Here is a 109,057-nt window from a genome sequence, read left to right on the forward strand (position 1 = left end):
CCCCTGGGACCGCCCCTGGCCCCAGGACCCCTCCCGCAAGGAGGGGGAGGTCTGGCTGGCCTCGGCGAAAGACAGGCTTTGGGGCCGGGAGAACCTCCGGTTCCTCCTGAACCCCATGCTGAACGGGAAGGTCCTGGGGCTTTCCTTTGAGGGGCGAAGCGGCATCTACGCCCCGAAAGAGGCCCTCCTCCTGGCCCAAAGGCCCACGGGGGACGAGGCCCTCCTCCTCACCCTATAGCCGCTCGGGGAAGAGCCGGATGGGGACCTTGCGGATCAGGGCCTTGGCGAGCCTCTCCCAGGCCAGGTCCTGAACCCGGGCCCTCAGGTCCTCCGCCACCTCCTCCAGGGAGTAGCGGCCCGGGGGGACCACCCTCTCCAAGAGGATAAGGTGGAAGCCGTACTCGGTCCTCACGGGCGGGGAGACCTCCCCGGGCTTCAAGGCGAGAAGGGCGCTGGCAAAGGCCGGGAGGTAGGTGTCCACGGGCTCACACCCCAGGTCCCCCCCGGCCTCCTTGGAGCCCGGGTCCTGGGAAAGGGCCCGGGCCACCTCGGGGAAGGCCTCTCCCCCCTCCAGGCGGGCCAAGGCCTCCTTGGCCTCCTCCAGGGTGGGGAGCAGGATGTGCCGGGCGCAGTAGAGGGCCCCGTGGCGGTACTCGGGGGAGAGGAGCCAGAGGGCCTTGAGGGCGGCGGGCGCGACCCTCAGCCGCTCCCGGTAGTGGCCCTCCAGGGCCTCGAGGGCCAGGGCCTCGGCGAGGAGGGTGCGGTAGGTGGGGAGGTCCGGCACCCCGGCCTCCTTCAGAGCCCCCTCCAAGGCCCCCTCCTCGGGAAAGGCCCGCTTAAGCGCCTCCAGCCGGGCCTCCACGCTGTCCGGCAGGGGAAAGAAGCCCTGAGCCCGAGCCACCTGCAAAAGCGCCCTCTCCTCCGCCAGGGCCTGCAGGTAGGGGAGGCGGTACTGGGCCAGAAGGGCCTGGGTTTCCGGGGTGTCGGGCAGGCCCAGCTGCCTCAGGGCGCTTTGGGCGAAAAGCCCGAAGCGAAGGGCAAACTGGCTCTGGGTGAGGGCCTCCTCCCCCACCTGGGCCACCACGGGGTCTTCCTGGGCGAGGGCGAGACCCAAGGCCAGGGCCAAAAAGAAAGCGCGCATGCCCCATGCTAGCATAGGGGGCGTGAACGACCTTATCCTCCGGGCGGCCAGGGGCGAACCCACCCAAAGACCCCCCGTCTGGTTCATGCGCCAGGCGGGCCGCTACCAGCGCTCCTACCGGAAGGTCCGGGAGCGCCACACCCTGCCCGAGATCGTCAGGAACCCCGAGCTCGCCGCCCAGGTGACCCTAAGCCCGGTGGAGGAGCTCGGGGTGGACGCCGCCATCCTCTTCGCCGACATCACCACCCCCCTCTACGGCATGGGGGTGGACCTGGACCTGGTGGAGGGCAAGGGGCCCGTGATCCACCGCCCCATCCGGGACAAAGAAGGCGTGGAAGCCCTGAGGGCCATCGAGCCCGAGGAGGCGGTGCCCTTCGTGCTGGAGACCCTTCGCATCCTCAAGCGGGAGCTCAGGGTCCCCCTCATCGGCTTCGCCGGAGCCCCCTTCACCCTGGCGAGCTACCTGGTGGAGGGGGGGCCAAGCCGCCACTTCCTCGAGGTGAAGGCCTTGATGTACCGGGAAGAGGCCCTGTGGCACCGCCTCATGGGGAAGCTCGCCGAGGCCATGGCCCGCTACCTCCGGGCCCAGGCCGAGGCGGGGGCCGACCTCCTCCAGGTCTTCGATTCCTGGGTGGGGGTCCTCTCCCCCGCCGACTACCGCCGCTACGTGAAGCCCCACATGGAGAGGCTCTTCCAGGCCCTAGGGCCCCTCGGGGTGCCCGTCATCCACTTCGGGGTGGGAACCATGGGGCTTCTCCAGGAGATGGGGGAGGCCGGGGGGGAGGTCCTGGGCCTGGACCACCACACCCCCCTCCCCTGGGCCCGGGAGGTCCTGGGGAGGACGCCCGTGCAGGGGAACCTGGACCCGGCGGTCCTCTTCGCCCCCAAGGAGGTCATAAGGCGGGAGGTGCGGAGGATTTTGGAGGAAAACGGCGGGCGGCCCGGGCACATCTTCAACCTGGGGCACGGGATCCTGCCCAAGACCCCAGAGGAAAACGTGCGCTACGTGGTAGAACTCGTGAAGGAGGTTTCCCCATGAACGTCCTTCTCATGGCCTACGGCACCCCCTACGCCCCCGAGGAGATCGGGCCCTACTACACGGACATCCGCCGGGGCAAACGCCCCCCGGAGGAGCTTCTGCGGGAGCTTTCCGAGCGCTACGCCGCCATCGGCAAAAGCCCCCTGAACGAGATCACCCTGGCCCAGGCCATGCGCCTCCAGGCCCTCCTGAACCTCGAGGCCCCCCCCTACCCCAAGCGCCTCCCGGGGCCCTTCCCCCCCCGTGTCCCCCAGGGCCCGGCCCGGGTCTACGTGGGCACCAAGCACTGGCACCCCACCCTCGGGGAAGCGGTGGCCGCCATGCACGAGGACGGGGTCAAGCGGGCGGTGGCCATCGTGGCCGCCCCCCACTACTCCTTAAGGAGCGTGGCCGAGTACCGCGAGAAGGTGGAGGCCGCCCTCAAGGCCCTCCCCGAGCCCATAGACTTCCTCTGGGTGGAAAGCTACGAGGCCCACCCCGGCCTCATCGCCGCCTACGCCAGGAGGCTGGAGGAGGCCATCTGGCGGCTCAAGGACCCCAAGCGGGCGGCCTACGTCTTCACCGCCCACTCCATCCCCCTCTCCGCCGTGGAGAAGGGGGACCCCTACCCCAGGCAGGTGGAGAGGACGGCGGAGCTCATCGCCCAAAAGCTCTCCCTCCCCCGCTTTCACGTGGCCTACCAGTCCGCGGGCCGCACCCCCGAGCCCTGGCTCGGCCCCGACGTCAACGAGCTCCTTAGGGCCCTCGGGGAGGAGGGCGTTGAGGAGGCGGTGGTCCAGGCGGTGGGCTTCCCCGCCGACCACCTGGAGGTCTTCTACGACCTGGACCTCGAGGCCCAGGCCACGGCGAAGGAGGTGGGCCTGAGGCTTCTTAGGGCCCGGAGCCTGAACGCGGACCTGGACTATATCCAGGTTCTCAAGGAACTGGTGGAGGCCGCGTGGCTGAGGTAGCCGTGGTGGGGGGCGGGTGGGCGGGGCTTTCCGCCGCCTTTGCCCTCAAGGAGGCGGGGGCGGACTTCCTCCTCCTGGAGGCCACCTTCCGCCTGGGGGGCAAGGTGCGCACGGCGCGGCAGGGGGGCTTCCTGGTGGAAGGGGGCCCCGACGCCAGCGTGCGCTACAAGAAGGAGGTGCTGGAGCTGGCCCAGGCTTTCGGCCTGGAACCCATCGGCACCCTGCCCCAAAGGCCCTCCGCCTACGTCCTGCGGAAGGGCAAGGCGCACCCTTTGCCCGAGGGGCTTTTCCAGGTGGTTCCCGGGGACCTCCGCGCCCTGGCCAAGACCCCCCTCCTCTCCTTCCCGGGAAAGCTCCGGGCCCTCCTGGACCTCCTCCTTCCCCGGGGGGCCAAGGACGACGAGGCCCTGAAGGAGTTCGTGGAGAGGCGGCTCGGCCTCGAGGTCTACCAGGCCCTGGTGGCCCCCCTGGCGGGGGGGATCTACGGGGGGGAGCCCGACGAGCTCTCCATGAAGGCCGCCTTCCCCCAGCTTCGGGAACTGGAAAGAAGGCACCGGAGCCTCCTCCTGGGAGCCCTGCGCGCCCGCAAGGGGCGGGGAAGCCGGGAAGGGGGAAGCCTCTTCTTCTCCTTCCCGGAGGGCCTGGGAAGCCTCACCCAAAGGATGGCCGAGGCCCTGGGGGAGAGGGTCCTCCTGGCCACCCCGGTCCTGGGGCTGGAGCCCCTGGGAGGCCGTTTCCGCCTCCACACCCCCAAGGGGGCCTTGGAGGCCGAGGCCGTGGTCCTGGCCACCCCCGCCCCCCAGACGGCGGGCCTCCTGAGGCCCTTTCTCCCCGAGGCCACGGCCCTCCTCAAGGGCATCCCCCACGTCCCGGCGGCCACGGTGACCCTGGCCTTTAAGGAGGCGTTGCCGGTGGCGGGGCACGGCCTCCTCATCGCCCAGGGGGAGGGGTACCGGGTGCGGGGCTTCACCTGGACCCACCAGAAGTGGCCGGGAAGGGCCCCCGAGGGCATGGGCCTGGTGCGGGCCTACCTCTCGGGGGAGGTGGCGCGGCTTTCCGAGGCCGAACTGGCCCGCCTGGCCCTGGAGGACCTGAGGCACTTCCTGGGCCAGGAGGTGCGGCCGGACCAGACCTTTGTCTTCCGCTTCCCCGAGGGGATGCCCAGCTACCGGGTGGGCCACCTGGAGCGGGTGGAACGCCTGGAGATGGCCCTCCTCAAAGCCCCGGGGGTTTTCCTGGCGGGGAACTACCTGATGGGGGTGGGCCTCCCCGAGGTGGTGCGCTCCGGGAGGCAGGCCGCGGAAAGGGCCCTGGCCTACCTGGCCCTGGCCAAGACCCCCTAGCGCCCCGCCCCTTTATGGGGTAAAGTGGCGCAAATATGGGTCTGCCCTACCTCGCCGTGGCCGCAGGCGCCTTCCTCCTGGGGCTTTGGGTGGGGCTTCAGGGCTATCCGGACCCCTACGCCCTCCCCTGGTTCATGATCGCCGTGGCCATCGTGGCCAGCGCCTACGGCCTGGGCTACGGGCTTCTCCTCTCCGCCCTCTCCCTCCTTATCCTCGCCCTCTTCCCCGGGTTTGACCCCATGACCTTGGCCCTCCTCCTCCTCTCGGCCCTCCTCGCCCACCAGCTGGGGGAAAGCCTTCGCCGGGCCCACCGCCGGGCCAAAACCCTGGCCCGGGCCCAGCGCCTTTTGGCCGAGGCCCTGGAGGCCCTCCCCCAGGCCGAGGACCGGGGAGCCCTCCTGCGAAGCCTCCCCGAGCGCCTCGCCCTCCTGGGCCAAGGGGGCCAGGTGGGGGTCTGGGTTCCCACGGGCCGAGGCTTCCGCCTCCTGGCCAGCGTCCCTCCCCTGCCCTTGGAGGAGGTGGCCGACACGGGGGTCATCGGGCGGGCCTTCCGGGAGGGCCGTCCCGTGCACGTGCCCGACGTGCGCAAGGAGCCCGCCTACATCGGCATCCCCGGCCTCACCACCCGAAGCGAGCTCTCCCTTCCCCTCCTGGAGCGGGGGGAGGTGGTGGCCGTCTTGGACCTAGAAAAGGACCGCCCCTTCCTCCCCGAGGAGGTGGAGGGCCTGGAGCGCTTTGCCCAGGCGGTGAGCCTGCAGCTGGACCGGCTGGCGGACCTCCAGGAAAGGCGGCTCCAGGCGGAGCTTTCCGCAAGGCTCCAAAGCGCCCCCACCCTGGCCCAGGCGGCGGAAAAGGCCCTGGCCCTCCTGGTGGAGGTGCTGGGCCTCGAGGCCGGCGCCTTATGGGAGGCCCGGGGCGCCCGCATGGTGAGCCTCGCCGCCCACGGCGTGGAAGACCCCTCCCTCCGCAAGGTCCTGGAGGAGGGGCTCCCTTACGGCGTAGGCCTCGCCTGGCAGGTCTACGAGACGGGAAGCCCCTTCTTCACCGCCCGCTACGCCGAGGAAACCCGGGTGGTGCCCGCCCTTAAGGCCCTAGGCTGGCGGACCTTCGCAGCGGCTCCCGTGCCCTCTTTGGGCGCTAAAAGGATCCGCCGGGTCTTGGTCCTCGGGCAGAGGGAGGAAAGGCTTTGGCGCAAAAGCGAGGTGGAGCTTCTCCTCTTGGCCTCCCGCACCCTGGGCTTGGGCCTGGAGCGCCTCCAGGAGACGGAACGGCACCAAGGGGTCAACCGCCTCTTCCTGGAGCTTCTGGAAAAGCCCCCTGGGGAGCTGTACCAGGAGGTCTTAGAGGAGGCCATCCGCCAAGTCCCCGGGGCCGAGGCGGGAAGCCTCCTGGTGCTGGAGGAGGGGGCCTACCGCTTCCGGGCGGCGGTGGGGTACGACCTGGAAGGGCTTCAGGCCGTCGTCTTCACCCCCGAGGGCATGCTCCTCTGGTACGGCCACCCCGAGGAGCGGGCAAAGAGGGGCGAGCCCCGGCTCATGAGCGTGGAGGAGCGCCCCATCGCCGAGATCAGCCACCAGACCGCACCCCCGGAGGTCATAGACCAAGCGGGAAGGGCCACGGAGATCCGGGCCAACCTCTGCCTGCCCGTCCCCTACAAGGGGGAGGTCCTGGCCTACCTCAACCTGGACAACCTCCACGACCCCCAGGCCTTCGGGGAGGACTCCTTGAGGGCCGCCCGCTTCTTCGCCGCCCCCCTCGCCACCCTCCTCCACGAAACCCGCACGCGGAAGCTCTTAGAGGAGGCCGCCCTCACCGACCCCCTCACGGGCCTCCCCAACCGCCGGGCCTTTGAGCGGGCCTTCCTGGAGGAGCTCAAGCGGGCGGAACGCTACGGCTACCCCCTCTCCGTGGCGGTGATGGACCTCAAAGGCTTCAAGCAGGTGAACGACCGGCTGGGCCACGCCGTGGGGGACCTGGCCCTCATCAAGGTGGCCGAGGCCCTTTCCCGGGAAAGGCGGAACGGGGACCGGGTCTTCCGCTGGGGCGGGGACGAGTTTGCCGCCCTCTTCCCTCACACGGGGAAGGAAGGGGCCACCAAGGCGGCCTTCCGCTACGCCGAGGCCATCGGCAAGCTCTGCTTTGACGGCCTCTGCCTGGGGGTGAACATCGGCCTGGCCTCCTTCCCCGAGGACGGAACCACCACCGACGCCCTCCTCTCCGCCGCCGACACCCGCATGTACCAGGCCAAGGCCCAGGGGCTTAGCGTACAGGCATGAAGCTAAGCGCCCGCACGTTGGCTTCGCAATGCGAGGTACCCGAACTAGGGCGGGAGGAGGCCCTTTTGGGGCCCCCACCGCGGCTTTCGCCGCGGTGGGGTACTTAGCCAAGGAACCCGTTTCCAGGCCGAAAGGGCATGACCCGGGCCGTTTTCAGAGCCCTTGGGTGTATGCTTTACAGGGTCCTCGCTATGGACGGGTGGCCAAGCTCAGCCTTCGCCCAGGCCCTCCTGCCCCTCCTGCGGCGGGGCCTCCAGGGCCTCCCCGAGGCCCTCCGCTTCCTGGGAGAGGCCCTAAAGGCCCACCGCGCCTACCTTTTCCGCCTGGAGGAGCGGGAGGGAACCTGGTACACTTCCCAGCTTTCCGAGTGGGCGGGCCCGGACACCACCCCCCAGCTCCAGAACCCCGCCCTCCAGAAGCTGCCCGTGGTGGAGGCGGGCTACGGCCGCTGGCTCCGGGCCTTCCAGGAAGGCCGGACGGTGGGCGGCCCCGTGCGCACCTTCCCCGAAGCCGAGCGCCCCCTCCTGGAAGCCCAGGGGATCCAAAGCCTCCTGGTGGTGCCCGTGTTCGTGGACGAGGCTCTCTGGGGCTTCCTGGGGGTGGACGACTGCCTGAGGGAGCGGAGCTTCGTTGCGGAGGAGGAGGCCCTGCTCCGGGTGGCGGCCGAGGCCTTGGCCCGCGCCCTGGGCCTCTTTGAGCGCCACCGCCGGCTGGAGCGCCTCCTCGCCCTCTCCCCCTTCTACCTGGCCCGGCTGGACCCTCGGGGCCAACTCCTATGGGCCAACCCCGCCTGGCATAGGGCCTTCCCCAAGCCCCCTTCCCTGCCCCTTGCGGAAGCCCTGGACCGCCCGGGCCGCCCCCTCACCGCCAGCACCCCGGGCACGGGCTGGACCCTCTTGGCCGTGCCCGGTCCCGGGGGCGAGGTCCTGGAGGTTTTGGCCCTGGGCGTGGACGAGCGGGAGCGCCAGGAGGCCCGGGTGCGTCAGGCCCGCCACGAGGCCTTCCGGCAGAACCTCCTCAGGGTCTACCAGACCCTCATGGCCGAGGGGCTTTCCGAGTCCGTCTTCGGCCTGGTCCTCGAGGCCGCCTTAGACACCATCCCCAGCGCCCAGGCGGGAAGCGTCACCGTGCTCAAGGAGGACGGCTACTACCACTTCGTGGCCGCCCGGGGCTACGACCTCGAGGCCCTCCGCCAGGTCCGCCTCCACCCCCTGGAACCCCTCTCCCTCACCGGGCACCAGGAGGCCCAGGTCTTCACCTGGAGGGACCTGGAGCGCTTTAACCAAAGGCTGGACCCCGAAAGGCGCCGGGTCATGGAGGGGGCGGGCCGCACGCGGGAGATCCGGGCCATCCTCTCGGTGCCGGTCTACCTGGCCGGGGAGCGGAAGGCCTTCTTGTACCTGGACAACTTTGAGCGGGAGGACGCCTTCACCCCCCTGGACCTGGAGCTGGCCCAGGCCTTCGCCAGCCAGCTCGGGCTCCTCTTGAGGAGGATGGAGCTGGAGGGTCGGCTGGCCCACCTGGCCTACCACGACCTCCTCACCGGCCTGCCCAACCGCCTCTTCTTTCTGGAGAAGCTGGCCCAGGCCCTGCAGGAGGACCCTTTCCGGCTGGCCGTGCTCTACCTGGACCTGGACGGGCTCAAGCTGGTCAACGACCTGGACGGCCATGCCGCCGGGGACGAAGTGATCCGCACCGTGGCCGCAAGGCTTCGCGCCGCCCTCCGCCCCCGGGACCTGGTGGCCCGCCAGGGAGGGGACGAGTTCCTGGTCCTCCTCACCGGCCTCAAGGAGCCCGAGGAGGCGGTGCAGGTGGCGGAAAGGCTTTTAGAGGTGGTGCGCCTCCCCATGCCCCTGGGCCCCAGGGTTTACCACCTCACCACGTCTTTGGGCATCGCCCTGGGGGAAGCGGGGCTTTCCCCGGGAGAGCTCCTGAAGCGGGCGGACCTGGCCCTCTACCGGGCCAAGGGCGAGGGCAAGAACCGCCTGGCCTTCTACGAGGAAGCCCTGCAGGAGGCCCTAAAGCGGGAGATGGCCCTCCTGGAGGCCCTGCGGGAGGACCTGGAGGGGGGCAGGGGCCTGTACCTGGCCTACCAGCCCATCGTGGACCTGCAAAGCGGCCGGAGGGTGGCCCTGGAGGCCCTCCTGCGCTGGCGCCTCGCCCCGCCCGCGGAGTTCATCCCCCTGGCGGAGCGGCACCGCTTGATGCCCGAGCTCGGGGCCTTTGTGTTGCGCCGGGCCCTGGCCGAGGCCCACCGCCACGACCTTCCCGTCCACGTGAACGTGAGCCCCCAGGAGCTCCTCCACCCCGGCTACCCCGCCCAGGTGGCCTCCCTGCTGGAGGAGGCGGACCTTCCCCCGGAGAGGCTGGTGCTGGAGGTCACGGAAACCAGCCTGGCCCCCGATGAGCGGGGGCGGGACGCCAGCGAAAGCCTTCGCATCCTGAGGGGGATCGGCGTGCGGGTCTTCCTGGACGACTTCGGGAGCGGCTATTCCAGCCTGGAGCGCCTGGCCCGCCTTCCCGTGGACGGGCTGAAGCTGGGCCAGGCCTTCACCCAGGCCCTGGGAAGCCCCCCGGACCCCCAAGGCCCCGCCGCCCGGCTGGTGGCCGCCGTCTTGGCCCTGGCCCGGGCCCTGGGCCTGCAGGCGGTGGCCGAGGGCATAGAGAACGAGGCTGTCCTGGCCTACCTGAAGGAGCTGGGCTTCCCCCTGGGGCAGGGCTATCTCCTGGGCCGGCCCGCCGCCCTATAATGGGGAAGTGCGCCCAGGCGCCTGGAAGATCACCCTGGCCTACGCTCTCTTCGCTTTGGCCTGGGTGCTGGTGAGCGACCGGCTTCTCCTTCTCCTCGTTCCCGATCCCGAGACCCTCACCCGGTGGCAGACGGGGAAGGGGCTTTCCTTCGTCCTTCTCTCCAGCCTCCTGGTCTATTTCCTTAACCGCAGGGAAGAGCTGGCCGAGGGCGCGCGGCGAAAGACGCTGGAGTCCTTGCAAAGGCGCTTCCGCGCCCTGGTGGAGAACAGCCGGGAGCTCATCTACCTCCTGGACGCCCAGGGCCGGATGCTCTACGCCTCCCCCAACGTGGACCAGGTCCTGGGCTACGACCCCCTGGGCTACACCCGCGAGCCCCTTTTCGCCCTGGACTACGTCCACCCCGAGGACCGCCCCTACGCCGAGGCCGCCCTGGAGGACCTCCTCCGCCACCCCGGGGCCACCCGGGAGTACCGCCTGCGCCTCCTGGACGCATGGGGGCAGGTGCGGGCGGTGCGGGTCTGGGGGCGGAACCTCCTCCAGGACGAGGCGGTGGAGGCCATCGTCTTAAACGTGCGGGACGAAACGGAGTTGGAGAGGGAGCGGGCCCGGCTGAAAAGCGTTTTGGAAGCCCTTCCGGGCACGGTCTTCCAGGCACAGGCGGAGGAGGGCCAGGACCCCGCCTACGCCCCCCTCCTCTACGCCGCCCCTCGCCAGGCGGAAGCCCTCCTGGGCTACCCCGCCGAGGCCCTCTTAGAGGACCCCGCCTTCTACTTCACCCAGGTCCACCCCGAGGACCGCTCCAGGGTGGAGGAGGCGGTGCGCCAGGCCGTGGCCGAGCCCGGGAAGGTCCAAACCTGCACCTACCGCTTCCTCCACGGGAAAAAGGGGGCCTACGTCTGGCTCCGGGACACCCTGGTCTACGACCCCAAAACCCGGCTCCTCACGGGCTACACCTACGACGTGAGCCAGGAAGTAACCCGGGAGCGGACCCTAAGGGAGTCCGAGGCCCGCTTCCGCACCCTGGCGGAGACCGCCCCCGCCCTCATCCTCCTCTGGCAGATGGAGGACCCCAAGGACCCCCAAAGCGCCCGGCTCACCTTCGTCAACCAAGCGGCCACGGCGCTTCTCGGCTACACCCCGGAAGAGCTTGCGGCCAGGCCCATCTGGGAGTTCGTCCACCCCCAAGACCGGGAAAAGGTGCGGGCCCGGGGCCTGGCCCGCCTCCAAGGGGAAAACCCCCCGGCCCGCTACACCTTCCGCGTCCTCACCAAGGAGGGGGAGGTGCGCTGGCTGGACTACTCCGCCGCCCGCACGGAGCTTGGGGGAAAGCCCGCCATCCTGGGGGTGGGGGTGGACGTCACCGAGGCCCGGGAAAAGGAGCTCTCCCTGGAGGCCTTTGCCCGGGTCTCCGTGGCCCTAAGGCAAAGCGAGGACCTGAGGGCGATGATGGAGCACGCCCTCCAGGCTGCCCTGGCGGCCATGGAGGCCCCGGTGGGGAGCATCCTCCTCTACGACCCGGACACGGGCCGCCTGGAGGAGGCGGCGAGCCAGGGCTGGCTCAAGGAGATCCCCACCCCCAAGACCCTGGAAGGGGAGGGGCTCGTGGCCCGGGCCTTCCGCGGCGAGGTGGTGGTGAGCCCGGACCTGAGGCATGACCCCCGGGTCCGGCCGGGGGCCCGCCCCCTGGTCCCCGAGGGCTGGAGCGGGGCGGTGATCCCCCTCCTGGCCGGCACCGACCCCGTGGGGGCCCTCACCCTGGCCTGGCCCCACCCCCACACCCCCACCCCCAAGGAGGTGGAGCGGGCCCAGCTCATCGCCGAGACCATTGGGAACGCCGTGCGCCGGGCGAGTCTGAGGCAGAAGCTGGCCCAAAGGCTCGAGCACCTGGAGGCCCTCCGGGCCATAGACCAAGCCATCGCCGCCTCCTTGAACCTGGGGCTCACCCTGGAGGTCTTCCTGAGCCACGTGCTGCGCCTTCCCCTGGACGCCGCCGCCTTCTTCCTCTACGAGCCCCGTGGCCAAACCCTGCGCCTCACTGCCAGCCGGGGCTTTCTCCGGCCCAAGGGGGAACTTCCCCAAGAGCTCCTCCTGGGCCAGGGGCACGTGGGCCGGGCCGCCCTCCTGGGTGAGGCGGTGCACGTCCCCGACCTGACCCAAGACCCCGGGACCCACCCCGAGTTCACCCGGCAGGAGGGCCTGGTCTCGGAACGGGCCTACCCCCTCTTCGCCAAGGGGCGGCTTCTGGGGGTGCTCGCCCTCTTCACCCGCAGGCCCTGGGACCTCTCCCCGGAGGAGGAGGCCTTCCTCGAGGCCCTGGCCGGGCAGAGCGCCATCGCCTTGGACAACGCCCTCACCTTCCAGGCCCTGCAGAAGAGCCAGCGGGAGCTGGAGGCCGCCTACGACCTCACCCTCTGGGGCTGGGCCAAGGCGGTGGAGCTAAGGGACCAGGAGACAGCGGGGCACACCGAGCGGGTCACGGACCTCACCCTGCGCCTGGCGAAGGCCCTGGGGGTGCCGGAGGAGGACCTGGAACACCTAAGGCGCGGGGCCATCCTCCACGACGTGGGCAAGATCGCCATCCCCGACGCCATCCTCCTCAAGCCCGGCCCCCTCACGGAGGAGGAGTGGGCGGCGATGAGGCTACACCCCGTCTACGCCTACGAGTGGCTTTCCGGGATCCCTTACCTGAAAAAGGCCCTGGAGATCCCCTACTGCCACCACGAGCGCTGGGACGGCTCGGGCTACCCGAGGAGGCTAAGGGGCCTGGAGATCCCCCTCTCCGCCCGCATCTTTGCCGTGGTGGACGTGTACGACGCCCTCACCTCGGACCGGCCCTACCGCAAGGCCTGGTCCAGGGAGAAGGCCCTGGCCTACATTCAGGAACAGGCGGGCAAGCAGTTCGATCCCGAGGTGGTGGCGGCCTTCCTCAGGCTTATGGAGGAACCCCTCTAAGCCCAGCCCAGAAGCCTCCGGGCCTTCTCGGAAAGCCGCGCCGAGGTCCAAGGGGGCTCAAAGGTGACCTCCACCTCCACCTCCTCCACCCCGGGAAGCCGGGAAAGGGCCTGCCTGACCGCATCCCCCATGCTGTCGTGCAAGGGGCAGCCCGGGGTGGTGAGGGTCATGCGCACGTAGGCCCGGGGGGGCTCCACCCAAAGGTCGTAGATCAGGCCCAGGTTGACCACGTCCAGGCCCAGCTCCGGGTCGTAGACCGCCTCCAAAAGCGCCCAAGCCTGCTCCTCCAGCGGGTTTCTCGCCGTCATCGCCGCATCACCTCCCAAAGGGCGTAAAGGTGGGGGAGGGCGCCCAGGGCGTAGGCCCAGGCCGCCCAGGGAAACCAGGGGGAAAGTAGCGCCCCGAAGGCCAAAAGCCCCCCCGCCAAATAGCCCGCCCCCTCGGGGAGCATCTCCTTGAGGAGGGGCACCTTCTCCTTGCCCGCCCGCTTGGCGTAGCAGTGGGTCCAGACCAGGAAGGGCAGGACCTTGTAGAGCATCCCCGTCACCACGAGGCCCACGAAGCCCAGGGCGAACCAAAGGGCGGCGGCCACGGGATGGAAGGGCAAAGCCAGAAGGGCGAGGCCGAGGAAGAAAAGCCCCGCCAGGTAGTGCCGCACCCCGATGTCCAAAGCCCGCTTCATCCGGTTCCTCAAGATGCGGCGGGCGTCGTAGAGGGCGAGGCCGTAGGCGAGGAGGAGCAGGAGGTAGCCGAGCCCCTCCCCGAAGGCGAGCCCCAAAAACCCCAGGTTGGCGGCCCAGAGGAAAAGCCCCAGGGCGCTCTCGTCCACCCCGTGGGTGAGGGTGAACATGGAGACCAGCTTGTACCCCACCCCCACGATGGAAAGGAGGAAGATGCCGCCGAGGCCGGCGAGGAGGTGCCAGGTAAGCCTTTCCGGGTCGTAGAAGCCGTAGCGCTGGGAAAGGGCCTGGAAGAGGCCGAGGAGGGGGGTGAGGACCAGGTAGAAGACCACCCAGGCCAAGCTGGTGGCTACCCGGTTCCAGCGGGGGGCCTTTAGGAAGGTGAGGAGCATGTGGAGGGCAAAGAGGGAAAGGGCTAAAAGGGCCAAGGCCCCACCCCAGGGGACGAGGGCCGGGGCCTGGGCGAAGCCCAGGGCGAGGAGGGCCACCCCCGAAGCCCAAAGGAGCATCACGGGATAGCCCCACTCCTGGCGGTAAAGGGGAGTTTCCAGGACCACGGGCACCAGCTGGTGCATGGCCCCCAAAAGCACCCCCACGCCGAAGCCCAGGAGGAAGAGGTGGGCCATGGCCAGGCCCAGGGGATGCCGGGGAAACGCAAGGGCCTCCGGGTGGAGGGCGAAGAGGAGGGCGAAGGCCAAGAAGAAGGCCTCCCCCAGGAAGAAAAAGCCCGCGGGGAGGCTTAAGGGGATCGTGCGGTTCTGGGCCGTGACGATCACGGCCTAATCCTGAGGAAAACGCTCGGGAATCGCCATGACCTGGGTCATGGCTAGCGCCCCGGGGGGAGGAGGGTGAGGCGGTCTCCTGGCCTTAGGGGGGTGGCGAGGCCCTGAAGGTAGCGGACGTCCCGGCCCTCGAGGAGCACGGCCCAGCGGGGCTTCAGGCGGTAAAGGGTCTTGGGCTCCAGCCATAGCCCCACCTCTTCCTCGGAAGGAACGGCCTCCAGGGCCAGGTCCCTAAGGGCCAGGTTCACGGCGAAGACCTTCCCCAAGGCCTCCCCCACGCTTTCCGCCCGCAAGGGGAGGGGCTCGGGCTGGGCCGGGTAGGCCAGGCCCAAGGCCTGGAAGCGCACCTCGGCCCTCCCCTCCTGCAGGGCGAGGGCGGCGTCAAAGCCCTTGCGCATCACCTCCTCCTGGGCGGAGAGGTAGACGAGCCAGGGGCGGGCATCCCGCACCCGTTCCGCCACGTACCGCCCCACCATGGCGAAGGAAAGGCCCACGTACTCCGGGGGGATGTGGGCCCGCTTGGGCCCGAGCCCCCCGTGCCAGAGCCCCGCCCGGTAGACCTCCCGGGCGAACTCCGCCGAGGTGTCCACGCCGAGGGTGCGGGCGAGCCAGGCGGAGAAAAAGGCCCGCCTCAGGTAAAGCTCCTCCTCGGGCACCCGCCCCTCCCAGCCCAGGGCCTTGGCCGTCCCAGGGTGGCGGCTCAGGTGGTCGTAGACCTGGGCCACGAAGGAAGCCGCCCCCGCAAGGAGCCGCTCCGCGTCCAGGCGCATGGCCCGCTTGTCCTCTTCCCGGAGGCCCCCGAAGGCGAGGAGGTCCCGGAAGACCTCCTCGGGCAAGGGAGGGAGGTCCAGCACCAGGGTTTCCTCGGCCAACACCGCTTCCACCGCTAACCCCTCCTTTCCCGCTCCTCGCGCATTTTCCTCAGCATATCCGCCGTGACCACCCGCCGCGTCATGGCGTGGGCGAAGACCAGGGCGGCGGCGAGCTGAAGCCCCCCGGAAAGCCCAAGCCAGGGGCGAAGCCCCTCCCGCCCCATCAGGTAAAGGGGCTCCAGAAGGAGCCGCAAAAGAAGCCCCGCGTTCAGCAGGAAGAAGGTGAGGGCCTCGAGGCGGTCCTGCCTTAATCCCCCGGGCCTCGGCATCATCCAGTAGGCCACCCCCATGACCATCTGCAGGAAGAAGCCCACAAGCCCGGCGTGGACGTGGCTTGGGCGGAAAGGCCCCGCCAGGGAGGGGAAGAGGTAGAAGAGGGTGCCGAGGAGGGCGGTGTAGACCAGGTAAAGGAGGGCCGCCCGCACGAAGAGGTAGTGCCAAAACCCCATCAGCCCCCCTTGCGGATGAGGATCTCCACCCGCCCGGGGCCCAGGTCCTTGAGGGCGTAGGCGAGCCCCTCCTCCTCCAGGCGGGCGAGGAGGTGGACGGGCCGGCGCACGTGGTGGACGAGGAGCTTCTCCCCCGGCTTGAGGGCGGCCAGGGCCTCGAGGACCCGCATCATGGGGAGGGGGGGCTCCAGGTTTTCCTCAATAAAGACCTCGGCCTGGAAGTCCTCCCAGTCGGCCTCGGTGAGGGAGGCCCGCCGTGTGGGTCCTTCCCTTTCCCCTGCCCCTTGGCGGTAGAAGTGGGCCCGGTAGTGCCTCTCCCCCACCTTCTCGCACCAGGCGAGAAAGCCCTGCTTGGCCAGGACCCGGTAGAGGGGGACGGGCTCAAAGAGCACCTCCAGCACGAGCCTCTCCCCCGGCTTCACCTCCTTGGCGGCGGCCATGATGTTCTGGAAGGGCTCCCCGCCTCCTTCCAGGATGGGCCGCACGTCCAGGTGGAAGTCCACGGGGGCGGAAAGCCAGGGAGGGGGCGGGGTGCCGAGGAGGCTCTCCTCCGCCCCCGCCAGGGGGGGCCTGGCCTCCACCCCTAAGGCCCGGTTGAGGCGCGCCACGAGCTCTTCCGGGGTGAGCCCCCCGATCCTCGCCGCCTGGGCCACGGTGACGAGGTTGGGCATGGTGCGGCGGAGGAGGGGGTTCTTGAGCTTCTGGAAGGCGGGGCTCGCCGCCACCAAGACCTCGAGGAGGTGGGGCCAGCGCCTTAGGACCTCCGCCACCTTCATCTCGGGGCGGACTACCTCTTCCCGATCCGCACCCGCCATACCTCCGGGCCCTCCTCAAGGTAGGTCCAGTCCACCTGCCCCGGGCGCTCGGCCAAAAGCTGGTAGTAGAGGGGCTTGGGGTCGTGGTCGTTGACGAGGACGAAGCTCTCGCCGGGGGCCAGGGCGTCAAAGACGCCGAAGATCTTGGGGTGTCTTTCCCTCGGGGGGATCGCGCGCACGTCCAGCTCCATAGCGCCCCCAGTTTCCCAGGGCCTCGAGCGGGAAGGCCATGACCTGGGTCAAGGATAGCCCCCGGGCGGACCTTCCCACCCGGGGGCTTTCTCAGCTCAGCAGGGCTTCTCTGCCCCCTTGCGGGCGTAGTAGTACCAGTTCAGGAAGAGATTAAGGGCGTAGAAAACCATGAGGCCGTAGAAGAAGGCGGTAAACCCCCCCGTGGCCCGCTGGGTGTAGGCGGCCAGGGTGGAGAAGAGGAAGGGCCCGTAGGCGGCCACGGCCGCCGTCCAACCGATGACCCCCCCCGCCTGCCGGGGCGGGAAGATCATGGGCATCTGCTTGAAGGTGCTGGCGTTTCCCACGCCGCTGAAGAAGAAGACCAGGAGCATGGCCACCAGGAACATCGGAAATTGCTCCAGGGAAGTAGGCCGGGTGAAGAGGGTGACGAGGAGGGCGGAGAAAAAGATGCCGAGGGCCGAAACCTGGGTGACCACCGCCCCGCCCAAGCGGTCGGCGAAGGGGCCGGCTACCACCCGGGCCAAGGAACCCACCAAGGGCCCCAGGAAGGCGTACCGCAAGGGGTCAGGAGCCCCCTCAAACTCCCCGTAGACCTCGCGGATCAAGAGGGGGAAGATGGCGGAGAAGCCCGAGAACGATCCGAAGGTCATGATGTACAGGCTGGTCATGATCCAGGTGTGCTTGTCCCGGAAGATGTCCAGCTGCTCGCGAAAGTTGGCCCGGATGGGCACGCTTCGGAGGTAGACCCAGGCGAGGAGGGCGCCCAACAAGACGAGGGGCACCCAGACCAAGGTGGCGTTCTGCAGCCAGATGGGCTGGGACACCCCGGGCTTGGGGGTGAAGGTCTGCGGCCCGCCCAGGAGGGAGCCGAAGAGGGCGAAGCCGACGATCCATGGGGTCACAAACTGCACGATGGAAACGCCAAAGTTACCGATGCCCGCCTGCAAGCCCAAAGCCGTCCCCTGGAGGCGCTTGGGGAAGAAGTAGCTGGTGGAGGGCATGAAGCCGGAGAAGTTACCCCCGCCGATGCCGGCCAAAAAGGCCAGGAGGAGGAGCACCCCATAGGGGGTCCCGGGGTTCTGCACGGCAAAGCCCCAGCCCAGGAGGGGAACAAGGAGGAGCAGGGTGGAGAAGGTTACCAGCCGGCGGGTGCCCAGGATGGGGGGCAGAAAGGTCCAGACGATGCGTAAGGTACCCCCGGCCAGGCCGGGCATGGCCGTCAGCCAAAAGAGTTGCGTGGTGTTCAAATCAAACCCCGCCTTGGGCAGGCGCACCACCAGGGCGCTCACCACGTACCAGGTGATGAAGGCCAGGGTGAGGTTAAAGGTGGTGATCCAGAGGGTGCGCCAGGCCAGGGCCGGGTCCCAGCGCTTGGGGTCTTCAGGGTTCCACTCGGGAAGCCACTCGGTGGCTTTAATGCGGGTCATTTGGGGTCTCCTTTCAGCTCAAACTCGTTCCTCAGGTGCTGGGCCTCCGCTTGGAGAAGCTTTAGCACCGTGAGGTGCATCCAGAGGAAGGCGAGAAGTGTCAGAACAAAGAGGACGAAGAAGGTCATCTGGGGAAGACCGGTCCAGGCCTGGGCGTAGGCGAAGAGGGGCGGGAGGAAGAAGCCGCCCAGGGCCCCCAGCATCCCCACAAGCCCACCCACCGCCCCCACGTCCTTGGGGAAGTAGGTGGGGATGTGCTTGTAGACGGCCGCCTTGCCGATACCCATCCCCACGCCGATAAGGAACACCAAGGCGGTGAAGAGCCAGACGTTCATGGTGAAACGCATGATCTCCTTGGTCCCCGCCTTGGTGTAGAGGACGATGTGCCCCTCGGGCATCATCAGGACGCCCGAGGCCAGAAGGATGATGCCGAAGGTCCAGTACATCACCCGCCGGGCCCCCAAGCGGTCGGAGAGGTACCCGCCCACCGGGCGCAAAAGGCTCGCCGGGAAGATGAAGAGCGCCGTGAGGAGGGCCGCCTCGTGCAGGGGAAGGCCAAAGACGTCCACGTAGTACTTGGGAAGCCAGGCGGAGAGGGCCACGTACGCCCCAAAGACCACCACGTAGTAGAGGCTGAAGCGCCAGACCCGCACGTAGCGGAGGGGCCCTAGCATCTCCAGGAAGGGCCTCCCCTGGCCCGGGCGCTTGTCCTGCCGAGGGGTGCCGAACCAGAGGACGAAGCCCATAAGGACAAGAAGAACGGCGTAGAGGAAGGGGATGAAGCGCCACCCCCCCGGGATGAGCCCGCCTAGGTACCCAGCAGCAGGGACGCTGGTGATGAGGGCCGGTCCGATGAACTTGGTGACGCTGGCCCCCACGTTGCCCGCCCCGAAGACCCCTAGGGCGAAGCCCTGCTGCTCCTTGGGAAACCAGGCGGAGTTCCAGGCGATGCCCACGCTGAAGCTGTTGCCGGCGAAGCCCACCAGGAAGGCGTAAAGGAGGAGCTCCTCGTAGCTTCCTGCCCGGGAGACCAAGTAGGCGGGGATGGCGGTGAAGAAGAGCATGAGGGTGAAGACCAAGCGCCCCCCGTAGCGGTCCGCGAGGATCCCGGCGAGAAGCCGCCACAGGGACCCGTTCAGGATGGCCACGGCCGATATCCAGGAAAGCTGCACGTCCGTGAGGCCGAACTCCTTGCGGATGGGTACGCCCAACACCCCGAACATCAGCCACACGGCGAACATCAGGGTAAAGGCGAGGGTGGAAAGCCAGAGCACCCGGATGCGGTCAGGGCGCTCCTTTTGCAGCTGAAGGGGATCGTGGGTCATGGTTCACCTCGCAAGCTTGCGCACCCAGACGACGATCTGCCAGGGCCGCGCCACGTACCCAAGCGGCACGGTGATGATGTGGACGAGCCTGGAGAAGGGGAAAAGGGCCAGGAAGAGCCAGAAGTTGAAGACGTGGAGCTTCGTCCAGAAGGGAAGGTCCTGGAGGAGCTCAGGCCTCGGGTTCAGGGTGAGGACAGACCAGAGGTAGGGGGTCATCACCGCCGGGAACCAGAAGGACCCGTAGCGGTAGAGGACCGCGGTGAGGACCCCGGTGAGCGCCGAGACGAAGACCACCACCAGGACCAGGTAGTCCATGGGGGTGGAGGCCGCCCGCACCCGGGCCACGGAGACGCGCCGGGCGAGGAGGATGTAGGTGCCGAAGAGGGCCCAAAGCCCAAGGCCGAGCCCGGTGATCTCCAGGAGGTAAAGCCTTAAGGGCACGGCGTTCCAAAGGAGGAGCCCCTTGGGCACCAGGAGAGCCAAGAGGTGGCCCAGAAGCACGATCACCAGGCCCCAGTGCATGGCGGTGGAGCCGAAGAAGAGGCGCTTCTGCTCCAAAAGCTGGCTGGACTGGGCCGAGACCGAGAAGGGCCTGTAGACCATGCGGTAGGCGGTCACCGCCACCGCCAGGGTCAAGGCGATGTAGGGGAAGACGCCGAAGAAGAGGGTGTTCCAGTTCATGCGTCACCTCCTTTCCGCTATCCCCTGCAAAGCCTCCTGGACCGCCTCGAGGACCAGGAGGTAGGGGTTCTTGGCGTCCAGGGTCTTGAGGGTCTTGTGCATCTCGGCAAGGGCCCGGGGAAGGATCTCCGCAAGCTCCGGCAGAGGCTCCTCCGCCCGGGCCAGGTAGCGGAGGACATTGCTCAGGTGGTCGGGAAGCTCGCTCCCCGGGTCCAGCCCGAGCTCGCGGAAGGCCCGCACCAAGGCGGCGAGAAGCTCCCCCCGCTGGTAGCTCTCCCCGTACACCGCGAAGCCCACGTAGGGCGCGGTGGTGGGGGTGAGGTCCAGGGTGCGGGTGTAGAGCTCCTCCCACTCCCCCAAGGAGAGGTCCTCCACCTGGCGCAGGAAGCGCTCCAGCCTCTGCTTGGCCGGACCCCTGGGGCAGGCGATCCAGCGCCGCCAGAGTTCCTCCAGGTGGCCCGGCATGGGGTAGGCGAGGGCCAGGGCCAGGGTTTCCAAAAGCTCAGGGTTTCCCATGGTCCCCTCCTACTCCCCGCGCAGGGGCGGCTGGATGTAGCCCAGCCCCGTCTCCCCCTTGTGGGCCAAGGGGTCCTTCCAGACCTCGGCGGCCATCTCCCGGTGGTAGGGAGGCAGGACGAAGCGCTCCTCCAGGGTGGGCAGGGTGGTGAGGCGGTAGATGGCCTCGGCTTCCTCCAGGGTGAGGCCGGCGTCCTTCAGGACCCGGAGGGCCTTCTCCGTGGGGCGGCCCTCGAGGCTCTCCTGCCTTTTGAGGATCCGCACCGCCAGCATCTTCTTGAGAATGGGAACGATGAGCGCCTCGTTGCCCGCGGCGAAGAGGTTGGCGAGGTACCTCACCGGCATGCGGGCCTTCTCCAGGGCCGCGTAGACCTCAAAGTCCAGGTCCGTCTCCGGGAGGTCCAGGCGCACCAGGCCCCCGTTCCCTTGGCTACTGCGTAGGGCCTTCTCCACCGTGGCCACCACCGGGGAAAGGGGTGGGACGTAGAACATCATGGCCAGGGTGCGGTACTCGGGGTGGAGGGGAAGGGCCAGCCCCCAGGTCTTGACGAACTTGTAAATGGGGCTCTTCTGGGCGGCCTGGATCCACCCTTCGTCAATCCCCTCGGCCTTGGCGGCGGCGATGACCTCGGGGTCAAAGGGGTCCAGGATGAGGGAGAGCTGGGACGCCACCAGCTCCTCGTCCGGCACCATGGCCGCCTCGGGGATGCGGTCGGCGTCGTAGAGGAGGACCCCCATGTAGCGGATGCGCCCCACGCAGGAGTGGGCGCAGGCCGGGGCCTGGCCCGTCTCCAGCCGGGGGAAGCAGAGGATGCACTTCTCGCTCTTCCCCGTGGCCCAGTTGTAGTAGACCTTCTTGTAAGGGCAGGCGGCCACGCACATCCGCCAGGCCTTGCACTTGTTCTCGTTGACCAGGACCACCCCGTCCTCCGCCCGCTTGTAGATGGCCCCCGAGGGACAGGCGGCCACGCAGGCGGGGTTTAAGCAGTGGTTGCAGATCCGGGGCAGGTACTGGAAGACCACGCCCTCAATCTCCGCAAGCTGGGCCCGCACCTCGGGGTCCAGGGCCTTCAGGTTGGGGTCGTTCTGGGCGTAGAGGGGGCTTCCCCCGAGGTCGTCGTCCCAGTTGGGGCCGGCCTCTGGGGTCATGGGCTCCCCGGTGATCATGGACACGGGGATGGCCGTGGGCTGGTCCTCGCCCTCGGGGGCGGTAAAGAGGTCCGAATAGCGGAAGGTGAAGGGCTCGTAGTAGTCGTCCAGGGAGGGCAAGGCGGGGTTGAAGAAGAGGCGCAGGAGCCCCTGGGTGCGGGAGTGGAGGCGGAGGTCCAGGTGGCCGTCCTTGTACTCCCAGCCCCCCCTAAAGCGCTCCTGGTCCTCCCAGCCCGTAGGGTAGCCGGCCCCAGGGCGGGTTTCCACGTTGTTCCACCACATGTACTCCGCGCCCTTTCTATCCGTCCAGAGGTTCTTGCAGGCGATGGAGCACGTGTGGCAGCCGATGCACTTGTCCAGGTGGAAGAGCATGGACATGTGGGCTCTAACCTTCATGGGTTCCCTCCTTACCACTCCGGCGGTGTCTCCAGCCTGCGCACGTAAACCCAGGTGTCCCGGTTCACCCCCACGGGGCCCCAATAGTTGAAGGCGTAGGTGAACTGGGCGTAGCCGCCCGACATGAGCACGGGCTTGAGCCGAGCCCGGGTGATGGAGTTGTTCATCCCCGCCCGCTTGCCCCTCAAGGGGCTCTTGGGGATGCCCACGGTGCGCTCGGTGGCGTGGTAAACGAAGACCGTGCCCCTGGGGATCCGGGCGGAGACGATGGCCCTTTGCACGAAGACCCCGTTGTCGTTGAAGAGCTCCACCCAGTCGTTGTCCCGGATGCCGAGCTCGGCGGCGTCCTTGTCGTTGAGCCAGACGGGGTAGCCGCCCCGAGAGAGGGTCATCATGCGGTGGTTCTCCGAGTAGGTGGAGTGGATGGACCACTTCCCGTGGGGGGTGATGTAGTTCAGAAGCTTGCCCTGGGCCTCCTTGGCCGCCTTCTCCGTCTCCTGGAGCATGAAGACCTCGGGGCGGGGCTTGTAGGTGGGAAGGTGCTCGCCCCAGGCCAGGTAGTTGGGGTGGTCCAGGTAGAAGTGCTGCCTCCCCGTGAGGGTGCGCCAGGGAACGAGGCGCTCCACGTTCAAGGTGTAGGGGCTGTAGGCGCGGCCCTGGTTGATGATGGCGCTCCAGGTGGGGGTGGTGAGCTGGCGGCGAGGCTGGGCCACGATGTCCTTGAAGGCGATGCGCACGTGGCGGTTCCCCTCGGCGAGGTCGGTAAGCCTCACCCCGGTCTTCTTCTCCTCGTCCAGGAAGGCCCGGTAGGCAAGCTCCCCGTTGGACACGGGGTCCAGGAGGAGGATGGCCTCGGCCACCTGGCGGGCCTCCTCGAGGGAAGGCCGCTTCTCCCCCTCGTAGCGCCTGGGCTGGCGCTCGGCCAGCTCCTTGTAGAAGTCCTCCACGGGGATGGTGAGCCCGTGCATCCCCACGCCCACCTTCTCCACCGTGGGGCCCAGGGTGACGAACTTCTCGTAGAGCTTGGTGTAGTCCCGCTCCACCACCCGGAACTTGGGCATGGTCTTGCCGGGGATGGGCTCCACCTCGCCCCGCTTCCAGTCCCGGTCCTCGAGCTGGGCGAGCTCGTCGGGGGTGTCGTGCTGGAGAGGAATCATGACGATGTCCTTGACGGGCTTGGGAAGGTGGACCCGGGCGAGCTCGGAAACCTTCTTGGCGAGGGCCTTGAAGATCTCCCAGTCAGGCTTGGACTCCCAGGCGGGGGGCACGGCGGCCTGGAGGGGGTTGATGAAGGTGTGGAGGTCGGTGGTGTTCAGGTCGTCCTTCTCGTACCAGGTGGCGGCGGGCAGGACGATGTCCGAGTAGAGGGCGCTGGTGTCCATGCGGAAGTTCAGGTCCACCACCAGGTCCAGCTTCCCCTCAGGGGCGGGCTTCCTGTAGACCACCTCCGTGACGTGCCCCTCGGCCACCTCCTCGGCGATGGCGTTGGTGTGGGTTCCCAGATAGTGCTTGAGGAAGTACTCGTGTCCCTTAGCGCTGGTGCCGATGGCGTTCCCCCTCCAGATAAACCAGACCCGGGGCCAGTTCTCGGGGGCGTCGGGGTCCTCCACGGCGAAGCGGAGCTCTCCCCGCTTCAGGGCCTCCACCACGTGCTGGACGATTTCGGCCTCGGTCTTCGCCCCCTTGGCCTCGGCCTCTCGCACCACCTCCAGGGGGCTCTTGTGGAACTGGGGGAAGAAGGGGAGCCACCCTTTCCGCACCGCCCGCACCTGGTGGTCCAGGGTGTGGTCGGAAAGCCCCTTAGCCGTCTTGTCGTAGGCGGCAAAGCCCTTCTCGTACCGCCACTGGTCGGAGTGGACGTAGTGGAAGCTCGGGGTGTTCTGCTGCCTCGGCGGGTAGCCCCAGTCGGTGGCGAAGGCGATGGGCCCCCAGGAGGCCTGGTTCGCCAGCTTCTCCTGGCCCACGTAGTGGGCGAGGCCGCCCCCGTTCACCCCCACGCTCCCCGTGAGCATGAGGGCCACGATCCCCGCCCGGTACATGAGGTTGTTGTGGTACCAGTGGTTGATCCCGGCCCCGATGATGATGAGGTTCCTCCCCTTGGTCTTGAGGCCGTTCTCCCCCCAGGCCCGGGCGTACTTGAGGAGGGTGTCCCGGTGGATCCCGGTCCACTTCTCCTGCCAGGCGGGGGTGTAGGGGAGGTCGTCCTCGTAGGAAGTGGGGTAGTCCCCGGGAAGGCCCCGGCCCACCCCGAACTGGGCCATGAGGAGGTCAAAGACCGTGGCCACGGCGACCCTCTCCCCGTCCTTGGTGGCCACGTACTTGACCGGCACCCCCCGCCTGAGCTTCCGGTCCGAGGCGAAGTCGTCAAACTCCACCAGGGCCACCTCGTCCTCCACCCCGAGAAGGCTTAAGCGGGGGTTTAGGGGCTCCCCGGTCCTGGGGTCTTCCAGCTTCAGGTTCCACTTCCCCTTCTCCTTCTGCCAGCGGAAGCCCAGGGTTCCCATGGGCATCCTCGGACCCTTGGCCTCGTCAAAGATGAGGAGCTTGAAGTCGCCGTTTTCCTCCTCGGCGTACCCGGCGAGGCGGCTCGCCCTCAGGTAGCGCCCCGGGCGGCCGTCCTTGATCTCCACCAGGAAGGGGGCGTCGGTGTAGCGCTTCAGGTAGTCCTGGAAGTAGGGCACCTCCCGCTCGGCGTAGAACTCCTTGAGGAGGACGTGGTTCACCGCCATCCAGAAGGCCCCGTCCTGGCCGGGGTGGATGGGGATCCACCAGTCGGCGTACTTGGACACCTGGGAGAAGTCGGGGCTGAAGACGGTGAGCTTGGCCCCGGCGTGCCGCACCTCGGCGATGAAGTGGGTGTCGGGGGTGCGGGTCATGTTGAGGTTGGAGCCCATGACGGCGATGAAGCGGGCGTTGTACCAGTCGGCGGACTCGTGGACGTCGGTCTGCTCGCCCCAGATCTCCGGGGAGGCGTTGGGCAGGTCGCAGTACCAGTCGTAGAAGCTCATGGGCACCCCGCCCAAAAGGGAGAGGAAGCGGCTGCCGGCGGCGTAGGAGATCTGGCTCATGGCGGGGATGGGCGAGAAACCGATGACGCGGTCCGGGCCGTAGCGCTTCACCGTGGACACCACGGCGGCGGCGATGAGCTCCAGGACCTCGTCCCAGCTCGCCCGGCGGAAGCCCCCCTTACCCCTTGCCTTCTGGTAGCGCTTGCGCTTGTGGGGGTCGTTCTGGATGGCCTCCCAGGCGGCCACGGGGTCTGGGTGCTTGGCCTTGGCCTCCCGCCAGAGGTCCAGGAGGGCCCCCTTGGCGTAGGGGTACTTCACCCGGATGGGGCTATAGAGGTACCAGCTGAAGCTGATGCCCCGCTGGCACCCCCGGGGCTCGTAGGGGGGGAGGCCCGCCTCGAGGCTCGGGTAGTCCGTGGCCTGGAGCTCCCAGGTGACGATCCCGTCCTTGACGAAGACCTCCCAGGAGCAGGAGCCGGTGCAGTTCACCCCGTGGGTGGTGCGCACCCGCTTGTCGTGCTGGAAGCGGTTGCGGTAGAACTCCTCCCACTTCCGCTCTGCCGGGCTTTCTATCTCCTTGATCCAGTCCCGCATGTTCACCTCCTAAGCTGGGCGCGGATCCTCTCCGCAAGGCTTCTGGGACGCAACTGCCAAAGGGCCGCCTGGTAGAGCAGGAAAAGGGCCATGAGCGCTAGGCCCGCCACCAAGAAGCGCCATAGGTACAAGGAAGGGGGTCTGGGGGCCTTCTGGGAGACCTCCACCAGGAAGGCGGCGATAGCGCTCGCTTCCTCCTTGGTCAGGGGCTTCCCCTTGTAGGCCTCCCGCATCACCGGGAAGGCGGGGTTTTCCAGGAGGGCGGCGAGGCCCGCCTCCCCGCCCAGGCGCTTGGCGGCGTCGGTTAGGTCCTTGCCCAAAGAACCGCCCCCGAAAAAGCCCACCCCGGCCACGGTGTGGCAGGCCTGGCAGGGCGCCCCGCCGTTCTTGAGGGCCTTCTGGCCCAGGTAGAGGGCCCTTCCCAAGGCGGGGTCCCCCTGGACCTTGGGGGCCGGGGCGGCCGCCTCGGCGGCTGTCCCGCCCAACCCCTTCAGGTACTGGGCGACGGCCCGGGCCTCGGCCTCGGAGACCTGGGGCAGGGGGGGCATGACGCCCTGGTAGGTGGCCCCTCTCACCTCCAAAGGCCCAGAAAGCCCCTCCCGCACCACCTTGAGCACATAGGCCTCGTCCTGGACCCTGGGGTTTCCCGCCAAGGGGGGGATGGCCCCCGGGATGCCCTGGGCCTCGGCTCCGTGGCAGGCGGCGCAGTGCGTTTGGTAGAGGGCCTTTCCCTCCTGGGCGAAGGTCCATCCCAGAAGAAGGGCCAAGGCTAGGGGAAGGATCCTTTTTCCCTGCATCCTCACCTCCGGTCCCCAGTCTGGAGAGAGGCCCTGGCAAGGGCTTTCCGGGCCCGGGACATCTGTCCTAAAAGAAACCTCTTAGGCTTAGGGCAGATGAAGCCCTTGGCCCGGATGCGCCTGGACAAAAGGGGCCTGGTTCGGGAGGTTGAGGCCGACCCCTCCTTGGGCCTGGAAGGGACAAACCTCCCCTGCGCCGATCTGGTTCAAGGCCAGGACCCCTTTGGCAGGCCGCTTTGCGTCCGCTGCCCGGTGCTCCGGGAACTGAAGCGGGGGGCCTACCGGGCCTCCACCCCCCTCCTCCTCAAGGGGCGGCGCCTTCGTTGCCAGGGCTATCCGGAAAACGGGGGGTTCCTGGTGGAACTCCACCCGGAGAGGGGCGAACCGCCGGACCTGTTGCTGGAGCTTTCCCGCCTCTCCCAGCACCTCCTTCGCCACCCCGAGGGCTTCCCCCAGGGCCTCCAGGGCTTCCTCAAGACCCTGAGGGAGGCCTTGGCCATGGAGGCGGCGGAGCTCTTCCTCGCCGACCCCGAGGGGCACCACCTGATCCTCACCGCCTACGACGGGCTTCACCGGGAGGCTTTCCTGGAAAGGCCCTGGTTCCAGCTGGGGGAAGGTTACCCGGGGATCGTGGCCCTGAGGCGCGAGCCCCTCTTCACCCACGCCCTGGGGGAGGATCCTCGCTACCTAAGGCAAAAAGTGAAGCAATTGGGCTACCAGACCTATGTCTGCTACCCCCTGGAGCTCCCCCACGGCCTCATCGGCGTTCTGAACCTCGCTTCCCGCAACCCCCAGGTGGACCACGAGGCGCTTTTGGATACCCTCGGCCGCGTGGGCCCTCTCTTCGCCAGCGCCCTTTACACCCTCCTGACCCGCCTAGGGGAGGTGGGGTTGCAGGCCCTCGCCCAGCACCTCCTCCGGGGCGAGGCCTCCGAGGCCCTCCTCAACCTCCTGCGGGAGGTGCGCCTCCTGGCCGGGGCCACGGGGGTGCGGGTGGTGGCGCGGGAGGGGCCCTGGGTGGAGCTGGGCTGGGCCCCGCCCTGCACCATGAGGGACTGCCCCGCCTGGCGCGGGGAGGTGGTGGGCCTAAAAAACGGTCTCCCCGACTGCCCCGAGGCCGAGGGCCGTCCCCGGATCTGCCTCCCCCTCTGGGCTCGAGGCGAGGTGGTGGCGGTCCAGACCCTTTTCCACGCCCGCCCCCCACGCCCCCCCACGGGCCCTGCGGCCCCGGTCCTCTGGCTGGAGCGGCTGGCCCTCCCCCTGCTCTTCCCCAAGGAGGGGAGGGCCTTGGCCTTCCCCGAGCTGGAGGTATACGCCCTCGGGGAGTTCCGGGTGCGCTACCAGGGGCAGGAACTTACCCCAAGGCGCTTCGGCAGGCAGGGTGCCTGGCGCCTTCTCAAACTCCTTCTGGCCAACAAGGACCGGGCCTTGTACGCCGAAGACCTCGCCGAAGCCCTCTTCCCCGAACTCCCTCCGGAAAAGGCCCGGCAGGAGGTGTACACCCTGGTCTACCACCTGCGCAAGGCCCTGCCGGGGATCGTGGAGCGGGAGGGGGAGTATTACCGGCTAAGGCTCCCCGAGAACCGCTTCCTGGACTTTGAGCGCTTTGAGGCCCTGATGCGCAAGGCGGACCTCGAGGAGGGCCTCGCCGCCTTCAAGACCCTGCGCCAGGCCCTGGAGCTCTACAAGGGCCCCCTCTTCGGCGACGATCCCTACGGGGAGTGGGCGGAGGCCGAACGGGCCTACCTGCAGGAAAGGGCCCTCTCCGGGCTTCTGCGCCTGGGAGAGTTAGCGGAAGCCCTGGGGTACAAGGAGGTGGCCAAGGAAGCCTACGCCCGCGCCCTGAGGCTCGAGCCCCTCCTGGAGGAGGCCCGAAAGCGCCTCCTCGCCCTGAAGGAGTGAAGATGGACCTCGCCCAGATACCCCTTTTCCGCGAGCTCGCCCCCGAGGACCTAAAGGCCCTGGCGGCGGAGGCCCGGTCCCGGCGCCTGCGCAAAGGCGAACTCCTCTTCCTGGAAGGGGAGCCCGTGCGGGGCCTCTTCGTGGTGCAGAAGGGGCTTGTCAAGGTCTACAAGCTGGACCCCGAGGGAAGGAAGCAGGTGGTCCTGCACGTGGAGGGGCCGGGGCGGGTCCTGGCCGAGGTGGCCCTCTTTCTGGAACGCCCCACCTACCCGGCCAGCGCCGAGGCCCTGGAGGAGAGCGAGGTTCTGGCCATTCCCAAGGACCGCTTTTTCCAACTCCTGGAGGAAAGACCCCCCCTGGCCCGGGCCCTGATCCGCTATCTGGCCCGCCGCCAAGGCCAGCTCCTCCACCTCCTGGACCGTCTGGTCTTCCACGAGGTGCGGGAAAGGCTCTGCGAGTTCCTCCTGGAAAGGCTCGCCGAAGAGGGGCAGGGCTTCCGCCTGCCCACCAACCCCGAGCTCGCCGCCCTTTTGGGCACGGTGCCCGAGGCGGTTTCCCGCAACCTGGGGGAGCTTTACCGACAGGGGCTTATCCGCCTCGCGGGGCGGCGGGTAGAGGTGCCGGACCCCGGGGCCCTGGAAGGCCTGATCAAACGCTAACGCTTACCATTTGCAAATCATAAAATCCGACCGGAATACTTGACTTTAACCCCCCTTCGGGATAACCTCCCCCTTAGGTGATGCCCATGCCCTCCCTGGCCCATCTTCCCCCCGGCGCCCGTGCCCGCGTCCTGCGGGTGCCCCCTGAGCGCAGGCGGCTTCTGGCCCTGGGCTTGAGGCCCGGGGTCCTGGTGGAGGTCCTCCTGCGAGCCCCCCTGGGGGATCCCCTGGAGGTGCGGGCCGGGGACGCCTTTCTCCTCCTGAGGGAGAGCGAGGCCCGCCAGGTCCTGGTGGAGCCCCTGGAGGAAGCATGAGTTGCCCCCGTTGCGACGCCGCCACCCCGGTCCTCAAAGGCGAGGAACGCTGGGCCCTGGTGGGCAACCCCAACACGGGGAAGAGCTCCCTCATCAACGCCTTGGCGGGGGCGAGCCTCGAGGTGGGCAACTGGCCCGGGACCACCCTGGAAAGGCTCTCGGCCTACCTCCGCCTGGGAGAAGCCCGGGTGGAGCTGGTGGACCTCCCCGGCACCTACAGCCTCCTCCCCACCTCTCCCGAGGAGGCCCTGGTCCTAAAGGAGCTCCTCCTGGACCCGCCGGACCGCCTGCTGCTGGTCCTGGACGGGGGCAACCTGGAGCGGAGCCTGATCCTGGCCCTGGAGGCCATGGAGCTGGCCCTCCCCACCGCTTTGGTGGTGAACCTCCTGGACGAGGCCGAGGCCAAGGGCTTGGAGGTGGACCTCGCCGCTTTGGAGGAGGCCCTGGGCCTGCCCGTGGTCGGCGCCATAGCCAGCCGGGGCCGGGTGGAGGGCGTCTTGGAGAAGGCCCTCGAGGCCCGGGTCCCTGACCCTCCCGTGCGCTACCCCCCTCCCCTGGAAGAAGCCCTGGCCCGCCTGGAGCCCCTCATCCCCCAGCCCGCCCGCCGGGCCCTCGGCCTCCTCGCCCTCCTGGGGGAGGGGGTGCCCCTGCCCCAAGAGGCCCAGAGGCGCGCCGAAGAGGAGCGGGAAAGGCTTCTAGCAAAGGGGCTTGACCCCTACCTCCTGGCCCTCGAGGCCCGCTACCAAAGGGCCCAAGAGGTTTACCGCCACGCCGTCCGCCGCAAGGAGGCTCCACCCTCCCTCACCGAGAGGCTGGACCGCCTGGTCCTGCACCCCCTTCTGGGCCTGCCCCTCTTCCTTTTGGCCATGTTCCTGGCCTTCCGCTTCACCTTCGCCCTCTCCGCCCCCTGGGTGGACCTGGTGGGCCGGGTCCAGGAGGTGCTTGCAGGGTGGCTTGCCGCCCTTCCCCTCCCTTCCCTTCTCCGCTCCTTCCTAGCGGAAGGGGTGGTGGCGGGTGCAGGCACGGTGCTCTCCTTCACCCCCGTCCTCTTCCTCCTCTACCTGGCCCTGGCCTTCCTGGAAACCTCCGGCTTCCTGGCCCGCATGGCCTTCGTGGCCGACCGGATCATGAGCTGGGCAGGCCTTCCCGGCAAGGCCTTCATCCCCTTGGTTCTGGGTTTCGGGTGCAACGTGCCCGCCGTTTACGCCACCCGGGCCCTCGCCCACCCCCTGGACCGGCTTAGGGTGGCCCTGGCCATTCCCTTTCTGGCCTGCGGCGCCAGGCTTCCGGTCTTCACCCTCTTCGCCTTCGCCTTCTTCCCCGAGCGCGCCCCCCTGGTGGTCTTCGGCCTCTACCTCCTCGGGCTGGCCACGGGCCTCCTCACCGCCTTCCTCCTAGGGAGGGCCCTGGAGGCGGGGGCGGGCGAGAGCGCCATGGAGCTTCCCCCTTACCGCTTCCCTCCCCTTAGGCTTCTTCTCCGCCTCTCCCTGGTCCGCACCGGGAGTTTCGTGCGGGGGGCCGGGGGGCCCATCCTGCTGGCGGTCCTCCTCATCTGGGCCCTGCTCCACGTCCCCTTGGCCGGGTCCACCCCCTACGCCCTCCTGGCCCAGGCCCTCACCCCCCTCTTCGCCCCTCTGGGCCTCGGCGACTGGCGGCTGGTGGGCGCCTTGGTGCCGGGCTTCGTGGCCAAGGAGGTGGTGGTGGGGGCCTTGGGGGTGAGCTTTCTGGGGGCCGAGGCCGCAAGCCCCCTGGGGTTCCTCCAGGGGCTCCAGGCCCTGGCCCAGGGGCTCGAGGGGGCCTTGACCGGAACCCTGCAGGGGCTCTTCGCCCTCCTCGCCCCCCCGAGCCTTCTGCCTGCCCTCGAGCCCACGCCCCTCCAGGCGGCCCTGAAAGGGGCCGCGAGCCCCCAGGGCGCCCTGGCCTACCTGGTCTTCGTCCTCCTCTACACCCCCTGCGTGGCCACCCTCACCGCCCTCAGGCAGGTGGTGGGAGGGGCCTGGACTCGGTTCGCCGTGGCCTACCAGCTTTTCGTGGCCTACCTTCTGGCCTTCGCCTCCAGTCGCCTTTGGCCATGATCCAGGAAGCCCTCGCCCTCCTCGCCACCCCCAAGACCGCCTCCCAACTGGCCCAGGCCCTGGGCCTGAGGCCAAAGACGGCAGAGCTCCTCCTCCAGCAGCTGGCGGCCCGGGGCTACGCCCGGCCCCTCGGTTGCGGGACGGCCTGCGGCCTTTGCGCCTTCCGGGGGGCGTGCCAAGGGAATAGAGAACCCTACTGGGTGCGCCTGGGCTAGCCCTCCGGCACGTGTACGTTGGGCAGGGTCTGGGCCCAGGTGCGGTTCTTCTCTATGTAAATCCTCCACTGCTCCGGAACGTCCTCCTCGGGGTAGATGGCGTTCACCGGGCAGGCGGGCACGCAGGCCCCGCAGTCAATGCACTCGTCGGGGTGGATGTAAAGCTGCTCCCCGGCGTCGTAAATGCACTCCACCGGGCAGACCTCCTGATCCTGTCCTTCACGCCGATGCAGGGCTCGCAGATCACGTGGGGCATCCTTCACCTGGTTAGCCAAAGCGCACATTACCGCGCGCCGACCCCCCACCAGGATGAGGGTCTCGGCCTACCTGCCACCTCTCCCACGGTCCCGCCAGGTGCAGGACGGGCTTGAGGGGCGAGAGGTCCCTCGGCACCTCGCGCCCGAGGAGAGGAAGGAAGAGGCCTGCCCTCAGGACCCGCCAGGGATTGGCGCCCAAGGAGTTCCTTCCAACGGTTGACCCAACGGTTGACCCCTTCTGGCTCCCTGGAGAGCCCCGAAAGCTCAAAAGGAGAGAAAGTACGGCTTTGGCCTTCCCCATCTCTCGGGAAAGCCTCCGCCTGAGGTAGGGGTTCCTTTCGGCCTCCCTGAGCTTCTTGAGCTCCTGGAGGCGGCTTTGGTGGAACCCCTCGGCGTGGGCGAGGAAGGATTCATCGGAGAGAAGAGCTCTGTAGCCCTTGGGAAGCTTCTCTTCGTACCCCAGAGCCCTTCTCCCGATCACGAAGGCGGCGGCCACGTCCTTGGAGAGGTGGAGCTGGGGGGCGTACTTGAGCGTCCCGATGGTGGAGGTGTCCCGGGGGTCCACCTCCACCACCTCCACCCCCCGCTTATGGGCCAGGGAGTGAACCTTCTCCAGGAGGGAGCGGTAGGCGAAGCGGTGCTGCTTGCGGCGAAAGTGCCGTCCGGTGCCGTCTCCCTTACGGGACTTCCTGAGGTGTTTGAGCCTCTCGGTGGCGAGGGCGGTGCCGTGTTCCTCCGCCAGGGCCACCACCTGGTGGGCCACCTTCCAGAGGACGATCTCCTTGGCCCCCTTGGTGGGGGCTCGGTCCACCTCCTCCAGGGAGAGGGTCAGGTAGCGCTGGAGATTCCCGTCGGGGGAGACCACCGCGAGGGCCAGGTGGTAGGGGTCGCCGTTCACGTCTATCCCCAGGACCCCGTTCGCCCTGGTGTGGACGGGAGGGGGAAGCGCCTCGCCCCAGGAGAGGTGGGCGTAGACCTTCCCGTCCTTGAGCGTGAGCTCGGCGTTGTAGGGGAGCGCCGTGTGAGCCCGTTCCAGGAGGGCTTTCAGATGGGGATGGGAGGTCTTCACCAAGGCGCGGGCGGACCGTCCCTCCTCTCCGAGGTGGACGAGGAGCCACAGCGCCCCGTCTTCCACCCGGAGCTTGAAGTGGGGGTTGCCCCCTTTGGCCTTGTCGCCTTGAGTGTAGAGAAGTCCTCGGCGCTTCTCCTTCCACCTGCGCTTGAGGTGTTCCAGGGGTTTTCCCGAGAGGTGCTTGCGCTTGAGCTGCTCAAAAAGTCCCCTCCCCCCGAAGACCACCTTGCGGGGGTCGTTCCCTAGCTCCTCCGCCGAGGCGAGGAGGGCCTTGGCCTTCTCTATGGCCCCGTCGGCGTAGCGGGTGTTGAGGTGGAAAAGGGTGCACAAGGGGCCGTCCGCCCGCTTGAGCTCTTCCCGGGACTTTCCCTCTAGAAGGCGCTGGTAGGCGAACCTCATCGCGGCGGAGAACCTGCGCATGAGGTCCAGGACCGCCTTCTCGTCCCCGGGGTCGGGGAAGACCAGGCGGGCGTGGACGCCGAGGTAGAGCTTGGCGGCTTTGGCCTCGGGCATCCTTGGTTTCATTTTACCTCCCCCCTGTCCCTTTCGCCGCCCTCCGTGAAGTTTTGTGCTTTTGGATGAGCTGGGGATGGGAAAGAGGAAGTGCGCGGATTTGTGGGCTATTTTTCAACTGTTTGCGCCTCCACCTCCCAGGGTGGGGGCGAGGCCGGGCGCGGTCCATGACCGGGGTCAAGGGGTAAGGCAAGGGACCGGCACACCTGGGGGACTCGCCGAAGTGATGTATAATCGCGCTGTATGCTGCGCAAGCAGGTCTACCTCACCCCCGAGGAAGAGGCCAAGCTGAAACGCCTGGCCCGCGCCACGGGGCGCACCGAGGCGGAGATCCTCCGCCTGGCCTTGGACCTCCTCCCGGAGGAGGAGGCCCCCTTGCTCCTGGCCCTGGCGGAGGAGGGGCTCTTGGAGGTCCCCGAGCGGGCCGTGACCCCGACCCGGATGGAGGAGGCCTACCGCCGCTACCTGGGGAAGGTGGCCGGGCGCGGGCTCGGGCTCTCCAAAGCGGTCCTGGAAGACCGGGAGGGGCGGTGATCCTCCCCTACCTGGACACCTCCGCCCTGGTGAAGCGCTACGACCCGGAGGAGCCGGGAGCGGAGGAGGTGAGGACCCTCTTCACGGAGGTTCGGGCGGTGCTCACCAGCTCCCTGGCCGTGGTGGAGGCGGTGTCCGCCTTCCGCATCAAGGAGCGGCAAGGCGTTCTTACCCCGGAGGAGGTGCGCTTGGCCGTAGAAGCCCTGGAGGCCCACGCCGCCCTGCAGTACCGCCTGGTGCCCCCGAAGCCCCCTGTTCTCCGAGAGGCCAAAAGGCTCCTCCTGCGCCACAAACTCCGGGCCTACGACGCCTTGCACCTGGCCACCGCCCTGGTGGTGGCCAGGGTGGCCGGGGTGGAGCCGCGGAAGCTCCCCTTCTGGACGGCAGACGAGGAACAGGCGAGGGCGGGGGAGGCCGAGGGTCTGGCGGTGAAGCGGGTGTGATGCCCTTTTTTCGGCTTCGTCCGTTTCTCTGCCACCGGGGATCCCTGCTGGGGCCCCCATGCTGGCTTGCGCCAGCATGGGGTGGTATGACTCCATGCCCCTTCCCAGGTGCGAAAAGGTGAGGCCGTTCGTTGACGCCCAGGCGGCAAGCCGCCTAGGGTAAGGCATGGTCCGCCTGCGCAAGCCCCTTCCCCCCTACGCCCTCAAGACCCCGGAGGGGGGCAAGGTCTACCTCCCGGACCTCAAGGGGAGGCCCCTCGTCCTCCTGCGGAGCGAGGCCCTGGCCCAGGACCTGGCGGCGCGGGAGGCGGAGCTCAAGGCCCTGGGGGCCCAGGCTTACCTCCTGGCCCAGGCCCCAAGGCCCAGCCCCCTCCCCCTCCTCCTGGACCCGCAAGGAACCCTCCTCTCCGCCCTCCCCGAAGGGGGCGCCCTGGTGGCGGACGCCTTCCTCGAGGTCTACCACCTGGGCCCTATACGGGACGCGGAGGAGATTCTGGACTGGATCCGGTTTATAGAGGCCCAGTGCCCGGAGTGCGTCCTGCCGGAGGCGGACTGGTTCTGAAGGGGTGGGGTATGCCCTTCCGTGCCAAGCGGGTCTACGATCCCCCTTCCCCCGAGGACGGCTTTCGGGTCCTTTTGGACCGGCTCTGGCCCCGGGGGCTTTCCAAGGAGAAGGCGCGGGTGGATTGGTGGGCCAAGGAGCTCGCCCCCTCCGACGTCCTAAGGCGCTGGTTCGCCCACGACCCCGGAAAGTACCCGGAGTTCGTCCGCCGCTACCGGGAAGAGCTCAAGGGAAACCCCGCCCTGGCGCGGCTTAAGGCCCTGGGGGAAGAGGGCACGGTGTCCCTTCTCTTCGGCGCCAAGGAGACGCGCTACAACAACGCCCAGGCCCTCTTGGCTATCCTGGAGGGCGAAGGAGGGGTTTGAACGCCTTCTTCGCCTTCTCCAGCTTGGGGGCGATGACGAAGCGGCAGTAGGGGGCCTCGGGGTGGCGGGCAAAGTAGTCCCGGTGGTAGTCCTCGGCGGGGTAGAAGGTGGTGAAGGGGAGGAGCTTGGTGGCGATGGGCTTAGGGTAGAGGGGGGCGAGTTCCTGCATCACCGCCTCCGCCACCCGCCTTTGCGCTTCCGAGTGGTAGAAGATGGCGGGGCTGTACTGAGGCCCCACGTCGGGCCCCTGCCGGTCCTCGCTGGTGGGGTCGTGCACGGCGAAGAAGTAGCGGAGGAGGTCGGCGTAGGGGAGCACCTCCGGGTCAAAGCGCACCTGCACCGCCTCGCGGTGGCCCGTGGTCCCGGTGCAGACTTCCTCGTAGGTGGGATGGGGCACGTGCCCCCCGGCGTAGCCCGGCACCACCTCCAAGACCCCCCGAAGGAGCTTGAAGGCCGCCTCCGTGCACCAGAAGCACCCGCCCGCCAGGGTGGCGATCTCTTCAGGCATAGCCTCAGGTTACCCGGAGGAGGGGGCCAAGGGGCTGACCCCCGCCACAAAGGGCGAGGGCAAGAGAAGGAGCCCGAGGAAGGTGCTTTAAGTACCCCACCGCGGCTTTCGCCGAGGTAGGGGCCCCAAAAAAGGGCATCCCATGTCGCGAAACCAAAGTGCGGGCACTTAGCCGGTGCGCGCCTGGGGGCTTGACAGGAACGGGGATCGGGGTCTAATATTTAGGAGTCCTAAGGAGGTAGGGATGAAGCGGATGGGACTGACCCTTATAGCTTTTGCGGTACTGGCCTTGGCCCAGTACGGCGGGAACGGCTTTCCCTATCCCGAGGGCTACCGGCTCTGGACCCACGTGAAGAGCATGGAGCTCAAGCCCGGCCACCCCCTCTACGAGAGCTTCGGGGGGCTCCACCACATCTACGTGAACCCCGTGGGCCTAAAGACCTATCTGGAGGGGAAGAAGACCCCCTTCCCCAAGGGCACGGTCATCGTCTTTGACCTCCTCGAGGCCAAGACCGAAGCCAACGCCCTCCTCGAGGGCCCAAGGAAGCTCATCGGCGTCATGGTGAAAGACCCTGGGCGCTACCGCGACACGGGGGGCTGGGGCTACTACGCCTTCGGCCCCGACAAGAAGCCCCTGGCCATAGACCCCAAGGCCTGCCACGCCTGCCACCAGGGGGCGGCGAACACCGACTACGTCTTCAGCGCCTTCCGGCCCTAAGCTAGAGGGGTGGAGGAGAAGCTCCTCGCCCTCCTGGAACGCCTGGCCCAGGCGGAAAGGGCCCTCCTCACCCGGGAAGCCCACCGCCTGGGCCTCACCGCCACCCAGGCAAGCCTCCTCCTCCACCTGGCGGAGCGCCCGGCCGGGGTGGTGGACCTCGCCGCCCTCCTCGCCCTCACCCCGGCCACGGTGAGCGGGGCCCTGGCCGCCCTGGAGCGGAAGGGGCTCCTTCACAAGGCTCGGGACCCCGAGGACCTAAGGCGTTGGACCTTAAAGCCCACGGAACGGGGCCAGGCGCTCGCCGAAGCCCTGAGGCACTACGCCAAGCCCCTGCAAAGGGCCCTGGACGCCGTGGAGGACCAGGAAGGCCTCCTCCCGGGCCTCATGGCCCTCCTCGCCTCCTTGGTGCGCCAGGGGGTGATGGCGGAGACCGGCCTCTGCCTCACCTGCCGCCACCTGAGGCGGGAAGAAGGCTTTTTCTGCGCCCTCCTCCAGATCCCCCTGGCGCCTTCGGACCTACGCCTCGCCTGCCCGGACCACACGCCTTACCAGAGGTAGAAGAGGGTGACGATGACCAGCCAAACGGCGTCCACCAGGTGCCAGTAGATGCTGGCGGCCTCGAGGGTGCCGTGGCTGTGCGGGGTGATCCTGCCCTTAAGGGCCTGGAAATAGGCCAGAGCGAGGCCGGTCCCACCGATGAGAATGTGCAGGCCGTGAAGGCCCACCACGGTGAAGAAGAGCCCCGTCCAAAGGTTCTCCTGCCAGCTTACCGCCCGGTAGAAGTGGGCGAACTCGTAAAGCTGGATCAGGAAGAAGAGGGCCCCTAGCAGGAGGGTGACGAGAAGGCCGAAGCGAAAGGGGCTGAGGCGGCCCCGCCTAAGGTCGTGGTGGGCGAAGTGCACGGTGAAGGAGGAGCTCACCAGGAAGAAGGTGTTGAGGAGGGCGAGCCACAGGGGAGGCCTTTCGGCGGGAGGCGCCGCGTGGCCGGAGAGGCGGAGGTAGAGGTACCCGGCGAATAGGATGGCGAAGAGGCTCACCTCGGAGACGATGAACCAGGCCATCCCCATCCAGGCGTTGGACTTGCCGGTAACGGTGTGGGGATGGTGCTCTACGGCGTACTCCGGGGTAAGGGCCCAGCGGACAAGGGCATAGAGGAAGAGAAGGAGAGACACGCCCATTCCGGCACCGGGCCAGGGCTCCATAGCGGCAAAGAAGAAGAAGCCGAAGAGGAAGAGCGCCGCCAGAAAAGGCCAGGGAGTGGCGCTAGGCAGGGGAATGGCCGCAGGGTCTAGGGGCCTCGGGGCCAGGCCCAGGCGGGCCCAGTCAAAAAGAGGCCGCTCCGAAGGGAAGGTCTCCGGAAAGGCCACGGCAAAGTTGTACGCCTTAGGGGGGGAGTCCGCCGCCCACTCTAGGGTCCAGGCCCCCCAAGGATTCGCCGGAGTCTTCGCCCCGCGGCTGAGGCTCTGCCACATCGCGTAGACCCAGACGAGCCCCCCGAGAAGAAGGAGGAAGGCCCCTACGGTAGAGGTGAGGTTCAGCTCCGCCCAGAGATGGTTGCCCATCGGGTAGGTGTAGTAGCGGCGGGGCATGCCGAAAATCCCCAGGAGGTACTGGGGTAAGAAGGTGGTCCAGAAGCCTATTTCAAAAAGCCAAAAGTGGAGCTTGCCCAGCCGCTCATCGTACATGCGGCCGGTGAGCTTAGGCCACCAGTAATAAAGCCCGGCGAAGAAGCCAAAGGCGCTACCGGCCATGAGGACGTTGTGGAAGTGGGCGATGAGGTAGTAGGAGTTGTGCACCGCGTAGTCAAAGGGAATGATGGAAAGCGTAACCCCGGTGATGCCCCCCACCACAAAGTTGACCACAAAGCCGATGACCCAGTAGAGGGGCGTGCGGAAGTGAAGCGCCCCCCGCCACAGGGTGCCCAGGATGTTGAAGATCTTCACCCCCGTGGGCACGGCGATGAGGGCGGTGAAGAAGGCAAAGGCGACTTGGAAGATCGCGCTCTCCCCCACGGTGAACATGTGGTGGGCCCAGACCATGCTGGAGAGGACCACGATGCCCACCTGGGCGTACACCATGAAGCGGTAGCCAAAGAGGGGCTTCCGGGCGAAGGTGGAGGCCACCTCGGCCAGGATCCCCAGATAGGGCAGGAGCATCACGTAGACCGTGGGGTGGGAGTAGAACCAGAAGAACTGCTGGAAGAGGACGGGGTCCCCCCCGATCCCCGGGTTGAACCAGGAGAGGCCGAGCTTCCGCTCCAGAAAGACCAGAAGCGTAGAGACCGTGAGGCCGGCCAGGGTGAAGAGATTGAGGATGCTGGCCGCGAATACGCTCCACACGTAGATGGGCATCCGCCAAAGGCCCATCCCCTTGGCCCGCAGGTTGTAGATGGTGGCCAGGAAGTTGGCCCCGGAAAGGAGGGAGGAGATCCCCAAAAGGAGGATGCTGGAAGCGTAGAAGTTGACCCCGCCGCCTTCCGGCCGGGCCGAGAGGGGGGTAGTAGTAGGTCCAGCCCGCGGCGGGCGCACCCCCGAAGAGGTAGGAGATATAGACCAGGATCACCGCTCCCAAAAAGGCCCAAAAGCTAAAGGCGTTGACCCGGGGCAAGGCCACGTCCCGCTCCCCCAGCATCAGGGGGACGAGGAAGTTGCCGAGACCTGCGAGACCGGCCTGGATGATAAAGAAGAAGAGCATGGTGGCCCCGTGCAGGGTGACGATCTCGTTGTAGGTCTCGGCGCTCAGGAAACGGTTCTCCGGCACCGCCAGCTGCACGCGGATCAGGACCGCTAAGACCCCCGCCACCGCAAAGGCCACCAGGGAGACGAAAAGGTACATGAGCCCAACCTTCTTGTGGTCCACGGTGGTCAGGAGGTCCCAGATCCAGGACCAGAGGGTCGCCTTGGGCTTTGCCGCTACCGCCATATCCTTGCACCTCCTAGCGCTCGGGGAGGGTGCTAAAATCCAGGCCCCCAGGCTTTAGGCCCTCCAGGTAGGCCGCCAGGGCCTCGAGGTCCTGAGGGGTCAGGTGGGGAAAGGGGGGCATACGCACCCCCAGCTTAAGGGCGGGGGCGTTTTGGATCCAGGCCTCCAGGTTCGCCCGGGTATTGGGCAGGAAGCCTGCGCCCAGGGTGGTCCGCAGGCCGAAGAGGGTCAAGTCAGGGCCTATCGTCCCTTGGCTCACCCCCTCCACCCGATGGCAAGCGGCGCAGTTCTGCCGGAAAAGGACCTCCCCCTGCCGGGCCAGGGGCGTGGCGGCGGATGGCTTGAAGGTCTGGGCCGCCTTCACGAAGCGGGCGTACTCGGCCCCCGGCAGGACGATCACCCGGAAGAGCATGCGGGCGTGGCCGGGGCCGCAGAGCTGGTTGCACTCCCCCAGGTAGCGCCCGGGGCGGCGGGCCTGGATGAAGGTCCGGTTAACCTGGCCGGGGATCAGGTCCACATCGGGACCCAGGTTGGGGGCCCAGAAGGCGTGGAGAACATCGGCCGCTGTGCCCGCCACCTCCACCCGCCGCTCCACCGGGATCACCAGCTCGTTGCTGGTGCGAAAGCCTTCGGGATAGGTGAAATTCCAGAAGTACTGGCGCGCCTCCACCTCCACCCGGTAGGCCCCGGCGGGCAGGACGCGGGTCACCAGGCTCTCCACCGTAACCCCGAAGAGGAAGAGAACCATGAGGAGGGGGATCACCGTCCAGATTATCTCCAGCCGCTCGTTGCCCCTCAGGGTAGAGGCCTGGTATTCCACCCGGAACGCCTCTCCTCGGGTGCGGTAGCGGTATACGCTCCAGACCAGCGCCCCGTAGACCACGAACACGATGAGAAAGGCAAGGGCCAAGACGATGAGGAAAAGCCGCCGCACCTCGAGGCCGAAAGCGCTCGAGGAATCCAGGATGGTGACGGTTCGGGCCAAGGCCGGGCCGAAGAGAAAGAGGAGGGAAAGGAGCGCTCCGGCCGCGGGACAAAAGACCCTGGCCTTAAGCATAGCCTGAAGCTAAAGGGTCCTCCTGACCCGCGCCATGACCTAGGTCATGCCTGCCCCGGCCCTAGGGCGGGGGTAAAGAATAGGGTCAGCGAGGAGGCCTTTCCTTTAGGACATCCTGGGGCTTCAGGGGGTTCGCCCGGGCCTTCTTGACCTCCTCGGGCGCGATCGGCCTCGGGTTCTTGTTGCCGAAGGAGGAGAGGACGTGGTTGAGAAGGGCCGCCACCTGCGCGTCGGAGAGCTGCTGGCCGAACGCCAGCATAAGGCCGTTGTACGTGGCGCTCCCCACCTTCAAGGGTCCCTGCAGGCCGAAGAGGACCGCGCGGATCAGGTAGACGCGCCCCCCGTCCGTCTCGGCCAGCTGGTCCAGGCCCTTAAGGCTGGGGAAAGCGCCGGGAACCCCGAGCCCCATAGGCTGATGGCAGCTTGAGCAGTGCTGGCTGTAGAGCTTCGCCCCGTCCTGGGCCAAGGCCAGGCCCAGAAAGCCCAAAGCCGCAAGCGCGCCGACCCAAAGCTTCTTCCGCGCCATGCCCTTCACCTCCCGATCGCCCGCTTCCCCGCCTTCTCCAGCCAGGCCGGGGACACGTAGGCGCACCGGGGTTCGCTTTGCAGGTAGTCCCCGGTCTCCGCCCAGGCCCGGGCCCGGCTTCCCCCGCAGACGTAGCGGTACTCGCACACCCCGCACTTCCCCTTGAGAAGGTCCTTGTTCCGGAGCTCCTGGAAGAGGAGGCTATTCCGGTAGATCTCCAGAAGGGGTTTTTCCCGGACGTTCCCGGCGTAGACCGGCAAAAACCCTGAAGGGGCCACGTCCCCGGTGGCGGAGACGAAGACGAAGCCGTTCCCGTCCGTGACCCCCAGGCGGGAGTGCTCCATGCCGTCTTGGAAGTACTCCCGGTAGAGGCTCTCCCCCGCCGCCAGGGCCCGGTCTTGCCCACCCTCCTCCTTGCGCCGTTGCAGCACCACCCGGCGGAAGTGGTGGGCCTCCGTGGTCTTCACGTGGAAGGGATACGCCTTGGAGACCTCGTAAAGCCAGTGGAGGACCTCCTCAAACCCCTTGGCGGAAAGCTGCCTAAGAAGCGCCCCCCGGCCCACCGGCACCAGGAAGAAGAGGCTCCACAGGACCACCCCCTTCTCCGCCAGGAGGTCGGGGAGGGCCTGGATCTCCGGCCAGTTCTCCCGGGTGACGGTGGTGTTCACCTGGGTGGGAAGCCCCGCCTCCCGGGCCCAGGAGAGGGCCTCGAGGGTCCTCTGGAAGGTCCCCGCCTCTCCCCGGAAGGCGTCGTGGCTTTCGGGGCTCGCCCCGTCCAGGGAGAGGGCGAGCCGGGTCACCCCCGCCTCCTTTAGGCGGAAGACCCTCTCCCGGGTGAGGAGGGGGGTGGCCGCAGGGGTGAGGCCCACCTTGAGGCCCAGGGTCCGGGCGCGTTCAATGAGGAGAAAAAGGTCCTCCCGGGCCAAAGGATCCCCCCCGGTGAGAAGGAGGAGGGGCTTCGGGCGGTAGGTGGCCACCTCCTCTATGAGCCTTAAGCCCTCCTCGGTGGAAAGCTCCCCGGGAAGGGGGTGAGGCATGGCCGAGGCCCGGCAGTGCCGGCAGGCGAGGAGGCAGGCGTTCGTCACCTCCCAGGCCACCAGGTAGGGGTAGCGGGCGAAGTCGGGACGCTCCATGGGGTTATCCTCCAAGCGGGCGAGGGCGCGCTTCCATGACCGGGGTCAAGGGGCCGGGGATTTGCCCCGGCCCCAAGGGCTTCACCAAGGGCTTCAGTAGATGTCGTGGGCGGTGTTGTAGACGTTGAACTTACCCGTGGGCGTGCGCACCCAGTCGCCGGTAATCCGGGCCCTTTCCTTGAGGGTCAGGGCGTCGTAGACGACGATGAAGGTAGGGGTGTCCTTGCTCCCCCAGGCGGAGACCCAGATCTCCGTGCCCCCCTTGTTGAACTCGGGGTGGACCATGCGGGCCTTGAGCTCCTGGGCCCCGGGCACCTCCCAGCACTTGGTGACCTCCAGCTTGCGCTTGTCGATGGCGCAGAGGCTGGCGGCGGCCTGGGGACTTGGGCTCATGGGGAAATCCACAATCACCCAGGGGCTGTTGGGGTGGGTCTTGATGAAAAGCGTGCCCGCGTAGGGGAGCTGGATCCTTTTCACCACCTTCCAGGCGTACTGGGGGTGTTTCTCGGGGTCCACGCCCACCACGGTCACCTCGGGGCTGCCGATGTTCCCCGTGGCCCACACCGGCCCATAGGTGGGGTGCTCCCAGTTAGACCCCCGGCCCGGGTGGGGCCGCACCCCGGCTTCCACCTCGGCCACGAACTCCCGGGTCTTGGTGTCTATCACGATGAGCTTATTCACCGCGTTGGCCGCCACGATGAAGTAGCGCTTGAGGGCCCAGCCGCCGTCGTGGAGGAAGCGCTCGGTGTCGATCATGGTGATGGGAAGGGGCCTGCCCGGCTTGGCGAGCTGGGAGTAGTCCACGAGCCAGGTCTGGCCCGACTCCTTCAGGTTCACGATCCACTCGGGGTTGAACTGGCTGGCCACGATGGCCGCCACCCGGGCCTCCTGGACGAACTCTCCCGCCCCCTTGGTGTAGGACATGGTGGAGACCATCTTCAGGGGCTCCAGGGTCTGCCCGTCCAGGATGACCATGGCGGGCGGCCAGTAGCAGCCCACCACCGCGTACTTGTCCTCGTAGCCCTTGAACTTGCTGGACTCAATGGAGCGGGCGTCCACGCAGGGCTTGGACTCCGCCACCACCTGGGGCGGGTTCATCCAGAGGTCAATGAGGCTCGCCTTCCCGTCCCGGCCGATGGCCATGAAGTAGCGCCCCGTGGCGCTGGAGCGCAGGATGTGGGTGGCGAAGCCCGTGGGCACGATGGTCACCAGCTCCTTCTTGTCCCCGTCAATGATGGCCACCTGGCCCGTGTCCCGGAGCACCTGGCCGAAGAAGTTCTGCCAGTTGCGGTTGTGCTGGGGTTTGGTGGGCCGCTTCTCCGGGGGCACGTAGACCCTCCAGGTCTTGCGGATCTCCTCGTAAGAGGGGATAGGAGGCGCAGGGGGCTCCTCCAGGAGGAAGCGGGCCATGAGCTCGGTGTCCTTCTCGCTCAGAATCCCCTGCCGCCCCCAGTCGGGCATGCCCCCAGGAAGCCCGCCGAAGATCACCGCCTTCAAGTACTCCAGCCCCCGTTCCGCCATCTTCTTGGGGTCTAAGGCCGGACCCGTAGCCCCCTTGCGCAAGACCCCGTGGCACCCGGCGCAGCGGTCAAAGTAGATCTGCGAGGCCCTTGCCCTCTCCTCCGGGGTCAGCGGCGAAGAGGCCTGCGCCAGGGCGAAGGCCCCCAAGAGGACCGCCACGAACCAAAGTCCTATCCGCTTCACGATCTCCCTCCTTTCGCTAACTAGGATAGCCTCATCCGAATAGGACAGATGTCCTAAGACAAAAGTCCCTACAAAAAGCTCCCCCGGGCCCCTCGAGGCCCAGGGGCCTGGACCGGGTTCAGTGGGCGTGCTCCCGCTCGTGGAAGGTGGTCACCACCCACCACATGCCCTGGGGGACGAAGAGGTACACCAGGGAGCTGAACCCGATGAGGTAGCGCCAAAAGGGATCCAGGTGGGGGGGAAGGATCATCCCCAAGGCGCCCAGGGCCTGGAGGAGGGCGAAAAGGTAGGAGAAGCGCACCACGCCGGGGCGATGGAGCATCCGCCCCAGGGCGTAGAACATGGCGTAGAAGCCGGCGGCGGAGACCATGAGCATCCCGTAAAGCATCAGGTCGCGCACCGCCTCGCTAGTCATGGGCTCCCACCTCCTTGGCCCGGGTAGCCTGTCCCCTGCCGATGGTAACCAGATCCCAGAGAAGGACCAGGTAGCTTAGGAGGAAGAAGACCCCGAAGACGAAGCGCCAGACCATGCCGTTTTGGAACCAGGGGTGGGTCTGGGCCTCAATGTAGGCCTGCCAGGTGCTTCCCCCGATGGCCCGCTCCACCGTGGTCTGGGTGAAGCCCGCCACGGTCATGGCCGCGGACATGCCGAAGATGCCCACCACCATGAGGAGGAAGGCCCACTTCCAGAGCTTAGAGTCAAACCGGGGAAGCTCGGGCCTGCGCACCTGGTGCAGGGCCATGTAGATGACGGTGAGGATGGCGGTCACGTAGGCCCCGAAGAAGGCCAGGTGCCCGTGGGCCGGGGCAAGCTGGGTACCGTGGGAGTAAAGGTTGATCTGGGGCAGGGTCTGCATGAAGCCCCACACCCCCGCCCCGATGAAGTTGCCGAAGGCCTGGGCGATGGCCCAGAAGAGGGCGGGCTGGCTTACCGTCTGCATGCGGTGCATCCCCGCGTCGTAGACGGCGTGGACCACCATGGCCACCAGGGGGATGGGCTCGAGGGCGCTGAAGAAGCCGCCGAGGCCGAGCCAGTACTCCGGGGTGCCGATCCAGAAGTAGTGGTGGCCGAGGCCCAGAATCCCGGTGCCGAAGACCAGGGCCACCTCGAGGTAGAGCCAGGTTTCCACGATGCGCCTCGGCGTCCCCAAAAGGTGCATGAGGGCCATGGCCATGATGGAACCCACCAGCACCTCCCAGGTGGCCTCCACCCAGAGGTGCACCACCCACCACCAGAAGTACTGGTCCATGGAGATGTTGGGGGTGTAGTGCATCCCCGCGGTGTAGAGCCCCGCCAGGGCCACGAGGTCAAACATGAGCACGGCCGCGACCCCGGTGATCCTTTGCGCCTTGAGGGCGGTGGCCACCACGTTGTAGAGGAAAACCGCCATCACCGCCACAATGCCGATGTCCGCCCAGCGGGGGGCCTCTATGTACTCACGGCCCTCGGTGATGAGCCAGAGGGTGAAGGCGTTGCCCGGCCCGTACTGCACCAAGAGGTAGACCAAGACCACCACCGCCACGGCGCCCACCAGGGTGAAGAAGGCGGCCTTGGCGAGCCGGATGCCCACCACCTCGCGCCCGAGCTCCAGGGGCAGGAACCAGTAGACCCCGCCCATGAAGCCCAAAAGGAGCCAGACGATCATGGCGTTCACGTGGAGCATCCGGTTGGTCATGAAGTTGAGCTTCCCGTAAAGGAAGCCCGGGTCCAGGTACTGCCAGGCGGCCAAGAGGCCAAAAAGGATCTGGGCCCCGAAAAGGGCGAGGGCCACCCAGAAGTACCAAAGGGCGAGCTTCTGGGACTCGTAAAGCCTTCCCTGCGGTAAAGCCTGGGTCATGCTTCACCTCCTACTCCACCGCCGCAAAGCGGTCGGGGAAGCCGTTGGTGTCTATGGCCGACATCCACTTCAAGAAGGCCACCAGGGCCCGGGCCTCCTCCTCCGTGAGGTGGAGGTTGGGCATGCGCCGGGCGAAGGTGGGGTAGCGGTCCGGGTGCTGGAGCCACTCGGCCATGGCTTCCTCCCGGGTGGCCTTGCCCGTCATGCCCTTCACCATGGTCTCCCACTTGGGGTCCAGCCAGGCCCGGGTGAGGTCGGGGGCGAAGTAGGCCCCGTTGCCGAGGAGGGTGTGGCAGTCCATGCAGTTGCGGCTCTGCAGGGTCATCTTGCCCTTGTTGACCAGGGCGTAGGCCTCCGCCTCGCTCCAGACCTTGCCGAAGAAGCCCACCTCTTCGCCGATCACCGGCACGTCCCGGCGCTTCTCGTAATCCCGCTTGAGGCCGATCTCCCGGTTGATGACCGCGTAGGCGGGCACCCGCGCCGAGCCCTCGCGGATCTGGTTCACCGAGTCCACGGTGAGGTAGACGAGGATGCCCGACATGATGAGGGAGCTCACCACCGCGGCGTTCCGCCAGAAGCGGGGCTCCAGCCACCCCGACCCCCGGGAGAGCCACAGGGTGAGGACCACCGTGGCGAAGAGGGCCCCGATGGTGGTTTCTATCCAACCGATCTCCATACGCGCCTCCTTTCACCTCCAGCTCATAAACTCCGACCTCCAGGGATGGGTTTCCATGACCCAAGTCAAGGGCAAATGTCCCAAGTTCCTTCGCTTCTCCGGATGCCCTCCTTCCTGGGAGCTACCCAAAGCGCCCCCTCCTGGGGGTTACCATGGGGCCATGGCCCTCCGAAGCCTTCTCAAACGGGAAGAGTCCTACGCCCTCCATGCCCTTCTCCTTCTGGCGGAAGAACCCGGCCTCTCCGCCTTGGAGATCGCCGAGAAGCTCAAAGCCCCCTCGGCTTTCATGGCCAAGGTCCTCCAGAAGCTGGCCAAGGCGGGCCTGGTGGAAAGCCGCGTGGGCCGGGCGGGTGGGGTGTGGCTGAAGCTCCCACCCGAAGAAATCAGCTTGCTTAGGGTCATGGAATCCCTGTCCGGCCCCGTGGTCCTGGACCTCTGCGCCGCGCTAAGGCGCTGTCCCACGGAGGAAAGGCGGGGGTTTTGCTACCTGAAGCCCAACCTGGTGCGCCTGAACCAAGAGATCCGCAAGGCCTTCGCCTCCCTCACCCTAAAAGACCTCCTTCCCGCGGTGCAGGAAGGAGCTTGACCCAGGTCATGGCGGCAAGCCCTCCCCGGGGATCAGGCTTAGGGGCATGGAAGGGATCACCCCAAAGACCACCGTGAACGAGGTCCTAAAGCGCTTTCCCGAGGCGGTGAAGCTCCTAAACGCCCTCGGCCTGGACACCTGCTGCGGCGGGGCCGAGCCCCTGGAGGAGGCGGCCAAGGCCGCCGGGCGGGACCCCCGGGAGGTCCTAGAGGCCCTCTGCGCCTTCCTCGCCGAGGAGGCCCGGCGGTGAACCTCCTGGAAAAGGCCCGCTACGGGGCGGTGCGGGGGGTGGAGCTCCTCGCCGACCACCCCGAGGTGCGCCTCGTCCTCTTCAGCCTCCAAGAAGGCCAAGAGGTGCGGGGGAAGGGGGAGCCCAGGGTGCACCTGCTTTGCCTCGAGGGCACGGGCACCCTGTGGGCGGGGAACAAGGAAGTGGCCGCCACCCCCGGCACCCTTCTCGCCTGCGAGCCCGGGGAGCCTCACGGGGCCAAGGCCGGGGAGGGGCGGTTTCTGGTCCTCGGGATCATCACCCCAAGACCATGATCCCGGCGAGCCGCCTGGCCCTCACCACGGCCCTCCTCTGGTTCGCGGGGGCGAACCTGGTGGGGCTTCTTTTGGGCGTGGGGGCCCTGCCCTACACCTGGCGCCCCGCCCACGCCCACATGCAGCTTTTGGGTTTCGTGGCCCTCATGATCTACGGCGTGGCCTACCACGCCCTGCCCCGCTTCCGGGGCGTGGTCTTCCGCAGGCCCGGGCTTGCCCTCCTCCAGGTGGGCCTGGCGAACCTCGGGCTTCTGGGCATGGCCCTGGCTTGGGGCCTGGGGAAGGGCGTCTGGGGATTCTTCGCCGGGGTTTCCCTCGCCGCCGGTTGGCTCTTCGTCCTTCTCATGTTGGAGGTGCTCTGGGCCTAAGGGACCTCCGTCCCGGGCCCCCTCCCCTACCCTGTGAGGTGCCCATGCGCGCGACCGCGAGCGTTCCCCTGAAGTCGGTGGCCCTGCCCACGGAGCACGGGGGCTGGGGCTTCACCCTCGAGCCCCTCCTCCTCGGCCTCCTCCTCGCCCCCGGCCTCCCCACCCTGGGGCTTCTCCTTTTCGGCCTCTTCGGCTTCCTGGCCCGGCACCCCCTGAAGCTCCTCTACCAGGACCTCAGGCGGGGCAAGCGCTTCCCCAGGACAAACCTCGCCCTGAAGGTGGCGGGGGTCTACCTGGCCCTGGCCCTCCTTGGGTTCCTCCTCGCCACCTTCACCGCCCGGGGGCCCTTCCTCCTGCCCCTTTTCCTCGCCCTGCCCCTGGGGGCCTACATGGCCTGGGCCGACGCCCAAAGCCGCGCCCGGGACCTCTTCCCCGAGGTGGCCGCCGCCCTCTTCATGGCCTCCCTCGCCCCCGCCGGGGTCCTCGCCGGGGGGCTTCCCCCGGAGGTGGCCCTGGGAAGCTTCCTCGCCCTGGCCCTCAGGGACGTGGCCGCCCTCTACTACGCCCGCACCCAGGTGCTGCGGGCCCGGGGCCAGACCCCCAGGCTTTACCCCGCCCTCCTCGCCCTCTGGGGGAGCGCCCTCTTGGCCTCGCTCCTCGCCCAAGGCCGCCTTCTCCCCCACCCCGCCTTCCTCGCCCTCCTCCTCCTCGCCCTATACGGGAGCCTCACCCTTTCCCGCCCCCCGGCGCCCGCCCGGGTGGTGGGCTGGGCGCAGATGGGCTTCGGCCTCCTCGTGGTCCTGTCCGCCGCCCTGGGCTACACCCTCCAGGGCCTCCCCACGGCGCTCCTAGGGGTGCCTTCCCTCCACCGCTTCCTGGGGTGGGGGCTTTGGGGCCTGGCCCTTTTCCTGGGGCTCTACCTGCTGGTAAGGAAGGAGGTGCCCCGCCCGGTGCGCTTCCTGGTGGGGCTTTACGACCTCAACGCCCTCCTCGGCCTCCTCTACCTGGCCTTCGCCCAGAAGCTCCTCCCCCACCCCCTCCTCGCCCTCCTCGGGGTCTTGGAGCTGCACCTCTTCCTGAAGCGCCCCCACCCCTGGCCGGGGATCGGGTTTTTGCTCCTCGGGGCTTTGCTCCTCTGGCACTGAAGGGTGGCCTTGACCACCCTTCCCGGCCAAAGGGAGGGGCAGAATAGGGCCATGCGGTTCCTCCGGCCCCTGGCCCTGCTGCTGGCTCTGGGGCTAGCCCTCCAGGGCCTTCTCACCAAGGGGCCTGCTCCCCTCTGGGCCGAGCCTGCACAAGGGGGCCCCGAGGCCCTGCAGGAGGCCTACGCCAAGGCCCACCCCGCCGTGTTGCACGTGGAAGGCTCCGAGGGCGGTCGGGGCACGGGCTTCTTTTACGCGGAGGGCCTCGTCCTCACCGCCTACCACGTGGTGGCCGAGGGGGGGCCTTTCCGGCTTTTCCTCTCCAACCGCACCCAAGCCGAGGCCCGGGTAGTGGGCTTCGCCGAGCCCTGGGACCTGGCGGTCCTGGCCACGGAGGCCGAGGCCCCGGCCCTCCTTCCCCTGGAGACAACCCGGCGCCCCCGGGTGGGAGAGGCGGTGCTCCACATCGGCAACGGGCGGAACCAGTTCATCGCCCCCCGGTACGGGAGGGTGACCCGCCTCGAGGCCAGCCCCTCCCCCTTCCTCCCCCAGGGCCTGGTGGAAACCTCCCTGCCCCTAGCCCCCGGGGACTCGGGGGGGCCGGTGCTGGACGCCGGGGGGCGGGTCCTCGGGGTGGCGGTGGCCATCGGGCAGACGGAGGAGGGCTTCCGGAGCTACTTCACCCCCCTTTTCGGTAGGCAGGAAGGCCTGGCGGGCCTGGAAAAGGGCGAGCGGAGCTACTGGCCCTACCTAGGCCTAAGGGGCCCCCGGGCCCTCACCCCCGAGCTCGCCCGGGAGCTCGGCCTCCCCCCGGGGGGCGTGCTGGTGGGGGAGGTGGTGCCGGGGGGGGCGGCCCACCGGGCGGGGCTTAGGGGCCTGGAGTCGGGTGGCGTCCCCGACGTGATCCTGGAGGTGAACGGCGTCCCCGTGAACGCCTTTGAGGACCTCCTTAGGGAGGTGCGCCGCTACCGGGTGGGGGATAAGGTCTGGCTCACGGTGCGGCGGGGCGGGGAGGTCTTCCGGGTAGAGGTCCTCCTAAGCCCCTTCCCCGGCCGCTAAACCCCTATAGGTGGGGAAGCCCAGACCCTCGGCCAAGAGCACCCCCCGGGCGATGGCCCGGGCGAGGGCGTCGGCGGCGTAGGCCCCGAGGCGGAGGAGGAGGTAGGGCTCCACCCCCTTCCCCTCCCCCAGGGCCAGGGCGAAGACCAGGTCCCCGTCCAAAGGGGTGTGGGCGGGGCGGAGGGCCCGGGCGAGGCCGTCTTGGGCCATGATGGCGAGGCGTTTGGCCTGGGCCTTGGTGAGGGGGGCGTCCGTGGCCACCACCGCCAGGGTGGTGTGCTGGCCGAGGAGGAAGGGGAAGCGGTAGTCCTCCTCCCGTCCCCGGTAGCGGGAGAGGTCGGGAAGAAGCGCCTTCTCCTCCGGGGCGAGGAGGCCTTCGGCGTAGAGCCTCCCCGTGAGGGGGTCAAAGGGGCGGCCGAGGCTGTTCACCGCGGCAAGGGCCATGACCCTAAAGCCCTCCTCCAGGAGGTAGCCCGCAAGGCCCACCCCACCCTTCACCCCGCCCGCCACGGCCCCCGTCCCCGCCCCCACGCTCCCCTCGGCCACCCCGCCTCCTGCGGCCAGGCAAGCCCCATACCCCGCCTCCCTTCCCGGGGGCCTGAAGGCCTCTCCCCGGCCCAGGTCGTAAAGCACCGCCGCGGGCACGATGGGCACCACGCCCCCGGGGGTAGGGAAGCCCTTTCCCCGCTCCCAGAGGTAGCGCACCACCCCGTCCGCGGCGGCAAGGCCCAGAGCGCTTCCCCCGGTGAGGAGGACCGCCTGGACCCTTTCCACGGTGTTCTCGGGGGCGAGGAGGTCCGTCTCCCGGGTGCCCGGGGCCGCCCCCCGCACGTCCGCCGCCGCCACCGCCCCCTCCTCCACCAGGACCACGGTGCACCCGGTGAGGGCCTCCCGGTCCGTGAAGTGGCCCACCCTAAGCCCGGGAAGGAGGGCTTTTTCCCCCCAAAGCGCTTCCGCCATGGCCCCAGTATGGGGTAGGCTAGGGGCCAGGACAAGGAGGGCACCATGTGGGAATACCTCATCCACGGCGAGCCCACGCCCAGGCTCAGGCCTTTTCTAGAGGGCGTCGGGAAGGCCCTCGAGGCCCAAGGCTTCCGCTTTAATCCGGAATCTGAAGCCCCCAACCTGGTCCTCAACGCCATCACCCCGGAAAACCCCAGGCCCTATCGCCGCAAGGCCCAGGCCACCTTCGTGGCCTCGGTCCTGGAGCTTCCCGCCTTTCCCCAAGACCCCTTGCGGGAGCTCTACCCCTACCTGGTCCGGGCGCTTTCCAACGTCCTCGTGGCCTACGTGCCGGGCCAGGGCGCGAGGTTCCTCACCCTGGAGCTCGGCCACTACGGGGAGCCCGAGGGGGAGGGGTTCTACGAGCGGGTGGCGGCGCGCCTAAGGCCCATCGCCTGCAGCCGCCTGGTCATCAACAACCTCTTTGAGCCGGACCTCGAGCCCGAGCTCTGGCAGGGGGACGAGCTCACGGAGAGCATGTACCGGGCGGGGAAGAAGCTCAAGGCGTGGGACCTCCTCCCCGCCCCCTTCCCCATCGAGGAGATCCTCTCCCCCGAGGACCTGCGGCACGTGAAACGGCTCTACGGCATCGGGGGGCTCTCCTACGGGAACCTCTCCGCGCGCAAGGACGAGCGGCGCTTCTGGATGTCGGCAAGCGGGGTGGACAAGGCGAACCTCAAGGAGATCGGCCGGGACATCCTCATGGTCAAGGACTACGACCCCGAAAGGAACACCATCCTCCTCTCCGTCCCCCCCCACGTGGAGCCGAGGCGGGTGAGCGTGGACGCCATTGAGCACTGGATGATCTACCGGGAGCACCCCGAGGTGGGGGCCATCCTCCACGTCCACGCCTGGATGGAGGGGGTGCCCGCCACCCCCTTCAACTACCCCTGCGGCACCTACGAGCTCGCCCAGGCGGTGGCGGAGAAGGTGCGGGAGGCCCCTGACCCCGCCCGGGCCGTGGTGGGGCTCAAGAACCACGGCCTCACCATCACCGGGCGTAGCCTGGACGAGATCCTGGAAAGGATCGAGGGCAAGCTCATCCGCACCGTGCCCATGGCATGAAGGCCCTCCTCTACACCCCATCCCTCCCCCGCTTCTTCGGGGCGAGGCTTCTCGGCAAGCGCTTTCCCAAAGGGCTTCTGCCCCTCGCCCTCAAAGAGGTGCCCCTTCCCGAAAGGGAGGGATTCGCGCGGGTGAGGGTGAGGCTGAGCGGGGTCTGCGGCTCGGACCTCGCCCTCCTCTACGGGAAAAGCCCCCCCTCCATCAGCCCCTTCTTCTCCTTCCCCGCGGTGCTGGGCCACGAGATCCTGGGGGAATACGAGGGGGCTCTCGTGGCGGTGAACCCGCTCCTCGCCTGCGCCGACCGGGGGCTTCCTTCCTGCCCCAGGTGCCAGGAGGGGGAGGAGGGGCTTTGCCAGAACGTGGCGGAAGGCCCCCTGGCCCCGGGGATGCTGGGCTACAACCGGGACCTCCCCGGGGGATGGGGGGAGTGGGTCCTGGCCCTCCCCGAAAGGCTCTACCCCATCCCCCAAGGGGTCCCCGAGGAGCGGGCCGTCTTCGCCGAGCCCCTGGCGGTGGTCCTGAGGGGCTTAAAAAAACTCAAGCCCTGGCCCGAGGAGGTCCTGGTCCTGGGGATGGGCACCCTCGGCCTCCTGGCGGTGAGGCTCCTAAGGGCCTTGGGCTACGCGGGAAGGCTTCTCGCCGTGGCCAAGTACCCCCACCAGGCGGAAAGGGCCAAGGCCTTCGGGGCGGACGGGGTTTACGCCAGCGCCAAGGAGGCCCTCTTGGCGCGGGCCCGGCGCTACCGCTACCTCCTCTTTGAGGGCTATAGGGGCGGGTACGAGGCGGTGGTGGAGGCCTCGGGAAGCGGCCGGGGCTTCCGGGAGGCCCTCACCCTCGCCCGGGAAGGGGGGAAGGTCCTCCTCCTGGGGGCGCCGGGGCTTGAGGTTGTGGACCTCTCCCCCTTCTGGTTCAAGGAGGTGGCCCTTTGGGGAAGCTACACCTACACCCGGGAGGAGTTCCGGGAAGCGGTGGGGCTTCTTCCCGAGCTGGAAGGCCTCGAGGCCCTGGCGGGAGGGGTCTATCCCCTGGAAGGGTGGCGGGAGGCCCTCAAGGCCCGGGGCAAAGCCCTCTTCCGGCCAAATGTGCCCTAAGGGGGACTGGCCCTTGGGGGAAGGGGGTATACTCTTGGGAAACCCCGGGAGGCGGCATGGCCTGGGAAGAGGCACCCTTTGAAGAGGCGGGGGAGCGGCTTAGGGCGCTCCTCAAGGAGGTCAAGCGGGTTATCGTGGGCCAGGACCGCCTCCTGGAGAGGATGCTGGTGGCCCTCCTGGCCCGGGGCCACCTCCTCATCGAGGGGGTGCCGGGCCTGGCCAAGACCCTGGCGGTGAAGACCCTGGCCGAGGCCCTGGGGGGAAGCTTCAAGCGCATCCAGTTCACCCCGGACCTGGTGCCCGCCGACCTCCTGGGGACCCGCATCTACAACCCCAAGGAGGGGGAGTTCAAGACCGAGCTCGGCCCCATCTTCGCCCACCTCCTCCTGGCCGACGAGATCAACCGGGCCCCGGCCAAGGTGCAGTCGGCTCTCCTCGAGGCCATGCAGGAGCGGCAGGTCACCTTGGGGAGGGAAACCTACCCCCTCCCCAAGCCCTTCCTGGTCCTGGCCACCCAGAACCCCATTGAGAGCGAGGGCACCTACCCTCTCCCCGAGGCCCAGTTGGACCGCTTCCTCCTCAAGGTGGTGGTGGGCTACCCCGCCTTCCACGAGGAGCTGGAGATCGTGCGCCGCATGACCACGGGGGAGGAGATCCGGGTGGAGAAGGTCCTCTCCTTGGAAGACCTCCTGGCCCTCTCCCGCCTGGCGGACCGGGTCTACGTCCACCCCAAGGTGGCGGAACACGCCGTGGCCCTGGTCCAGGCCACCCGGGACCTGGGAAGGGCAGGGCTAGAGGACCTCAGGCCCTACGTGGCCTTCGGGGCGAGCCCCCGGGCCTCCCTGGCCCTGGTCCAGGGGGCCAAGGCCCTGGCCCTCCTCCGGGGCCGGGCCCACGCCCTCCCCGAGGACGTGCGGGACCTCTATTTGGACGCCCTCCGCCACCGCCTGGTCCTCTCCTACCAGGCCCTGGCGGAAGGGGTGGACCAGGAGGCGGTGCTAAAGGCCATCCTGGACCGCTTCCCCCCGCCTTTCGTTCCCCTTCACGACCCCTATGGAGACGCCCGAAGCCCTCTTGGCCCGCCTGGAGCTTAAGGTGGTGCGTCCCCTGGACGGGCTCCTCTTCGGGGACTACCGGGGGGTGTTGTACGGCAAAAGCCTGGAGCTGGCCGAGATCAGCCCTTACGCCCCCGGGGACGAGGCCGAGCGCATAGACTGGCCCGCCACCGCCCGCACCGGGGAGCTTTACGTGCGCCGCTTCCGGGAAGAAAGGGAGCTCACCCTCTGGCTCCTTCTGGACGGAAGCCCCTCCATGCGCTTTGGCAGCAGGCGGCGGGAGAAGTACGCCCTGGCCCTGGAGCTCGCCCTGGCCTTGGCCTCCATCGCCCTAAGGCACGGCAACCGGGTGGGGGCCCTCCTCCCTTCGGGCCTCCTCCCCCCAAAGGGCGGGAGGACCCAGGCCCTCCTCCTGGCCCGGGAGGGGCTTAGGCCGGGAAAGACCCCCCCTTTAGGGGAGGCCCTGGACCTCCTGGGGCGGGTGGCCCGAAGGCGGAGCCTGGTCTTCCTTCTCTCGGATTTTCTGGATCCCTTTTACACGCCACTGGCCCGCCTCGCCGCCCGGCATGACGTGGTGGCCGTTTTGGTGGAAGATCCCTGGGAGCGGGCCCTGCCGGAGGCCGGGGTCCTAAGCTTTCGCGACCCCGAAACGGGAGAAAGGGCCGAGGTGAACACCCTGGACCCCAGGGTCCGGGAGGCCTACCGGGCAAGGGCCGAGGCCCTCCGCAAGGCCCGCATCCGGGAAATCCATAGGGCGGGGGCGGACCTCCTCCTGGCCTCCACGGAGATGGACCTGGTGCCCCTTCTCCTGGGATTTGTGGAAAGGGGGCGGAAATGGCCTTTAAGAGCCCGGAAGGCCTTCTCCTAGGGGCGGTCCTCCTGGGACTCGGCCTCCTCGCCCTCCTCCTGGCGCAGAGGAAGGGACGGGAGCGGCTTTACCGGACCCTGGACCCCGCCTTCGCCCCCAGGGGGCGCACCCTTCCCCTTCCCTACCTCCTCGCCCCCCTTTGCCTCCTCCTGGGGATGGGGGCCCCGGAGGCCACCCTGCCCGCCCGGGAGAACCTCACCCAGGTGGCGCTGGTGGTGGACACCAGCCACTCCATGGCCGCCGACGACGAGGCCCCGAGCCGCATGGAGAAGGCCAAGGCCTTGGCCCGGGCCTTTCTCCGGGGCCTGGACCCCTCGGTGAAGGTGGGCCTGGTGAGCTTCGGGCCCCAGGCGGTGCTGGTCCTCTCCCCCACCCGGGACCGGAGGAGCCTTCTGGAGGCCCTGGAGGGCTTGAGGCCCGGGGGGACCACCCCCTTGGGCAACGGCCTCCTCCAGGCCAAGCGCCTCCTAAGGCCCGAGGGCCCGGAGCGGGACCTTCCCCGGGAAAAACCCCCTGCCGCCCTCCTCCTCCTCACGGACGGGGCGGCCAACGCCGGGCAAGACCCCCTGGAGGTGGCGGCGGAGCTTTCCCGGGCGGGGCTTCCCGTTTACGTCCGCCCCCTGGGGGACCCCCGGGGAGCGGTGAGCCGGATCGGGGAGGGGCTCTACTTCGTGCCCGCAGACCCCCTCCGCCTCCTGCGCCTGGCCCAGGCCACGGGGGGAAGGGTGCTGGAGGAGGACTTCCACCCCCTCTACCAGGCCCTAAGGCCCCACTACGCCTGGCAGGCCCGCCCCCAGGACCTCTCCCAGGCCCTGGTGGTTTTGGGGTTCCTCCTCCTGGCCTTTGGGGCCTATAGCGAGCTCGCCCGGGAAGGGAGGTGGCCGTGAGCCTCCTGGCCCCGGAGGCCTTAAGCCTCCTCCTCCTCCTGGCCTTCCTCCTCCTGGGGCTTTATCGCAGAAGGCCCAAGGCCTCCCTTCCCCACCCCCTCCTTCCCCTCCTTAAGGAGGCGGCCCAGGCGGCCCGAGGGCCCCTTCCCTGGCTCCCCACGGCCCTCTTCGCCCTGGGCCTTGGGGTCCTGGCCCTGGCGGCGGCACGACCCCTCCTCACCCTCCCCGGCCAGACCAGCGGCAACGTGGTGGTGCTGGCGGTGGACGTGAGCCGGAGCATGATGGCCACGGACCTGAAGCCCAACCGCCTCGAGGCCGCCAAGGAGGCTGCCCGCACCTTCCTCCAGGAAGCCCCCAAGGGGCTCCGCGTGGGCCTCGTGGCCTTCAGCGGCTACGCCCAGACCGTCCACCCTCCCACCGCCGACCGCAGGCGCCTCCTGGAGAGCCTCCAAAGCCTGGAGTTCGGCCGCTCCACGGCCATCGGGGAGGGGATCCTGGAGGCGTTGCGCCAGATCCGGGAGGCCGGGGGCAAGGGGGAGGTCCTCCTCCTCACCGACGGCCGCAACCGCACCGGGATAGACCCCCTGGAGGCCGCGGGGGAGGCCCAGAGGATGGGGGTGCGGGTGCACACCGTGGGGGTGGGGGTGCCGGGCTGGACCCCGGGGCCCGAGGACCCCGCCTTCGGCTTCGGTTTTTGGGGGGCCTACGAGGTGGACGAGGAGCTCCTCTGGGCCATCGCCGAACTCACGGGGGGAAAGAGCTTCCTGGTGCGCTCCAGGGAGGAACTTGCCCAAATCTACTTGGAGCTGGCCAAGGAGGTGCGCCTCGAGGCCCGCCCCACGGAGGCCACGGGCCTCCTGGGAGCGCTGGGGGGAACGCTGGCCCTTTTGGGCCTGGCCCTAAGGCGCTACCTGAGCCCCCTCTAGGAGCCCCCGAAGGGGTTGGGCACGGGCTCCACCGGGAAGAGCTCCTGGGGCTCCCCCCCGGGCACGGGAAGCATGCGAAAGAACTGCCCGTTGAGAAAGAGGTAGACCTGGGGCTCGCAGGCCCCTTCGCCCGGGGCGGGAAGCTGGACGGCCAAGGCCCCCGCCTCCGGCCCCCGGACCATAAAGGCCACCCCCGCCCCCAGAAGCCCCCCCAGGGCGAGGCCCACAAGAAAGGACCGCATGGGTCCACCCTAGCACCGCCCCGCCGGGAGGGAAAAGGGCCCCTGACACCCTTTGTTCCCCAGGCCATCTTCCAGGGGCGGGTCTTCCCCTAGGCTGACCTCGCGCGCGCCACGGCCTTCCTCCTCTGCCTGGGCTTCCTCCGGGCCGCCGCCCTCTCCCCCGGGGACAAGGCTCCCCTCCTCGAGGCCGAGGACAGCTACGGCCGCCCCGTGGTCCTCTAAGCCCCGGGTGCACCGCCCAGGCCAAGCGGTACTCGGAGCTTTACCCCGAGTTTCAGAGGCTCGGGGCCAGGGTCTACGGGGTGAGCCACGACCCCGCCGCCGAACAGTGCGACTTCGTGGAGAAGCTTGCCCTAAAGGGCGGCATGATTCCCGATCCCCAGGGCCGCCTCGCCCGGGCCTACGGGGTGCGGAGCCTCCTCGGCTTCTACCGCCGGGACACCGTCCTCCTCAACCCCGAAGGGCGGGTTGAGCGCATCTGGCGGAGCGTGAACCCCTTCAAGGACGCGGACACCGTGCTCGCCTACCTTAAGGAACGGACCCGCTAAAGGCCCTTCTCACGGAGGAGGCTTAAGATGTAGGGCGTGTACGCCCTCCGCGAGGCCCTTCGCCAGATCCTGAGGCACCCCACGGCCAGCCTCGCCACCTTCTTCACCGCCTTGGTCTCCTTCGCCCTCCTCTACTTCCTGGGCCTTCTCCTCTGGAACCTGGAAAAGGTGGTGCAGAGCCTGGAAAAGGAGCTGGAGGTGGCCGCCTTCCTCAAGGGGGACACCCACGTGGAGGCTTTGCTCACCGAGATCCAGGCCTGGCCCGAGGTGGGGGAGGTGCGCCTGGTGCCCAAGGAGGAGGCCCTGGCCCAGCTGGTCCTGGACTACCCCTACCTGGCCGAGGCCAAGGACCTGGTGGGGAATCCCCTCCCCGACACCCTGCGGCTGCGGCTGAGGAACCCGGAAGCGGTGCGCGCCGTAGCCGAGCGCCTCCGGAGGCTTCCCGGGGTGGAAGGGGTGGAATACGGAGGGGAGCTCACCGAGCGCCTGGTGCAGGTGCTCGCGGGAAGCCGCCTGGCCATGGGGGTGCTGGTGGGGCTTCTCCTCCTCAACACCTTCTTCAGCGTGATGGGCTCCATCCGCCTTTCGGTGGAAAGCCGCAAGGAGGCGCTGGCCATCATGCTCCTGGTGGGGGCCACACGGCGCTTCGTCCAGGGGCCCTTTGTGGTGGAAGGCCTCCTCCTGACCCTGGTGGCCGGGCTTCTGGCGGTGCTTTCGGGAGGAGGCCTCTATCTGGGGCTTTCCCGGGCCCTCCAGGGCCTCCTCCCCTTCCTCCCGGTCCTGGGCCCGGGGGATCTCCTGCGAACCGCCCTGGGGGTCCTCTCCCTGGCCCTGGTGCTGGGGGCAGGGGGAGCCTACATGGCCAGCCGGGCCTACCTCAAGGAGGTCTAGGGTGGTGCGGCTTGGGCTTTGGCTTTGCCTTCTCCTCTCCTTCCTGGCCCTGGGGCAGGACGTGGCCACCCAGGAAAAAAAGGTGCGGGCCCTGGAGGCCGAGGCCGCCCGGGCCCGGGCCCTGGACCAGAAGGTCCAGGAGCAAATCCAGCGCCTCAACCGCGAGCTCGCCCGCCTCTCCCAGAGGGTGCAGAACCTCCTTTCGGAAAAGACCCGCCTGGAGGGGGAGATTCGCCGCCTCGAGGGGGAAAGGCAAGCCCTGCGCCGGGAAATCGCCCGGCTCAAGGAGAGTATCCGGGAGACCGAGGCCCGGATCGCCAAGCTGGAAGCGAACCTCGAGGCCCTGAAGGGGAGGCTTGCGGCCCTCATGGGAAGCCTCTACCGGGAGCGGTCCGGCCGGTACCTGCCCCTCCTTCGGGCCCAGTCCTTCACCGACCTGGCGGTGCGGGCCCGCTGGGTGGGCTACATCTCCCGGCAGGACACCGAGCTGGTGCGCCTTTTCCAGGCCACCCTCAAGGCCCTCAAGGAGGAGCGGGAGCGCCTGGCCCTCCTTCTCCAAGACCTCACCGCCAAGGAAAGGGCCCTGGCGGAGAACCAAAAGGAGCTGGAATCCCAGCGCCAGAGCCTCGAGGCCACCCTGAAAAGCCTCCGCCGGGAAGAGGAGGGCAAAAAGGCCCTCCTCCGGGACGCCCTCAGCGAACGCCAGCGCCTGCAAAGCGCCCTGTCCCAGCTCCAGGCCCGGGTGCTCTCCGAAAGGCAGAGGCTCCTGGAGCTCCAAAGGCAGGAGGAGGAAAGGCGGCGCCAGGAGGCCGCCCAGAGGCAGCAGGCCGCCTCCAGGTCTTCTCCTCAGGTGGTGGTGCCTCCTCCGCCCCTTCCGGCCGCCGTGGGCCGCCTGGCCTTCCCCCTGCCCGGGGGAAGGGTGCTGGTGCCCTACGGCCAAGAGGGGCCCTTCCAGGTGATCCAGGGGCCCGCCCCGGGAAGCCCCGTCCAGGCGGCGGCGGAGGGGTACGTGGCGGGGATCCTCTACCTGCCCAACCTGGGCTACACGGTGATGCTGGTGCACACGGAAACCCTCTCCACCGTGTACACCAACCTGCAAGAACCCCTGGTGCAGGAGGGGGAGCGGGTGCGCCAGGGCCAGGTGCTGGGCTACACCGGCGGAGGGCTACTCATCCCCCCAGACGAGCTGGAGTTCCGGGTGGCGGTGCGGGTGGGAGGGGAGACCCGCTTCGTGGACCCCTCGGCCTACTACTAAATACCCCACCGCGGCTTTCGCCGCGGCGGGGGCCCCCAAAAAGCTTTTTCCCAGCCTCAGTTCGTTGCGAAACCAAAGCGCGGGCGCTTAGGCGGGCTCTATGAGCCCGTAGTTGCCGTCCTTGCGGCGGTAGATGACGTTGATCTCGTCGGTCTTGGCGTTGCGGAAGACAAAGAAGTCGTGCCCCAGGGCCTCCATCTGGAAGGCGGCCTCCTCGGGGTCCATGGGCTTCATCTCAAAGCGCTTCACCCGCACGATCCTGGGGCCTTCCTCCTCCTCGGGCTTGCGCAGGGCCTCGAGGTCCCGCACCTCGGGGGGAGGGGGACCCTGGTAGGAGTGGCGTTTGCCCAAGTAGCGGCGCTCCTTGAAGCGCTTGAGCTGGGTCTCCAGGCGGTCCACCATGCGGTCAATGGCCACGTAAAGGTCGGGGTCCTCCTCCTCCACCCTTACCAGCCCCCCGGGGAGGTCCACCTGCACCTCGGCCTTGGCCTTGCGCTCCACGTGCTGGCTTCCCGCCAGGGAAAGGACCACCTTGGCCATGAGCTCCCCGTTTTGGTAGCGGTCCAGGCGGGAAAGCTTTTTCTCCACGTAGTCCCGGATGGCGTCGGTGATCTCCAGGTTGCGGCCGATGAGCTTGTAGATGTTCATGCGCCCTCCTTTCCGCCCCGGTCAGGGCTTTCCCTTACCCTTATGCTACCACCTTCCCCGGGACGCTCGTCCCGCACCACCTGCCCCGCCTTCAGCACCACGACCCGGGTAGGGTAGGCCTCCAAAAGCTCCCGGCTATGGGTGGCCACCACCACCGTGGCCCCCCGCTGGTGGGCGGCCTTGAGGATGTCCAGCACCTGGAGGGCGTTCTCCGGATCCAGGTTGCCCGTGGGCTCGTCGGCGAGGATGACCGGGGGGTCCAGAAGAAGCGCCCGGGCCAGGGCCACCCGCTGGGCCTCCCCCACGGAAAGCTCCTCGGGGAAGGCCCGCTTCTTGTGGGCAAGCCCCACCCGGCGAAGGGCGGTGGTGATCCTTTCCGGCCACTCCCTACGGGGAACGCCCTGGACCTGGAGGACGAAGGCCAAGTTCTCCTCCACGGTCATGTCGGCGAGGAGCCGGTGGTCCTGGAAGACCATGCCGATCCGGCGGCGGTGGAGGGCGATGCCGTCTCCCTTTAAGGCCTTCAGGTTCTGCCCGGCGAAGTAGACCGCTCCCTGGGTGGGGATAAGCCGCCTGAGGATGAGGGCCAGAAGGGTGGACTTTCCCGCCCCCGAGTGCCCCACCACGAAGACGAACTCTCCCTTCTTGACCTCGAGGTTCACGTTGTAGAGGGCCTTGGTCTTGGTGCGGGGGTACTCCAGGCTCACCCGGTGGAAGGCGATCATGCCCCCACTATAGGGGAGGTGGGGCACGCTTTGTTCTCATGGAAAGGCGCTATAGTGAAGGCGAGTGAGGGAGAAGATGAAGCGAAGCGCATGGGTCATCGCAGGGCTTGGGGTGCTCTTGGCCTTGGTCTACGCCCAGCTCCCCCGCCCCCAGGCGGAAAACCTGTTGCAGAACCCCAACGGCCAGGCCCTTCTGGAGGTCTACCAGAGGATCCAGCAGGACTACCTGGAGTCCCTTCCCCGGGAAAAGCTGAACAAGCTCCTGGAGGGGGCCATCGGGGGGATGGTCCAGGCCCTCGAGGACCCCTTCACCAGCTACTCGCCGCCCCAGCGGGCGAGCCTGCGGCAGGAAGACCTAAGGGGGGAGTTCTACGGCATCGGGGCCACCCTCACCCCCGCCAACCCCGACGGCACCGGGGCCAGGATTGAGGGGGTGATGAAGGGGCTTCCCGCCCAGCGGGCGGGCCTCAGGGCCGGGGACGTGATCCTCGAGGTGGACGGGGAGGACGTGACCAAGCTTCCCCTCCAGGAGGTGGTGGCCCGCATCCGCGGCCGGGAGGGGACCAAGGTCACCCTCAAGGTGCGCCGGGAAGGGGTTCCCGCCCCCTTGGTCTTTGAGCTCGTCCGGGAGAAAGTGGAGATCATCTCGGTCTCCACGGGCAGGATTGGGGACGTGGGCTACGTGGCCCTGGAAACCTTCGCCAACTTCAAGGTGGAGGACCAGCTGAAGAAGGCCATAGAGGACCTAAAGGCCCAAGGGGTAAAGAAGCTCATCTTTGACCTCCGGGACAACGGCGGCGGCCTCCTGGACCAGGGGTGCGCCGTGGCCAGCGCCTTCCTGAAGGAAGGACCCATCGTCTACACCCGCACCAAGAACCTCACCCGGGTCTGGTGCGAGGCCACGGGAAGGCCCCTCTGGGACGGGCCCATGGTGGTCCTGGTGAACGGGAACTCCGCCTCGGCCAGCGAGATCGTGGCCGGGGCCCTCCAGGACTACGGCCGGGCCAAGCTTATCGGGGAGAAGACCTTCGGCAAGGGCGTGGGCCAGACCCCCTACACCCTGGCCAACGGGGGCGAGCTCACCCTGGTGACCTTTGAGTGGCTCACCCCCAAGCGCCGGGCCATCAACAAGGAGGGCCTAAAGCCCGACATCGAGGTCAAGGACACCCGCTTCCCCACCCCCTTCTCCCTCCAGGGAGCGGGGGCCCCGCCCGGGGCGGAGGTGACGGTGACCCTAAACGGCAAGACGGTGAGGGTGAAGGCCGACGGGGAAGGCAAGTTCACCTACGCCGAGCCCCAGCGGCAAAGGCCCCTCCCCGAGGAGCGGGGCCAGGCCGCGCTGGACCCCGAGAACGACGCCATCCTGAAGCGGGCCCTGGAGGAGCTGAACCGCTAAGTACCCCGTTGCGGCGAAAGCCGCAACGGGGGCCCCAAAAGGGGCTTCGCGTGCCTTAGGGTAAGGCTGTAGACCGAGAGCCCCGGGCTTATTTCACCACCGCCCCGGGCGGCACCTCCCCCTCCACGGTCACCAGGGCCAGGGCCTCCCCCTCCTGGGCGGCCAGGATCATCCCCTGGCTCTCAATGCCCCGGAGCTTGGCGGGCTTGAGGTTCGCCACCAGGACCACCTTCTTGCCCACCAGCTCCTCGGGGCGGTACCACTTGGCGATCCCCGAGACCACGGTGCGCTCCTCGTTCCCCAGGGAAAGCCGGAGGACGAGGAGGCGGTCGGCGTTCGGGTGCCTCTCCGCGGCCACCACCTCCGCCACCCGGAGCTCCACCTTGGCGAAGTCCTCTATGCCGATGCTCTCCCTGGCCTCCTCCTTGGAAGCGGCCCTTCGCTCCTCCTTCGGGAAGAGGACGGGAGCCTCCTCGGGGATGGGATGGGGCTCGGCCAAGCCCCAGCGCTCGGCCTCCTCGAGGCGCACCTCCTCCTTAAGCCCCAAGGCCCGCCTAAGCTCCGCCATCTTGTCCGGCATGGCGGGGGTGAGGAGGATGGAGGCGATCCTGAGGCCCTCCACCACCCGGTAGAGCGCGGCCCGGGCCTCCTTCGGCTCCTTCTTGGCGAGCTCCCAGGGCTTCTTCTCGTTGATGTAGCGGTTCAAGGCCTTGACGTAGGCCATGGCCTCCTCGAGGGCCACGTGGAACTTGAGCTCCCGCACCAAAGGCCTTAGCCTCCCGGCAAGCCCCGTCCCCTCGGCCAGTTCCTCCCCCGCCACGGGCTCGGGGACGCGGCCCTCGGCAAAGCGGAAGAGCATGGCCCGGGTCCGCTGCACCAGGTTCCCCAGATCGTCGGCCAGGTCGGCCTCGTACCGGGTCTTGAGGGCTTCCTCGCTCACCGAGGTGTCCTGGCCGTAGGGGATCTCCCGGAGGAGGTAGTAGCGCAGGGCATCCCGGCCGTACTTTTCCAGAAGGGCGAAGGGGTCCACCACGTTCCCCAGGGTCTTGGACATCTTGCGCCCGTCCGGGCCCAGCAAAAACCCCCCCACGTTCAGGTGGCGGTACATGGGGATCCCTGCGGCCTTCAGCATGGTGGGCCAGAAGACGGCGTGGGGCTTCAGGATGTCCTTGCCGATGAGGTGCCAGGCGTGGGGCCAGAAGGTCCGGTAGGCCTCCCCCTCGGGGTAGCCCAGGGCGGAAACGTAGTTCAGGAGGGCGTCAAACCAGACGTAGGTGACGTGGTTCTCGTCCCAGGGGAGGGGGATGCCCCAGGGGACGCGGGATTTGGGCCTGGAGATGGAGAGGTCCCCGATGGGCTCGGCGAGCATGGCCAGGACCTCGTTCCGGTACCCCTCGGGGCGGATGAGGTCGGGGTTTTCCTGGATGTACTCCTGGAGCCAGGGGCGGTACTTCTCCATGCGGAAGAAGTAGTTCCCCTCCTTCCGCCGCTCCACGGGCCGCCCGTGGATGGGGCAGAGGCCCTCCACGAGTTCCTTCTCCGTGTAGAAGCGCTCGCAGGAGACGCAGTAGAGGCCCTCGTACTCCCCGTAGTAGATGTCCCCGGCCTCGTAGACCTTCTTTAGGACGAGCTCTACCACCTTCTTGTGCCTTTCCTCCGTGGTGCGGATGAAGTCGTCGTAGGCGATGCCGAGGAGGTCCCAGGCCCGCTTGAAGCGCCTGGAGACCCGGTCCACGAAGGCCTTGGGGTCTTCCCCTGCCCTCTCGGCCGCCCGGTAGACCGTCTCCCCGTGCTCGTCGGTGCCGGTGAGGAAGAAGGTGCGGTAGCCGTCCAGGCGGTGCCATCGGGCCAGGAAGTCCGCCACCACCGTGGTGTAGGCGTGGCCCAGATGGGGCTCGGCGTTCACGTAGTAGATGGGGGTGGTCACGTAAAAGACCTTTTCCATGCGCCCTCCCTAAAAAAAACCGGGGCACGCGCCCCGGGCGGGGAAGCCTCCCCGCCCTAGGGCCGGGGCATGCCCTTCATGGCCCCCATTCTACGGCAGAAGCTCCTCCACCCCAAAAGGCCCCGCCACCAGGGCCCGGGTGGCCATCCCCACGAAAAGCCCCGTCTCCACCACCCCAGGGATCTCCAAGAGGGCCCGGTGCAGGCCCAGAGGGTCCCCGATGGGGCCGAAGCGGCAGTCGGCGATGAGGTGGCCGTTATCGGTGAAGTAGAACTCGTCCCCGTCCATGCGGAGCTCAGGCTCCCCCCCCAGATCGGCGATGGCCCTGAGGGTCGCCCGGTGGCCGAAGGGGACGATCTCCACCGGCACCGGCCCCCGGCCCAGGACGGGCACCTTCTTGGTGTGGTCGGCGATGACCAAAAACTCCTTGGCCGAGGCCTCCACGATCTTCTCCCTGAGAAGGGCCCCGCCCATGCCCTTGACGAGGGCGAGCCCCGGGGCGATCTCGTCGGCCCCGTCTATGGCCAGGTCCACCCCTTCGGGGGGAAGGTCCACCAGGGGGATGCCCTCCCGCTTGGCGAGCTCCTCCGTGGCCCTGGAGGTGGGTACCCCCACCACCCCCCTAAGCTCCCCCTCCCGAAGGCGCCGGGCGAGCTCGAGGACGGCGTAGCGGGCGGTGGAACCCGTGCCCAGGCCCACCACCATCCCCTCCTGGACGTAGGCGACGGCGGCGTGGGCGGCCTCTTTCTTGTAGCTCTCCAAGGGACGCTCCATCAGGCCCCCCTAAGCGCCTCCAGGGCCTCCGCCACCTCGAGGGCATGCCCCTCGGGGGAGACCTTGCGCCAGACCTTGGCGATGCGGCCCTCGGGGTCAATGAGGAAGGTCTGGCGGAGCACCCCCTCCACCTCCTTGCCGTAAAGCTTCTTCTTGCCCCAGGCGCCGTAGGCCCCGATGACCTTCCGCTCGGGGTCGGCGAGGAGGGGAAAGTTCAGGCCGTACTTCTCGGCGAAGCGCTTGTGGCTTTCCACGTCGTCCGCCGAGACCCCGAGGACCACCGCCCCCAGGGCCTTTAGGCTTCCCATGTGGTCCCGGAAACCGCAAGCCTCCTTGGTGCACCCGGGGGTGTCGTCCTTGGGGTAGAAGTAAAGGACCACCCACCGCCCCCGGTAATCGGAGAGGCGGTGGACCTTGCCCTCCTGGTCGGGGAGGGCGAAATCCGGGGCGGGCGTGCCTTCCATGGGGGGCATTATAGCTTGTAACCGAAACGGCGAAGCAGGTCCTTGCGCCAGGCCACCTCGGCCTCGTCCTCCACGCCTAAGGGCGTGAAGCCGTCCATGACCCCGAGGATGGCCCTCTGCTCTCCCTCCTCGGCCACCACCACCTTAAGGGGGTTGGCGGTGGCGGCGAAGATGCGCACCACCTCGGGACAGGCCTTCACGGCGTGGAGGACGTTGATGGGGTAGAAGCCCTCGCCCAAGACGATGAGAAAGGCGTGGCCCGAGGCCAGGTTGAGGAGGTTCTTCACGGCGAGCTCCACCAGCTCGGGGTCCGTCCCCGAGCGGCGAACGAGGCGCTTGCCGCTAGCCTCGGAGAAGGCGAGGCCGAACTTGATGCCGGGCACCGCCGTCACCAAGGCCTCGTGCAGGTCCTCCACCGTCTTGATGAAGTGGGCCTGGCCCAGGATGACGTTCAGGTTCTCGGGCTTCTCAATGGGAACCAGCTTGAGCTCCATGCCTCCGATTTTACCCAAGGCCACCCCTGGCCTTGGGGTCTTGGGTGTAGCATAGGGGCCATGGACGTCCTGGAGAAGGCCGTGGCCGGGGAGAGGCTTTCCGAGGCCGAGGTCTTGAGCCTCTTTGACCTGCCCCTGCCCGAGCTCGCCGCCGCCGCCCACGAGGTGCGGCTCAAGAAAACCGACCCCGAGGTGGTGACCTTTCTCATAGACCGCAACATCAACTACACCAACGTCTGCACCGTGGCCTGCGCCTTCTGCGCCTTTTACCGCACCAAGCGGCAGAAGGACGCCTACACCCTGGGCTACGAGGAGATCGCGCAGAAAGTGGAGGAGCTTTACCGGGTGGGGGGGAAGCGGATCCTCATGCAGGGCGGGGTGAACCCGGAGCTTCCCCTGGAGTGGTACCTGGACCTCCTCCGCTACCTCAAAAGCCGCTTCCCCGACCTGCGCATAGACGCCTTTAGCCCCGAGGAGATCCTGGGCCTAGAACGCCTCACGGGCCTTAGGGCGGAGGCGATCCTGGAAAGGCTCAAGGAAGCGGGCCTGGACGGGATGCCGGGAGCGGGGGCGGAGATCCTGGTGGACGAGGTGCGCCTGAAGGCGGCTCCCGCCCGCATCCGGACGGCGGACTGGTACCGCATCGTGGACGCCGCCCAGGCCCTGGGGCTTTACACCCTGGCCAGCATGGTCATCGGCTTCGGGGAGGGCAAGGGGGAAAGGACCGCCCACCTCCTGGGCCTCCGCGCCCAGCAGGATAGGGCTTTGGAACGCTACGGGAACGGCTTCGCCGCCTTCGCCCTCTGGACGCTCCAGGTGGAGCACACCCGCCTCAAGGGCAAGGCCCCAGGGGCCACGGCCCACGAGTACCTGAAGACCCTGGCCGTCGCCCGCCTCGCCCTGGACAACTTCGCCCACTTCCAGGCCTCCTGGCCCACCCTGGGCTTCAAGGTGGCCCAGACGGCCCTCTACTACGGGGCCGACGACTTCGGGAGCACCATGCTGGAGGAAAACGTGGTCTCGGCGGCGGGGGGGCACGGGCGCACCCACGCCACGGTGCGCCAGATCGTGCGCCACATCGTGGACGCCGGGTTCAAGCCCGCGGAAAGGGACCCTCTCTACCGCATCCTCCGCTACCCGGACCCCGAGGCCCTCCTCCGCGAGCCCGATCCCGTGGAGCTGCCCCTGGCCTAATGCCACCCCATGCCGGCCCAAGCCAGCATGGGGTGGCATTAGGGGGTGGCCTCCTTCAGGTAAAGGCCCTGCCGGATCTCCTCCAGGATGGGGCCCAAGGGGCGGCCCGCCTCGAGGGCCCGCACCAAGGCGCTCCCCACCACCACCCCGTCGGCCACCGCCGCCTGCTCCGCCGTGGCCCGGTTGGACACGCCAAAGCCCACGGCAACGGGGATAGGGGTCTGGGCCCGGATGCGGCCCACCAGGTCCTTCACCTCCTCAGGAAGCCTCTCCCGCTCCCCCGTCACCCCGGTGACGGAGACGGCGTAGACGAAGCCCGTGGCGTGGCGGACCACGGTGGCGATGCGGGCGTCCGTGGAGGTGGGGGCGAGGAGGAAGACCGTCTCCAGGCCGATCTCCTGGGCGAGGCGCACGAGGCCCGGATCCTCGTCGGGGGGCAGGTCGGGGAGGATCACCCCCGTGGCCCCCGCCTGCCTGAAGAGGCCAAAGAAGCGCTCCGGCCCCCAGGCCAGGACGGGGTTCAGGTAGGTCATGAGGAAAAGGGGTTTTTCCGTAAGGGCGCGCACCTCCCGGACGAGCTCCAAAGCCCCCTGTACGCTCATCCCCTTCCTCAGGGCCACCTCGCTCGCCCGCTGGATCACGGGGCCGTCCCCCAGGGGGTCGGAGTAGGGCAGGCCGATCTCCAGAAGGTCGGCATAGGGCAGGACTTCCTCCACCGCCTGCAAAAAGCCCTCCCGGCTGGGAAAGCCCGCGGTGAGGTAGGGGATGAGGGCGGCCCGGCCCTCCCCCTTGGCCCGGGCGAAGGCTTCTTGGGTGGTCATAGCTCCCCCCCGAGGAGGCGCATGGCCTCGGTCACGTCCTTGTCCCCCCGGCCAGAAAGGTTGATGACCACCACCTCGTCCTTGCCCATCTCCGGCACCACCTTGGCGGCGTGGGCGATGGCGTGGGCCGACTCCAAGGCGGGGATGATGCCCTCAAGCCGCGCCAGGAGCTTGAAGCCCTCCAAAGCCTCCTCGTCGGTCACGCTGGCGTACTCGGCCAGGCCGGTGTCGGCGTAGTAGCTGTGCTCCGGCCCCACCCCAGGGTAGTCCAGCCCCGCAGAGACGGAGTGGGCCGGGGTGATCTGGCCGTCGTGATCGTAAAGGAGGTACATATAGCTCCCGTGCAAAACGCCCCGTTTCCCCGCCCCGATGCTGGCGGCGTGCCTTCCCGTGGAAAGCCCCTCCCCGGCGGCCTCCACCCCGATGAGCCGAGGCCGCTCCGCCTCAGGAAGGTAGGCGAAGGGAGCGAAGAGGCCGATGGCGTTGGAACCCCCCCCCACGGCGGCGATGAGGGCGTCGGGCAGACGGCCGAAAAGCTCCAGGCTCTGCCGCTTGACCTCCTCCCCGATGACGCTCTGGAAGTCCCGGACCATCATGGGGTAGGGGTGGGGGCCCACCACGGAGCCCAGGATGTAGAAGGTGGTGCGCACGTGGGTGATCCAGTCCCGGATGGCCTCGTTGGTGGCGTCCTTGAGGGTGCGGCTTCCTGCGGCCACGGGGCGCACCTCGGCCCCCAGGAGCTTCATGCGGAAGACGTTCAGGGCCTGCCGCCTCACGTCCTCCTCCCCCATGTAGACCACGCACTCCATGCCGAAGAGGGCCGCCACCGTGGCCACGCTCACCCCGTGCTGCCCCGCCCCCGTTTCGGCGATGACCCGCCGCTTGCCCATGCGCCTCGCCAGGAGGGCCTGCCCCAAGGTGTTGTTGATCTTGTGGGCCCCGGTGTGGAGGAGGTCCTCCCGCTTGAGGTAGACCTGGGCCCCGCCCCAGTGCTGGGAAAGCCGCTTGGCGTGGTAGAGGGGGGTGGGCCTCCCGGCGAAGTTCCTCAGGTAGTGGTCCAGCTCCGCCAAAAAGGCGGGGTCCTTCTTGGCCTCCCGGTAGGCGGCCTCCACCTCCTCCAGGGCCGGGATCAGGGTCTCCGGCACGTACCGCCCCCCGTAGGGCCCAAAGCGGCCCCGCTCGTTGGGTAAAGGAAAATCGGGTAAGGTGAGCATATCCCTCCAGAAGAAGGCGCCAAGCGCCCGCAAGCCTTTTTATCCTAAGCCTTCAGGGCCGCCAGGGCCAAGCCCAGGGAAAGCGGCCAGGCTCGGTAGCGCCCGTGGCGCCGCTTGCAGGCGAAGGGGGTTCTGGCCCGCATGCCCTAAGGGTAAGAGGGAAAGGAGCGCCTGGCAAGTAGACTGGGAAGCATGGAGCCTGGAAGGGTCATCCCCGTCCTGGACAAAGGGTTCGTCCGCCTGGTGGACGTGATGGGAAGCGACCAGGCCATCGTGCAGGCGGCCCGGGTGTCCTACGGGGAAGGGACGAAGACGGTGCGGGAAGATGCCGCCCTCATCGACTACCTCATGCGCCACCGCCACACGAGCCCCTTTGAGATGGTGGAGTTCAAGTTCCACGTGAAGGCCCCCCTTTTCGTGGCCCGGCAGTGGTTCCGCCACCGCACGGCAAGCGTCAACGAGATCTCGGGGCGCTACTCCATCCTCAAGGAGGAGTTCTACGAGCCAAAGGCCTTCCGCAGGCAGGCGAGGAGGAACAAGCAGGCCTCCGAAGGCACCCTCTTGGACGAGGAGGCCATGGCCTTGGCGAAGGAAGCGGAAGAAGAGGCCTACGCCGCTTACCAGGCCCTCCTGCAAAAGGGCGTGGCCCGGGAGATGGCCCGGATGGTCCTTCCCTTAAGCCTCTACACCGAGTTCTACTGGAAGCAGGACCTGCACAACCTCTTCCACTTCCTCAAGCTCCGCCTCTCCCCCGAGGCGCAATGGGAGATCCGCCAGTACGCCCAGGCCATCGCCGAGATCGTCAAGGCCAGGGTTCCCTTGGCCTGGGCCGCCTTTGAGGAGCACGTCCTCCACGGGGCTTCCCTCTCCAGGACCGAGGTTTTGGCCCTCCGGGGCCTCCTCACCCCCGAGACCTACGAGAAAGCCCTCGCCGCTTTGGGCCTTGGGGGAAGCCGCCTAAGAGAAGCTCTGGAAAAGCTCTTCGGGCCTTTGGATACCCCTTTGGCGTAAATCCTTCGCCGAAGCCCCTTTTTGGGGCCCCCACCGCGGCGAAAGCCGTGGTGGGGTGCCTAAACGAGCTCCTCCACCTTCTTCCCCGCTTGCGCCTCCAGGAGGCGGTAAAGCTCCTCCTCCGTGAGGACGGGGACCCCCAGGGCCTTGGCCTTCTCCAGCTTGCTCCCGGGGTTTTCCCCCACCACGAGGTAGCTCGTCTTGCGGCTCACGGAGTCCGTCACCTTGGCCCCAAGGCGCCGGAGGAGGGCCTTCACCTCTTCCCGGGGCCGGGAAAGCTCCCCGGTGATCACGAAGGTGAGGCCCTTTAAGGCCTCGCTCCCCTTCTCCTTGGCCTCCATTTCCACCCCCGCCTCCTTAAGCCTCCGCACCAGGTGGCGGAAGGCGGGGTCCTCGAGGGTCTCCAGGATGGCCCTGGCGGTGAGCTCCCCCACCTCCTCTACCTCCAAAAGCTCCTCCAGGCTGGCCTCGAGGAGGCGGTCCATGCTCCCGAAGCGGGCCGCCAGGTTCCGGGCCAAGACCTCTCCCACACCGGGAAGCCCCAAGGCGTAGAGGAGGCGCTCCAGGCCCCGGCGCTTGCTCTCTTCTATCTGGCGGAGGAGGTTCTCTGCGCTCTTTTCCCCCATGCGTTCCAGGCCCACCAAGTCTTCCTTCCTCAAGCGGTAGAGGTCGGCCACGTCCTTGACCAGCCCCTTCTCCAAAAGCTTCTCAATGAGCTTTTCCCCCAGGCCCTGGATGTCCATGGCCTTGCGGGAGGCGTAGTGGCGGATGGCCTCAAAACGCTTGGCGGGGCACAGGGGGTTGGGGCAACGGTGGACCTTCCCCTCCTTGAGGAGGCGGTGGCCGCACTCGGGGCAGGTCTCGGGCCAGCGCACGGGCCTCTCCTCCCCCGTGCGCCTCTCCTTGAGGACCCGGATGACCTCGGGGATGACCCCGCCCGCCTTGTGCACCAAAACCCAGTCCCCGATGCGGATGTCCAGCTCTTCTATGTAGCTCTCGTTGTGCAGGGTGACCCGGGAAACCTCGCTGCCCTCTATGAAGACGGGCTCGAGGATCCCCACGGGGGTCACCCGCCCGGTGCGCCCCACCTGGAAGACCACGTCCAATAGCCTCGTCTCCTTCTCCTCGGCGGGGAACTTGTAGGCGATGGCGAAGCGGGGGGCGCGGGCGGTGTAGCCGAGCTCCCGCCAAAGGGCAAGCTCGTCCAGCTTCACCACCACCCCGTCCGCCTCAAAGGGAAGCGCCCGCCGCTTCTTGAGCCAGTCCTGGTAGACCGCCTCCACCCCTTCCGCCCCCACGGCCCGGGTAAAGCCGTGCTCCACGGGGAAGCCCTTCTCCTTGAGCCAGTGAAGGAGGGCGAACTGGGTGGCGACCCCTTCCCTCTCCACCTCCTCTAGCCCGAGCCCCAGGGCGTAGAAGGTGGCCCTGAGGCCCCGCTTGGCGGTGATGCAGGGGTCCTTCTGCCTTAGAGAGCCCGCCGCCGCGTTCCTGGGGTTTTTGAAGATCTTCTCCCCCCGCTCCTCCAGCTCCTCGTTGAGCCGGAGGAAAGCCTCTATGGGCATGTAGACCTCCCCCCGGACCTCGAGGCGCTCCGGCACCCCCTTGAGCCTTCTCGGAATGGTGGGGATGGTGAGGAGGTTCTGGGTCACCTCCTCCCCCACCTCCCCGTCCCCCCGGGTGGCCCCCCAGACCAGGATGCCCTCCTCGTAGTAGAGGTTCACGGAAAGCCCGTCCACCTTGTGCTCCACCGTGTAGGCGAAAGGCCCCTCCCGCCCCAGGGCCCGCCCTACCCGCTCCTCAAAGGCCCGGACCTCCTCCAGGGAAAAGGCGTTGTCCAGGGAGTACATGCGGGTGGGGTGGCGGATGGCCCGGAAGGTGGCCTCCAGGGGCTTTGCCCCCACCTGAAGGGTGGGGGAGTCGGGGCTCCTTAGCTCGGGGAAACGCTCCTCCAGCTCCTTGAGCTCCCTAAGGAGGCGGTCGTACTCGGCGTCGGAGATCTCCGGGGAATCCAGGACGTAGTAGCGGTAGTTGTGGTAGCGGATGAGGTCCCTAAGCTCGTTCACCCGCCTGCGGGCTTCCTCGAGGGTCATGCCTTGAGACTACTATGCCTTTGATGAGCCGGGTATTAGGGCATGGGCTAGATACGCTGGTGGTTAACTTTTACTGGGCTGAGGGTGCGTATCAGTTGCCCGAGGGCTTCTCCGAGAAGCTTGATTTGCTCAAGGATCAGTTCAGGCTTAACCCGGAAGAGGCCATCTTCTGGGGTATTGACGCTTATTTGCCCATTCCTAACCCGGCGTTGGAAGGTGTTCTGTATGAGGCGTGCTTGGTCCGCCCCACGCGTCATTATCCCTGGCAACTCTCCTTCGGGGCTAACGCCCTCTTGATTAGCCTCTCGGCGGTCAAGGAGTCTACTCAGCGGCGTGGCTTCCCGGCGGTGCGGGTGGAGTTCACCGGGCGCTTCATGATGTATGCCCGGCGTGATGCTCAGGCTGTGGTCTCGTGGCTCTTGGAGGCCCTGCAAAATCTGACGGGCTCACGCCCTGAGCGGGTGCAGGTCTCCCGTGCTGACCTCTTCGTGGATGTCGAGGTGGAGCCCGGTACCTTCCGGGTGGAGGATGTGGACCGCTTCACGTCTAGGGCTCGGGTTCGCGGTCTCTACTCCCTGGGCGGGGAGGCGGCGGGCTCTGCCCCCGCCCCCGCCCAGGAAGGGGGGCCCATGAGTAACACGCCCCCCGCTACCTCGGTGAGGGTCCCTCCCTCCTGGGAGGAGGGTCCTGAGCGGGTGGCGGTATACCTGCGTGGTCGTGAGTGGTCTGGTTTTACCTTCGGTCGTGGTCCCCTCATGGCTCGGGTCTACTCCAAGACCCTAGAGGCGAAGGTCAAGCCTTTGACGGCCACACTTCTGAAGGCGTATGAGGAGGCTCATGGTCCCATCACTGGGGAGGTTGTGCGGGTGGAGTTCCAAATGACCCCAGAAGTCCTTTCGGAGATGGTAGTTCCTGGTGATGGTTCTGATGTTCGGGATTGGGACACGTTTCTGTGGGCCGTGCCCTCTATTTGGGCTTATCTGACTCGGTACTGGTTGGTGTTGCGGGCTAAGGACCACGGCTATACCCGCATGCGTGATGCTCCTGTGGACCCTCTTTGGGTTCTCGTTCAGGAAGCCTTTCAGGAAGGGGGTGAGACTCCTGTAGTGAGGGAAAAGCGGCTGGGCGCGGTGGATGTGGTGGCGCTTGCTAAGCAAGCGTTAGGCGCGTTCATGACGGCTAAGGTTGTAGCTGGCATTTCGGCTTCCTTTCAGGCCGTCTGGCGGGCGTTCTTCCGCCACTTGGGTGTGGAGGATGGCTGGTTGATTTACAAGCAGGCTGAGGCTAGGAAGTTGGCTAAGTTCGGTCTGATGCCTGATGCGTACAGGTACGGGGGTGTTCCGGCATGAGGCAAGTCCTGGTTCTTGGTGTCTCGGAGTTCACTCGGAAGGATGGCACTAAGGGTGCTCGGGTGGTGGTTGCTTCTACTCCCCGCAACCCTAACGCTCGGGGTCTAGCGGCGGCGGAGCTTGAAGCTCTCCCTGAGGTTGTTGACTCCTTCAAGGTCTTGCCCGCGTTGTACCGCCTCGAGGTGGATATCCCTGTGGCGAATGGGTTTGGTGGGCGTGCTAATGAGGTTCGCCCTGTTGTCGTGGGTGCTCAGTTCATTTCTGAGCTTGTTCCTGCTCGTAAGGAGGTGAAGCAGTCTTGATTCTGGACTCCGCCTATCTCCATGAGGTTCTGAAGGCTCTTGCCTTTGCCCTCGGGCTGATAGGCGGGCTCCTCCTGGGCGGTGATTGGTAATGAGTCCTGAAGTGTGGTTTGGTTGGGTTCTCGGTTTCACCGTGGTCCCCTACTCCCTCTTGGCGGCCTGGAAATACATGGGCCATCTATACCGGGGGTTCTGATGTGGCAGTGCGCTAAGTGCGGCCTTCTCTACACCTTTGCGCCCCCTGGTGCCTGCGTGATTTGTGGGGGTGATGTGTGGATTACCGTGAGGTTTTCGAGGCCTTCTGGTGGGGACTTGGGGCCGGTTTGGTTGCCTCGTTTCTCCGCAATATTCTCCGGCGACTCTAGGGACAATCGGGGCATGAGCCCCGTGGTGGTCCAGAAAGGAGGTGAGTTTCGTGCTTAGGCGGTATCTGCCCTTTGGCCTTACCCTCCTGGCTCTTGCTCTGGCTCAGGCTGAGGGTGGCGACATCTCCTTTGATGCTAGTGCCATTGCCACCAGGGTTCTCAGCTACCTGGGTGTTATTGTGGGTGCTGGTGTCCTGGTGCTCGGCACTACCATCGGCGTTGCGGCTGCGTGGCGCTACGCTAAGCGTTACCTGAAGGGGTAGTCCCATGCCTCGGGCCCTCCTGCTCCTAGTGGTGCTTGCCCTCCTGGGGGTGGGAGGGCCCTCCTCATATGCTCAATCTCATTTCAAGGACGCTATCAAGAGGGCAGTTCAGGGGAGTACCCTTGAAGAGGTTATAGCTTGGTCCGATGCTCAGTTTGCTAAGAAGGCCGCTGTAGGTCGCTACGTGCGTTGGGGCGGTACCATTATTCTGGGTGCTGCTCTGGTCTATACTGCCCTAGACTGGTTTTATAATGAGATGAGGTCCCAGACTGGCACGCCCTTGGATGACCTTTATCGTCCGTTGGACCGCATAGGTTATGTTGCGAATTCCTTTTCGTGTTCGCTCCGGGGTAACTATGTCGATGGGTATTGGTATTGTCCAAACTGTGCTCATCAGTGGGGTCGGTATTACTCCGATTTTAGTTGTCAGAATCTTGCTTCTATAGCTCAGTACTGGTTGCAAGAGGCGCCTGTTTGGTTTGCGTATCGTTTTTCTAACTTTGACCCTTCGGCTTATGATTGGCGCTTGCAGATGCTTTCTGATGGCTTCCGCATAGATATTTACCCGAAGCGTCGTACTCTCCAAGAGATACTTCAATCTTCTCCCGAGGCTCGGCAGGCTTTGAGGGACCAGGTGGTGGCTCCCTACATTGAGGCTCACCCTATAGGCAGTCCCGCTAACCCTTACCCTGGCGTTCAGCTTCAGCCTGTCCCTAACCCTAATCAGTGGACCGATAACCCCTTTACCCGCCCTGATATTGATACTGATGGGGACGGTTGGCCTGACCCTGTGGAGTGGCGTGAGGCCAATAGACGGGGTGTTCCCTGGCCTGACCTAATCAATAACCCTGAGGCGTATCCTGACCTTAGTGCTGACCCTGATGGAGACGGCTTTCCTAACTGGCAGGAAGTTCAAGTAGGTACTGACCCCTATGATGCTGTACTGCGGCCCTAAATTTGGACCACCTTACCCGTCAGTTTAAGTCAGGACTCCCACCCCCTTTCAACAGGCTCTCCGAAAAGGCCTCGGGCGTCATGTAATCCAAGGCCGAGTGAGGACGCTTACGGTTGTACACCTGGAAGACAAACCGCTCCACCGAGGTCCGTGCCTCTTGCAAGGTCCTATACTCCCGTAACGCCACCCACTCCTCTTTGATCGTCCGGATCAACCGCTCCGCGTGCCCGTTCTCCCAAGGCCTCCCCGTCCCCGCGTAACTGAGCCGCACCCCTAGCCCCAAAAGCCGCTCCACATACGCCCTGGAGGTGTACTGCACCCCCCGGTCCGAATGGTGCACCTCCGGACACCCCTCCCTCAAGGCCATCTCCAGCGCTCCCAGGGTCAGCCCCTGGGAAAGCCTGGGCCCCAGGGCCACCCCCAGCACCTTCCGGGTGTGGAGGTCCATCACCACCGCCAGGTAGGCCACCCCCTCCCCCAGGACCACGTAGCTCAGGTCCGCCACCCACACCTGGTGCGGGCGGGTCACCGCGAGTCCCGGCAGGAGGTTCTTCACCCCTTCCGGGAGAAGGCCCCCTGGGGAGGTGGTCCTGGGAGGGGGAGGCTTCCGAGCAAGAAGCAGACCCTCCTCCCGCATCAGGGAGCACACCCGCTTCTTTCCCACCTGGAAACCTTCCCCCCGCAGGAGGGCGGTGAGGCGCCGGTAGCCGTACCGGGGCCAGGCCTCCGCCAGGGCCCGCAGGCGTTCCCGGAGGGCCCTCTCCTCGGGAGGGGGGTCCTGGGGCCGGTAGTAGAGGGTGCTCCGGGGCACCCCGAGGACCCGGGAAAGCAGGCGGAGGGGGTAGGCTCCCTTGGTCACGGGCGTAGCCCGTACCTTGAGGGCCTTCACCAGCTCCCGCCTTTCCTTTGCCGGTAGAGCCCCGAGGCTTTTTTTAGGACCTCCACCTCCAGGGCCAGCTGGCCCGCCAGGCGCTCCAGCTCGCGGATACGGGCCTCCTGCTCCGCGCAGCCGGAGGTGAAGGCGGCGTGGGCGTTCTCCATGGTCAGCGAAGCTATCTTGTCTTCTCGTTGCCAGCGGTAAAGGAGGGACTCCGCCACCCCATAAGCCCGGCAGGCTTCGGCCACGGTCCTTTGACCCGACAAGACCTCCAACACAATTTTTACCTTTTCCTTCGCTGACCACCTGCGCATCTCGCTACCCCTTCAGACTACACCCCTTAGCCTCTCTCTTGGGGTGGTCCAAATTTGGGGCAGCACTTCACCCGAGGCTCTGGCTTCTCTTCGGGAGGAGGTTGAGGGCATCGCCCTTTCTCTGCTCAAGACTGACCCCGAGGCGTGGAGGCACTTTCGGGCTCTTCAGACCCTGCCCGGCATAGGTTCTTCCATAGCCCTCACCATCCTGGCCTATTCTGGGGACCTTCGCCGCTTCCGTTCTGCCCGTGCCTATGCCGCTTATACCGGGCTGACTCCGAGGGTGCACCAGTCGGGTCAGTTGCCTGAGCGGGCTACCATTTCCCGCATGGGTCCTGCTCCTCTTCGAGGGGCTTTCTGGATGGCGGCCCTTCACGCTAGTCGTGTGGACCCCTACGCTTCTCTGGTAGCCCGTTTGCTTCAGTCCGGCAAGCCCAAGAAGCACGCGATTACTGCTGTTGCCAATAGGCTGGCTCGTGCGGCGTGGGCGGTGGTAGTCCGGTGTACCTAGGGATGGCTAGGTGGGGTGCTTGACAAGTCGGGGGTTGGGAGTTTACCCAAGCCCGGTATAATAGGCCCCGGCGAGTAGCCACGGAGGTGAACATGAAACGAGCGTTGGCGCTTATCGCGGTGCTGGCCCTAGGCCTGAGCCTGGCCCAGGTGCGGGTGGGGATCGCCTTTGACGCCGGCGGCAAGTTTGACCGCTCCTTCAACCAGTCCGCCTGGGAAGGGGCGCAGAAGGCGGCCAAGGACTTCGGGGTCAAGCTCTTTGACTTCGAGCCCGCCGACCCCTCCCAGGTGGGCCAGGGCATCCGCACCTTCGCCGAGGAGGGCTTTGACCTGGTGATCGGGGTGGGCTTCGCCAACGAGCCCGCCATCACCGCCACGGCCAAGGAGTTCCCCAAGGTGAACTTCGCCGTCATCGACGCCGTGCCCGGAGAAGGGAAGCTCCCCAACGCCGTGGGCCTGGTCTTCCGCGAGCACGAGGGCAGCTTCCTGGTGGGCTACATCGCCGGGAAGATGAGCCGCACCGGCATCGTGGGCTTCATCGGGGGCATGGACATCCCCCTCATCCACAAGTTTGAGGCGGGCTTCCGCGCCGGGGCCGAGTACGCCTTCAAGGAGGACAAGATCCAGGGCAAGGTGCTGGTGGGCTACGTTGGGAACACCCCTGCCGCCTGGAACGACCCGGCCAAGGCCAAGGAGATCGCCGCGGCCCAGGTGCGCCAGGGGGCGGACATCATCTACGCCGCCGCGGGCGGCTCGGGCCTGGGGCTCATCGACTACGTGAAGCAGGCCAAGTGCCTCAAGGAAGGGGGCAGCGTCAAGTTCGTGCGCAAGGCCGACCCCTACGCCAAGGTGCCCAAGTACGCCGACTACACCAAGGCCTGCGGCACCGACGGCACCAAGGCCACGCCCCTCTTCTTCATCGGCGTGGACGCCAACCAGAACTACCTGGGCGACACCGACAACAACCCCGCCACCCTGAACCACGGCCTCACCTCCATGATGAAGCGGGTGGACGTGGCCACCTACGAGGTGATCAAGAGCGTGGTGCAGAAGGCCTTTAAGGGTGGGGTACGGGAGTTTGGCCTGGCCAACAACGGCGTGGGCTACGCCCTGGACCAGTACAACAAGGCCCTGATCCCTGCGGGCGTGGTGAGCAAGCTGGAGGTCCTGAAGCAGCAGATCATCAAGGGCCAGATCAAGGTGCCCGAAACCCGCTAAGGGGCAAGGAGCCTAGAGCCGGGGCCAGAAGGCCCCGGTTTTCTCGTATACTCCTCCCGTGGCGAAGGCGCTGGTCCTCAAGGACATCACCAAGCGCTTCCCCCTGGTCCTGGCCAACGACCGCATCTCCTTGGACCTGGAGTGGGGCGAGGTCCTGGCCCTGGTGGGGGAGAACGGGGCGGGCAAGTCCACCCTGATGAAGATCGTCTACGGCCTCCAGCCCCCCGACTCGGGGGAGATGTGGGTGGAGGGGAGGCCCTACCGGCCCAAAAGCCCCCTGGACGCCATAAGGGCGGGGATCGGGATGGTGCACCAGCACTTCATGCTGGTGGAGCCCTTTACCGTGCTGGAGAACCTGGTCCTGGGCCTCGAGCCCGGAAGCCCCCTCTTTCTGGACCTGGAAGCCGCCCGCAGGAAGGCCACGGCCCTCATGGAGGAGCTGGGCTTCCAGGTGCCCCTGGACGAGAAGGTGGAAAACCTCCCCGTGGGCCTGCAGCAGCGGGTGGAGATCCTCAAGGCCCTCTACCGGGAAGCCAGGATCCTCATCCTGGACGAGCCCACCGCCGTCCTTACCCCCCAGGAGGCCGAGGAGCTCTTCCGCTTCCTCCGGGGCTACGTGGCGAGGGGCAACGCCGCCATCTTCATCAGCCATAAGCTCAAGGAGGTGCTGGAGGTCTCCGACCGCGTCACCGTGGTCCGGGACGGCAAGGTGGTGGGCACGGTCAGGACGCGGGAGACCTCCCTGGAGGCCCTGGCCCGGATGATGGTGGGCCGGGAGGTGGTGCTAAAGGTGGAGAAGGGTCCGGCGAGGCCGGGAGAGGTGGTCCTGGAGGTGGAGGGCCTCGAGGCCCCGCCCCGCCTCAGAGGGGTGAGCTTCCAGGTAAGGGCCGGGGAGATCGTGGGCATCGCCGGGGTGGAGGGGAACGGCCAGACCGAGCTGGTGGAGGCCTTGGCGGGTCTTCGCCGCCATAGGGGAGTGGCCCGCTACCTGCAAAGGCCCCTTCCCCCCATGGCCCGGGGGGTGCGGGAGCTAGGGGTGAGCCACATCCCCGAGGACCGCCTCCTCCGCGGCCTGGTCCTGGACTTCTCCGTGAAGGAGAACGCCGTTTTAGGGGACCACCACCGCCCGCCCTTCCGGGGGTTCCTGGGCTTTCTGGACGAGGGGGCCCTCGAGGCCCACGCCCAGCGCCTGGTGGAGCGCTTTGACGTCCGCCCCCGCTCCACCGTCCTCTCCGCCCGGCGCTTCTCGGGGGGCAACCAGCAAAAGATCGTGGTGGGAAGGGAGCTTCTAAGGGGCCCCAGACTCCTCATCGCCGCCCAGCCTACCCGGGGTGTGGACGTGGGGGCCATTGAGTTCATCCACCGCCAGCTGGTGGAGGCCCGGGACCAAGGCATGGCGGTGCTTCTGGTCTCCGCCGACCTCTCCGAGGTCCTGGCCCTTTCCGACCGCATCCTGGTGATGTACGGGGGAAGGATCGTGGGGGAGCTTTCCCCAGAGGAGGCCACCGAGGAACGGCTTGGCCTCCTCATGGCCGGCATCACCGCCTAAGTACCCCACCGCGGCTTTCGCCGCGGCGGGGGCCCCAAAAGGGCCTTCTCCTGGCCCTATTTCGGGTAGTTTGTTTTCGAAACCAAGGCGCGGGCACATAGTTCGGGCATCCCTTAGGGGGGCCTTACACCACCCCATGCTGGCTTGGGCCATGGAGTGGCATTACTCCCGAAACTCCCCCGCCACCCGGGAAAGGACCACCACCTCCCCGGTCCTCAGGGCATAGCGCACCGCCTCGCCCCGGACAAAGCCCTTCTCGTCCCGGCTTTCCACCCCGCCGTAGAGGTAGGCGTAGCCCTCCTTCTCCCGAAGGAGGGCCTTCTCCGCCCGGCTGGTGCGCCCCCCCTGGGCGAAGACCACCCCGCCCAGCAGCCAGAGGCGGTCCTCGTCCAAGAGGTAGCGAAGGCTTCCCGCCTTGCCAGTTAGGGGCTTCTCCCCCTGGCGCTCCACCTCGAGGGGCCCCTCCAAAAACGCCTCCCCGGTGTCGTTGCGGTAACGCAGGCGGCTTCCCTTGACCCGCACTGCCCCCTGGGCCACAAAGACCTCTCCGGGACCCGGGCGGAGCTCCAGACGCCCCTCCTCCTCCCAAAAACGGGCCTCCCCCCCGGAGAGAAAAAGCTCCTCCTGCCCCCCCCGCTCCACCACCGCCAAGGGCCCCCGGGCCTCCACCTCCTCCCCCAGACGCACCTCCACCCCGTGGGGATCGGCAAGCACCAGGCGCAGGTACCGCTCTCCCCCCTCCTTTCCCGCCCGCCTCAGGCGCATGAGGTAAGGAAGGCCCTCCCGTTCCAGGTCCCGGTTGTAGGCCACCTCCACCCGCTGCCCCGGGGCCACCCCCTCCTCCACCGCGCTCCCCTCGTCCCGGTAAAAGGCGCGATCCCCCACCTCCACCCGGTCCGGAGCCAAGGCGCGAAGCTCCCCCACGTAAAGATCCCCATAGTCGGCGTAGAAAAGGCTTCCCTCCTCCCCTGAAACCCAGGCCACCACCTTCTTGTCCTTCCGGGTAAGCTCCACCTGGGGGCGGAAGGCCTCCTCCGCCAGGGCCAGAAGGGCTATGAGGGGGGCAAGGAGAAGAAACCCCGTGGCAGCCACCCGCATACCCCTCCTGGCTCTGCCGGATTTGGAGGGCATCAGCGCTCCCCAAGCTTGCGGAACTCCTCCAGGGGAAGCCGGAAGGCCTTCCCGTAGACCCGGACCTGGTGGCGGTTCACGTTGTGAAGCAGGCTGGAGCCGGAAAGCCGGAAGCCTTCCTTCTTGTTCTCGCTCACCGCAGGCTTCCCAAGGACGATGGCCTCCCCGGTGGTGTCGTCGTAGTAGAGGCTTTCCCCCGTGGTCACCAAGTCCCCGTCCTGGAGCCGTACCCCGCCCGTGGCGATGAGCTTTTTAGGGCCGGTGAGGCTTCGCACCTCCTTGGCCCGGATCACCAGGTCCCCGTCCTTGCGCTTCCGGGTGAGGACCACCTCCTTGGGGTCGGAAAAGACGGCAAGGCCTCGCTCCTCCTCGTAGTAGACGAGGCCCGCCCGGCCCTCCTGCTGGCCACTACGCAACAGGGCGTTCTCGCTGCTGGAGGTGTCCGTGTCCACCTGGAAGGTCATGCGGCTCCCCTCCACCTCCACAGGGTCCTCCCCCGGCTTGGGTTCCTGGCGCATGCGGGCAGGTCCCTGGAGCTCCCCTTCCCCCGTCTTCTCCCGGTAGATCAAGAGGGGCCCCCGGGCCTCCACCCGGCCCCGGCGCACCACCACGCCCCCCTCAAACCGGGCCTCCCGCTCCCCTTCCGCCTCCTGCATGGTCTTGCCCTTGGGGGCGGTGAGGGTGGCCCTAGGGGCCTCGATGGCGAGGTCCTTGACCCGCCCCTTAACCCCCCCTTCGAAGACCCAGGGGCCATAGCGCAGGTCCCCGGAAAGCCGACCGCCCTCCACCTGGATCACCCGCACGTTGGCCGCCGCCAAGGCCAACCCCAAAACCAGAAGCCATCCCCATCTCCTCATGAACGTCCTCCTTCCACGGTGCAAGGCCCAAAACTCCCCCCGGCGGGGAAGGAAAAACGGGGACGGGCCGCTTCCATCCTCTGTAGGGCGAAGTCCGAGCGAAAGGCCCAGGCCTCACCCCGGAGGTTGGGGGCCTCTATCCGCACCCACGGCGCCTGGAACCCCTCCTTCTGCCGGATGAGCACCTCCCCCTTGCCCGGGGCGGAAAGCTCCAGGCGGTAGCACCCCTGGAGGATCTCCACCCGGGCGTAGGGAAGGCGGAGGTTGTCCCCAGGCTCCACCACCACCTCGGGGGCAAAAAGGCGCAGGTCCAACCTGCCCTCCACGTACCGGGCCCCGGAAAGCCCCCCGCGGATGCGGAAAGCTCCTCCCTCCTCCACCATCTCCTCCGCCAGGAAGCGCCACTCCACCCCCTCCTCCTCCGGGAAGAGGGTGAAGTCCACCCCTTGAAGCCGCACCCCCACCTCTTCCCTCGGTCCCTCAGGGGGGCGGAGGAGGAAAAGGGCCAGGGCCACCGCCAGGAGGAGAGCAAACCAGCGCCCCACGTCCCTACCTTATCCAGGCCACCTTGAGAAAGATGATTCCCCTTCGGAGCACCCCGCCAGGGCCTAAGTACCCCACCGCGGCCTTCGCCGCGGCGGGAGCCCCAAAAGAGCCTTCCCCCCTGGTTCGGGCGCCCATGTTGCGAAACGGAGGTGCGGGCACTTAGGCCGGAGGGGAGCGGTTACCCCAGCACGTCCCGGGGGTTTCCCCGCACCCGGAGGTTCACCCAGGTCTTCCGCAGCCGGAGAAGGGCCTTCAAGGGGCGGTAGAGGGGGGAAAGGGGCAGGGCGTAGGCGGGAAAGCGCACCCTCCTGCCCCCAAACCCCTCCTTGAAGCGCCAGATCCCCTCGGCGTGGCTCCCCTCGGGGGTTTGCGGCACCCCCCAAAGGTCGTAGACCCGGTACCCCCGGGCCAGGCCATGGCGGATGGCGGCCAGGTGCATCCCCATGGGAGCCTTGGCCTCCGGGTGCTTCCGGCTGCTTCCCCCGTAGAGGTAGTCCACCTTGCCGGCGAAGGCCACGAAAAGCCCGGCGGCCAGGGCCTCCCCCTCCTTGCGGGCCACGGCGAGGAAGGCCTCCCCCAAGGGCTGGTTCATCTCCTTTAATACCGCCCGGTAGTAGGCCTCAGAATGCTGCAGAAGCTTGGCCCGCCGGTTGGTTTCCTCAAAAAGACGGAAGAAATCTAAAAAAGCCCCCTCGCCCTCCACCGAGAGCTCCACCCGTTTGAGGGCGAGCCTGGCGTTCCTCCGGTGCATCTCCTTCATGCCCTTAATAAGGGCCTCTTCCCCTTGGGTAAGGTCCAGCCAGAGGGAAAAGGCCGGCTGCACGGGCTCTTCGGGAAGGAGGCCGGGAAACGTGGGGGGAGGCGCCTCGGCGGGAAGGCCGGCCTCCGGTTCCAGGAGGAGGTGGGTGCCCCTCACCCCCCGGGCCAGGGCCCGGGCCACGGCGGGGAGGTCCTCGAGGCGGCGGAGGGCCGGTCCCCTAGGGGCGTAGGCCAGGGCAAGGCCCCCGGGAAAGGACCTAAGGAGGATCTGGGCCGCCCCGAAGAGCTCGCCTTCCCGGTAGACCGCGAGGCGCCTCGGCGTCCAACCGGAAAGGCGCTTCACCTCCCCCCAGCCCCAGGACTGCAGGGCGCTGGTGATGGGAAAGGACGCCACCAGGGCATTCCAGGCCTCGGGCTCTTGGATTTCCGAAAGCTCCCACACCCTTCAAGGGTACAGGGCCCGGGCGAGGTCTTCCAGGAGGCCGTCCCCCTCCAAGGGCAGCCCCTGGCGCTCCAGGTAGGCCTTAAGGGCCTCGGCGAAGCGCGGCTCCCTCACCCGGGCCGCCCGCTCGGCGAGGGGCACCAGGGGCCAGCCGTAGGCCAGGTGGCCCAAAAGGTCATAGAGGTCGTAGGCCCCGGGGAGGATGCGGCGCAGAAGCGCCTCGGTCCAGCCCTTGGCCACCAGGTTCTTGAGGAGGGCCCGGCGGCTTGCCGTCCTAAGCCAAAGCTCCCGGAAGCGCCCCTCCTCGGGGAGGGCCTGGACGAGGCGGGAGCGCACCTCCTCGAGGGTGGCCACCCGCTCCCCCCCAGGCAAAAGGTACCCCTCCCGGCTTAGCAGGCCTTCCACGGCCTGCTTCAGCCGCCGCCCCGCCACGGGCTTCTCCAGAAAAAGGTCCGCCCCCAGGGCCTTCCCCACCCCCTCCAGCTCCCGCCCGCCCCCGGTGAAGAGGATGACCGGAACCTTGCTCAGGCGGCGGACGGCGCGAATACGCCCTAGGAGGGAGAGGCCGTCCATGTCGGGCATCATGACGTCCAGAACGATGAGGTCGGGGGTCTCCTTGCGCAGGTACTCCAAGGCGACCTTGGCCGAGTCCGCCAGGACCACCTCGTGGCCCGAGCCGGAAAGGAGCACCTCCAGGAGGTAGCGGATGCGGGGATCGTCGTCCACCACGAGAAGGCGCGCCACGAAAACCATGCTACGCCAAGGGGACGCTTCCGTGCACGAAAGCCCTTTTCCCCAGGTTCCCAGGGAAGTATCATGGGGCGATGAGGATCGCCTTCCAGGGCACGGAAGGGGCTTACAGCGAGGAGGCCCTGCTCAAGGCCTTCCCCGGGGCCACGCCCCTGGGCTTCCCCACCTTTCACCAGGTCTTTGAGGCGGTGGAGGCGGGAGAGGCCGAGCTGGGGGTGGTGCCCGTGGAGAACACCACCGCCGGGAGCATCCACCAGACCTACGACCTCCTCCTGGAAAGCGACCTCCACGTGGTGGGGGAAGTCATCCACCGGGTGGAACACTGCCTTCTCGCCCCCAGGGGCACGGGGCTAAAGGACCTCAAGGCGGTGAAGAGCCACCCCCAGGCCCTGGCCCAGTGCGACGGCTTTCTGGCCCGGATGCGCCTGACCCCCATCCCCGTCTACGACACCGCGGGGGCCGCCCGGGCCCTAGCCGAGCACCCCGAGCCTGGAGTGGGAGCCATCGCCTCGAGGCGGGCCGCCGAGCTCTACGGGCTGGAGGTCCTGGCGGAGAACATAGAGGACTACCCTCACAACTACACCCGCTTCTTCGTCATCGGGCGCGAGGAGGCGAAAAAGGGGGAAGGTCCCCACAAGACCAGCATCGTCTTCGCCGTGCGCCACCGCCCGGGGGGACTTTTGGAAGCCCTTTCCGTCTTCGCCGAAGCCGGGGTCAACCTCACCAAGCTGGAGTCCCGGCCCCGCCGGGACAAGCCCTTCAGCTACCTCTTCTACCTGGACCTCGAGGGCCATCTGGAGGACCCAGGCCCCGCCCAGGCCCTCCTGGGGCTCTTGAGGCGGGTGGCCTTCCTAAAGGTCCTGGGCTCCTACCCCGCTTACCAAAACGGCGCCTAGCCCGCCCGGACGTCCACCACCTTTTCCCCCGCGGCCCGCAAGCGCTCGGGGACCTTTTCCACGTCCTCCCCCACCACCCGCATCACCAGGCGCTGGTAGCCAGGCAGATGGGCCGCGGTGGCGATGGAGACGATGTTGGCCGGGGGCACGGCCTGGGCCATCTGGGCCAGGGCCCCAGGCACATCGGGGACGTCCACGGTGATGCGGAGGCCCCCAAGCTTCAGGCCCAGGACCTCGATGAAGGCCCGAAGGACGTCGGTCACGGTGATGATGCCCACCAGCCTCTCCCCCTCCATCACCGGCAGGCCGCCGATCTTCTTCTCCTCCATGAGAAGGGCCGCCTTCTCCAAGGGCTCCTCGACCCCCACGGTGACCACGGGCTTGGCCATCACCTCCTGCACCGTGAGCTTGGAAAGGAGGTAGTTCAGCTCCCACACCGAGAGGGTGGTGGCCTTGGAGGGCATGGCGTCCTTCAGGTCCTTGTCCGTCACCAAGCCGACGAGCTTCCCGTCCTTCACCACCGGAAGGCGGCGGAAGCCTTTGTGCTTCAGAAGGTTTATGGCTTCCAACACGGGGGTATCGGGGGCCACGGTGAGGGGGTCCTTGGTCATCCAGTCCCGGACCAGCATGGTTCACCTCCGCCTCCAGTCTAGCGGGAAGGCCGGTGAAAAATGTCCCCGGACGGGGGCAAAGACCCCAAAGCCCCTTCGGGGTTAAGCGCCCGCACTTGGGTTTCGCGACATGGGATGTCCGAAATGGGGCTAGGAGGGGGCTTTTTGGGACCCCCGCCGCGGCGGGGTACCTAGCGCAGGTTGGCCCCGATCACCGTGCGGCCAAAGCGGCCGCCGCCAAAGGCGTAGAAGTACTCCCCGTCCACGAAGAAGCCGGTGCGGGGTTCCAGGAGGAACTCCACCCCCAAGGAGAGGTGGAGCCCCACCTCCCCTGCGCCGCCGAAATAGGCGCCCAGGCCGCCTCCGAAGTAGGGGCGGATGCCCCTCAGGTCCCGGTCCAGCTGGCCCAGGTCGGGCTTGAAGAGCACCTCTCCGGCCACCAAGGCGCTGGGCCCCCCGGGGAAGAGGTCCCCGAAGGCGCGGAAGGCCAGGTTCCGCTCCAGGGGCGCCTCGAGGCCCACCCCTAGCCCCGGGCCGGGGCTGGGGAGGGAAAGCCGGAAGGAAACCGCCCGCTGGGCCGAGGCCAGGCCGCTCAGGAGGAAAAGCAGAAAAAGCCACGTCGCCTTACGCATACGCACCTCCGGGCACCCATCCTACCCTCCCTCTCCCCCAAAGGAAGGAAGCCTCCTCTCACCTTCGCCTAACCCTTGGCTCGTAAGCTCTTTCCCATGAAACGGCTTCCCCTCGCGGCCCTCTTCCTGGCCCTCGGCGCCCTCCTCACCCCCATGCTGGCCCAGAACAAAAACCTGGCCACCCGCGTGGGCTTCGTGGACGCCGACGCCCTCATCCAGGCTCACCCCGACTACAAAAAGGTCCAGGACCTCCAGGCCCAGGCCCGCAAGGAGCTCGCCCCCCTGGAGGAAAAGATCAAGCCCCTGGACCAGAAGGTCCGCTCCGGCCAGGCCACGGCCAAGGAGCGCCAGGACTACGAGGCCCTGACCAAGACCTACCAGGAGACCCTCAAGAAGTGGCAAGAGCGGCAGAACCCCGTGCTCAAGCCCATCCTCGAGGACGTGGACCAGGCCATCGCCAAGGTGGCCAAGGCCCAGGGCTTCGCCGTGGTCATGAGCCGACAGGTGGCGGCCCAGTCGGGCCTGGTGGTCTACGCCGACGAGGACACCGACCTCACCCAGGCGGTCATCAAGGAGCTCAAGCGCTAGCCGCCTCCGCATGGCCCCCTGGGATGCGGGTCCCAGGGGGTTCGGCCCTTTATAATGGCTCCGATGGCCAAGCGGAAGCCCGCCGCCAAACCTCTTCCCAACCGCGACCTCGAGGCCTGGTCCGCCGCAGTGGCGGCGCTGGGAATCTTCCTCCTGGCCCCCTTAGGGGTCCCCACAGGCGCCCTGGGAACCTTCCTTAAGGCCCACTTCTACAGCCTCCTCGGGCTTCCCGCCTACCTCCTGGCCCTAAGCCTCTTTCCCCTGGCCTATGCCCTCTACCGCCATAGGCCCCTAAGGCCCCTCTTGCGCCACCTTCTCTTCCTCCACCTCCTGGCCTTCGGCCTCCTTCCCCTTCTGGGTCCCCTCTCCGGAAAGCTGGGCCAGGGTTGGAAGGCCATGCTAGAGGCCAAGGCTGGCCTCCTGGGGCTTTCCCTTCCCCTCCTTCTGGCCTCCCTGGTGGCGGACCTCTGGCGGGGCCGCCCCCCCTTCCACCTGCTCCTCTCCGCCTTCCGCCTCGGGGTGGAGGGGGTACGCAAGGGGCGCCACGGGCTTAAGACCCTCCTCCTAAGGCGGCGGATCGGGGTTCTGGCCCGCCTCTACCCTGAGCACGCCGCCCTCAAGGCCCTGGCCCATAGCCTGAGCCCCAAGGAACTCCCCGAGGTGGAAAGGGCCCTAAAAAGCTTCCTAGAAGAACGGGCGGGGGAGCTGGAACGGCGCCTGGCCGAGGAGGAGCGCCCCCTTCTCCCCAGGCTCCAGGCCCTCCTCCAGGCCCTAGGCCGCCCCCTGGCCGGGGAGGGCCCCTTAAGGGACGCCCTGGAGGAAAGGCGGGCCGCCCTTTTCCTCGAGGCCCAGACCCTCCTCGCCCGCGTCAAGGGCCTTCTGGAACCGGCCCGGGTGCGGGCGAGCCTGAAAGGGCTCCTCCGGGGAAGGCGCCTCCTTCTAGAAAGGCAGGCCCAATGGGAAGAGGCCTCTGGGCTCGTGGCGGACCTGGAGGCCCGCTTCCAGGAGTTCGCCCGCTGGCTCCGGTTCCTCGAGGCCCACCCCGAAGGCCAGAAGGAAGGCCTCAGAGCCCTCCTCACCGGCGCCCCTCCCCCCGAGGCCCCAAGCCCCCAAAGGCCCGAGCCCCAACTGGACCTGGACCTGGTCTTCCCCGACCCTCCGCGGGAAACCCCCCAGCCCGTGGAGACCCCAAGACCCTCCCCCGCCCCCAACACGGCCCTGGCCCTTCCCACCCCTGACCTCCTTGACCCCCCTGAGGCCAAGGAGCGAAGCCGGGCCCTGGAAGAGGAGGCCGAGCGCCTGAAAAGGGCCATCGCCGAGACCCTGAAGCAGTTCGGCGTCCAAGCGGAGGTGGTGGGCCACGCCCGGGGGCCCAGCGTCACCCGCTACGAGCTCCTCCCCGCCCCCGGGGAAAAAATCAGCCGCATCCAAAGCCTACAAAACGACCTGGCCCGGGCCCTGGCGGTGGGGGCGGTGCGGATAGAGGCCCCCATCCCTGGCAAAAACACCGTGGGCCTGGAGGTACCCAACCCCAAGCGGGAGCTGGTCCGCTTCTCCGAGGCCGTCCTCTCCCCCGCCTTCCAGCACGCCAAGGCCCTCCTCCCCCTGGTCCTGGGGAAGAGCATAGAGGGGGAGATCTGGGTCAGGGACCTGGTCAGGATGCCCCACCTCCTCATCGCCGGCTCCACGGGAAGCGGCAAGAGCGTGGCCATCAACGTCCTCATCCAGAGCCTCCTCTTCAAGCACCTTCCCACCGCCTTGCGCCTCCTGCTCATCGACCCCAAGATGGTGGAGCTCACCCCCTACGAGGGCATCCCCCACCTGGTGCGCCCCGTGGTCACGAGCCCCGAGGAGGCCGCCGGGGTCCTGCAGGGGGCGGTGGCCCACATGGAACGGCGCTACCGGATGATGAGCCAGGTGGGGGCCCGAAACCTGGAGCAGTACAACGCCAAGGTGGACCCCGAGGAGGCGCTGCCCTACCTGGTCATCGTGGTGGACGAGCTCGCCGACCTGATGATGACCGCCCCCAAGGAGGTGGAGGCGGCCATTTTGCGCCTCGCCCAGATGGCCCGGGCCACGGGGATGCACCTCATCCTCGCCACCCAGCGGCCCAGCGTGGACATCCTCACCTCCCTCATCAAGGTGAACATCCCCGCCCGGCTGGCCTTTGCCGTCTCCAGCGGGTTTGACTCCCGCACCATCCTGGACACCCAGGGGGCGGAGAAGCTCATCGGCCAGGGGGACGCCCTCTTCTTCCAGCCGGGCCTGCCCAAGCCCGTGCGTCTCCAGGTGCCCTACCTCTCCGAGGAAGAGGTGGCCCGGGTGGCGGCCTTCCTGCGGGGACAAAGCTACGAGGACCGCTTCGCCGAGGCCTACGGGGCCGACTTTGAGCCGCCGAAGGCCCCGGAAGGCGGGGGCCCGGGGGAGGTGGACTTCTCCGATCCGCTCCTGAGGAAAGCGGCGGAAATCGTGGTGGAAGAGGGCTACGGCTCGGTGAGCCGCCTGCAGAGGCGGCTTTCCGTGGGCCATGCCCGCGCGGGGAAGCTCATGGACGCCCTCGAGGCCATGGGCATCGTGGGCCCGCCCCGGGGCTCCAAGCCCCGCGAAGTCCTCGTCACCAAGGACCAGCTCAAGGACTTTTTCGGCTAGGGGGTTGCCCCCCCGGGGGAGGGGGGCTATGATGGGCGCTTGTGGAAACGGTGCCGGGCGGGCGCTGGGTGGCGGAGATCTACGGGTGCGACCTCTCGGTTTTGGAAAACCCCAAGATGGTGGAGGCGGCCCTTCTGGATGCGGTGATGCGCTTAGGAGCCCCTAAGGGTTCGGTCCAGTCGGTGGTCTACAAGTTCCACCCCCAGGGGCTTTCCGCGGCGGTGGTGAGCCCCGTGGCCGCGGTGATGATCCACACCTGGCCCGAGGACAACGCCTCCGCCACCCTGGATCTCTACTTCTACCGGGACGGGGTGGACCCCGAGGAGGTGCTCAAAGGCCTCTCCCGGGCCTTCGGGGCCAAGGAGGAGTCCGCCTTTCGCTACTGGCGGGGCACGGAGCACGCCATCCGGCGCCGGACTTTTTCCCAAGGGAAAGGAGGTTAGGCATGGACTACGGCATGTACTTCTTTGAGCACATCACCCCCTACGAGACCATGGTGCGCCGCATGGAGCGGGTTATCGCCTCCGGGCGCACCCGGTACCAGGACTACTTCCTGTTTGAGAGCAGGGGCTTCGGCAAGGTGCTCGTCCTGGACAAGGACGTGCAGAGCACCGAGCGGGACGAGTACATCTACCACGAGACCCTGGTCCACCCCGCCATGCTCACCCACCCCGAGCCCAAGCGGGTGCTCATCGTGGGGGGCGGGGAGGGGGCGACCCTCAGGGAGGTCCTCAAGCACCCCACGGTGGAGAAGGCGGTGATGGTGGACATCGACGGGGAGCTGGTGGAGGTGGCCAAGCGGCACATGCCCGAGTGGCACCAGGGGGCCTTTGACGACCCGAGGGCCGTCCTCGTCATTGACGACGCCCGGGCCTACCTGGAGCGCACGGAGGAGCGGTACGACGTCATCCTCATTGACCTCACCGACCCCGTGGGGGAGGAGAACCCCGCCAGGCTCCTCTACACCGTGGAGTTCTACCGCCTGGTGAAGGCCCACCTGAACCCGGGGGGAGTCATGGGGATGCAGGCGGGGATGATCATGCTCACCCATCACCGGATCCACCCCGTGGTCCACCGCACGGTGCGGGAGGCCTTCCGCCACGTGCGTAGCTACAAGAACCACATCCCGGGCTTCTTCCTCAACTTCGGCTTCCTCCTGGCCTCCGACGCCTTTGACCCGGCGGCCTTCTCCGAGGGGATCCTCGAGGCCCGCATCCGCGAGCGGGGTCTGGCCCTGAAGCACCTTTCCGCCCCCTACCTCGAGGCCATGTTCGTCCTGCCCAAGGACCTCCAGGAGGCCATCGAGGGGGAAACCCTGGTCTCCACCGACGCCAACCCCTTCTACGTGACCCCGGAAGGGGAAGCCCGGCAGGCCCCCTATTCCGGCTGATGCCCTCTTCCCCTGCGCCGAAAGGGGCCAGCATGGAGCGGTATAACGCCTTCTCGCCCTTCCTGTGGTAGAGTAGGCCCATGCAGCGCGCTATAGTCCTCATAGTGCTCCTCCTGGCCCTCCTGGGCCTGGGCTGGATTTTCCTGGGGCCCAAAGGAAAGAAGGGGCTGGACCCGGCCCAAGGCGCCCGCTTCGCCCTGGGCCGGGAGGACGCCCCCGTGGTGGTGGTGGACTTCTCCAACTACCTCTGCCCCCACTGCCAGAACCACGCCTTAAACGTCCTCCCCCGGCTCAAGGCCGAGTACATAGACACCGGAAAGGTGCGCTACCTCTTCCGGGACTTCCCCTTTCCCGGGCAGGCGAACGTCATCCGGGCAAGCGAGGCCGCGGCCTGCGCCAGCGAGCAGGGGCGCTACTACGAGTACCACGAGGCCCTTTTCCGGGCCGCGGGTGCCTGGGGCAACCTCCTTGGGGAGAGCCTGGACCGCTACCTCGTGGACCTGGCAGACCAGCTGGGCCTGGACGGGACCCGCTTCGCCCAGTGCCTGGCCTCCGGGCGCATGCGGGAGGGGGTCTTGGCCGACCAGAAGCTGGCCACGGACCTCGGCCTCACCGGCACCCCCACCTTCTTCATCGGCGGGGAAAAGCGCACGGGCTTCCTCCCCTACGAGGAGTGGAAGGCCCTTCTGGACAAGGCCCCCGCCTCTCCCTCTTACTGAGGCCCATCTTTGCGGGTCCCTCGCCCTCCGCCCCGGGGCGGTGTAGGTAATACCACCCCATGCTGGCCCAAGCCAGCATGGGGGCCCCGGTCCAAAAGGCCCGCAGGGCTTCCGTACTTGGGCTTAGGCGAAGGGTTCACGCCAAAGGGGTATAAGTCCCGAAGAAGAAACCCTTCCCCGAAGGCCGCTCTGCTACCCTTGGGGCATGGAGGCCCTTTGGGTAGCCGTGGCCTTCGCCCTAGGCCTGCTGGCCCACCGCTTGGGCCTTCCCCCCTTGGTGGGCTATCTGGGAGCGGGGTTTCTCCTCCACGGCCTAGGCTTCCGGGAAACGGCCTTCCTGGCCCAGGCAGCGGAGATCGGGGTCCTGCTCCTCCTCTTTAGCGTGGGGCTCAAGCTCCGCCTAAGGGACCTCCTGGACCCCCGGGTCCTGGGGATAGGGGGGGTTCACCTCCTGCTCTTTGGGCTGCTGGCCTTCCTCCTGGTGCCAAGCCCCCCCCTGGCCCTGGCCCTGGCCTTCTCCAGCACGGTGCTGGTGGCCAAGCTCCTGGAGGATAAAAAAGAGCTCACCACCTACCACGGGAGGCTGGCCATCGGTATCCTGATCCTGCAGGACCTGGTGGCCGTGGGGCTTCTCGGGCTTTACGGGGCCAAGGAGCTAAGCCCCTGGGCGGCGCTCCTCCTCTCTCTCCCCCTCCTCCGCTTCGGGGTGAGCTGGCTTCTGGAAAGGAGCGGGCACGAGGAGCTTCTGGTCCTCTTCGGCCTCGGCGTGGCCCTCCTCGGGGGAGAGGGCTTCCGCCAGGTGGGGCTTTCCCCAGAGCTCGGGGCCCTCCTCTTCGGGGCCCTCCTCGCAGGCCACCCCAAGGGGGCGGAGATGGGCCGGGCCCTTTGGAGCCTGAAGGAAGCCTTCCTGGTGGCCTTCTTCCTGGAAATCGGCATGCGCCAGGGCCTACAGGGGGTGGACCTGGACCTCCTTCTGGGCCTCCTCCTCCTCTCCCTCCTGAAGACCCCCCTTTTCCTGGCCCTCTTCCTCCTTTCGGGCCTTAGGGCCAGGACGGGGTTCGTGGCCGGGATCTACGTGGGGAACTACTCGGAGTTCGCCCTCATCGTGGGGGTGGCCCTGGAGAGGGCGGGGGTCCTCCCCACGGACCTCGCCACCCTGGCCCTCCTGGTGGCCCTCTCCATGGTCCTCTCCGCCCCCCTGGCCCGCTTCAGCCACACCCTCTACAAGCGTCTGGAGCCCCTCCTTCTTCGCCTGGAGCGCCCGGGGCGCCACCCCGACCAGGAGCCCGAGCGGCTGGACGGGGCCACGGCCCTGGTGGTGGGGATGGGGCGCACGGGGGGCGCGGTGTACAAGGTGCTGGAGGCCAAGGGGGAAAGGCCCGTGGGCCTGGACGCCGACCCCGAGAAGGTGGAGCGCCACCGGGCTAAGGGGCGGTGGGTGCTCTACGGGGACGCCGAGGACCCGGAGCTTTGGGAAAGGCTGGACCTCTCGGGGCTCAAGGCGGTGGTCCTCGCCCTGCCGGACCTCGAGGCCAAGCTTCTGGCGGCCCGCTGGCTCAAGGAGCGGGGGTTTTCCGGGGTCCTCGCCGCCACCAGCTTCCACCTGGAAGAAGACCCCATCCTGGAGGCCGCCGGGGTCAACCTGCTTTTCCACCCCTTCCGGGAAGCCGGGGAGCGCCTGGGGGAAAGGGTGCTGGAGGAGCTGGCTATAATGGGTGAGGTGAGCCATGGCCGGTCATAGCAAGTGGGCACAGATCAAGCGAAAGAAGGCCGCCAACGACCTCAAGCGCGGCAAGATCATCTCCAAGCACCTGAGGGCCATCCAGGCCGCGGCCCGGGCCGGGGGAAGCCCCTACCCCGAGGCCAACGTCCAGCTCCGGAACGCCATCGAGGCGGCCAGGGCCGAGGATGTGCCCATGGAAAACATCGAGCGCCTTCTGCAGAAACTGCAAGGGGGCGGGGAAAGCGGCGAGCAGTACGAGGAAGTGGTCTACGAGGGCTACGCCCCCGGAGGGGTGGCCGTCTTGGTCTACGCCCTCACCGACAACCGCAACCGCACCGCCGGCGAGGTGCGCCACGTCTTCGGTAAGTACGGGGGCTCCTTGGGCACCTCGGGAAGCGTGGCCTGGCAGTTTGAGCGCAAGGGGGTCCTGGTCTGCGAGAACACCGAGGCGGCCCAGGAGGCGGCCATTGAGCTGGGGGCTTGGGACCTCGAGGAGGAGGGGGAAAGCCTCACCGTCTACACCGACCCCGCCGAGGCCTACCGCATCGCCGAGGCCCTCAAGGCCCGGGGCATCCGGGTGGAGGCCGTGGAGGTGGTCCAGCACCCCCAAAACGTGGTGGCCCTAGGCCCCGAGGAGGCCGCTAAGGTGATGCGCCTGGTGGAGGCCTTGGAGGACCTGGACGACGTGCAGCACGTCTACACCAACCTAGACCCGGCAAGCCTCCAGGTGGAGGCCTAATCCCACCCCATGCTGGCCCAAGCCAGCATGGGGGCCCCCCTACCGCGCCTGGCCTTGGGCGAAACCCCACTTGCGGCTTTCGCCGCGGCGGGGCCTCCTTACAACCCTAGTTTGGGCATCCCGTGTTTCGGGCGGTCTACTTCTTGCGCTTTTTCTCCTCCCGCATCAGGCGGCGGCGCTCCGCCCGGGAAAGCCCCGGCTGGGGCGGGGGCAGAGAGCGCTTCCTTTCCACCCCGAAGACCCCGGTCTCCTCCCGCTTCTCGGGCACGGGGACGAAGGGCGCTTCCCGCACGGGGCGCACGGGCTCGGCCTCCACCTTGAGGCGGAAGAGAAACTTGGCCACCTCGGTCTTGATGAAGGCCACCATCTCGTTGAAGAGGCGGGTGGCCTCGATCTTGTACTCCTGGAAGGGGTCCTTCTGGCCGTAACCCCGGAGGAAGATCCCCTGGCGGAGGACGTCCAGGTTGTGAAGGTGCTCCTTCCAAGCGGAGTCCACCACGTTGAGGATCACGAAGCGCTCCACCGCCCGCATGAGGGGCGGGGAAAGCTCCGCTTCCCGGGCCTCGTAGGCCTTGAGGGCGGCCTCCACGAGGCGCTCCACCCCCTCCTCGGGCCTCAGGGCCCTAAGCTCCGCAAAGGGGAAGTCCTGAAGCTGGGGCGCGGTGTCCAGGAGGGCGGCCTTGAGGCCCTCGAGGTCCCAGTCCTCGGGGTGGACCTCGGGGTTCAGGAAGTTCTCCGCCAGGGAGGCCACCGTCTCCTCCACCATGCCCAAGGCGGCCTCCTTCACCTCCTCGTCCTTGCCGAGGAGGATCAGGCGGCGCTGGGCGTAGATCACCTCCCGCTGGCGGCTTAGGACGTCGTCAAACTGCAGGAGCTGCTTCCTTATGGCGAAGTTCCGGTCCTCCACCCGCTTCTGCGCCCTCTCTATGGAGCGGGTTACCATGGGGTGCTCGATGGGCTCGGAGTCGTCAAAGCCCATCCGGTCCAGCATGGCGATGACCCGGTCGGAGGCGAAGAGGCGCATGAGGTCGTCGTCAAAGGAGACGTAAAAGCGGCTTCCCCCGGGGTCCCCCTGGCGCCCGGCGCGGCCGCGGAGCTGGTTGTCTATGCGGCGGGACTCGTGCCGCTCCGTGCCGAGGATGAAGAGCCCCCCCAGGTTCCGAACCCTCTCCTCGTCGGCCCGGCACTCCTCCCGGATCTCGCGGATCTTCTCCAGAAGCTCCTGCCTCACCCCGAGCTCGGCGGCGAGGGCCCTAGCCTCCTCCTCCTTTCCCGCCACCATCTTCTTGATGAAGAGCTCCACCCTCCACTCGTACCGGTCAAAGCCCTCCTTCTCCAGGAGGGCGGCCGCCAGGTACTCGGGGTTGCCGCCGAGCTTGATGTCCGTGCCCCGCCCCGCCATGTTGGTGGCGATGGTGACCGTCTTGCTCCGCCCCGCCTGGGCCACGATCTCCGCCTCCCTGGCGTGGTGTTTGGCGTTTAGGACCTGGTGGGGGATCCCCTGGCGGAGGACGGCGAGGGTGTGCACCGCCCTCTTTAAGCCTTCCCAGGCGGCCCTCAGGTTCCCCTTCTGGGGGATGAGGGCCTCAAAGGGGGCGAGGTCCTCGTCCTTGAGCTGGGCGGGCTTTTCCAGAAGCTTCCGAAGCCTCTCCCACTCCGGGCCCTGCTGCTTGGCGCTGGCCTTTTTAAAGAGCTCCAGGCGCATCTCCAGCCTGGGGAGGTAGAGCCTGGGCTCCTTGAGCATCTGGGAGAGCCTTTCCGACTTCTCGATGCTGATGGTGCCTACCAGGACGGGTTGGCCCCGCTCGTACTTCTCGGCGATCTCCTCCACCACCGCGTAGAACTTCCCCTTCTCCGTGCGGTAGACCACGTCGGGGAAGTCCTTGCGGATCATGGGGCGGTTGGTGGGCACCACCACCACGTCCATGCCGTAGATCTCCTGGAACTCCTTCTCCTCGGTCTTGGCAGTGCCCGTCATGCCCGCCCGCTTCTCGTAAAGGCGGAAGAAGTTCTGGTAGGTGATGGTGGCCAGGGTCTGGTTCTCCCGCTCGATCCGGACCCCCTCCTTGGCCTCGATGGCCTGGTGGAGGCCCTCCCCGTAGCGGCGGCCCGGCATGAGGCGGCCCGTGAACTCGTCCACGATGATGACCTGGCCGTCCTGGACGATGTAGTCCCGGTCCCGGTGGTAGAGCTCCTTCGCCCGGATGGCCTGAATGAGCATGTGGGCGAGCTCCATGTTCTCCGGGCTGAAGAGGCCCTCCACCCCGAGGAGCTTCTCCGCCTTGGCGATGCCCTGGAGGGTGAGGTGCACGGAGCGGTTCTTCTCCTCTATGGTGTAGTCCCCCGTGGGCTCCTTGCGCACCCCGGGCTCGGCGGGCAAGCCCCTTTCCAGCTTCTTGGCGATCTCCGCCATCTTGTAGTAGAGGTCGGTGGCCTTCTCCGCGGGGCCACTGATGATGAGGGGGGTGCGGGCCTCGTCGATGAGGATGGAGTCCACCTCGTCGATGATGGCGTAGTGGAGGGGAGTGTCGTGGCGGAGGACGAGCTGGTCCGGGCTTATGGCCATGTTGTCCCGGAGGTAGTCGAAGCCGAGCTCGGCGTTGGTCACGTAGGTGACGTCGCAAAGGTAGGCCTTGCGGCGCTCCTCCGGGGTGGAGGCGTGCTGGATGACCCCCACGGAAAGGCCCAGGCCCCGGTAGACGGGCCCCATCCACTCGGCGTCCCGCCGGGCCAGGTAGTCGTTCACCGTGACCACGTGGACGCCCTTGCCGGTGAGGGCGTTTAAGGCCACGGCCAAGGTGGCCACCAGGGTCTTGCCCTCGCCCGTCTTCATCTCGGCGATCTTGCCCTCGTGGAGGACGGCCCCGCCGATGAGCTGCACGTCGAAGTGGCGCATGCCCAGGTAGCGCTTGGCCGACTCCCGGGTGAGGGCGAAGGCCATGGGGAGAAGCTCGTCCAGGGAGGCCCCCTTCTGGTGCTTCTCCTTGAGCTCCCGGTAGGCGGCGGCGAGGTCTTGGATCTTCTCCACCTCGGCCTCGAGGCGGTTCGTGGGCTCCACCACCTGCTTCTGGTAGCGGGCGATCTCCCGCTCGTTGTTGTCAAAGAGCTTCCGTATGAGGCCCAGCATCCTAAGGCCGATTGTACCCCTTCGGGATGAGAAAGCCTTCAGGCCTCCTCCAAGGGCCAGTAGGCCGTGGCCCCCAGGGAGAGGGGGCTTGGGGGGAAGCCCCTTTGGTGGCGGCGCCAGGCGGCGAGGGCGATCATGGCGCCGTTGTCCTGGGAAAGCCCCTTGGGGGGAAAGTAAACCTTTAGCCCGGCCTCCTTAAAGCGCTCCTGCAGCGCCCGGTTCGCCGCCACCCCCCCGGCCACCAGGAGCACCCGGTGGCCCGTGTCCTCCGCCGCCCTCAGGACCACCTCGGCCAGGTGGGCGATGGCCGCCTCCTGGAAGCCCTTGGCCAGGGCGGCCTTGGGAAAGCCCTTCTCCACCAGGTGGAGGGCCCTCGTCTTGAGGCCGGAGAAGCTGAAGTCGTACCCCTCCTGGCCCCTTAGGGGCACGGGGAAGGGAACGGCCTCCTCGGCCTCCTCCGCCAGGCGCTCCACCTCGGGTCCCCCGGGGAAGCCCAGGCCCAGAAGCCTCGCCACCTTGTCAAAAGCCTCCCCGGCGGCGTCGTCCCGGGTGGCCCCGAGGAGGCGGTAGCGGCCGAGGTCCAGGACCTCGTAGAGGTGGGTGTGCCCCCCAGAGGCCACCAGGGCGAGGAAGGGGGGCCCTAGCCCCTCGGGCCAGGCGGCGGCGATGTGGCCCTCGAGGTGGTGGACGGCGTAAAAGGGCCTTTCCAGGGCCCAGGCCATCCCCTTGGCGTAGGCGTACCCCACGAGGAGGGCCCCGATGAGCCCGGGGCCCCGGGTGGCGGCCACGAGGTCCAGGCCCTTAGGCGTAAGGCCCGCCTCGGCCAAGGCCCTCTCCACGAGGAGGGGGAGGGCCTTTAAGTGCTCGCGGCTCGCAAGCTCGGGCACCACGCCGCCAAAGGCCTCGTGCAGGCGCACCTGGCTCGCCACCAGGTTGACCCGCACCTCGCCGTCTTCCACCAGGCCCACCCCGGTGTCGTCGCAGGAGGTGTCAATCCCCAAGACCCACACCGCCTTCACTCTAGCAGGGGTAGCCTGAGGGCAGGTGCTCTGGCTCCTTCTTCCCGTCCTCCTTTGGGTCTACCTCCTCTACCGGCGGCGCGCCCCAAGGCCAAGGCCCTGGGCCGGGGTGTGGCTTTGGAAGCGAGGAAGGGCCAGGCGCTTCCGGCCGCGGCTGGACCTGAGGCTTTTTCTCCTCCTCCTGGGGGCGGCCCTCATGGTCCTGGCCCTGGAGGACCCCCCCCTGGGGCCTCCTCCCCTGGTCCTGGTGGTGGACGCCTCGGCCAGCATGGCCGCCCGGGAAGGAAAAGGAACCCGGCTGGACCTGGCCAAGGAGAGGCTCCTCCCCCTTTTGGAACGGGCACCGGAGGCCCTTTTGGTGCGGGCGGGGGAAAGGCCGGAGGCCTATGGCCCCGCGCCGGGGGTGGCCCTGAGGGAAAGGCTCCTCGCCTTGGAGGCCAAAGACCGCAGGGCGGACCTGGAGGCGGCCATCGCCTTGGGGAGGAGGCTCCTCAAGGCTCCGGTGGTGGTGGCCACGGACGGCCCCCCACCCCCTGGGGTGGAGGGGTACCTGGGGGTAGGAAGCCCCGGGGAAAACCTGGGCATCGTGGCCGTGGCCCCAGGGTTTCTGGCCTTGGGCAACAGCGCCCCCAGGGCCCTCCGCGCCCGGGTAGAGGTGGAGGGGAGGGTGCGGGAGGTGGAGGTTCCTCCCCAGGGGTTCGCCCGCCTTCAGGGCCTTCCCCCTACCTTCTCGGCCCGGCTCCTTGGGGAAGACGCCCTCCCCCTGGACGACGAGGCCGCCTTCGGCCTCAGGCGCCTGGGGGTGGACTACCCCAGGCTTCCTGCCCTGGAGAGGCTCTTCCGCCTCCTGGGCGCCACCTCGGGCAGGGAGGTCCGGGTGCGCCTTGCCGTTCCCCAAGGCGCACCCGAAGGCCCCACCCTCTACCTCGCCCCCAGGGCGGGAAGCCCCACCCCCGTCCTGCTCACCGCCCCCCACCCCCTCCTGGAGGGGGTGGCCCTCCAGGGGGAAAGGCTTCCCCCACCCCCGCCCCCCCAAGGCCCCTGGCGGGCCCTGGCGGAAGGGGAAGGGGGCGTGGGCCTCCTCTACGCCGCCCCGGACGGCCTCTACCTCCCACCCCTGGAGGCCATCCAGGACCGGCCCCTCTTTCCCCTCCTGGTCCACCGCTTCCTCAAGCCCTACCGGGAGGTGCGCACCGGGCTCCTCGCCCCCGAGGAGACCCTCCTCCCCACCCCCGAGGAGAGCTTCCTGCCCCGAAGCCCCGGGGGGGCGGGCCGCTTCCTAGCCCTCCTGGCGGCCCTGGTTCTCCTTCTGGAGGCCCTTCGCTTCCGCTTCCGGGGATAATGGGGATATGCGCTTCCGCCCTTTCACCGAGCTGGACCTCGAGGCCCTGAACCGGGTGGCAGGCCCAAGGCCCGTAAGCCTCGGCGCCCTTCGCTTCTTCGCCCGCACGGGCCACTCCTTTTTGGCCGAGGAAGGGGAAGAGCCCATGGGCTTCGCCCTGGCCCAGGCGGTGTGGCAGGGAGAGGCCACCACGGTCCTCCTCACCCGGATCGAGGGGAAAACCCCCGAGGCCCTAAGGGGCCTCCTTCGGGCGGTGGTGAAAAGCGCCTACGACGCCGGGGTCTACGAGGTGGCCCTCCACCTGGACCCCGGGCGCAAAGACTTGGAGGAGGCCCTGAAGGCGGAGGGCTTCGCCCTTGGACCTTTGGTGCTTGCGGTCCGGGTCCTGGGAAGCCGGGGCCAAAGGGGCGAGACCCGGGGCGTTCTAGAATAGGAGGGGTATGAACCGCGTGCTCATTGGCATCCGCGGCGAACCCACCCCCGAGGGGATGGAGCGGATCCTCGAAGCCCTGAGGCGCCTGGAAGGGGTGGCCGAGGTCCAGGCCACGGGGCCCGCCCAGGTCCTGGTGGCCTACGACCCCCAGGCCCTCACGGTCATGGACCTCATCCGCACCATCCGGGAAGAAGGCTTCCTGGCGGGGATGCTCTAAACTTAGGGCATGCTGGACTTCTACGCCCTGGAGAACCTCCTCACCCCGGAGGAGAAGGAGATCCAGAAGGCCGCCCGCCGCTTCCTGGAGAAGGAGGCCCTGCCCCACATCCGCCAATGGTGGGAGGAAGGGGTCTTCCCCACCCACCTCATTCCCAAATTCGCCGAGCTGGGCTTCCTGGGCCCCACCCTCCCCCCCGAGTACGGGGGAGCGGGGGTGACGAGCGCCGCCTACGGCCTCATCGCCTACGAGCTGGAACGGGTGGACTCGGGGCTAAGGAGCTTCGTGAGCGTGCAGAGCTCCCTGGTGATGTACCCCATCTACGCCTACGGGAGCGAGGAGCAAAAGCGGGAGTTCCTCCCAAAGCTCGCCCGCGGGGAGATGGTGGGGTGCTTCGGCCTCACCGAGCCCGACGGGGGCTCGGACCCCTACGGCAACATGAAGACCCGGGCCAGGCGCGAGGGGGACACCTGGGTCCTGAACGGCACCAAGATGTGGATCACCAACGGCAACCTGGCCCACATCGCCATCCTCTGGGCCAAGGACGAGGGGGGAGAGGTCCTGGGCTTTATCGTCCCCACGGACACCCCGGGCTTCCAGGCCCGGGAGGTGAAGCACAAGATGAGCCTGCGGGCCTCGGTGACCAGCGAGCTCGTCCTCGAGGAGGTGCGGGTGCCCGAGTCCTTGCGCCTCCCCAAGGCCCTGGGCCTCAAGGCCCCCCTCTCCTGCCTCACCCAGGCCCGCTTCGGCATCGCCTGGGGGGCCCTGGGCGCCCTGGAGGCGGTCTACGAGGAGGCGGTGGCCTTCGCCAAGAGCCGCTCCACCTTCGGGGAGCCCATCGCCAAGAAGCAGCTGGTCCAGGCCAAGCTCGCCGAGATGCTCGCCTGGCACACGGAGGGCCTCCTCCTCGCCTGGAGGCTTTCCCGGCTCAAGGACGAGGGCAAGCTCACGCCCGCCCAGGTCTCCCTGGCCAAGCGGCAGAACGTCTGGAAGGCCCTTCAGGCCGCCCGCATGGCCCGGGACATCCTGGGGGGAAGCGGCATCACCCTGGAGTACCACGCCATCCGCCACATGCTGAACCTGGAGACCGTCTACACCTACGAGGGCACGCACGACGTCCACACCCTGGTCCTGGGGCGGGAGATCACCGGACTGAGCGCCTTCTAGGCCATGGTGGTGGCCTTCACCGGGGACCCTTTCCTGGCGCGGGAAGCCCTCCTCCAGGAGGCGCGGCTTAAGGGGCTTTCCCGCTTCACCGAGCCCACCCCGGAGGCCCTGGCCCAGGCCCTCGCCCCGGGGCTTTTCGGGGGCGGGGGGGCGATGCTGGACCTGAGGGAGGTGGGGGAGGCGGAGTGGAAGGCCCTAAAGCCCCTTTTGGAAAGCGTGCCCGAGGGCGTCCCCGTCCTCCTCCTGGACCCCAAACCAAGCCCTTCCCGGGCGGCCTTCTACCGGAACCGGGAAAGGCGGGACTTCCCCACCCCCAAGGGCAAGGACCTGGTAAGGCACATAGAAAACCGGGCCAAGCGCCTGGGGCTCAGGCTCCCGGGCGGGGTGGCCCAGTACCTGGCCTCCCTGGGAGGGGACCTCGAGGCCTTAGAGCGGGAGCTGGAGAAGCTTTCCCTCCTCTCCCCTCCCCTCACCCTGGAGAAGGTGGAGAAGGTGGTGGCCCTGAGGCCCCCCCTCACGGGCTTTGACCTGGTGCGCGCCGTCCTGGAGAAGGATCCCAAGGAGGCCCTCCTGCGCCTCAAGCGCCTGAAGGAGGAGGGGGAAGAGCCCCTCAAGCTCCTTGGGGCCCTCTCCTGGCAGTTCGCCCTCCTCGCCCGGGCCTTCTTCCTCCTCCGGGAAAACCCCAGGCCCAAGGAGGAGGACCTGGCCCGCCTCGAGGCCCACCCCTACGCCGCCAAAAAGGCTCTGGAGGCGGCGAGGCGCCTTGGGGAAGAGGCCCTCAAGGAGGCCCTGAATACCCTCATAGAGGCGGAAAAGCGGGCCAAGGAGGGAAAGGACCCCTGGCTCGCCCTGGAAAAGGCGGTCCTCCGCCTAAGCGGTTGACCCATGGGTCAGCCCCGGGTAGACTCGGGGCATGCTCAAGCCCGAGCTGGTGGAGGCGGTGCTGGGGCGAGCCCTTAAGGGCGGGGCCGACTTCGCCGAGGTCTACGCCCAGCGCTCCAAAAGGCGCAGGATGAAGGTGCGCTCCGGGGCCTTGGAGGAGGCCCTCTCCGGCCTGGACTACGGGGCGGGGGTGCGGCTCTTCTTCGGCACCGAGGCGGTCTACGCCTACACCAACGACCTCACCCAAGAAGGCCTCCTGGAGGCCCTGGAAACCCTCCTCCGGGCCAAGGGCGCCCTGGGCCAGGTGGACGAGGGGGGGCGGGGCGGCTTGGACTTCCGCAAGGCCGCCCCCAAAGGCCTCCACGCCCCCAAGGTGCCCTATGGGGAGAAGGACAAGCGCTACCGCCTGGAGAGGCTTTTGGAAGCCGAGGCCGGGGCCCGGATCGCCCCCGAGATCAAGGAGGTGGAGGCGAGCCTTCTGGAGTGGGAGGAGGAGGTCCTCGTGGCCAACACCGAGGGGGCCTGGGCCGAGGAAAAGCGGGTGCGCACCCGGCTTTTCGTCCTCGCCGTGGCCCAGGACGGGACCGAGGTGCAGACGGGCTACAGCGCCCCCGGGAAGAGCGTGGGCCTGGAGCTCTTTGACCTCTACCCCCCGAAGGCGGTGGGGGAAAAGGCCGCCCGTCAAGCCCTCACCAACCTCAAGGCCAGGCCCGCCCCCGCGGGCACCTTCCCGGTGGTGGTGGGCCCGGGCTTCGGTGGGGTCCTCTTCCACGAGGCCGTGGGCCACCTCCTGGAGACCACCAGCGTGGCCAGAAAGGCGAGCGTCCTCGCCGACAAGCTCGGGGAGGTGGTGGCGAGTCCCGCCGTCACCTACATTGACGACGGCACCCTGCCCCACGCCTGGGGCTCCACCGAGATGGACGACGAGGGCCGCCCCACGGAGCGCACGGTGCTGATAGCAGGGGGCATCCTCAAGAGCTACATGGTGGACCGCCTGGGCCACCTCCTCACCGGCTACCCCATGACGGGCTCCGGGCGCAGGCAGGACTACACCTTCGCCCCCACCTCCCGCATGCGCAACACCTTCCTCGCCCCCGGGGAGGCCCGGGCGGAGGACCTCTTCGCCGGGATAGCGTTCGGGCTTTACGCCAAGGAGATGGGGGGCGGGCAGGTGAGGCCGGGAAGCGGGGAGTACAACTTCGCCGTGCAGGAAGGGTACATCGTCCGCAAAGGGCGGATAGAGGAGCCCGTGCGGGGGGCGATGCTGGTGGGCAAGGGCCCCGAGACCCTCATGCGGGTGGTGGCCGTGGCCCAGGACCTGGAGAACGCCCCCGGCATGTGCGGAAGCCTCTCCGGGGCCGTCCCCGTGGAGGTGGGCCAGCCCCACGTGCTGGTCTCGGAGATCGTGGTGGGGGGTAGGGCATGACCCTGGAAGAGGCCAAGGTCTACGTCCTGAAGAGGGCCCGGGAGCTTGGGGTGGAGGCGGAGCTCCTCTTCGGGGAGGAGCGGGAGCTCTCCTTGAGGGCGCGGGAGGGGCGCCTCGAGGAGATCAAGGAGGCAAGGCAAAGGGGCCTCGGCCTCCGGGTGGTGGCGGAAGGGAGGGTGGGCTACGCCTACACCGAGGAACTCTCCCCCGAGGCCCTGGACTGGGCCCTGGCGGAGGCCCGGGAAAACGCCCTCCTCTCCGCCAAGGAGGGCGCCCTGCCCCAAGGAAGGCCCCTGGGAGGCCACGACCTCCTGGGGGAGGGCCTCTCCGCTCCTCTAGAGCGGAAGAAGGAAGCGGCCCTCACCCTGGAAGCGGCCCTTCGCCAGGACCCCCGGGTGAAGAGCGTCCTCATGGGCGGCTACCTGGAGCGGGAGATGCGGCTCGCCCTCGCCAGCACCCAAGGGGCGGAAGGAAGCTTCCGCACGGGCTTCGCCGCGCTGATGGCAAGCTTCGTCATGGCCGAGGGGAAAAGCGTCAAGCAGGGGTGGGACTTTAGGGCGGGGAAGGAGTTCCACGCCCTGGAGCCCGGCCGCACCGCCCTCGAGTTCCGGGAGAAGACGGCAAGGCTTTTGGAGGCCAGGCCCCTGAGGACAGGCCGCTACCGGGCCTACCTGGAGCCCGAGGCCATGGCCATGCTCCTCTCCGTCCTCGCCCAGGCCCTCTCCGGCAAGAACGCCCTGGAGGGGAAAAGCCGCCTCCTGGGGAGGCTTGGGGAAAAGGTGGCGAGCGAGCTCGTGACCCTCATAGACGACCCCACCCTGGAAAAGGGCCTCCTCCCCCGCCCCTTTGACGCCGAGGGCACCCCCACGGCCCGCACCCTGGTGGTGGAGAAGGGGGTCTTCAAGACCTTCCTCCACAACTCGGAAACCGCAAGGGCCCTGGGCCAGAGGAACACCGGCCACGCCGCCCGCGCCTACCGGGGGGTCCTGGGGGTAGCCCCCACCAACCTCTACCTGGAGCCCGTGGGGAACCTCCGCTTCACGGAAGGGGTGCTGGTCACGGAGTTCATGGGCCTCCACGCCGGGGCAAACCCCGTGAGCCTGGACTTCTCCCTCCAGGCCCTGGGGCTTTGGGTGGAGGAGGGGGAGGTGCGGCACGCCGTGGAGAACTTCGCCGTCTCCGGGAACCTCCTGGAACTCCTCCAGGCGGTGGAGGCGGTGGGGGACGACCTGGACTGGCTCCTCCTAGACGCCGCCTACGGGAGCCCCACCGTGGCGGTGGCCGAGCTCTCCTTCGCCGGGGCGTAACCCCGGCACCTCACCGCGGCTTTCGCCGCGGTGGGGGCCCCAAAAGGGCCTCCCCTATCCCTAGGTTCAGGCACCCCAAGGGGCAAATCACATGCAGACCCTTCGCTTGCGCCCGCACGGGGGCCCCGGTAAAAAGAGGCATGAAGGTCTTCGTCACCCGCACCCTTCCCGGGAAGGCCCTGGAGCGGCTTAAGGAGCGGGGCCTCGAGGTGGAGGTTCACCCCGGGCTTTTCATCCCCAAAGAGGAACTCCTAAAGCGGGTGGAAGGGGCGGTGGGCCTCATCCCCACGGTGGAAGACCGCATAGACGCCGAGGTGATGGACCGAGCCGGGCCCGGCCTCAAGGTGATCGCCTGCTACAGCGTGGGGGTAGACCACGTGGACCTGCAGGCGGCCAAGGAGCGGGGCATCCGGGTCACCCACACCCCCGGGGTCCTCACCGAGGCCACCGCCGACCTCACCCTGGCCCTCCTCCTCGCCGTGGCCAAGCGGGTGGTGGAGGGGGCGGCCTACGCCAAGGACGGGCTCTGGAAGGCCTGGCACCCCGAGCTCCTCCTGGGCCTGGACCTCCAGGGCCTAACCCTGGGTCTCATCGGCATGGGCCGGATCGGCCAGGCGGTGGCCAAGAGGGCCCTGGCCTTCGGGATGCGGGTGGTCTACCACGCCCGCACCCCCAAGCCCCTCCCCTACACCTTCCTCTCCCTGGAGGAGCTCCTTAAAGAGGCGGACGTCGTCTCCCTCCACACCCCCCTCACCCCGGAAACCCATAGGCTCCTGAACCGGGAAAGGCTCTTCGCCATGAAGCGGGGGGCCATCCTCCTCAACACCGCCCGGGGGGCCTTGGTGGACACCGAGGCCCTGGTGGAGGCCCTAAGGGGCCACCTCTTCGGGGCGGGCCTGGACGTGACCGACCCCGAGCCCTTGCCCCTGGGCCACCCCCTCTACGCCCTTCCCAACGCCGTCATCACCCCCCACATCGGCTCGGCGGGAAGGAGGACCCGGGAGCGCATGGCCGAGGCGGCGGTGGAGAACCTCCTCGCCGCCTTGGAGGGGAGGGAGCCGCCCAACCCGGTAGTATGACCCCATGAGCTTTTTCATCGGCCTCCTGGCGGGCTTCTTCGGCGGGATGGTGGGTCTTGGGGGCGGGGTGGTCATGATCCCCCTCATGGTGGGGCTCTTAAAGCTTTCCCAGCACAAAGCCCACGGCACCAGCCTGGTGGCCGTCTTCTTCACCGGGTTCGTGGGGGCCTTGACCTACGGCCTGCAAGGCTCCCTAGACCTGAGGGCCGCCTTCTTCCTGGCCCTCACCGCCATCCTCACCGCCCGCTTCGGGGCCCGCTACGCCCACAGCCTCCCGGAAACCTCCCTCAAGCGGGCCTTCGGCTGGTTTCTCTTCCTCGTGGCCTTTCTCCTCCTCCTGAAGCCCTACCTGGCCCCCAGGGGCTTGGTGCAAGGGGAAGCGGTCCAAGACCTAGCCTTGCTCCTCTCCGGCGCCTTCACCGGCTTCCTCTCGGGGATGATGGGGGTGGGCGGGGGGACGATCATGGTCCCGGCCATGGTCCTCCTCTTGGGGATGCCCCAGCACGCCGCCCAGGGAACGAGCCTCCTGGCCATGGTTCCGGCGAGCCTGGTGGGGGCCTACACCCATTTCCGCCTGGGCAACGTGGAGGAACGCCTGGCCCTTGGCCTGGTGCCTGGGGTCTTCCTGGGCACCTTTTTGGGGGGGGAGCTGGCCCACTTCCTGCCCGAAGCGGGCCTGCGCCTGGTTTTCGCCGCCGTACTCCTCTGGACGGCCTGGCGGTACCTCCGTCCCTCTTCCCCGAAAAAGTAACCTAACACCCTATCCAAAGGGCGCAAGTTGCTTTACTTTGGGTTTGGAAGGAGGTGAAAGCCTATGCGTCGCTGGCAGGACTGGGCCAACCTGATCCTGGGCCTTTGGCTGGTTCTCTCGCCGTGGCTCCTGGGCTTCAGCAACACCCCGGCCGCCCTGTGGAACGCCCTCGTCATCGGGGTGGTGGTGGGGCTCATGGCCCTCCTGCACCTCCGGGATGGCCCCATGTGGGAGGAGTGGGTCAACGTGGTCCTGGGCGTTTGGCTCATCCTCTCCCCCTGGATCCTGGGGTTTAGCGGGATGGTCAACGCCATGTGGAACGCGGTGATCGTGGGCCTTCTGGTAGGGGTCCTGGCCCTAAGCGTCACCCGGGAGAGGCCCAAGGCCGCTTAAATACCCCACCGCGGTGGGGGCCCCAAAAGGGCCTCCTCCCAGCTTTATTTCGGGCATCCCGCCCTGCGAAACGGGCGGGCGCTTAACCTTCCCTTGCCCGGACGGGGCGCCGGGTGTAAGGTAGGGGTGGCCTTTAAACCGGTCCCGCGAGGCCGGAAAGGGGGAAAGATGCGAGAAACAAGGGAGCGCGAGAGGAAGGGAAGGAGCGGAGGCTTTGGCCTCCGCCTTTTTTGGGGGGTGGGAGGTGCGCTTTAAAGCAGAGCTCATGAACGCCGAGGAGATGCGGCGGGCCCTTTACCGCATCGCCCACGAGATCGTGGAGGCCAACAAGGGGACGGAGGGCCTGGCCCTGGTGGGGATCCACACCCGGGGCATCCCCCTCGCAGGGCGCATCGCCCGGTTCATCGGGGAGTTTGAGGGGAAGGAGGTGCCCGTGGGGGTCTTGGACATCACCCTCTACCGGGACGACCTCACGGAGATCGGCTACAGGCCGGAGGTGCGGGAGACCCGGATCCCCTTTGACCTCACGGGGAAGGCCATCGTCCTGGTGGACGACGTCCTCTACACGGGCCGCACCGCCCGGGCCGCCTTGGACGCCCTCATGGACCTGGGAAGGCCCAGGCGCATCTACCTCGCGGTCCTCGTGGACCGGGGGCACCGGGAGCTTCCCATCCGGGCGGACTTCGTGGGGAAGAACGTGCCCACCTCGAGGACCGAGGTGGTGAAGGTCAAGGTGGAGGAGGTGGACGGGGAGGACCGGGTGGAGCTTTGGGAAAGGGAGGAGGCATGAGGCACCTCCTGGACTTCCAAGGCTGGGCGAGGGCCGAGGTGGAAAGCCTCCTGGACACGGCCCGGGTCATGCGGGAGGTCCTGGAGCGGCCCATAAAAAAGGTCCCCGCCCTCCAGGGCTTCACCGTGGCCACGGTCTTCTTTGAGCCCTCCACGAGGACCCGCATCTCCTTTGAGCTCGCCGCCCGGCGCATGTCCGCGGACGTGGTCTCCTTCGCCGCCCAGACCAGCAGCCTCCAGAAGGGGGAAAGCTACAAGGACACCCTCCTCACCCTCGAGGCCATGGGGGTGGACGCCTACGTGATCCGGGCCGACAGCGCCGGGGTGCCCCACCAGGCCACCCGCTGGGTCAAGGGGGCCGTGATCAACGGGGGGGACGGCCGCCGCGCCCACCCCACCCAGGCCCTCCTGGACGCCTACACCCTCCTCGAGGCCCTAGGCACCCTGGAGGGGAAGAAGATCACCATCGTGGGGGACATCCTCCACTCCCGGGTGGCCCGCTCAAACGCCGAGCTCCTCTCCCTCCTCGGGGCCCAGGTCGTCTGCGCCGGCCCCTCGA

The 109,057-nt window shown here is 67.9% G+C and carries 106 protein-coding genes and 2 pseudogenes (2 of these 108 running past the window's edge); 62 read left to right on the top strand and 46 right to left on the bottom strand.

Annotation, left to right across the window (positions count from 1 at the left end; translation table 11 throughout):
* Positions 1–238 carry the end of a nitrilase-related carbon-nitrogen hydrolase gene (locus ACY5J6_RS08070; RefSeq protein WP_462844472.1) on the top strand. Its footprint begins 611 nt before the window's first position, so the window shows 238 of its 849 coding nt (coding positions 612–849); its start codon lies off the left edge, out of view; it ends in the stop codon at positions 236–238.
* On the opposite strand, the gene ACY5J6_RS08075 is transcribed toward ACY5J6_RS08070, so the two are convergent.
* Positions 233–1,141: a peptidylprolyl isomerase gene (locus tag ACY5J6_RS08075; protein WP_462844473.1), complete on the bottom strand. Its 909-nt coding sequence runs from the start codon at positions 1,139–1,141 to the stop codon at positions 233–235. The two genes, ACY5J6_RS08070 and ACY5J6_RS08075, sit on opposite strands and share 6 nt — an antisense overlap.
* On the opposite strand from ACY5J6_RS08075, the gene hemE reads away from it, so the two are divergent.
* From hemE to ACY5J6_RS08105, 6 genes are all read left to right on the top strand, one after another.
* Entirely contained in the window at positions 1,140–2,180 is a 1,041-nt protein-coding gene (gene hemE / locus ACY5J6_RS08080) for a uroporphyrinogen decarboxylase (protein ID WP_462844474.1), read from the top strand. The two genes, ACY5J6_RS08075 and hemE, sit on opposite strands and share 2 nt — an antisense overlap.
* Positions 2,177–3,130, top strand: coding sequence for a ferrochelatase (gene hemH, locus ACY5J6_RS08085; RefSeq protein WP_462844475.1), 954 nt, complete (start codon positions 2,177–2,179; stop codon positions 3,128–3,130). Before hemE ends, hemH begins: the two co-directional genes overlap by 4 nt.
* Positions 3,118–4,473, top strand: coding sequence for a protoporphyrinogen oxidase (hemG, locus tag ACY5J6_RS08090; protein WP_462844476.1), 1,356 nt, complete (start codon positions 3,118–3,120; stop codon positions 4,471–4,473). The genes hemH and hemG overlap by 13 nt, the downstream gene beginning before the upstream one ends.
* Positions 4,474–4,508: 35 nt before the next feature.
* On the top strand, positions 4,509–6,749 hold the full coding sequence (locus ACY5J6_RS08095; RefSeq protein ID WP_462844477.1) for a sensor domain-containing diguanylate cyclase: 2,241 nt from the start codon (positions 4,509–4,511) through the stop codon (positions 6,747–6,749).
* A 170-nt stretch (positions 6,750–6,919) separates the two neighbouring features.
* On the top strand, positions 6,920–9,499 hold the full coding sequence (locus ACY5J6_RS08100; protein ID WP_462844478.1) for a bifunctional diguanylate cyclase/phosphodiesterase: 2,580 nt from the start codon (positions 6,920–6,922) through the stop codon (positions 9,497–9,499).
* A 7-nt stretch (positions 9,500–9,506) separates the two neighbouring features.
* Positions 9,507–12,452 (top strand): HD domain-containing phosphohydrolase, encoded by a 2,946-nt coding sequence (locus ACY5J6_RS08105; RefSeq protein ID WP_462844479.1) that lies wholly within the window; start codon positions 9,507–9,509, stop codon positions 12,450–12,452.
* Here the strand turns inward: ACY5J6_RS08105 and ACY5J6_RS08110 are convergent.
* The 13 genes from ACY5J6_RS08110 to ACY5J6_RS08170 form a co-directional block, all read right to left on the bottom strand.
* Positions 12,449–12,760, bottom strand: a complete 312-nt coding sequence (locus tag ACY5J6_RS08110) for a metal-sulfur cluster assembly factor (RefSeq protein WP_462844480.1) — start codon at positions 12,758–12,760, stop codon at positions 12,449–12,451. The genes ACY5J6_RS08105 and ACY5J6_RS08110 overlap by 4 nt on opposite strands.
* Entirely contained in the window at positions 12,757–13,908 is a 1,152-nt protein-coding gene (locus ACY5J6_RS08115; protein WP_462844481.1) for a hypothetical protein, read from the bottom strand. The genes ACY5J6_RS08110 and ACY5J6_RS08115 overlap by 4 nt, the downstream gene beginning before the upstream one ends.
* A gap of 50 nt (positions 13,909–13,958) precedes the next feature.
* The gene (locus ACY5J6_RS08120; protein ID WP_462844482.1) at positions 13,959–14,798 is read right to left on the bottom strand and encodes a protoglobin domain-containing protein; all 840 of its coding nucleotides are present in this window, start codon (positions 14,796–14,798) and stop codon (positions 13,959–13,961) included.
* A gap of 2 nt (positions 14,799–14,800) precedes the next feature.
* Positions 14,801–15,235, bottom strand: coding sequence for a hypothetical protein (locus ACY5J6_RS08125; RefSeq protein ID WP_462844483.1), 435 nt, complete (start codon positions 15,233–15,235; stop codon positions 14,801–14,803).
* On the bottom strand, positions 15,235–16,050 hold the full coding sequence (locus ACY5J6_RS08130; protein WP_462844484.1) for a DUF2249 domain-containing protein: 816 nt from the start codon (positions 16,048–16,050) through the stop codon (positions 15,235–15,237). The genes ACY5J6_RS08125 and ACY5J6_RS08130 overlap by 1 nt, the downstream gene beginning before the upstream one ends.
* On the bottom strand, positions 16,023–16,241 hold the full coding sequence (locus tag ACY5J6_RS08135; RefSeq protein ID WP_462844485.1) for a DUF2249 domain-containing protein: 219 nt from the start codon (positions 16,239–16,241) through the stop codon (positions 16,023–16,025). Before ACY5J6_RS08135 ends, ACY5J6_RS08130 begins: the two co-directional genes overlap by 28 nt.
* A 96-nt stretch (positions 16,242–16,337) precedes the next feature.
* Positions 16,338–17,669: an MFS transporter gene (locus tag ACY5J6_RS08140; RefSeq protein ID WP_462844486.1), complete on the bottom strand. Its 1,332-nt coding sequence runs from the start codon at positions 17,667–17,669 to the stop codon at positions 16,338–16,340.
* A complete protein-coding gene (locus tag ACY5J6_RS08145) occupies positions 17,666–18,994 on the bottom strand; it encodes an MFS transporter (protein ID WP_462844487.1) in 1,329 nt (442 codons plus the stop codon). Before ACY5J6_RS08145 ends, ACY5J6_RS08140 begins: the two co-directional genes overlap by 4 nt.
* A gap of 3 nt (positions 18,995–18,997) precedes the next feature.
* Positions 18,998–19,675: a respiratory nitrate reductase subunit gamma gene (gene narI / locus ACY5J6_RS08150; protein WP_462844488.1), complete on the bottom strand. Its 678-nt coding sequence runs from the start codon at positions 19,673–19,675 to the stop codon at positions 18,998–19,000.
* A gap of 3 nt (positions 19,676–19,678) precedes the next feature.
* Positions 19,679–20,191: a nitrate reductase molybdenum cofactor assembly chaperone gene (locus ACY5J6_RS08155; RefSeq protein ID WP_462844489.1), complete on the bottom strand. Its 513-nt coding sequence runs from the start codon at positions 20,189–20,191 to the stop codon at positions 19,679–19,681.
* A 9-nt stretch (positions 20,192–20,200) separates the two neighbouring features.
* Entirely contained in the window at positions 20,201–21,736 is a 1,536-nt protein-coding gene (gene narH / locus ACY5J6_RS08160) for a nitrate reductase subunit beta (RefSeq protein ID WP_462844490.1), read from the bottom strand.
* Positions 21,737–21,747: 11 nt separating this feature from the next.
* Complete coding sequence (locus tag ACY5J6_RS08165; RefSeq protein WP_462844491.1) at positions 21,748–25,338, bottom strand: nitrate reductase subunit alpha; 3,591 nt, start codon at positions 25,336–25,338, stop codon at positions 21,748–21,750.
* A 2-nt stretch (positions 25,339–25,340) separates the two neighbouring features.
* Positions 25,341–26,135 carry a c-type cytochrome gene (locus ACY5J6_RS08170; protein ID WP_462844492.1) on the bottom strand — a complete coding sequence of 265 codons (795 nt, stop codon included), beginning with the start codon at positions 26,133–26,135 and terminating at the stop codon, positions 25,341–25,343.
* A gap of 96 nt (positions 26,136–26,231) precedes the next feature.
* On the opposite strand from ACY5J6_RS08170, the gene ACY5J6_RS08175 reads away from it, so the two are divergent.
* The 5 genes from ACY5J6_RS08175 (at position 26,232) to ACY5J6_RS08195 (ending at position 31,300) form a co-directional block, all read left to right on the top strand.
* Positions 26,232–28,037 carry a GAF domain-containing protein gene (locus tag ACY5J6_RS08175; protein ID WP_462844493.1) on the top strand — a complete coding sequence of 602 codons (1,806 nt, stop codon included), beginning with the start codon at positions 26,232–26,234 and terminating at the stop codon, positions 28,035–28,037.
* A 2-nt stretch (positions 28,038–28,039) separates the two neighbouring features.
* The gene (locus ACY5J6_RS08180; protein WP_462844494.1) at positions 28,040–28,696 is read left to right on the top strand and encodes a Crp/Fnr family transcriptional regulator; all 657 of its coding nucleotides are present in this window, start codon (positions 28,040–28,042) and stop codon (positions 28,694–28,696) included.
* Between the two features lie 80 nt (positions 28,697–28,776).
* The gene (locus tag ACY5J6_RS08185) at positions 28,777–29,010 is read left to right on the top strand and encodes a FeoA family protein (RefSeq protein WP_462846509.1); all 234 of its coding nucleotides are present in this window, start codon (positions 28,777–28,779) and stop codon (positions 29,008–29,010) included.
* Positions 29,007–31,085, top strand: a complete 2,079-nt coding sequence (gene feoB / locus ACY5J6_RS08190) for a ferrous iron transport protein B (protein ID WP_462844495.1) — start codon at positions 29,007–29,009, stop codon at positions 31,083–31,085. Before ACY5J6_RS08185 ends, feoB begins: the two co-directional genes overlap by 4 nt.
* A complete protein-coding gene (locus ACY5J6_RS08195) occupies positions 31,082–31,300 on the top strand; it encodes a hypothetical protein (RefSeq protein ID WP_462844496.1) in 219 nt (72 codons plus the stop codon). Before feoB ends, ACY5J6_RS08195 begins: the two co-directional genes overlap by 4 nt.
* Here ACY5J6_RS08195 and ACY5J6_RS08200 read toward each other — a convergent pair.
* Both ACY5J6_RS08200 and ACY5J6_RS08205 read right to left on the bottom strand, forming a co-directional pair.
* A pseudogene (locus ACY5J6_RS08200) lies at positions 31,297–31,556 on the bottom strand (indolepyruvate ferredoxin oxidoreductase subunit alpha). The gene ACY5J6_RS08195 and the pseudogene ACY5J6_RS08200 sit on opposite strands and share 4 nt — an antisense overlap.
* Positions 31,557–31,567: 11 nt before the next feature.
* Positions 31,568–33,154: an IS200/IS605 family accessory protein TnpB-related protein gene (locus ACY5J6_RS08205; RefSeq protein ID WP_462844497.1), complete on the bottom strand. Its 1,587-nt coding sequence runs from the start codon at positions 33,152–33,154 to the stop codon at positions 31,568–31,570.
* A 231-nt stretch (positions 33,155–33,385) separates the two neighbouring features.
* Between ACY5J6_RS08205 and ACY5J6_RS08210 the strand changes: the two genes are divergently transcribed.
* The 4 genes from ACY5J6_RS08210 (at position 33,386) to ACY5J6_RS08225 (ending at position 35,046) form a co-directional block, all read left to right on the top strand.
* On the top strand, positions 33,386–33,676 hold the full coding sequence (locus ACY5J6_RS08210) for a ribbon-helix-helix protein, CopG family (RefSeq protein ID WP_054638593.1): 291 nt from the start codon (positions 33,386–33,388) through the stop codon (positions 33,674–33,676).
* Positions 33,673–34,119 (top strand): type II toxin-antitoxin system VapC family toxin, encoded by a 447-nt coding sequence (locus ACY5J6_RS08215; RefSeq protein ID WP_011229164.1) that lies wholly within the window; start codon positions 33,673–33,675, stop codon positions 34,117–34,119. Before ACY5J6_RS08210 ends, ACY5J6_RS08215 begins: the two co-directional genes overlap by 4 nt.
* Before the next feature lie 166 nt (positions 34,120–34,285).
* On the top strand, positions 34,286–34,681 hold the full coding sequence (locus tag ACY5J6_RS08220; RefSeq protein ID WP_462844498.1) for a hypothetical protein: 396 nt from the start codon (positions 34,286–34,288) through the stop codon (positions 34,679–34,681).
* Between the two features lie 11 nt (positions 34,682–34,692).
* Positions 34,693–35,046 carry a DUF488 domain-containing protein gene (locus tag ACY5J6_RS08225; protein ID WP_462844499.1) on the top strand — a complete coding sequence of 118 codons (354 nt, stop codon included), beginning with the start codon at positions 34,693–34,695 and terminating at the stop codon, positions 35,044–35,046.
* On the opposite strand, the gene msrA is transcribed toward ACY5J6_RS08225, so the two are convergent.
* Entirely contained in the window at positions 35,018–35,554 is a 537-nt protein-coding gene (msrA, locus tag ACY5J6_RS08230) for a peptide-methionine (S)-S-oxide reductase MsrA (protein WP_462844500.1), read from the bottom strand. The two genes, ACY5J6_RS08225 and msrA, sit on opposite strands and share 29 nt — an antisense overlap.
* Before the next feature lie 244 nt (positions 35,555–35,798).
* Here msrA and ACY5J6_RS08235 point away from each other — a divergent pair, with 244 nt between their 5' ends.
* Both ACY5J6_RS08235 and ACY5J6_RS08240 read left to right on the top strand, forming a co-directional pair.
* A complete protein-coding gene (locus ACY5J6_RS08235) occupies positions 35,799–36,272 on the top strand; it encodes a cytochrome P460 family protein (RefSeq protein ID WP_462844501.1) in 474 nt (157 codons plus the stop codon).
* 9 nt (positions 36,273–36,281) lie between these two features.
* Entirely contained in the window at positions 36,282–36,830 is a 549-nt protein-coding gene (locus ACY5J6_RS08240; protein WP_462844502.1) for a MarR family winged helix-turn-helix transcriptional regulator, read from the top strand.
* On the opposite strand, the pseudogene ACY5J6_RS08245 reads toward ACY5J6_RS08240, so the two are convergent.
* From ACY5J6_RS08245 to ACY5J6_RS08280, 8 genes and pseudogenes are all read right to left on the bottom strand, one after another.
* Positions 36,818–39,194 (bottom strand): annotated as a pseudogene (locus ACY5J6_RS08245) (cbb3-type cytochrome c oxidase subunit I). The gene ACY5J6_RS08240 and the pseudogene ACY5J6_RS08245 overlap by 13 nt on opposite strands.
* A 13-nt stretch (positions 39,195–39,207) precedes the next feature.
* Positions 39,208–40,251, bottom strand: a complete 1,044-nt coding sequence (gene coxB / locus ACY5J6_RS08250) for a cytochrome c oxidase subunit II (protein ID WP_462844503.1) — start codon at positions 40,249–40,251, stop codon at positions 39,208–39,210.
* 85 nt (positions 40,252–40,336) lie between these two features.
* Positions 40,337–40,777: a c-type cytochrome gene (locus ACY5J6_RS08255; RefSeq protein WP_462844504.1), complete on the bottom strand. Its 441-nt coding sequence runs from the start codon at positions 40,775–40,777 to the stop codon at positions 40,337–40,339.
* Between the two features lie 5 nt (positions 40,778–40,782).
* A complete protein-coding gene (locus ACY5J6_RS08260; protein ID WP_462844505.1) occupies positions 40,783–41,910 on the bottom strand; it encodes a TIGR04053 family radical SAM/SPASM domain-containing protein in 1,128 nt (375 codons plus the stop codon).
* Between the two features lie 93 nt (positions 41,911–42,003).
* On the bottom strand, positions 42,004–43,614 hold the full coding sequence (locus tag ACY5J6_RS08265) for a cytochrome D1 domain-containing protein (protein WP_462844506.1): 1,611 nt from the start codon (positions 43,612–43,614) through the stop codon (positions 42,004–42,006).
* Positions 43,615–43,732: 118 nt separating this feature from the next.
* The gene (locus tag ACY5J6_RS08270; protein WP_462844507.1) at positions 43,733–44,029 is read right to left on the bottom strand and encodes a hypothetical protein; all 297 of its coding nucleotides are present in this window, start codon (positions 44,027–44,029) and stop codon (positions 43,733–43,735) included.
* Complete coding sequence (locus ACY5J6_RS08275; RefSeq protein WP_462844508.1) at positions 44,022–45,452, bottom strand: cbb3-type cytochrome c oxidase subunit I; 1,431 nt, start codon at positions 45,450–45,452, stop codon at positions 44,022–44,024. Before ACY5J6_RS08275 ends, ACY5J6_RS08270 begins: the two co-directional genes overlap by 8 nt.
* 10 nt (positions 45,453–45,462) lie before the next feature.
* A complete protein-coding gene (locus ACY5J6_RS08280) occupies positions 45,463–46,128 on the bottom strand; it encodes a c-type cytochrome (protein WP_462844509.1) in 666 nt (221 codons plus the stop codon).
* Between the two features lie 160 nt (positions 46,129–46,288).
* Here ACY5J6_RS08280 and ACY5J6_RS08285 point away from each other — a divergent pair, with 160 nt between their 5' ends.
* The 6 genes from ACY5J6_RS08285 to ACY5J6_RS08310 are packed head-to-tail and all read left to right on the top strand — an operon-like array spanning position 46,289 to position 49,826.
* On the top strand, positions 46,289–46,714 hold the full coding sequence (locus ACY5J6_RS08285; RefSeq protein ID WP_462844510.1) for an RrF2 family transcriptional regulator: 426 nt from the start codon (positions 46,289–46,291) through the stop codon (positions 46,712–46,714).
* Positions 46,715–46,760: 46 nt separating this feature from the next.
* Positions 46,761–46,964 (top strand): DUF542 domain-containing protein, encoded by a 204-nt coding sequence (locus ACY5J6_RS08290; RefSeq protein WP_462844511.1) that lies wholly within the window; start codon positions 46,761–46,763, stop codon positions 46,962–46,964.
* Positions 46,961–47,257: a cupin domain-containing protein gene (locus tag ACY5J6_RS08295; RefSeq protein ID WP_462844512.1), complete on the top strand. Its 297-nt coding sequence runs from the start codon at positions 46,961–46,963 to the stop codon at positions 47,255–47,257. Before ACY5J6_RS08290 ends, ACY5J6_RS08295 begins: the two co-directional genes overlap by 4 nt.
* Positions 47,254–47,625 (top strand): hypothetical protein, encoded by a 372-nt coding sequence (locus ACY5J6_RS08300; protein ID WP_462844513.1) that lies wholly within the window; start codon positions 47,254–47,256, stop codon positions 47,623–47,625. Before ACY5J6_RS08295 ends, ACY5J6_RS08300 begins: the two co-directional genes overlap by 4 nt.
* 44 nt (positions 47,626–47,669) lie before the next feature.
* Entirely contained in the window at positions 47,670–48,770 is a 1,101-nt protein-coding gene (locus ACY5J6_RS08305; RefSeq protein ID WP_462844514.1) for a YwiC-like family protein, read from the top strand.
* A gap of 51 nt (positions 48,771–48,821) precedes the next feature.
* A complete protein-coding gene (locus tag ACY5J6_RS08310) occupies positions 48,822–49,826 on the top strand; it encodes a S1C family serine protease (RefSeq protein ID WP_462844515.1) in 1,005 nt (334 codons plus the stop codon).
* Here ACY5J6_RS08310 and ACY5J6_RS08315 read toward each other — a convergent pair.
* On the bottom strand, positions 49,803–50,786 hold the full coding sequence (locus tag ACY5J6_RS08315; protein WP_462844516.1) for a P1 family peptidase: 984 nt from the start codon (positions 50,784–50,786) through the stop codon (positions 49,803–49,805). The genes ACY5J6_RS08310 and ACY5J6_RS08315 overlap by 24 nt on opposite strands.
* A 45-nt stretch (positions 50,787–50,831) precedes the next feature.
* Here ACY5J6_RS08315 and ACY5J6_RS08320 point away from each other — a divergent pair, with 45 nt between their 5' ends.
* From ACY5J6_RS08320 to ACY5J6_RS08345, 6 genes are read left to right on the top strand one after another with little or no spacing between them, the layout of a single operon-like run.
* A complete protein-coding gene (locus tag ACY5J6_RS08320; RefSeq protein ID WP_462844517.1) occupies positions 50,832–51,893 on the top strand; it encodes a class II aldolase/adducin family protein in 1,062 nt (353 codons plus the stop codon).
* Positions 51,890–52,984, top strand: a complete 1,095-nt coding sequence (locus ACY5J6_RS08325; protein ID WP_462844518.1) for a zinc-dependent alcohol dehydrogenase — start codon at positions 51,890–51,892, stop codon at positions 52,982–52,984. The genes ACY5J6_RS08320 and ACY5J6_RS08325 overlap by 4 nt, the downstream gene beginning before the upstream one ends.
* A gap of 56 nt (positions 52,985–53,040) precedes the next feature.
* Positions 53,041–54,078, top strand: a complete 1,038-nt coding sequence (locus ACY5J6_RS08330; protein WP_462844519.1) for an AAA family ATPase — start codon at positions 53,041–53,043, stop codon at positions 54,076–54,078.
* Complete coding sequence (locus ACY5J6_RS08335; RefSeq protein WP_462844520.1) at positions 54,038–54,907, top strand: DUF58 domain-containing protein; 870 nt, start codon at positions 54,038–54,040, stop codon at positions 54,905–54,907. Before ACY5J6_RS08330 ends, ACY5J6_RS08335 begins: the two co-directional genes overlap by 41 nt.
* On the top strand, positions 54,874–55,794 hold the full coding sequence (locus ACY5J6_RS08340; protein ID WP_462844521.1) for a vWA domain-containing protein: 921 nt from the start codon (positions 54,874–54,876) through the stop codon (positions 55,792–55,794). Before ACY5J6_RS08335 ends, ACY5J6_RS08340 begins: the two co-directional genes overlap by 34 nt.
* A complete protein-coding gene (locus ACY5J6_RS08345) occupies positions 55,791–56,720 on the top strand; it encodes a vWA domain-containing protein (RefSeq protein WP_462844522.1) in 930 nt (309 codons plus the stop codon). The genes ACY5J6_RS08340 and ACY5J6_RS08345 overlap by 4 nt, the downstream gene beginning before the upstream one ends.
* Here ACY5J6_RS08345 and ACY5J6_RS08350 read toward each other — a convergent pair.
* Positions 56,717–56,962, bottom strand: a complete 246-nt coding sequence (locus ACY5J6_RS08350) for a hypothetical protein (RefSeq protein ID WP_462844523.1) — start codon at positions 56,960–56,962, stop codon at positions 56,717–56,719. The genes ACY5J6_RS08345 and ACY5J6_RS08350 overlap by 4 nt on opposite strands.
* Positions 56,963–57,087: 125 nt before the next feature.
* On the opposite strand from ACY5J6_RS08350, the gene ACY5J6_RS08355 reads away from it, so the two are divergent.
* Genes ACY5J6_RS08355 through ACY5J6_RS08365 form a run of 3 tightly spaced genes read left to right on the top strand, consistent with a single transcriptional unit; the run spans position 57,088 to position 59,656 of the window.
* Positions 57,088–57,510, top strand: coding sequence for a peroxiredoxin (locus ACY5J6_RS08355; RefSeq protein WP_462846510.1), 423 nt, complete (start codon positions 57,088–57,090; stop codon positions 57,508–57,510).
* Positions 57,511–57,546: 36 nt separating this feature from the next.
* A complete protein-coding gene (locus ACY5J6_RS08360; protein WP_462844524.1) occupies positions 57,547–58,401 on the top strand; it encodes a cell division protein FtsX in 855 nt (284 codons plus the stop codon).
* A 4-nt stretch (positions 58,402–58,405) separates the two neighbouring features.
* Positions 58,406–59,656 carry a murein hydrolase activator EnvC family protein gene (locus tag ACY5J6_RS08365; protein ID WP_462846511.1) on the top strand — a complete coding sequence of 417 codons (1,251 nt, stop codon included), beginning with the start codon at positions 58,406–58,408 and terminating at the stop codon, positions 59,654–59,656.
* Between the two features lie 87 nt (positions 59,657–59,743).
* Here the strand turns inward: ACY5J6_RS08365 and hpf are convergent, their stop codons facing one another.
* Together hpf and ftsE are read right to left on the bottom strand one after the other, a co-directional pair.
* On the bottom strand, positions 59,744–60,304 hold the full coding sequence (hpf, locus tag ACY5J6_RS08370; RefSeq protein WP_462844525.1) for a ribosome hibernation-promoting factor, HPF/YfiA family: 561 nt from the start codon (positions 60,302–60,304) through the stop codon (positions 59,744–59,746).
* Complete coding sequence (gene ftsE / locus ACY5J6_RS08375) at positions 60,301–61,029, bottom strand: cell division ATP-binding protein FtsE (protein ID WP_462844526.1); 729 nt, start codon at positions 61,027–61,029, stop codon at positions 60,301–60,303. Before ftsE ends, hpf begins: the two co-directional genes overlap by 4 nt.
* A gap of 76 nt (positions 61,030–61,105) precedes the next feature.
* On the opposite strand from ftsE, the gene ACY5J6_RS08380 reads away from it, so the two are divergent.
* Positions 61,106–62,425 (top strand): S41 family peptidase, encoded by a 1,320-nt coding sequence (locus ACY5J6_RS08380; protein ID WP_462844527.1) that lies wholly within the window; start codon positions 61,106–61,108, stop codon positions 62,423–62,425.
* A gap of 88 nt (positions 62,426–62,513) precedes the next feature.
* On the opposite strand, the gene metG is transcribed toward ACY5J6_RS08380, so the two are convergent.
* The 4 genes from metG to ACY5J6_RS08400 form a co-directional block, all read right to left on the bottom strand.
* Positions 62,514–64,370, bottom strand: coding sequence for a methionine--tRNA ligase (gene metG, locus ACY5J6_RS08385; protein WP_462844528.1), 1,857 nt, complete (start codon positions 64,368–64,370; stop codon positions 62,514–62,516).
* A gap of 90 nt (positions 64,371–64,460) precedes the next feature.
* A complete protein-coding gene (rpiA, locus tag ACY5J6_RS08390) occupies positions 64,461–65,144 on the bottom strand; it encodes a ribose-5-phosphate isomerase RpiA (protein ID WP_462844529.1) in 684 nt (227 codons plus the stop codon).
* Positions 65,144–65,617, bottom strand: coding sequence for a thioredoxin-dependent thiol peroxidase (bcp, locus tag ACY5J6_RS08395; protein ID WP_462844530.1), 474 nt, complete (start codon positions 65,615–65,617; stop codon positions 65,144–65,146). The genes rpiA and bcp overlap by 1 nt, the downstream gene beginning before the upstream one ends.
* Positions 65,617–66,102 carry an adenosine diphosphatase gene (locus ACY5J6_RS08400; RefSeq protein WP_462844531.1) on the bottom strand — a complete coding sequence of 162 codons (486 nt, stop codon included), beginning with the start codon at positions 66,100–66,102 and terminating at the stop codon, positions 65,617–65,619. Before ACY5J6_RS08400 ends, bcp begins: the two co-directional genes overlap by 1 nt.
* Before the next feature lie 60 nt (positions 66,103–66,162).
* On the opposite strand from ACY5J6_RS08400, the gene mqnC reads away from it, so the two are divergent.
* The gene (gene mqnC, locus ACY5J6_RS08405) at positions 66,163–67,296 is read left to right on the top strand and encodes a cyclic dehypoxanthinyl futalosine synthase (RefSeq protein ID WP_462844532.1); all 1,134 of its coding nucleotides are present in this window, start codon (positions 66,163–66,165) and stop codon (positions 67,294–67,296) included.
* A 38-nt stretch (positions 67,297–67,334) separates the two neighbouring features.
* On the opposite strand, the gene trpA is transcribed toward mqnC, so the two are convergent.
* Positions 67,335–68,117 carry a tryptophan synthase subunit alpha gene (gene trpA, locus ACY5J6_RS08410; protein WP_462844533.1) on the bottom strand — a complete coding sequence of 261 codons (783 nt, stop codon included), beginning with the start codon at positions 68,115–68,117 and terminating at the stop codon, positions 67,335–67,337.
* The gene (trpB, locus tag ACY5J6_RS08415; RefSeq protein ID WP_462844534.1) at positions 68,114–69,331 is read right to left on the bottom strand and encodes a tryptophan synthase subunit beta; all 1,218 of its coding nucleotides are present in this window, start codon (positions 69,329–69,331) and stop codon (positions 68,114–68,116) included. Before trpB ends, trpA begins: the two co-directional genes overlap by 4 nt.
* A 192-nt stretch (positions 69,332–69,523) precedes the next feature.
* Between trpB and thyX the strand changes: the two genes are divergently transcribed.
* The gene (gene thyX / locus ACY5J6_RS08420) at positions 69,524–70,342 is read left to right on the top strand and encodes an FAD-dependent thymidylate synthase (protein ID WP_462844535.1); all 819 of its coding nucleotides are present in this window, start codon (positions 69,524–69,526) and stop codon (positions 70,340–70,342) included.
* A 59-nt stretch (positions 70,343–70,401) separates the two neighbouring features.
* Here thyX and ligA read toward each other — a convergent pair whose 3' ends face one another.
* The gene (ligA, locus tag ACY5J6_RS08425; protein ID WP_462844536.1) at positions 70,402–72,432 is read right to left on the bottom strand and encodes an NAD-dependent DNA ligase LigA; all 2,031 of its coding nucleotides are present in this window, start codon (positions 72,430–72,432) and stop codon (positions 70,402–70,404) included.
* 59 nt (positions 72,433–72,491) lie between these two features.
* Here ligA and ACY5J6_RS08430 point away from each other — a divergent pair, with 59 nt between their 5' ends.
* The 3 genes from ACY5J6_RS08430 to ACY5J6_RS08440 all read left to right on the top strand — a co-directional run bounded on the left by ACY5J6_RS08430 (position 72,492) and on the right by ACY5J6_RS08440 (position 75,666).
* Positions 72,492–73,781: a hypothetical protein gene (locus ACY5J6_RS08430; protein ID WP_462844537.1), complete on the top strand. Its 1,290-nt coding sequence runs from the start codon at positions 72,492–72,494 to the stop codon at positions 73,779–73,781.
* Between the two features lie 708 nt (positions 73,782–74,489).
* Positions 74,490–74,711 carry a hypothetical protein gene (locus ACY5J6_RS08435; protein WP_462844538.1) on the top strand — a complete coding sequence of 74 codons (222 nt, stop codon included), beginning with the start codon at positions 74,490–74,492 and terminating at the stop codon, positions 74,709–74,711.
* Positions 74,712–75,243: 532 nt separating this feature from the next.
* On the top strand, positions 75,244–75,666 hold the full coding sequence (locus tag ACY5J6_RS08440; protein WP_462846512.1) for a thrombospondin type 3 repeat-containing protein: 423 nt from the start codon (positions 75,244–75,246) through the stop codon (positions 75,664–75,666).
* A 19-nt stretch (positions 75,667–75,685) separates the two neighbouring features.
* On the opposite strand, the gene ACY5J6_RS08445 is transcribed toward ACY5J6_RS08440, so the two are convergent.
* A protein-coding gene (locus ACY5J6_RS08445) for an IS3 family transposase (RefSeq protein WP_462844539.1) occupies positions 75,686–76,857 on the bottom strand; the annotation gives its coding sequence in 2 pieces (ribosomal slippage) (positions 75,686–76,602 and positions 76,602–76,857; 1,173 coding nt in all).
* A 43-nt stretch (positions 76,858–76,900) separates the two neighbouring features.
* On the opposite strand from ACY5J6_RS08445, the gene ACY5J6_RS08450 reads away from it, so the two are divergent.
* From ACY5J6_RS08450 to ACY5J6_RS08460, 3 genes are all read left to right on the top strand, one after another.
* Positions 76,901–77,368, top strand: coding sequence for a transposase (locus tag ACY5J6_RS08450; protein WP_462844540.1), 468 nt, complete (start codon positions 76,901–76,903; stop codon positions 77,366–77,368).
* A gap of 92 nt (positions 77,369–77,460) precedes the next feature.
* Entirely contained in the window at positions 77,461–78,585 is a 1,125-nt protein-coding gene (locus ACY5J6_RS08455; protein ID WP_462844541.1) for a BMP family lipoprotein, read from the top strand.
* Positions 78,586–78,643: 58 nt separating this feature from the next.
* On the top strand, positions 78,644–80,134 hold the full coding sequence (locus tag ACY5J6_RS08460; protein WP_462844542.1) for an ABC transporter ATP-binding protein: 1,491 nt from the start codon (positions 78,644–78,646) through the stop codon (positions 80,132–80,134).
* 162 nt (positions 80,135–80,296) lie between these two features.
* Here ACY5J6_RS08460 and ACY5J6_RS08465 read toward each other — a convergent pair whose 3' ends face one another.
* The 5 genes from ACY5J6_RS08465 to ACY5J6_RS08485 form a co-directional block, all read right to left on the bottom strand.
* On the bottom strand, positions 80,297–81,232 hold the full coding sequence (locus ACY5J6_RS08465; protein ID WP_462844543.1) for a hypothetical protein: 936 nt from the start codon (positions 81,230–81,232) through the stop codon (positions 80,297–80,299).
* 32 nt (positions 81,233–81,264) lie between these two features.
* Complete coding sequence (locus tag ACY5J6_RS08470; RefSeq protein WP_054638566.1) at positions 81,265–82,122, bottom strand: LptA/OstA family protein; 858 nt, start codon at positions 82,120–82,122, stop codon at positions 81,265–81,267.
* Complete coding sequence (locus ACY5J6_RS08475; RefSeq protein WP_462844544.1) at positions 82,119–82,667, bottom strand: hypothetical protein; 549 nt, start codon at positions 82,665–82,667, stop codon at positions 82,119–82,121. The genes ACY5J6_RS08470 and ACY5J6_RS08475 overlap by 4 nt, the downstream gene beginning before the upstream one ends.
* A 179-nt stretch (positions 82,668–82,846) precedes the next feature.
* Positions 82,847–83,869, bottom strand: coding sequence for a lipid II:glycine glycyltransferase FemX (locus tag ACY5J6_RS08480; RefSeq protein ID WP_462844545.1), 1,023 nt, complete (start codon positions 83,867–83,869; stop codon positions 82,847–82,849).
* 3 nt (positions 83,870–83,872) lie between these two features.
* Complete coding sequence (locus tag ACY5J6_RS08485; RefSeq protein WP_462844546.1) at positions 83,873–84,622, bottom strand: response regulator; 750 nt, start codon at positions 84,620–84,622, stop codon at positions 83,873–83,875.
* Between the two features lie 71 nt (positions 84,623–84,693).
* Between ACY5J6_RS08485 and pheA the strand changes: the two genes are divergently transcribed.
* A complete protein-coding gene (gene pheA, locus ACY5J6_RS08490) occupies positions 84,694–85,515 on the top strand; it encodes a prephenate dehydratase (protein WP_462844547.1) in 822 nt (273 codons plus the stop codon).
* On the opposite strand, the gene ACY5J6_RS08495 is transcribed toward pheA, so the two are convergent.
* Together ACY5J6_RS08495 and ACY5J6_RS08500 are read right to left on the bottom strand one after the other, a co-directional pair.
* Positions 85,512–86,144: a CBS and ACT domain-containing protein gene (locus tag ACY5J6_RS08495; protein ID WP_462844548.1), complete on the bottom strand. Its 633-nt coding sequence runs from the start codon at positions 86,142–86,144 to the stop codon at positions 85,512–85,514. The genes pheA and ACY5J6_RS08495 overlap by 4 nt on opposite strands.
* A gap of 173 nt (positions 86,145–86,317) precedes the next feature.
* On the bottom strand, positions 86,318–86,758 hold the full coding sequence (locus ACY5J6_RS08500) for a hypothetical protein (protein WP_462844549.1): 441 nt from the start codon (positions 86,756–86,758) through the stop codon (positions 86,318–86,320).
* Between the two features lie 96 nt (positions 86,759–86,854).
* Between ACY5J6_RS08500 and ACY5J6_RS08505 the strand changes: the two genes are divergently transcribed.
* The 7 genes from ACY5J6_RS08505 to ACY5J6_RS08535 all read left to right on the top strand — a co-directional run bounded on the left by ACY5J6_RS08505 (position 86,855) and on the right by ACY5J6_RS08535 (position 94,566).
* Positions 86,855–87,346, top strand: a complete 492-nt coding sequence (locus tag ACY5J6_RS08505; protein WP_054638572.1) for an OmpH family outer membrane protein — start codon at positions 86,855–86,857, stop codon at positions 87,344–87,346.
* Positions 87,347–87,409: 63 nt separating this feature from the next.
* On the top strand, positions 87,410–89,995 hold the full coding sequence (locus ACY5J6_RS08510) for a DNA translocase FtsK (RefSeq protein WP_462844550.1): 2,586 nt from the start codon (positions 87,410–87,412) through the stop codon (positions 89,993–89,995).
* Between the two features lie 41 nt (positions 89,996–90,036).
* Positions 90,037–90,438, top strand: coding sequence for an S-adenosylmethionine decarboxylase family protein (locus ACY5J6_RS08515; protein WP_462844551.1), 402 nt, complete (start codon positions 90,037–90,039; stop codon positions 90,436–90,438).
* Between the two features lie 2 nt (positions 90,439–90,440).
* Entirely contained in the window at positions 90,441–91,385 is a 945-nt protein-coding gene (gene speE / locus ACY5J6_RS08520; RefSeq protein ID WP_462844552.1) for a polyamine aminopropyltransferase, read from the top strand.
* Positions 91,386–91,465: 80 nt separating this feature from the next.
* Positions 91,466–92,104 carry a DsbA family protein gene (locus ACY5J6_RS08525; RefSeq protein ID WP_462844553.1) on the top strand — a complete coding sequence of 213 codons (639 nt, stop codon included), beginning with the start codon at positions 91,466–91,468 and terminating at the stop codon, positions 92,102–92,104.
* A 205-nt stretch (positions 92,105–92,309) separates the two neighbouring features.
* Positions 92,310–93,845 (top strand): cation:proton antiporter domain-containing protein, encoded by a 1,536-nt coding sequence (locus tag ACY5J6_RS08530; RefSeq protein WP_462844554.1) that lies wholly within the window; start codon positions 92,310–92,312, stop codon positions 93,843–93,845.
* Complete coding sequence (locus ACY5J6_RS08535; protein WP_462844555.1) at positions 93,832–94,566, top strand: YebC/PmpR family DNA-binding transcriptional regulator; 735 nt, start codon at positions 93,832–93,834, stop codon at positions 94,564–94,566. Before ACY5J6_RS08530 ends, ACY5J6_RS08535 begins: the two co-directional genes overlap by 14 nt.
* 136 nt (positions 94,567–94,702) lie before the next feature.
* On the opposite strand, the gene secA is transcribed toward ACY5J6_RS08535, so the two are convergent.
* Positions 94,703–97,693, bottom strand: a complete 2,991-nt coding sequence (gene secA / locus ACY5J6_RS08540) for a preprotein translocase subunit SecA (protein ID WP_462844556.1) — start codon at positions 97,691–97,693, stop codon at positions 94,703–94,705.
* A gap of 38 nt (positions 97,694–97,731) precedes the next feature.
* Positions 97,732–98,703, bottom strand: a complete 972-nt coding sequence (tsaD, locus tag ACY5J6_RS08545) for a tRNA (adenosine(37)-N6)-threonylcarbamoyltransferase complex transferase subunit TsaD (RefSeq protein ID WP_462846513.1) — start codon at positions 98,701–98,703, stop codon at positions 97,732–97,734.
* A gap of 34 nt (positions 98,704–98,737) precedes the next feature.
* Between tsaD and ACY5J6_RS08550 the strand changes: the two genes are divergently transcribed.
* The 12 genes from ACY5J6_RS08550 to ACY5J6_RS08605 all read left to right on the top strand — a co-directional run.
* Positions 98,738–100,054, top strand: coding sequence for a vWA domain-containing protein (locus ACY5J6_RS08550; protein ID WP_462844557.1), 1,317 nt, complete (start codon positions 98,738–98,740; stop codon positions 100,052–100,054).
* Between the two features lie 7 nt (positions 100,055–100,061).
* Positions 100,062–100,487, top strand: a complete 426-nt coding sequence (locus tag ACY5J6_RS08555; RefSeq protein ID WP_462844558.1) for a DUF1999 family protein — start codon at positions 100,062–100,064, stop codon at positions 100,485–100,487.
* Between the two features lie 7 nt (positions 100,488–100,494).
* Positions 100,495–100,704, top strand: a complete 210-nt coding sequence (locus ACY5J6_RS08560) for a heavy-metal-associated domain-containing protein (RefSeq protein WP_462844559.1) — start codon at positions 100,495–100,497, stop codon at positions 100,702–100,704.
* Positions 100,705–100,713: 9 nt separating this feature from the next.
* A complete protein-coding gene (locus ACY5J6_RS08565; RefSeq protein ID WP_462844560.1) occupies positions 100,714–101,871 on the top strand; it encodes an acyl-CoA dehydrogenase family protein in 1,158 nt (385 codons plus the stop codon).
* A gap of 3 nt (positions 101,872–101,874) precedes the next feature.
* The gene (holA, locus tag ACY5J6_RS08570) at positions 101,875–102,753 is read left to right on the top strand and encodes a DNA polymerase III subunit delta (protein WP_462844561.1); all 879 of its coding nucleotides are present in this window, start codon (positions 101,875–101,877) and stop codon (positions 102,751–102,753) included.
* A gap of 31 nt (positions 102,754–102,784) precedes the next feature.
* A complete protein-coding gene (locus ACY5J6_RS08575; RefSeq protein WP_462844562.1) occupies positions 102,785–104,179 on the top strand; it encodes a TldD/PmbA family protein in 1,395 nt (464 codons plus the stop codon).
* Positions 104,176–105,486, top strand: coding sequence for a TldD/PmbA family protein (locus ACY5J6_RS08580; protein WP_462844563.1), 1,311 nt, complete (start codon positions 104,176–104,178; stop codon positions 105,484–105,486). Before ACY5J6_RS08575 ends, ACY5J6_RS08580 begins: the two co-directional genes overlap by 4 nt.
* Before the next feature lie 140 nt (positions 105,487–105,626).
* Positions 105,627–106,565 carry a 2-hydroxyacid dehydrogenase gene (locus ACY5J6_RS08585; RefSeq protein WP_462844564.1) on the top strand — a complete coding sequence of 313 codons (939 nt, stop codon included), beginning with the start codon at positions 105,627–105,629 and terminating at the stop codon, positions 106,563–106,565.
* Positions 106,566–106,569: 4 nt separating this feature from the next.
* Positions 106,570–107,316, top strand: coding sequence for a sulfite exporter TauE/SafE family protein (locus ACY5J6_RS08590; RefSeq protein ID WP_462844565.1), 747 nt, complete (start codon positions 106,570–106,572; stop codon positions 107,314–107,316).
* Positions 107,317–107,379: 63 nt separating this feature from the next.
* Complete coding sequence (locus ACY5J6_RS08595; RefSeq protein ID WP_462844566.1) at positions 107,380–107,709, top strand: SPW repeat protein; 330 nt, start codon at positions 107,380–107,382, stop codon at positions 107,707–107,709.
* A gap of 244 nt (positions 107,710–107,953) precedes the next feature.
* Positions 107,954–108,499, top strand: coding sequence for a bifunctional pyr operon transcriptional regulator/uracil phosphoribosyltransferase PyrR (gene pyrR, locus ACY5J6_RS08600; RefSeq protein ID WP_462844567.1), 546 nt, complete (start codon positions 107,954–107,956; stop codon positions 108,497–108,499).
* A protein-coding gene (locus tag ACY5J6_RS08605; RefSeq protein ID WP_462844568.1) for an aspartate carbamoyltransferase catalytic subunit crosses the window boundary here: on the top strand, positions 108,496–109,057 show its 5' portion. Its footprint extends 344 nt past the window's final position; 562 of the gene's 906 nt are visible here — the first part of the coding sequence; its start codon is at positions 108,496–108,498; the stop codon falls past the right edge of the window. The genes pyrR and ACY5J6_RS08605 overlap by 4 nt, the downstream gene beginning before the upstream one ends.

The sequence above is a fragment of the Thermus sp. H19.2 genome (assembly GCF_054979525.1).

Excerpts from the sequence above, each read along its gene's own strand:
- hemE (WP_462844474.1), top strand. The coding sequence starts at position 1,140 with ATGCCCCATGCTAGCATAGGGGGCGTGAACGACCTTATCCTCCGGGCG.
- ACY5J6_RS08075 (WP_462844473.1), bottom strand. The coding sequence starts at position 1,141 with ATGCGCGCTTTCTTTTTGGCCCTGGCCTTGGGTCTCGCCCTCGCCCAG.
- hemH (WP_462844475.1), top strand. The coding sequence starts at position 2,177 with ATGAACGTCCTTCTCATGGCCTACGGCACCCCCTACGCCCCCGAGGAG.
- ACY5J6_RS08095 (WP_462844477.1), top strand. The coding sequence starts at position 4,509 with ATGGGTCTGCCCTACCTCGCCGTGGCCGCAGGCGCCTTCCTCCTGGGG.
- ACY5J6_RS08100 (WP_462844478.1), top strand. The coding sequence starts at position 6,920 with ATGCTTTACAGGGTCCTCGCTATGGACGGGTGGCCAAGCTCAGCCTTC.
- ACY5J6_RS08110 (WP_462844480.1), bottom strand. The coding sequence starts at position 12,760 with ATGACGGCGAGAAACCCGCTGGAGGAGCAGGCTTGGGCGCTTTTGGAG.
- ACY5J6_RS08125 (WP_462844483.1), bottom strand. The coding sequence starts at position 15,235 with ATGGGGTTTTGGCACTACCTCTTCGTGCGGGCGGCCCTCCTTTACCTG.
- ACY5J6_RS08130 (WP_462844484.1), bottom strand. The coding sequence starts at position 16,050 with ATGGCGGGTGCGGATCGGGAAGAGGTAGTCCGCCCCGAGATGAAGGTG.
- ACY5J6_RS08135 (WP_462844485.1), bottom strand. The coding sequence starts at position 16,241 with ATGGAGCTGGACGTGCGCGCGATCCCCCCGAGGGAAAGACACCCCAAG.
- ACY5J6_RS08140 (WP_462844486.1), bottom strand. The coding sequence starts at position 17,669 with ATGACCCGCATTAAAGCCACCGAGTGGCTTCCCGAGTGGAACCCTGAA.
- ACY5J6_RS08145 (WP_462844487.1), bottom strand. The coding sequence starts at position 18,994 with ATGACCCACGATCCCCTTCAGCTGCAAAAGGAGCGCCCTGACCGCATC.
- narI (WP_462844488.1), bottom strand. The coding sequence starts at position 19,675 with ATGAACTGGAACACCCTCTTCTTCGGCGTCTTCCCCTACATCGCCTTG.
- ACY5J6_RS08155 (WP_462844489.1), bottom strand. The coding sequence starts at position 20,191 with ATGGGAAACCCTGAGCTTTTGGAAACCCTGGCCCTGGCCCTCGCCTAC.
- narH (WP_462844490.1), bottom strand. The coding sequence starts at position 21,736 with ATGAAGGTTAGAGCCCACATGTCCATGCTCTTCCACCTGGACAAGTGC.
- ACY5J6_RS08165 (WP_462844491.1), bottom strand. The coding sequence starts at position 25,338 with ATGCGGGACTGGATCAAGGAGATAGAAAGCCCGGCAGAGCGGAAGTGG.
- ACY5J6_RS08170 (WP_462844492.1), bottom strand. The coding sequence starts at position 26,135 with ATGCAGGGAAAAAGGATCCTTCCCCTAGCCTTGGCCCTTCTTCTGGGA.
- ACY5J6_RS08175 (WP_462844493.1), top strand. The coding sequence starts at position 26,232 with ATGAAGCCCTTGGCCCGGATGCGCCTGGACAAAAGGGGCCTGGTTCGG.
- ACY5J6_RS08180 (WP_462844494.1), top strand. The coding sequence starts at position 28,040 with ATGGACCTCGCCCAGATACCCCTTTTCCGCGAGCTCGCCCCCGAGGAC.
- ACY5J6_RS08185 (WP_462846509.1), top strand. The coding sequence starts at position 28,777 with ATGCCCATGCCCTCCCTGGCCCATCTTCCCCCCGGCGCCCGTGCCCGC.
- feoB (WP_462844495.1), top strand. The coding sequence starts at position 29,007 with ATGAGTTGCCCCCGTTGCGACGCCGCCACCCCGGTCCTCAAAGGCGAG.
- ACY5J6_RS08195 (WP_462844496.1), top strand. The coding sequence starts at position 31,082 with ATGATCCAGGAAGCCCTCGCCCTCCTCGCCACCCCCAAGACCGCCTCC.
- ACY5J6_RS08205 (WP_462844497.1), bottom strand. The coding sequence starts at position 33,154 with ATGAAACCAAGGATGCCCGAGGCCAAAGCCGCCAAGCTCTACCTCGGC.
- ACY5J6_RS08210 (WP_054638593.1), top strand. The coding sequence starts at position 33,386 with ATGCTGCGCAAGCAGGTCTACCTCACCCCCGAGGAAGAGGCCAAGCTG.
- ACY5J6_RS08220 (WP_462844498.1), top strand. The coding sequence starts at position 34,286 with ATGGTCCGCCTGCGCAAGCCCCTTCCCCCCTACGCCCTCAAGACCCCG.
- ACY5J6_RS08225 (WP_462844499.1), top strand. The coding sequence starts at position 34,693 with ATGCCCTTCCGTGCCAAGCGGGTCTACGATCCCCCTTCCCCCGAGGAC.
- msrA (WP_462844500.1), bottom strand. The coding sequence starts at position 35,554 with ATGCCTGAAGAGATCGCCACCCTGGCGGGCGGGTGCTTCTGGTGCACG.
- ACY5J6_RS08235 (WP_462844501.1), top strand. The coding sequence starts at position 35,799 with ATGAAGCGGATGGGACTGACCCTTATAGCTTTTGCGGTACTGGCCTTG.
- coxB (WP_462844503.1), bottom strand. The coding sequence starts at position 40,251 with ATGCTTAAGGCCAGGGTCTTTTGTCCCGCGGCCGGAGCGCTCCTTTCC.
- ACY5J6_RS08255 (WP_462844504.1), bottom strand. The coding sequence starts at position 40,777 with ATGGCGCGGAAGAAGCTTTGGGTCGGCGCGCTTGCGGCTTTGGGCTTT.
- ACY5J6_RS08260 (WP_462844505.1), bottom strand. The coding sequence starts at position 41,910 with ATGGAGCGTCCCGACTTCGCCCGCTACCCCTACCTGGTGGCCTGGGAG.
- ACY5J6_RS08270 (WP_462844507.1), bottom strand. The coding sequence starts at position 44,029 with ATGACTAGCGAGGCGGTGCGCGACCTGATGCTTTACGGGATGCTCATG.
- ACY5J6_RS08275 (WP_462844508.1), bottom strand. The coding sequence starts at position 45,452 with ATGACCCAGGCTTTACCGCAGGGAAGGCTTTACGAGTCCCAGAAGCTC.
- ACY5J6_RS08280 (WP_462844509.1), bottom strand. The coding sequence starts at position 46,128 with ATGGAGATCGGTTGGATAGAAACCACCATCGGGGCCCTCTTCGCCACG.
- ACY5J6_RS08285 (WP_462844510.1), top strand. The coding sequence starts at position 46,289 with ATGGCCCTCCGAAGCCTTCTCAAACGGGAAGAGTCCTACGCCCTCCAT.
- ACY5J6_RS08290 (WP_462844511.1), top strand. The coding sequence starts at position 46,761 with ATGGAAGGGATCACCCCAAAGACCACCGTGAACGAGGTCCTAAAGCGC.
- ACY5J6_RS08300 (WP_462844513.1), top strand. The coding sequence starts at position 47,254 with ATGATCCCGGCGAGCCGCCTGGCCCTCACCACGGCCCTCCTCTGGTTC.
- ACY5J6_RS08305 (WP_462844514.1), top strand. The coding sequence starts at position 47,670 with ATGCGCGCGACCGCGAGCGTTCCCCTGAAGTCGGTGGCCCTGCCCACG.
- ACY5J6_RS08310 (WP_462844515.1), top strand. The coding sequence starts at position 48,822 with ATGCGGTTCCTCCGGCCCCTGGCCCTGCTGCTGGCTCTGGGGCTAGCC.
- ACY5J6_RS08315 (WP_462844516.1), bottom strand. The coding sequence starts at position 50,786 with ATGGCGGAAGCGCTTTGGGGGGAAAAAGCCCTCCTTCCCGGGCTTAGG.
- ACY5J6_RS08320 (WP_462844517.1), top strand. The coding sequence starts at position 50,832 with ATGTGGGAATACCTCATCCACGGCGAGCCCACGCCCAGGCTCAGGCCT.
- ACY5J6_RS08325 (WP_462844518.1), top strand. The coding sequence starts at position 51,890 with ATGAAGGCCCTCCTCTACACCCCATCCCTCCCCCGCTTCTTCGGGGCG.
- ACY5J6_RS08330 (WP_462844519.1), top strand. The coding sequence starts at position 53,041 with ATGGCCTGGGAAGAGGCACCCTTTGAAGAGGCGGGGGAGCGGCTTAGG.
- ACY5J6_RS08335 (WP_462844520.1), top strand. The coding sequence starts at position 54,038 with ATGGAGACGCCCGAAGCCCTCTTGGCCCGCCTGGAGCTTAAGGTGGTG.
- ACY5J6_RS08340 (WP_462844521.1), top strand. The coding sequence starts at position 54,874 with ATGGCCTTTAAGAGCCCGGAAGGCCTTCTCCTAGGGGCGGTCCTCCTG.
- ACY5J6_RS08350 (WP_462844523.1), bottom strand. The coding sequence starts at position 56,962 with ATGCGGTCCTTTCTTGTGGGCCTCGCCCTGGGGGGGCTTCTGGGGGCG.
- hpf (WP_462844525.1), bottom strand. The coding sequence starts at position 60,304 with ATGAACATCTACAAGCTCATCGGCCGCAACCTGGAGATCACCGACGCC.
- ftsE (WP_462844526.1), bottom strand. The coding sequence starts at position 61,029 with ATGATCGCCTTCCACCGGGTGAGCCTGGAGTACCCCCGCACCAAGACC.
- ACY5J6_RS08380 (WP_462844527.1), top strand. The coding sequence starts at position 61,106 with ATGAAGCGAAGCGCATGGGTCATCGCAGGGCTTGGGGTGCTCTTGGCC.
- metG (WP_462844528.1), bottom strand. The coding sequence starts at position 64,370 with ATGGAAAAGGTCTTTTACGTGACCACCCCCATCTACTACGTGAACGCC.
- rpiA (WP_462844529.1), bottom strand. The coding sequence starts at position 65,144 with ATGGAGCGTCCCTTGGAGAGCTACAAGAAAGAGGCCGCCCACGCCGCC.
- bcp (WP_462844530.1), bottom strand. The coding sequence starts at position 65,617 with ATGCCCCCCATGGAAGGCACGCCCGCCCCGGATTTCGCCCTCCCCGAC.
- ACY5J6_RS08400 (WP_462844531.1), bottom strand. The coding sequence starts at position 66,102 with ATGGAGCTCAAGCTGGTTCCCATTGAGAAGCCCGAGAACCTGAACGTC.
- mqnC (WP_462844532.1), top strand. The coding sequence starts at position 66,163 with ATGGACGTCCTGGAGAAGGCCGTGGCCGGGGAGAGGCTTTCCGAGGCC.
- trpA (WP_462844533.1), bottom strand. The coding sequence starts at position 68,117 with ATGACCACCCAAGAAGCCTTCGCCCGGGCCAAGGGGGAGGGCCGGGCC.
- trpB (WP_462844534.1), bottom strand. The coding sequence starts at position 69,331 with ATGCTCACCTTACCCGATTTTCCTTTACCCAACGAGCGGGGCCGCTTT.
- thyX (WP_462844535.1), top strand. The coding sequence starts at position 69,524 with ATGGAGCCTGGAAGGGTCATCCCCGTCCTGGACAAAGGGTTCGTCCGC.
- ligA (WP_462844536.1), bottom strand. The coding sequence starts at position 72,432 with ATGACCCTCGAGGAAGCCCGCAGGCGGGTGAACGAGCTTAGGGACCTC.
- ACY5J6_RS08440 (WP_462846512.1), top strand. The coding sequence starts at position 75,244 with ATGCTTTCTGATGGCTTCCGCATAGATATTTACCCGAAGCGTCGTACT.
- ACY5J6_RS08455 (WP_462844541.1), top strand. The coding sequence starts at position 77,461 with ATGAAACGAGCGTTGGCGCTTATCGCGGTGCTGGCCCTAGGCCTGAGC.
- ACY5J6_RS08465 (WP_462844543.1), bottom strand. The coding sequence starts at position 81,232 with ATGCGGGTGGCTGCCACGGGGTTTCTTCTCCTTGCCCCCCTCATAGCC.
- ACY5J6_RS08470 (WP_054638566.1), bottom strand. The coding sequence starts at position 82,122 with ATGAGGAGATGGGGATGGCTTCTGGTTTTGGGGTTGGCCTTGGCGGCG.
- ACY5J6_RS08485 (WP_462844546.1), bottom strand. The coding sequence starts at position 84,622 with ATGGTTTTCGTGGCGCGCCTTCTCGTGGTGGACGACGATCCCCGCATC.
- pheA (WP_462844547.1), top strand. The coding sequence starts at position 84,694 with ATGAGGATCGCCTTCCAGGGCACGGAAGGGGCTTACAGCGAGGAGGCC.
- ACY5J6_RS08495 (WP_462844548.1), bottom strand. The coding sequence starts at position 86,144 with ATGCTGGTCCGGGACTGGATGACCAAGGACCCCCTCACCGTGGCCCCC.
- ACY5J6_RS08500 (WP_462844549.1), bottom strand. The coding sequence starts at position 86,758 with ATGCGTAAGGCGACGTGGCTTTTTCTGCTTTTCCTCCTGAGCGGCCTG.
- ACY5J6_RS08505 (WP_054638572.1), top strand. The coding sequence starts at position 86,855 with ATGAAACGGCTTCCCCTCGCGGCCCTCTTCCTGGCCCTCGGCGCCCTC.
- ACY5J6_RS08510 (WP_462844550.1), top strand. The coding sequence starts at position 87,410 with ATGGCCAAGCGGAAGCCCGCCGCCAAACCTCTTCCCAACCGCGACCTC.
- speE (WP_462844552.1), top strand. The coding sequence starts at position 90,441 with ATGGACTACGGCATGTACTTCTTTGAGCACATCACCCCCTACGAGACC.
- ACY5J6_RS08525 (WP_462844553.1), top strand. The coding sequence starts at position 91,466 with ATGCAGCGCGCTATAGTCCTCATAGTGCTCCTCCTGGCCCTCCTGGGC.
- ACY5J6_RS08530 (WP_462844554.1), top strand. The coding sequence starts at position 92,310 with ATGGAGGCCCTTTGGGTAGCCGTGGCCTTCGCCCTAGGCCTGCTGGCC.
- ACY5J6_RS08535 (WP_462844555.1), top strand. The coding sequence starts at position 93,832 with ATGGCCGGTCATAGCAAGTGGGCACAGATCAAGCGAAAGAAGGCCGCC.
- secA (WP_462844556.1), bottom strand. The coding sequence starts at position 97,693 with ATGCTGGGCCTCATACGGAAGCTCTTTGACAACAACGAGCGGGAGATC.
- ACY5J6_RS08555 (WP_462844558.1), top strand. The coding sequence starts at position 100,062 with ATGCGCTTCCGCCCTTTCACCGAGCTGGACCTCGAGGCCCTGAACCGG.
- ACY5J6_RS08560 (WP_462844559.1), top strand. The coding sequence starts at position 100,495 with ATGAACCGCGTGCTCATTGGCATCCGCGGCGAACCCACCCCCGAGGGG.
- ACY5J6_RS08565 (WP_462844560.1), top strand. The coding sequence starts at position 100,714 with ATGCTGGACTTCTACGCCCTGGAGAACCTCCTCACCCCGGAGGAGAAG.
- holA (WP_462844561.1), top strand. The coding sequence starts at position 101,875 with ATGGTGGTGGCCTTCACCGGGGACCCTTTCCTGGCGCGGGAAGCCCTC.
- ACY5J6_RS08575 (WP_462844562.1), top strand. The coding sequence starts at position 102,785 with ATGCTCAAGCCCGAGCTGGTGGAGGCGGTGCTGGGGCGAGCCCTTAAG.
- ACY5J6_RS08580 (WP_462844563.1), top strand. The coding sequence starts at position 104,176 with ATGACCCTGGAAGAGGCCAAGGTCTACGTCCTGAAGAGGGCCCGGGAG.
- ACY5J6_RS08585 (WP_462844564.1), top strand. The coding sequence starts at position 105,627 with ATGAAGGTCTTCGTCACCCGCACCCTTCCCGGGAAGGCCCTGGAGCGG.
- ACY5J6_RS08590 (WP_462844565.1), top strand. The coding sequence starts at position 106,570 with ATGAGCTTTTTCATCGGCCTCCTGGCGGGCTTCTTCGGCGGGATGGTG.
- ACY5J6_RS08595 (WP_462844566.1), top strand. The coding sequence starts at position 107,380 with ATGCGTCGCTGGCAGGACTGGGCCAACCTGATCCTGGGCCTTTGGCTG.